General features: G+C 72.4%; 111 protein-coding genes (1 of these 111 cut by a window edge). 49 read left to right on the forward strand and 62 right to left on the reverse strand.

Annotation, left to right across the window (positions count from 1 at the left end; all coding sequences use genetic code 11):
* Nucleotides 1-22 precede the first annotated feature (22 nt).
* The 5 genes from HF526_RS07570 (at nt 23) to HF526_RS07590 (ending at nt 4,558) form a co-directional block, all read left to right on the forward strand.
* Nucleotides 23-592, forward strand: coding sequence for an ATP-dependent Clp protease proteolytic subunit (locus HF526_RS07570; protein WP_169380732.1), 570 nt, complete (start codon nt 23-25; stop codon nt 590-592).
* 37 nt (nt 593-629) lie between these two features.
* On the forward strand, nt 630-1,973 hold the full coding sequence (locus HF526_RS07575) for a sodium:proton exchanger (RefSeq protein WP_169380599.1): 1,344 nt from the start codon (nt 630-632) through the stop codon (nt 1,971-1,973).
* A 257-nt stretch (nt 1,974-2,230) separates the two neighbouring features.
* Entirely contained in the window at nt 2,231-3,256 is a 1,026-nt protein-coding gene (locus tag HF526_RS07580; RefSeq protein WP_169380600.1) for a 6-phosphofructokinase, read from the forward strand.
* 24 nt (nt 3,257-3,280) lie between these two features.
* A complete protein-coding gene (locus HF526_RS07585) occupies nt 3,281-4,048 on the forward strand; it encodes a metallophosphoesterase (protein WP_338051354.1) in 768 nt (255 codons plus the stop codon).
* Nucleotides 4,049-4,153: 105 nt separating this feature from the next.
* A complete protein-coding gene (locus HF526_RS07590) occupies nt 4,154-4,558 on the forward strand; it encodes a hypothetical protein (RefSeq protein ID WP_169380601.1) in 405 nt (134 codons plus the stop codon).
* Here HF526_RS07590 and HF526_RS07595 read toward each other — a convergent pair.
* The 4 genes from HF526_RS07595 to HF526_RS07610 form a co-directional block, all read right to left on the reverse strand.
* The gene (locus tag HF526_RS07595; RefSeq protein ID WP_169380602.1) at nt 4,524-5,498 is read right to left on the reverse strand and encodes an AIR synthase related protein; all 975 of its coding nucleotides are present in this window, start codon (nt 5,496-5,498) and stop codon (nt 4,524-4,526) included. The two genes, HF526_RS07590 and HF526_RS07595, sit on opposite strands and share 35 nt — an antisense overlap.
* A 22-nt stretch (nt 5,499-5,520) precedes the next feature.
* Nucleotides 5,521-6,147, reverse strand: a complete 627-nt coding sequence (locus tag HF526_RS07600) for a helix-turn-helix domain-containing protein (RefSeq protein ID WP_169380603.1) — start codon at nt 6,145-6,147, stop codon at nt 5,521-5,523.
* Nucleotides 6,148-6,351: 204 nt separating this feature from the next.
* Nucleotides 6,352-7,008, reverse strand: coding sequence for an alcohol dehydrogenase catalytic domain-containing protein (locus HF526_RS07605; RefSeq protein ID WP_239028431.1), 657 nt, complete (start codon nt 7,006-7,008; stop codon nt 6,352-6,354).
* Nucleotides 7,009-7,101: 93 nt separating this feature from the next.
* On the reverse strand, nt 7,102-7,812 hold the full coding sequence (locus tag HF526_RS07610) for a LuxR C-terminal-related transcriptional regulator (RefSeq protein WP_169380604.1): 711 nt from the start codon (nt 7,810-7,812) through the stop codon (nt 7,102-7,104).
* A 240-nt stretch (nt 7,813-8,052) separates the two neighbouring features.
* Between HF526_RS07610 and HF526_RS07615 the strand changes: the two genes are divergently transcribed.
* Both HF526_RS07615 and HF526_RS07620 read left to right on the forward strand, forming a co-directional pair.
* On the forward strand, nt 8,053-9,471 hold the full coding sequence (locus HF526_RS07615; protein WP_169380734.1) for a helix-turn-helix domain-containing protein: 1,419 nt from the start codon (nt 8,053-8,055) through the stop codon (nt 9,469-9,471).
* A gap of 116 nt (nt 9,472-9,587) precedes the next feature.
* Nucleotides 9,588-10,775 (forward strand): MSMEG_0568 family radical SAM protein, encoded by a 1,188-nt coding sequence (locus HF526_RS07620; RefSeq protein WP_169380606.1) that lies wholly within the window; start codon nt 9,588-9,590, stop codon nt 10,773-10,775.
* Between the two features lie 79 nt (nt 10,776-10,854).
* Here the strand turns inward: HF526_RS07620 and glmS are convergent, their stop codons facing one another.
* The 3 genes from glmS to HF526_RS07635 form a co-directional block, all read right to left on the reverse strand.
* Entirely contained in the window at nt 10,855-12,690 is a 1,836-nt protein-coding gene (gene glmS, locus HF526_RS07625) for a glutamine--fructose-6-phosphate transaminase (isomerizing) (RefSeq protein ID WP_169380607.1), read from the reverse strand.
* A gap of 26 nt (nt 12,691-12,716) precedes the next feature.
* Entirely contained in the window at nt 12,717-12,983 is a 267-nt protein-coding gene (locus HF526_RS07630; RefSeq protein WP_338051356.1) for a hypothetical protein, read from the reverse strand.
* An 89-nt stretch (nt 12,984-13,072) separates the two neighbouring features.
* Entirely contained in the window at nt 13,073-16,954 is a 3,882-nt protein-coding gene (locus tag HF526_RS07635) for an ABC transporter ATP-binding protein (RefSeq protein WP_169380609.1), read from the reverse strand.
* A 172-nt stretch (nt 16,955-17,126) separates the two neighbouring features.
* Here HF526_RS07635 and HF526_RS07640 point away from each other — a divergent pair, with 172 nt between their 5' ends.
* Nucleotides 17,127-17,954 (forward strand): aldo/keto reductase, encoded by an 828-nt coding sequence (locus HF526_RS07640; protein WP_169380611.1) that lies wholly within the window; start codon nt 17,127-17,129, stop codon nt 17,952-17,954.
* Between the two features lie 98 nt (nt 17,955-18,052).
* Here the strand turns inward: HF526_RS07640 and HF526_RS07645 are convergent, their stop codons facing one another.
* Nucleotides 18,053-18,982, reverse strand: a complete 930-nt coding sequence (locus HF526_RS07645) for an alpha/beta hydrolase (RefSeq protein ID WP_169380612.1) — start codon at nt 18,980-18,982, stop codon at nt 18,053-18,055.
* A 206-nt stretch (nt 18,983-19,188) separates the two neighbouring features.
* Here HF526_RS07645 and HF526_RS07650 point away from each other — a divergent pair, with 206 nt between their 5' ends.
* The gene (locus HF526_RS07650; protein WP_169380614.1) at nt 19,189-20,751 is read left to right on the forward strand and encodes a long-chain-fatty-acid--CoA ligase; all 1,563 of its coding nucleotides are present in this window, start codon (nt 19,189-19,191) and stop codon (nt 20,749-20,751) included.
* A 30-nt stretch (nt 20,752-20,781) separates the two neighbouring features.
* Here HF526_RS07650 and HF526_RS07655 read toward each other — a convergent pair whose 3' ends face one another.
* The 3 genes from HF526_RS07655 to HF526_RS07665 form a co-directional block, all read right to left on the reverse strand.
* Complete coding sequence (locus tag HF526_RS07655; protein WP_169380615.1) at nt 20,782-21,402, reverse strand: MEDS domain-containing protein; 621 nt, start codon at nt 21,400-21,402, stop codon at nt 20,782-20,784.
* A gap of 511 nt (nt 21,403-21,913) precedes the next feature.
* A complete protein-coding gene (locus HF526_RS07660) occupies nt 21,914-22,672 on the reverse strand; it encodes a PAS domain-containing protein (protein ID WP_169380617.1) in 759 nt (252 codons plus the stop codon).
* Between the two features lie 92 nt (nt 22,673-22,764).
* Nucleotides 22,765-23,565, reverse strand: a complete 801-nt coding sequence (locus HF526_RS07665; protein ID WP_169380619.1) for a PucR family transcriptional regulator — start codon at nt 23,563-23,565, stop codon at nt 22,765-22,767.
* A 236-nt stretch (nt 23,566-23,801) separates the two neighbouring features.
* On the opposite strand from HF526_RS07665, the gene HF526_RS07670 reads away from it, so the two are divergent.
* Nucleotides 23,802-24,833 carry an LLM class F420-dependent oxidoreductase gene (locus HF526_RS07670; protein ID WP_169380621.1) on the forward strand — a complete coding sequence of 344 codons (1,032 nt, stop codon included), beginning with the start codon at nt 23,802-23,804 and terminating at the stop codon, nt 24,831-24,833.
* A 14-nt stretch (nt 24,834-24,847) separates the two neighbouring features.
* Here HF526_RS07670 and HF526_RS07675 read toward each other — a convergent pair whose 3' ends face one another.
* A complete protein-coding gene (locus HF526_RS07675) occupies nt 24,848-25,303 on the reverse strand; it encodes a nuclear transport factor 2 family protein (protein ID WP_169380623.1) in 456 nt (151 codons plus the stop codon).
* Nucleotides 25,304-25,589: 286 nt separating this feature from the next.
* On the opposite strand from HF526_RS07675, the gene HF526_RS07680 reads away from it, so the two are divergent.
* Both HF526_RS07680 and HF526_RS07685 read left to right on the forward strand, forming a co-directional pair.
* Nucleotides 25,590-29,321, forward strand: coding sequence for a multifunctional oxoglutarate decarboxylase/oxoglutarate dehydrogenase thiamine pyrophosphate-binding subunit/dihydrolipoyllysine-residue succinyltransferase subunit (locus HF526_RS07680; RefSeq protein ID WP_239028436.1), 3,732 nt, complete (start codon nt 25,590-25,592; stop codon nt 29,319-29,321).
* A 3-nt stretch (nt 29,322-29,324) separates the two neighbouring features.
* Nucleotides 29,325-29,528 carry a DUF6104 family protein gene (locus HF526_RS07685; protein WP_169380627.1) on the forward strand — a complete coding sequence of 68 codons (204 nt, stop codon included), beginning with the start codon at nt 29,325-29,327 and terminating at the stop codon, nt 29,526-29,528.
* A gap of 101 nt (nt 29,529-29,629) precedes the next feature.
* On the opposite strand, the gene HF526_RS07690 is transcribed toward HF526_RS07685, so the two are convergent.
* The 4 genes from HF526_RS07690 to HF526_RS07705 are packed head-to-tail and all read right to left on the reverse strand — an operon-like array spanning nt 29,630 to nt 33,286.
* On the reverse strand, nt 29,630-29,989 hold the full coding sequence (locus HF526_RS07690) for a hypothetical protein (protein ID WP_169380629.1): 360 nt from the start codon (nt 29,987-29,989) through the stop codon (nt 29,630-29,632).
* 34 nt (nt 29,990-30,023) lie between these two features.
* Nucleotides 30,024-32,765 carry an FtsK/SpoIIIE domain-containing protein gene (locus HF526_RS07695; RefSeq protein ID WP_338051357.1) on the reverse strand — a complete coding sequence of 914 codons (2,742 nt, stop codon included), beginning with the start codon at nt 32,763-32,765 and terminating at the stop codon, nt 30,024-30,026.
* 6 nt (nt 32,766-32,771) lie between these two features.
* Nucleotides 32,772-33,023: a hypothetical protein gene (locus HF526_RS07700; protein WP_211176906.1), complete on the reverse strand. Its 252-nt coding sequence runs from the start codon at nt 33,021-33,023 to the stop codon at nt 32,772-32,774.
* Between the two features lie 2 nt (nt 33,024-33,025).
* Nucleotides 33,026-33,286, reverse strand: a complete 261-nt coding sequence (locus HF526_RS07705) for a hypothetical protein (RefSeq protein WP_169380632.1) — start codon at nt 33,284-33,286, stop codon at nt 33,026-33,028.
* 186 nt (nt 33,287-33,472) lie between these two features.
* Here HF526_RS07705 and HF526_RS07710 point away from each other — a divergent pair, with 186 nt between their 5' ends.
* Nucleotides 33,473-34,807, forward strand: coding sequence for an Nramp family divalent metal transporter (locus tag HF526_RS07710; protein WP_169380634.1), 1,335 nt, complete (start codon nt 33,473-33,475; stop codon nt 34,805-34,807).
* 27 nt (nt 34,808-34,834) lie between these two features.
* Here the strand turns inward: HF526_RS07710 and HF526_RS07715 are convergent, their stop codons facing one another.
* The gene (locus tag HF526_RS07715; protein ID WP_169380636.1) at nt 34,835-35,299 is read right to left on the reverse strand and encodes a DUF5134 domain-containing protein; all 465 of its coding nucleotides are present in this window, start codon (nt 35,297-35,299) and stop codon (nt 34,835-34,837) included.
* A gap of 288 nt (nt 35,300-35,587) precedes the next feature.
* Here HF526_RS07715 and HF526_RS07720 point away from each other — a divergent pair, with 288 nt between their 5' ends.
* The 16 genes from HF526_RS07720 to HF526_RS07790 all read left to right on the forward strand — a co-directional run bounded on the left by HF526_RS07720 (nt 35,588) and on the right by HF526_RS07790 (nt 50,229).
* Entirely contained in the window at nt 35,588-36,655 is a 1,068-nt protein-coding gene (locus HF526_RS07720) for an NADH-quinone oxidoreductase subunit B family protein (RefSeq protein ID WP_169380638.1), read from the forward strand.
* Nucleotides 36,656-36,669: 14 nt separating this feature from the next.
* Complete coding sequence (locus HF526_RS07725; protein ID WP_169380640.1) at nt 36,670-38,478, forward strand: nickel-dependent hydrogenase large subunit; 1,809 nt, start codon at nt 36,670-36,672, stop codon at nt 38,476-38,478.
* A gap of 1 nt (nt 38,479) precedes the next feature.
* Complete coding sequence (locus tag HF526_RS07730) at nt 38,480-38,992, forward strand: hypothetical protein (protein ID WP_169380641.1); 513 nt, start codon at nt 38,480-38,482, stop codon at nt 38,990-38,992.
* Nucleotides 38,993-39,018: 26 nt separating this feature from the next.
* Nucleotides 39,019-39,657 (forward strand): DUF5947 family protein, encoded by a 639-nt coding sequence (locus HF526_RS07735; protein WP_169380643.1) that lies wholly within the window; start codon nt 39,019-39,021, stop codon nt 39,655-39,657.
* Nucleotides 39,658-39,659: 2 nt separating this feature from the next.
* On the forward strand, nt 39,660-40,286 hold the full coding sequence (locus HF526_RS07740; protein WP_169380645.1) for a DUF6084 family protein: 627 nt from the start codon (nt 39,660-39,662) through the stop codon (nt 40,284-40,286).
* The gene (locus HF526_RS07745; RefSeq protein ID WP_169380647.1) at nt 40,283-41,692 is read left to right on the forward strand and encodes a hypothetical protein; all 1,410 of its coding nucleotides are present in this window, start codon (nt 40,283-40,285) and stop codon (nt 41,690-41,692) included. The genes HF526_RS07740 and HF526_RS07745 overlap by 4 nt, the downstream gene beginning before the upstream one ends.
* A complete protein-coding gene (locus HF526_RS07750; protein WP_169380649.1) occupies nt 41,689-42,204 on the forward strand; it encodes a hydrogenase maturation protease in 516 nt (171 codons plus the stop codon). Before HF526_RS07745 ends, HF526_RS07750 begins: the two co-directional genes overlap by 4 nt.
* Nucleotides 42,201-42,314: a DUF6893 family small protein gene (locus HF526_RS37310; RefSeq protein ID WP_420821598.1), complete on the forward strand. Its 114-nt coding sequence runs from the start codon at nt 42,201-42,203 to the stop codon at nt 42,312-42,314. The genes HF526_RS07750 and HF526_RS37310 overlap by 4 nt, the downstream gene beginning before the upstream one ends.
* Nucleotides 42,315-42,322: 8 nt before the next feature.
* Entirely contained in the window at nt 42,323-42,604 is a 282-nt protein-coding gene (locus tag HF526_RS07755) for a HypC/HybG/HupF family hydrogenase formation chaperone (protein ID WP_169380651.1), read from the forward strand.
* Nucleotides 42,605-42,624: 20 nt separating this feature from the next.
* Nucleotides 42,625-43,752, forward strand: a complete 1,128-nt coding sequence (gene hypD, locus HF526_RS07760; protein WP_169380653.1) for a hydrogenase formation protein HypD — start codon at nt 42,625-42,627, stop codon at nt 43,750-43,752.
* Nucleotides 43,749-44,909 carry a hydrogenase expression/formation protein HypE gene (gene hypE, locus HF526_RS07765; protein WP_169380655.1) on the forward strand — a complete coding sequence of 387 codons (1,161 nt, stop codon included), beginning with the start codon at nt 43,749-43,751 and terminating at the stop codon, nt 44,907-44,909. Before hypD ends, hypE begins: the two co-directional genes overlap by 4 nt.
* Complete coding sequence (locus HF526_RS07770; protein ID WP_169380657.1) at nt 44,909-45,283, forward strand: hydrogenase maturation nickel metallochaperone HypA/HybF; 375 nt, start codon at nt 44,909-44,911, stop codon at nt 45,281-45,283. Before hypE ends, HF526_RS07770 begins: the two co-directional genes overlap by 1 nt.
* Nucleotides 45,238-45,984 carry a hydrogenase nickel incorporation protein HypB gene (gene hypB, locus HF526_RS07775; RefSeq protein WP_169380659.1) on the forward strand — a complete coding sequence of 249 codons (747 nt, stop codon included), beginning with the start codon at nt 45,238-45,240 and terminating at the stop codon, nt 45,982-45,984. Before HF526_RS07770 ends, hypB begins: the two co-directional genes overlap by 46 nt.
* A 167-nt stretch (nt 45,985-46,151) precedes the next feature.
* Nucleotides 46,152-47,564, forward strand: coding sequence for a uracil-xanthine permease family protein (locus HF526_RS07780; RefSeq protein WP_169380660.1), 1,413 nt, complete (start codon nt 46,152-46,154; stop codon nt 47,562-47,564).
* A 169-nt stretch (nt 47,565-47,733) separates the two neighbouring features.
* Complete coding sequence (locus HF526_RS07785; RefSeq protein WP_169380662.1) at nt 47,734-48,660, forward strand: SDR family oxidoreductase; 927 nt, start codon at nt 47,734-47,736, stop codon at nt 48,658-48,660.
* A gap of 639 nt (nt 48,661-49,299) precedes the next feature.
* Nucleotides 49,300-50,229: an IniB N-terminal domain-containing protein gene (locus HF526_RS07790; RefSeq protein WP_211176907.1), complete on the forward strand. Its 930-nt coding sequence runs from the start codon at nt 49,300-49,302 to the stop codon at nt 50,227-50,229.
* Nucleotides 50,230-50,317: 88 nt separating this feature from the next.
* On the opposite strand, the gene hypF is transcribed toward HF526_RS07790, so the two are convergent.
* From hypF to HF526_RS07850, 12 genes are all read right to left on the reverse strand, one after another.
* Nucleotides 50,318-52,747, reverse strand: a complete 2,430-nt coding sequence (gene hypF, locus HF526_RS07795; RefSeq protein WP_169380664.1) for a carbamoyltransferase HypF — start codon at nt 52,745-52,747, stop codon at nt 50,318-50,320.
* Nucleotides 52,744-53,397, reverse strand: coding sequence for an SIS domain-containing protein (locus tag HF526_RS07800; RefSeq protein WP_169380666.1), 654 nt, complete (start codon nt 53,395-53,397; stop codon nt 52,744-52,746). The genes hypF and HF526_RS07800 overlap by 4 nt, the downstream gene beginning before the upstream one ends.
* Complete coding sequence (locus tag HF526_RS07805; RefSeq protein WP_169380667.1) at nt 53,394-53,624, reverse strand: HypC/HybG/HupF family hydrogenase formation chaperone; 231 nt, start codon at nt 53,622-53,624, stop codon at nt 53,394-53,396. Before HF526_RS07805 ends, HF526_RS07800 begins: the two co-directional genes overlap by 4 nt.
* A complete protein-coding gene (locus HF526_RS07810; protein ID WP_169380668.1) occupies nt 53,621-54,190 on the reverse strand; it encodes an SIS domain-containing protein in 570 nt (189 codons plus the stop codon). The genes HF526_RS07805 and HF526_RS07810 overlap by 4 nt, the downstream gene beginning before the upstream one ends.
* Nucleotides 54,099-54,554 carry a helix-turn-helix transcriptional regulator gene (locus HF526_RS07815; RefSeq protein ID WP_169380669.1) on the reverse strand — a complete coding sequence of 152 codons (456 nt, stop codon included), beginning with the start codon at nt 54,552-54,554 and terminating at the stop codon, nt 54,099-54,101. Before HF526_RS07815 ends, HF526_RS07810 begins: the two co-directional genes overlap by 92 nt.
* A gap of 120 nt (nt 54,555-54,674) precedes the next feature.
* Nucleotides 54,675-55,490 (reverse strand): MOSC domain-containing protein, encoded by an 816-nt coding sequence (locus HF526_RS07820; protein WP_338051358.1) that lies wholly within the window; start codon nt 55,488-55,490, stop codon nt 54,675-54,677.
* Nucleotides 55,487-56,419: an ABC transporter substrate-binding protein gene (locus HF526_RS07825; protein ID WP_169380670.1), complete on the reverse strand. Its 933-nt coding sequence runs from the start codon at nt 56,417-56,419 to the stop codon at nt 55,487-55,489. The genes HF526_RS07820 and HF526_RS07825 overlap by 4 nt, the downstream gene beginning before the upstream one ends.
* 23 nt (nt 56,420-56,442) lie before the next feature.
* A complete protein-coding gene (locus tag HF526_RS07830; RefSeq protein WP_169380671.1) occupies nt 56,443-57,162 on the reverse strand; it encodes an ABC transporter permease in 720 nt (239 codons plus the stop codon).
* A complete protein-coding gene (locus HF526_RS07835; RefSeq protein ID WP_338051359.1) occupies nt 57,159-57,815 on the reverse strand; it encodes an ABC transporter permease in 657 nt (218 codons plus the stop codon). Before HF526_RS07835 ends, HF526_RS07830 begins: the two co-directional genes overlap by 4 nt.
* A gap of 13 nt (nt 57,816-57,828) precedes the next feature.
* Nucleotides 57,829-58,938, reverse strand: a complete 1,110-nt coding sequence (locus HF526_RS07840; RefSeq protein WP_169380672.1) for an ABC transporter ATP-binding protein — start codon at nt 58,936-58,938, stop codon at nt 57,829-57,831.
* Nucleotides 58,939-59,093: 155 nt separating this feature from the next.
* Nucleotides 59,094-61,907: an EAL domain-containing protein gene (locus HF526_RS07845; protein WP_169380673.1), complete on the reverse strand. Its 2,814-nt coding sequence runs from the start codon at nt 61,905-61,907 to the stop codon at nt 59,094-59,096.
* A gap of 182 nt (nt 61,908-62,089) precedes the next feature.
* Nucleotides 62,090-63,259 carry an NAD(P)-dependent malic enzyme gene (locus tag HF526_RS07850; protein ID WP_169380674.1) on the reverse strand — a complete coding sequence of 390 codons (1,170 nt, stop codon included), beginning with the start codon at nt 63,257-63,259 and terminating at the stop codon, nt 62,090-62,092.
* Between the two features lie 215 nt (nt 63,260-63,474).
* Between HF526_RS07850 and HF526_RS07855 the strand changes: the two genes are divergently transcribed.
* Nucleotides 63,475-64,074: a dTDP-4-dehydrorhamnose 3,5-epimerase family protein gene (locus HF526_RS07855; protein WP_169380675.1), complete on the forward strand. Its 600-nt coding sequence runs from the start codon at nt 63,475-63,477 to the stop codon at nt 64,072-64,074.
* Between the two features lie 43 nt (nt 64,075-64,117).
* Here the strand turns inward: HF526_RS07855 and HF526_RS07860 are convergent, their stop codons facing one another.
* A complete protein-coding gene (locus tag HF526_RS07860; protein ID WP_338051360.1) occupies nt 64,118-64,564 on the reverse strand; it encodes a S26 family signal peptidase in 447 nt (148 codons plus the stop codon).
* A 29-nt stretch (nt 64,565-64,593) separates the two neighbouring features.
* Between HF526_RS07860 and sodN the strand changes: the two genes are divergently transcribed.
* Nucleotides 64,594-65,010 (forward strand): superoxide dismutase, Ni, encoded by a 417-nt coding sequence (gene sodN / locus HF526_RS07865; protein ID WP_169380676.1) that lies wholly within the window; start codon nt 64,594-64,596, stop codon nt 65,008-65,010.
* A 62-nt stretch (nt 65,011-65,072) separates the two neighbouring features.
* Here the strand turns inward: sodN and HF526_RS07870 are convergent, their stop codons facing one another.
* Complete coding sequence (locus HF526_RS07870; protein WP_169380677.1) at nt 65,073-65,429, reverse strand: ArsR/SmtB family transcription factor; 357 nt, start codon at nt 65,427-65,429, stop codon at nt 65,073-65,075.
* A 64-nt stretch (nt 65,430-65,493) separates the two neighbouring features.
* On the opposite strand from HF526_RS07870, the gene HF526_RS07875 reads away from it, so the two are divergent.
* On the forward strand, nt 65,494-66,537 hold the full coding sequence (locus tag HF526_RS07875; protein ID WP_169380678.1) for a cation diffusion facilitator family transporter: 1,044 nt from the start codon (nt 65,494-65,496) through the stop codon (nt 66,535-66,537).
* 9 nt (nt 66,538-66,546) lie between these two features.
* The gene (locus HF526_RS07880; protein WP_169380679.1) at nt 66,547-67,158 is read left to right on the forward strand and encodes an acid phosphatase; all 612 of its coding nucleotides are present in this window, start codon (nt 66,547-66,549) and stop codon (nt 67,156-67,158) included.
* Nucleotides 67,159-67,192: 34 nt separating this feature from the next.
* Here HF526_RS07880 and HF526_RS07885 read toward each other — a convergent pair whose 3' ends face one another.
* Nucleotides 67,193-67,684 (reverse strand): L,D-transpeptidase, encoded by a 492-nt coding sequence (locus HF526_RS07885; protein WP_169380680.1) that lies wholly within the window; start codon nt 67,682-67,684, stop codon nt 67,193-67,195.
* Between the two features lie 243 nt (nt 67,685-67,927).
* Here HF526_RS07885 and HF526_RS07890 point away from each other — a divergent pair, with 243 nt between their 5' ends.
* Nucleotides 67,928-68,428 carry a GNAT family N-acetyltransferase gene (locus tag HF526_RS07890; protein WP_169380681.1) on the forward strand — a complete coding sequence of 167 codons (501 nt, stop codon included), beginning with the start codon at nt 67,928-67,930 and terminating at the stop codon, nt 68,426-68,428.
* A 131-nt stretch (nt 68,429-68,559) separates the two neighbouring features.
* Here the strand turns inward: HF526_RS07890 and HF526_RS07895 are convergent, their stop codons facing one another.
* A complete protein-coding gene (locus HF526_RS07895; RefSeq protein ID WP_169380682.1) occupies nt 68,560-68,997 on the reverse strand; it encodes a hypothetical protein in 438 nt (145 codons plus the stop codon).
* A gap of 34 nt (nt 68,998-69,031) precedes the next feature.
* On the opposite strand from HF526_RS07895, the gene HF526_RS07900 reads away from it, so the two are divergent.
* Complete coding sequence (locus HF526_RS07900) at nt 69,032-69,970, forward strand: diacylglycerol kinase family protein (protein WP_169380683.1); 939 nt, start codon at nt 69,032-69,034, stop codon at nt 69,968-69,970.
* Nucleotides 69,971-70,388: 418 nt separating this feature from the next.
* Complete coding sequence (locus HF526_RS07905) at nt 70,389-70,640, forward strand: WhiB family transcriptional regulator (protein ID WP_075950692.1); 252 nt, start codon at nt 70,389-70,391, stop codon at nt 70,638-70,640.
* A gap of 186 nt (nt 70,641-70,826) precedes the next feature.
* On the opposite strand, the gene HF526_RS07910 is transcribed toward HF526_RS07905, so the two are convergent.
* Entirely contained in the window at nt 70,827-72,329 is a 1,503-nt protein-coding gene (locus tag HF526_RS07910; protein WP_169380684.1) for a sensor histidine kinase, read from the reverse strand.
* A gap of 36 nt (nt 72,330-72,365) precedes the next feature.
* Nucleotides 72,366-72,581 (reverse strand): biotin/lipoyl-binding carrier protein, encoded by a 216-nt coding sequence (locus tag HF526_RS07915; protein WP_169380685.1) that lies wholly within the window; start codon nt 72,579-72,581, stop codon nt 72,366-72,368.
* A gap of 96 nt (nt 72,582-72,677) precedes the next feature.
* On the opposite strand from HF526_RS07915, the gene HF526_RS37315 reads away from it, so the two are divergent.
* Nucleotides 72,678-72,752, forward strand: a complete 75-nt coding sequence (locus HF526_RS37315) for a 50S ribosomal protein bL37 (RefSeq protein ID WP_410479402.1) — start codon at nt 72,678-72,680, stop codon at nt 72,750-72,752.
* 81 nt (nt 72,753-72,833) lie between these two features.
* On the opposite strand, the gene rsrA is transcribed toward HF526_RS37315, so the two are convergent.
* Both rsrA and HF526_RS07925 read right to left on the reverse strand, forming a co-directional pair.
* On the reverse strand, nt 72,834-73,169 hold the full coding sequence (gene rsrA, locus HF526_RS07920) for a mycothiol system anti-sigma-R factor (protein WP_169380686.1): 336 nt from the start codon (nt 73,167-73,169) through the stop codon (nt 72,834-72,836).
* The gene (locus tag HF526_RS07925) at nt 73,166-73,861 is read right to left on the reverse strand and encodes a sigma-70 family RNA polymerase sigma factor (RefSeq protein ID WP_338051361.1); all 696 of its coding nucleotides are present in this window, start codon (nt 73,859-73,861) and stop codon (nt 73,166-73,168) included. Before HF526_RS07925 ends, rsrA begins: the two co-directional genes overlap by 4 nt.
* A 228-nt stretch (nt 73,862-74,089) precedes the next feature.
* Here HF526_RS07925 and ybaK point away from each other — a divergent pair, with 228 nt between their 5' ends.
* Together ybaK and HF526_RS07935 are read left to right on the forward strand one after the other, a co-directional pair.
* Nucleotides 74,090-74,563, forward strand: coding sequence for a Cys-tRNA(Pro) deacylase (gene ybaK, locus HF526_RS07930; protein ID WP_169380687.1), 474 nt, complete (start codon nt 74,090-74,092; stop codon nt 74,561-74,563).
* Nucleotides 74,564-74,672: 109 nt separating this feature from the next.
* Nucleotides 74,673-75,791: a hypothetical protein gene (locus HF526_RS07935; RefSeq protein ID WP_169380688.1), complete on the forward strand. Its 1,119-nt coding sequence runs from the start codon at nt 74,673-74,675 to the stop codon at nt 75,789-75,791.
* Here HF526_RS07935 and HF526_RS07940 read toward each other — a convergent pair.
* Together HF526_RS07940 and HF526_RS07945 are read right to left on the reverse strand one after the other, a co-directional pair.
* Nucleotides 75,766-76,401 (reverse strand): alpha/beta family hydrolase, encoded by a 636-nt coding sequence (locus HF526_RS07940; protein ID WP_169380689.1) that lies wholly within the window; start codon nt 76,399-76,401, stop codon nt 75,766-75,768. The genes HF526_RS07935 and HF526_RS07940 overlap by 26 nt on opposite strands.
* A complete protein-coding gene (locus HF526_RS07945) occupies nt 76,398-77,183 on the reverse strand; it encodes an SOS response-associated peptidase (RefSeq protein WP_169380741.1) in 786 nt (261 codons plus the stop codon). Before HF526_RS07945 ends, HF526_RS07940 begins: the two co-directional genes overlap by 4 nt.
* A 49-nt stretch (nt 77,184-77,232) precedes the next feature.
* On the opposite strand from HF526_RS07945, the gene aroA reads away from it, so the two are divergent.
* Together aroA and rsgA are read left to right on the forward strand one after the other, a co-directional pair.
* Complete coding sequence (aroA, locus tag HF526_RS07950; RefSeq protein WP_169380690.1) at nt 77,233-78,510, forward strand: 3-phosphoshikimate 1-carboxyvinyltransferase; 1,278 nt, start codon at nt 77,233-77,235, stop codon at nt 78,508-78,510.
* Nucleotides 78,511-78,517: 7 nt separating this feature from the next.
* Nucleotides 78,518-79,534 carry a ribosome small subunit-dependent GTPase A gene (gene rsgA, locus HF526_RS07955; RefSeq protein ID WP_169380691.1) on the forward strand — a complete coding sequence of 339 codons (1,017 nt, stop codon included), beginning with the start codon at nt 78,518-78,520 and terminating at the stop codon, nt 79,532-79,534.
* A gap of 246 nt (nt 79,535-79,780) precedes the next feature.
* Here rsgA and pruA read toward each other — a convergent pair whose 3' ends face one another.
* Nucleotides 79,781-81,421: an L-glutamate gamma-semialdehyde dehydrogenase gene (pruA, locus tag HF526_RS07960; protein WP_169380692.1), complete on the reverse strand. Its 1,641-nt coding sequence runs from the start codon at nt 81,419-81,421 to the stop codon at nt 79,781-79,783.
* Nucleotides 81,422-81,543: 122 nt separating this feature from the next.
* Between pruA and HF526_RS07965 the strand changes: the two genes are divergently transcribed.
* Entirely contained in the window at nt 81,544-82,083 is a 540-nt protein-coding gene (locus HF526_RS07965; RefSeq protein WP_169380693.1) for a DUF1707 SHOCT-like domain-containing protein, read from the forward strand.
* Nucleotides 82,084-82,345: 262 nt separating this feature from the next.
* Nucleotides 82,346-82,972, forward strand: coding sequence for a hypothetical protein (locus HF526_RS07970; protein ID WP_169380694.1), 627 nt, complete (start codon nt 82,346-82,348; stop codon nt 82,970-82,972).
* 20 nt (nt 82,973-82,992) lie between these two features.
* Here the strand turns inward: HF526_RS07970 and HF526_RS07975 are convergent, their stop codons facing one another.
* The 4 genes from HF526_RS07975 to HF526_RS07990 all read right to left on the reverse strand — a co-directional run bounded on the left by HF526_RS07975 (nt 82,993) and on the right by HF526_RS07990 (nt 86,543).
* Complete coding sequence (locus HF526_RS07975) at nt 82,993-83,277, reverse strand: protealysin inhibitor emfourin (RefSeq protein WP_211176910.1); 285 nt, start codon at nt 83,275-83,277, stop codon at nt 82,993-82,995.
* Nucleotides 83,274-84,311, reverse strand: a complete 1,038-nt coding sequence (locus HF526_RS07980) for a M4 family metallopeptidase (protein ID WP_211176911.1) — start codon at nt 84,309-84,311, stop codon at nt 83,274-83,276. The genes HF526_RS07975 and HF526_RS07980 overlap by 4 nt, the downstream gene beginning before the upstream one ends.
* 312 nt (nt 84,312-84,623) lie before the next feature.
* Nucleotides 84,624-85,130: a DUF6912 family protein gene (locus tag HF526_RS07985; RefSeq protein ID WP_169380695.1), complete on the reverse strand. Its 507-nt coding sequence runs from the start codon at nt 85,128-85,130 to the stop codon at nt 84,624-84,626.
* Between the two features lie 3 nt (nt 85,131-85,133).
* Nucleotides 85,134-86,543 carry a WS/DGAT/MGAT family O-acyltransferase gene (locus tag HF526_RS07990; protein ID WP_169380696.1) on the reverse strand — a complete coding sequence of 470 codons (1,410 nt, stop codon included), beginning with the start codon at nt 86,541-86,543 and terminating at the stop codon, nt 85,134-85,136.
* Nucleotides 86,544-86,611: 68 nt separating this feature from the next.
* On the opposite strand from HF526_RS07990, the gene HF526_RS07995 reads away from it, so the two are divergent.
* From HF526_RS07995 to HF526_RS08005, 3 genes are read left to right on the forward strand one after another with little or no spacing between them, the layout of a single operon-like run.
* Nucleotides 86,612-87,385 carry a TrmH family RNA methyltransferase gene (locus tag HF526_RS07995; RefSeq protein ID WP_169380697.1) on the forward strand — a complete coding sequence of 258 codons (774 nt, stop codon included), beginning with the start codon at nt 86,612-86,614 and terminating at the stop codon, nt 87,383-87,385.
* Nucleotides 87,386-87,432: 47 nt separating this feature from the next.
* Complete coding sequence (locus HF526_RS08000) at nt 87,433-88,653, forward strand: alpha-hydroxy acid oxidase (RefSeq protein ID WP_169380698.1); 1,221 nt, start codon at nt 87,433-87,435, stop codon at nt 88,651-88,653.
* Nucleotides 88,654-88,697: 44 nt separating this feature from the next.
* A complete protein-coding gene (locus HF526_RS08005; protein ID WP_169380699.1) occupies nt 88,698-88,991 on the forward strand; it encodes an antitoxin in 294 nt (97 codons plus the stop codon).
* Nucleotides 88,992-89,034: 43 nt separating this feature from the next.
* Here HF526_RS08005 and HF526_RS08010 read toward each other — a convergent pair whose 3' ends face one another.
* Nucleotides 89,035-89,409 (reverse strand): HAD-IA family hydrolase, encoded by a 375-nt coding sequence (locus tag HF526_RS08010; protein WP_169380700.1) that lies wholly within the window; start codon nt 89,407-89,409, stop codon nt 89,035-89,037.
* 10 nt (nt 89,410-89,419) lie between these two features.
* Nucleotides 89,420-89,890, reverse strand: a complete 471-nt coding sequence (locus tag HF526_RS08015) for a MarR family transcriptional regulator (protein WP_169380701.1) — start codon at nt 89,888-89,890, stop codon at nt 89,420-89,422.
* 102 nt (nt 89,891-89,992) lie between these two features.
* Here HF526_RS08015 and HF526_RS08020 point away from each other — a divergent pair, with 102 nt between their 5' ends.
* A complete protein-coding gene (locus HF526_RS08020; RefSeq protein ID WP_169380702.1) occupies nt 89,993-90,502 on the forward strand; it encodes an Rv3235 family protein in 510 nt (169 codons plus the stop codon).
* Nucleotides 90,503-90,549: 47 nt separating this feature from the next.
* On the opposite strand, the gene secA is transcribed toward HF526_RS08020, so the two are convergent.
* From secA to HF526_RS08060, 8 genes are all read right to left on the reverse strand, one after another.
* Nucleotides 90,550-93,474, reverse strand: a complete 2,925-nt coding sequence (secA, locus tag HF526_RS08025) for a preprotein translocase subunit SecA (protein WP_169380703.1) — start codon at nt 93,472-93,474, stop codon at nt 90,550-90,552.
* Nucleotides 93,475-93,668: 194 nt separating this feature from the next.
* The gene (hpf, locus tag HF526_RS08030) at nt 93,669-94,319 is read right to left on the reverse strand and encodes a ribosome hibernation-promoting factor, HPF/YfiA family (RefSeq protein WP_169380704.1); all 651 of its coding nucleotides are present in this window, start codon (nt 94,317-94,319) and stop codon (nt 93,669-93,671) included.
* Nucleotides 94,320-94,610: 291 nt separating this feature from the next.
* Nucleotides 94,611-95,282: a ComF family protein gene (locus HF526_RS08035; RefSeq protein ID WP_169380705.1), complete on the reverse strand. Its 672-nt coding sequence runs from the start codon at nt 95,280-95,282 to the stop codon at nt 94,611-94,613.
* 76 nt (nt 95,283-95,358) lie between these two features.
* Complete coding sequence (locus HF526_RS08040; RefSeq protein WP_169380706.1) at nt 95,359-97,110, reverse strand: LpqB family beta-propeller domain-containing protein; 1,752 nt, start codon at nt 97,108-97,110, stop codon at nt 95,359-95,361.
* The gene (gene mtrB, locus HF526_RS08045; RefSeq protein WP_169380707.1) at nt 97,107-98,912 is read right to left on the reverse strand and encodes an MtrAB system histidine kinase MtrB; all 1,806 of its coding nucleotides are present in this window, start codon (nt 98,910-98,912) and stop codon (nt 97,107-97,109) included. The genes HF526_RS08040 and mtrB overlap by 4 nt, the downstream gene beginning before the upstream one ends.
* A gap of 13 nt (nt 98,913-98,925) precedes the next feature.
* A complete protein-coding gene (mtrA, locus tag HF526_RS08050; RefSeq protein WP_169380708.1) occupies nt 98,926-99,603 on the reverse strand; it encodes an MtrAB system response regulator MtrA in 678 nt (225 codons plus the stop codon).
* A 53-nt stretch (nt 99,604-99,656) separates the two neighbouring features.
* Nucleotides 99,657-100,307 (reverse strand): dTMP kinase, encoded by a 651-nt coding sequence (locus HF526_RS08055; RefSeq protein WP_169380709.1) that lies wholly within the window; start codon nt 100,305-100,307, stop codon nt 99,657-99,659.
* A gap of 15 nt (nt 100,308-100,322) precedes the next feature.
* Nucleotides 100,323-100,799, reverse strand: a complete 477-nt coding sequence (locus HF526_RS08060; RefSeq protein ID WP_169380710.1) for an NUDIX domain-containing protein — start codon at nt 100,797-100,799, stop codon at nt 100,323-100,325.
* 170 nt (nt 100,800-100,969) lie between these two features.
* On the opposite strand from HF526_RS08060, the gene HF526_RS08065 reads away from it, so the two are divergent.
* Nucleotides 100,970-102,631, forward strand: a complete 1,662-nt coding sequence (locus tag HF526_RS08065) for a GMC oxidoreductase (RefSeq protein WP_169380711.1) — start codon at nt 100,970-100,972, stop codon at nt 102,629-102,631.
* A 21-nt stretch (nt 102,632-102,652) separates the two neighbouring features.
* Here the strand turns inward: HF526_RS08065 and ahcY are convergent, their stop codons facing one another.
* Together ahcY and HF526_RS08075 are read right to left on the reverse strand one after the other, a co-directional pair.
* The gene (ahcY, locus tag HF526_RS08070) at nt 102,653-104,164 is read right to left on the reverse strand and encodes an adenosylhomocysteinase (RefSeq protein ID WP_169380712.1); all 1,512 of its coding nucleotides are present in this window, start codon (nt 104,162-104,164) and stop codon (nt 102,653-102,655) included.
* A gap of 462 nt (nt 104,165-104,626) precedes the next feature.
* Nucleotides 104,627-105,934 carry a glutamate mutase L gene (locus HF526_RS08075; RefSeq protein WP_169380713.1) on the reverse strand — a complete coding sequence of 436 codons (1,308 nt, stop codon included), beginning with the start codon at nt 105,932-105,934 and terminating at the stop codon, nt 104,627-104,629.
* Nucleotides 105,935-106,076: 142 nt separating this feature from the next.
* On the opposite strand from HF526_RS08075, the gene HF526_RS08080 reads away from it, so the two are divergent.
* Nucleotides 106,077-107,711 carry a long-chain fatty acid--CoA ligase gene (locus HF526_RS08080; RefSeq protein ID WP_169380714.1) on the forward strand — a complete coding sequence of 545 codons (1,635 nt, stop codon included), beginning with the start codon at nt 106,077-106,079 and terminating at the stop codon, nt 107,709-107,711.
* Between the two features lie 279 nt (nt 107,712-107,990).
* Here the strand turns inward: HF526_RS08080 and HF526_RS08085 are convergent, their stop codons facing one another.
* From HF526_RS08085 to manA, 6 genes are all read right to left on the reverse strand, one after another.
* Complete coding sequence (locus HF526_RS08085) at nt 107,991-108,503, reverse strand: MSMEG_0572/Sll0783 family nitrogen starvation response protein (RefSeq protein WP_169380715.1); 513 nt, start codon at nt 108,501-108,503, stop codon at nt 107,991-107,993.
* Nucleotides 108,504-108,561: 58 nt separating this feature from the next.
* On the reverse strand, nt 108,562-109,938 hold the full coding sequence (locus HF526_RS08090) for an MSMEG_0569 family flavin-dependent oxidoreductase (RefSeq protein WP_338051362.1): 1,377 nt from the start codon (nt 109,936-109,938) through the stop codon (nt 108,562-108,564).
* 158 nt (nt 109,939-110,096) lie between these two features.
* The gene (locus tag HF526_RS08095) at nt 110,097-111,617 is read right to left on the reverse strand and encodes an amino acid permease (protein ID WP_169380716.1); all 1,521 of its coding nucleotides are present in this window, start codon (nt 111,615-111,617) and stop codon (nt 110,097-110,099) included.
* A 142-nt stretch (nt 111,618-111,759) separates the two neighbouring features.
* Complete coding sequence (locus tag HF526_RS08100) at nt 111,760-112,005, reverse strand: hypothetical protein (protein WP_169380717.1); 246 nt, start codon at nt 112,003-112,005, stop codon at nt 111,760-111,762.
* A 96-nt stretch (nt 112,006-112,101) separates the two neighbouring features.
* A complete protein-coding gene (locus tag HF526_RS08105) occupies nt 112,102-113,025 on the reverse strand; it encodes a cation diffusion facilitator family transporter (protein ID WP_169380718.1) in 924 nt (307 codons plus the stop codon).
* Nucleotides 113,026-113,164: 139 nt separating this feature from the next.
* Nucleotides 113,165-113,407, reverse strand: the final stretch of a protein-coding gene (gene manA / locus HF526_RS08110) for a mannose-6-phosphate isomerase, class I (RefSeq protein ID WP_169380719.1). 978 nt of this gene lie beyond the right edge of the window; the window shows 243 of its 1,221 coding nt (coding positions 979-1,221); its start codon lies off the right edge, out of view — the gene reads right to left on this strand; its stop codon occupies nt 113,165-113,167.

A 113,407-nucleotide genomic window follows, 5' to 3' on the forward strand; every position in this document is an offset into this window, starting at 1 on the left:
GCCCCCGCCCGTCGCGGGCCCGGTGCTGCGCGGGCTGCCGCCCGGCGCGTCCGCGATCGACCCGGTGCTCGACCGGCTGCTCGCCGAACGCATCGTCTTCCTCGGCGGCGAAGTCGACGACGACGTCGCCTACCGGATCACCGCGCAACTGCTGTTGCTCGCCGCGCAGGACCCGGACACCGACATCACCTTCTACATCGACTGCCCCGGCGGCACGGTCACCGCGGCCATGGCCGTCTACGACACCATGCAGCTGATCAGGCCGGACGTGGCGACCTGGGCCGTCGGCGTCGCGGCGTCGGCCGGGCAGTTCCTGCTCTCGGCCGGCGCGCCCGGCAAGCGGCACGCGCTGGCGCACGCGCGGATCCTCACGCACTCCCCGTCGGCCGGGGCGGGCGGCACGGCCACCGAGATCGCGGTCCGGGCCGGGGTGTTCGGCGAGCTGAAGCGGCAGATCGCCGAGCTCACCGCGCGGCACACCGGGCAGTCCGTCGCGACCGTCACCGCCGACACCGACGCCGACCGCTGGTTCACCGCGGAGCAGGCGCGCGACTACGGCCTGATCGACCACGTGGTGGGCGCGACCGGCTGACCGGTTTGCCGGTTCCGGCGGCCGGGAACCCGCGGGCGTGCCCGAGAGCCCGCGGCGCCTGCCGCTGCAGCTTCTGCTCGCCGTGCTCGCGGCGTTGCCAGGCGCCTACCTCGGGGCCGCCGGCTACCTGGACCTGCCACATCCCGAGCTCGCGCCCGCCGGCGGTGCGCTGCTCTACGGGATAGCGATCATCGGCGCCGCGTTCGTGCTGTCCTGGGCCGCGGAGGCCGCGCAGGTGGACATCAGCGCCGGGCTCGCGCTGGCGGTGCTGGCCCTGCTCGCCGTGCTGCCCGAGTACGCGGTCGACTTCGTCTTCAGCTTCCACGCCGGGCGGACCTACGCCGAGACCGGCGAGTGCCTGCCCGGCCCGGACGGGGCGGACCCGTGCGCGCTGGCGCTGGCCAACATGACCGGGGCCAACCGGGTGCTGGTCGGCGTCGGCTGGCCGGTCGTCGTGCTGGTCGCGACGATCGCGGTGCTGCGTGCCCGCCGCCGCGGCGGGCACGACAGCGCGACGACCCACGAGTGGTGTGTGCAGATGCCGCGCACCTTGACCCCCGAGGTCGTGTTCCTGGGCATCGCGACGCTGTACTCGCTGACCCTGCCGCTGCGGCACACGCTGACCCTGGCCGACGCCGCCGTACTGGTCTCGATCTTCGCGGCCTACGCGTGGCGGCTGGCCAAGGCCCCGCCGGAGGAACCCGACCTGATCGGCACCGCGGCGTGGGTCGGCGGGATGCACCGGACCCGGCGCCGCTGGACCGTCGGGCTGCTGTTCGGGTTCGCCGGGCTCGTCATCCTCACCACCGCCGAGCATTTCGCCGAGGGCCTGGTCGGCACCGGCCGCGAACTCGGCGTCAACCAGTTCATCCTCGTGCAGTGGGTGGCCCCGCTGGCCAGCGAATCCCCCGAGCTGATCGTCGCCTGCCTGTACGCGTGGCGACTCAAGGCGGGCGACTCGCTGGGCACCCTGCTGTCCAGCAAGGTCAACCAGTGGACGCTGCTGGTGGGCACGATCCCGATCGTGTTCGCGCTGGCCGCCGGGACCACCGCCGGTCTCCCGCTCGACGGCCAGCAGCGCTTCGAACTGCTGCTGACCGCGGCGCAGTCCCTGTTCGCGGTGAGCATCCTGATGGACCTTGCGCTGACCGTGTGGGGTGCCGCGGCGTTGTTCGGGCTGTTCATGGTGCAGTTCGTCGCGAGCATCACGCTGTCGGCCGCGGCCGACCGCCTCGTCATCATCGTGCTGTCCGGGGTCTACGGCGTGCTCGCGCTGCTGCAGTTCGTCCGGCACCGCGGCGACGTCGTCCGGACCACCCGTGACGGGCTCGCCACGCCGTTCGCCGAACTCGAGAAGGTGGACCGGGCCGCAGCCGGCTGAGCCGCGCAGAACGCGGGACCTTCGCCGGTACTCCCCCGGCGGCGCGTGGTGCTGCAATCCGGCTTCGCGGAACCGGTGGGAGGAGCGATGCGCGGTCGCGCAGACCGATCCGGAGTCCGGCCTCCGGAATTCGCCGGTAGCGCGACCTGACCATTCGCAGAACCTCCCCGGCGCGGTGCTCCCGGGCTCGCTAGCGTTGAGAGCGAAGGTTTCTGCATCGATGCACGAGACGTTCCGAGAGGGAAGAGGGCAGCCTCATGCGTGTTGGCGTGCTCACCGGGGGTGGCGACTGTCCCGGCCTGAACGCGGTCATCCGGGCCATCGTCCGCAAAGGCATCCCCGAATACGGGTTCTCGTTCCTCGGCTTCCGCGACGGCTGGCGCGGCCCGCTCGACGGGCTCACCAGACCGCTCGACATCCCGGCGGTGCGCGGCCTGCTCCCCCGCGGCGGCACGATCCTGGGCTCGTCGCGGACCAACCCGTTCGCGATCGAGGACGGGGTCGACCGGATCCGCACCAACCTGATGAACTTCGGCGTCGAGGCCCTCATCGCCATCGGCGGGGAGGACACCCTCGGGGTGGCCGCGAAGCTGCACGAGGTCGGTGTCAACGTCGTCGGGGTGCCCAAGACGATCGACAACGACCTGTCCGGCACCGACTACACCTTCGGCTTCGACACCGCGGTCAACATCGCGATGGAGGCCATCGACCGGCTGCACACCACGGCCGAATCGCACCACCGGGCGCTGATCGTGGAGGTGATGGGCCGGCACGCCGGGTGGATCGCCCTGCACTCCGGGATGGCCGCCGGCGCGAACGCGATCCTGATCCCCGAGGTGCGGTTCGACATCGCTCAGGTCTGCAAGTGGGTCGAGAGCCGGTTCCGGCTCGACTACGCGCCGATCATCGTCGTGGCCGAGGGCGCCAGGCCCAAGGACGGCGACGAGGTGCTCCTCACGGGGGAGAAGGACGCCTTCGGGCACGTCCGGCTCGGCGGGATCGGTGACTACCTGGCCCGCGAGATCGAGGCGCGGACCGGCAAGGAGGCCCGGACCACGGTGCTCGGCCACGTGCAACGCGGCGGCACCCCGACCGCGTTCGACCGCTGGCTCGCGACCCGCTTCGGGCTGCACGCCATCGACGCGGTACACCAGGGCACGTGGGGCATGATGACCGCCCTGCGCGGGACCGACATCGTGACGGTGCCGCTGCTCGAGGCGACGAAGGAGCCCAAGCTCGTCGACCCGGCGCTGTACGCCGAGGCCGAGGTGTTCTTCGGGTAGGGCCGGCTCCGGCAGACTGACGGCGTGCCGGAGCCCGCCGCCCTGCTGCTCGCCCACATCAGCGACCTGCACATCGACGGCAGCGAGCGGGCCGTGCGGCGCGCCGCGCGGGTGCTGCGGCAGCTCGGTGAGCTGGCCGTCGCGCCCGATGCGCTGATCGTCAGCGGCGACCTCGCCGACCACGGCGGCGAGGAGGAGTACCGACTGGTCACCGGGCTGCTGGCCGACAGCCCGTCGCCGGTGCTGATCTGTCCGGGCAACCACGACGCCCGGGCTGCGCTGCGGGCGACGGTGCTCGGCGAGCCGGTGCTCGGCACGCCGGACGACCACCGGCCGGTGAACCGGACGGGCCGGGTCGGTGAGCTGACCGTGCTGCTGGCCGACTCGACCATCCCGGGCCGCCCCGAGGGGCACCTGGACGACCCGACGCTGGAGTGGCTGGACGCCGAACTCGCCGAGGCCGGGGAGGGCCCGGTACTGCTCGTCATGCACCACCCGCCCGCGGCGCTGCACCATCCCGCGCTCGACGACGTCCGCCAGCACGGCGAGCACCGCCTCGCCGAGCTGCTGTCCCGGCACCCGCCAGTGGCCGGGCTGCTGTGCGGGCACGCGCACACGGCCGCCGCGGGCGTTTTCGCCGGCGCACCGCTGCGGGTCGCGCCCGGCGTGACCTCCACGTTGGTGCTGCCCTGGGAGCGACCGGGGGCGGTGTTCGACACCGACGCCCCGCCCGGAGTGGCCTACCACGTGTGGTCCGCCGACCGGCTCACCACGCACTTCCGCGTCGTCTGATCGGCATCCGGTTCACGAGCACGCAACACGACCGCAACAGCGGCGTGCCGCGGTGGATCTACAACGGAGGCAGCGCCCTGCCCGCAGCATTCCGGAGGCCGTTCCGTGTCGCGATCCGCCGAGTTCGCCCCGCCCACCCAGCTCACCTGCCGCGTCTGGTGCCGCCCGGCGCCCGCGCTGCGGGCGCACCACGATCAGCTGCTGCGCGTGGAGCGCGACACCGACGCGATGCTCGATCTGTTCGAGCTGGCGGTCACGTGGGCGGAGCTGGAGTATCCGGCCGAGACGACGATCGCGCCGTCCGACTGGGTCGGCTTCGCCGAACTGCACCGCTGGCAGAACCCGCAGCGGGTACTGCGGATCTTCAGCCTGGCCACCGACGTGGCGCTGTCCGGACCCGCCCTGCGCAAGCGGGTCGGCACCCCGGCGGCCGGGCTGGGCCTGGCCGCCGGGTCCGGGCTGTGCCCGGCGCTGCTCAGCCCGCCGCAGCGGCGCGCGGCAGGCCGGTGACCCGGAACTCGTCGAGACGCAGCACCGTCGCCCGCTCCGCACCGGCGCGCAGCGCGAGCTCCCCGGTGTCGTCGAGCCGGCCGACGACGGCCGCCGCGAGGTCCCGCTCGGCGAACGCGGCGAGGCACTCGTCCTCACGGCCCGCAGGCACGCACAGCAGGAAGCCGAAGCTCGGGAAGCAGTTGAACCACTTCGTCAGCGGCACGCCGGACGGTGCCGGGACGGCGTCGACGTCCACCGTCACCCCGTGTCCGCCGGGCTCGAGCAGCATCGCCAGCGAGCCGACGAGCCCGGCCATGCTGATGTCCTTCGCCGCCACCACGATCCCGGCGCGGGCGAGCGTGCCCAGCAGCCGCACGTCACCCGCGCAGCGCTTGCCGCGCGAGGCGAACGCGGGGAAGTACGGGAAGTCCTGGCGCATCTCGCCGTCGAGCGCAGCGGCCACGACCAGCGACTGACCGGCCGCGGCATGGGTGACCGACAGCGGCGCCGGGGTGCTGCCCACCCCGAACGCCGAGAGCGCGGGCGGGCCGTCGTGGATCGTCAGGTGCCCGCCGATGATCGGCACGTCGAACAGCTCGGACGCCTCGCGCATACCGGCCAGCGCGAGCCGGGCCACATCCTCGGTGGCCACCACGGTGTCGACGATGCCGAGCGGCTCCGCCCCCATCGCAGCGAGGTCGTTGACGTTGGTCAGCACCGCGGCGAACCCGGCGCCGCGTGGATCGGCCGCCACGAACGGCGGGAACAGCGCCTCCCCGCACGCGACGACCCCGGCTCCCTCGGCCGAGACGACGGCGCCGTCGTCACCGGGTCCGCCGAGCCAGTCCGTTCCGCCGAGCACGTCACCGACGAGGCCGATCTCGGCCTTCGCCCGCAGCCCTGGATTGGCCAGCACGGAGTCGACGATCTCGCCGAGCGAGTTGGCCACCTGCGTCATTGAATTCCTCGTATTTCCCGCATCAACTGCGCAACATCCACCACACGACGCGTGCCGGCTCCGGGCCGGGGTTGCGCCACTCGTGCGGCCGGTCCGTCGGATAGTGCAGGGTGTCGCCGGCCCGGACGAGATACCGCTCGCCGGCCACCTCCACCTGCAACGCACCCTCCAGCACCAACATCAATTCCTCGCCCGCCCGCAGCGGGCGGGTGTCCCCACTCTTCCCGCCGGGTTCGACGACCGCGAACACGGCCCCACCGCGCAGCCGCTCGCCGGGGGCGGCGATCGTGGCGGCGTCGACCCCGTCGGCGCCGCGCGCCCATTCCGGCGGCGGTCCGGGCCGCTCGTCGGCCCGCACGTGCACCGCCACCGGCGCGGTGTGCCCCGCATCGTCGACGAAGTAGCCGATCGGCCGCCCGAGTGCGCCGGCGAGCTTCAGCAGCGTGGTGATGGTGGGCACCATGTCACCGCGCTCCACCTTGTGGATCGCCGCGGCGGACACCTCGGAGCGGGCTGCGAGCTGCTGCAGGGAGAGCCCCAGCCGCTGCCGGACCTCGCGCACCTTCGGTCCGATCGCGCCGACGATCGGCTCCCAACCGGCCGGGTCCCGGTTCGGTCCGCGGTCGGTTGTGGAGTCGGGCACCGTCATGGCGCGACCTCCTCGGTGTATCCGCCGCCATTCCAAACGTTCATCATCATAAACGCCGTCTTTTATCGTGGAGGCCATTTGTCATGGATCGCACCGGGCCCGCGGACGCGGCCGGCGTACCGCGAGGCCGGTGCGCCCTCCGCGGGACCGCTCAGTTCAGCAAGCCGTGCGGATCGAGGACGAACTTCTGCGCGACCGCCCGGGTCACCTCCATGATCGAGTTGAGCACCGTGGCGGGCGCCTCCTGGGCGTCCGCGCCGTGCCCGCGGGCCTCGAAGCCGGCCGCGTCGATCGCCGCGCCGACGTCCGGCACGCCGGGAAGATGTCCGACCGCATCGTCAGGTCGCGGATCTTCTCCATCGCCTGGTCGCGGTCGGGGAACTTCAGCAGGTTCCAGTCCGCGTACGGGACCATCACGCACTCGGCCTGGCCGCCGACCCAGCCACCCATGTCGACGTAGCCGTAGGCCGATCCGGGCCGGTCCGGGTTCACGTTCAGGCACACCCCGGTGTGCCCCTCCTCGCACATCCGGCAACGCCCGCACGCGATGGTGAACGGCACCGAGCACAGGTCGCCGACCTTGATGAACTCGACCTCGCGACCGGTCTCGACGACCTCACCGGTGATCTCGTGGCCGAGCACCAGCCCCGCCGGTGCGGTGGTGCGGCCGCGCACCATGTGCTGGCCGGAGCCGCAGATGTCGGTCGAGACGACCTCGAGGATCACGCCGTGCTCGCATGTGCGGCCCACGTTGGCCGGATTCACCCCGGGACCGTCCTTGAGCACCAGTTCCGGATGGTCGATGGTCTGCACCTCGACCTTGCCCGGCTCGATGCAGGCGACCGCTCTGTTGCCTGTCATGTCCGATCCACCCGATGCACGGTGTTTCCCGCATGGGTGTCCTACCCGCCGGGCCGGGCCGGCCAATCCCGCCGGCCGCATCGGGCGCGCCGGTCAGACCATGCCCTGCCGGGTCGCGGTGTAGACGATCTCCGTGCGACGCCGGACCTCGAGCTTGTCGCGCAGGTTGCGGACGTGGAACTTCACGGTGGCCTCGGAGATCAGCAGGCGGCGGCCGATCTCCCGGTTGCTCATCCCGACCGCGAGCAGTTTGAGCACCTGGTTCTCCCGCTCGGTGAGCATCTGCGCGCGGGGACGTTCGCCCCGGTCCCCGTCGCGCGGCACGTCCATCACCACCGAGCCGGAGCGCGAGTCGAAGACGCTCTCACCACGCAGCACCGCCCGCACCGCCCGCACGATGTCCGCGGTGTCGGCCCCCTTGCGCAGGTAGCCGTGCACGCCGAGCCGGACGGTGCGCAGCATGACCTCGCGGTCGCGGCAGCTGGTGAGCACCAGTACCCGCACGCCACGGCGACGCTCCAGCAGGGCCCGCGCGACCTCGACACCGACGGTGTCGCCGCGACCCAGGTCGACGTCCAGGACCACCACGTCGGGGGCGCTGCGGTCGGCGATCAGCAGCGCGTCCCGCGCCGTGGCCGCCTCGCCCACCACGGTCAGGTCGATCTCGCCGGCCAGCAGCTGCCGCAGCCCGAAACGGACGATGGCCTCCGCATCGACCAGCAGCACCCGCGCGGTCCGGCGGACGATCTCAGGTTCCGGGCCTGCACCGAACCGGCGCTGGTCCAGCACGGCGTCGACGGTCATGTCAGGTCCTCTCCCTGCGTTGGGCGGTGGGGAGGAACGTAGGCAACGCCACGTTGCGCGTTCGTTGCACTGTCCATCAGGTGAGGTGGAGCCCGGTTTGCCGGCACTCGTCCGGCTGGGTGATGATTTCCCGGGGCCAGCCCGCTGGTCGCCCAGCGATCATGCTCGGGGGTGCTGTTGTCGATCGAGTCCGACCCTGTCGCGCACGCTCGTGTGCTGTCCGACCTCTTCGACGCGGTGATGGGCGGCGAGGAGGTCCGTCAGGCACCCCGGCCGATCGTCTCGGAATCCTGGCAGCGCAGCCTGGCCGCGCAGATCGACCCGGAGAACCGCACCCCGCCCGTCGTCTACCGGCCGGACGACCTGCCCGGCATCCGGGAGTCGCACCCGCTCAACGCGGTCATGCCGCTGCTGCGTGACACGCTCGTGAGCATCGCCGACGCGGCCATGCACGTCATGCTGGTGACCGACGCCGAGGGGCACATCCTGTGGCGCGACGGCGCCACCCGGCTGCTCGTCGACGCCGACCGCGTCGGCCTGTTCCCCGGCACGCACTGGAGCGAGGACGCGATCGGCACCAATGCCATGGGCACCACGCTCGCCGTGGACGCTCCGGTGCAGATCCACTCCGCCGAGCACCTGGTCCGGGCCTACCACGCCTGGACGTGCGTGGCGGCCCCCGTGCACGATCCCGACACCGGCGCGATCCTCGGCGCGATCGACATCAGCGGGCCGCTGCACACCGCGCACCCGGCACTGGTGCAGCTGGTCTCGGCCACCGCCCAGCTGGCGGAGAACCAGCTGCGGGTCCGGCTGGCCATCGCCGACGAGCGGCTGCGGGTGCGCAACATGCCGCACCTGGCCAGCCTGCGCGGCGCGGCCGGCGCGCTGGTCACCCCGACCGGGCGGATCCTCGCCGGCGAGCCCTACGGGTGGTGGCCGGAGCGGATCACGCTCGAGGAGGGCTCGGACCGGGTGATGCTCGCCAACGGCCGGGAGATGCTGGTCGAGCCGCTCGCCGAGGGGTACCTGCTGCGCACACCGGGCCCGGGCTCGTCCTCGACGCCGGTCGAACGGCCGAGCACTGCGCTGTCGCTGCGGTTCATGGGCGACGGTGCGCCGAGCGTGCTGCTCAACGGCCGCCCGATCCCGCTGACGTTGCGCCCCGCGGAGATCCTCACCGCGCTCGCGCTGCATCCCGAGGGCCTGACCGCGGAGCAGCTCGCACTGCTGCTCTACGGCGACGACGGGAACCAGACCACGGTGCGCGGAGAGATCCACCGGCTGCGCGCGCTGATCGGGGCCGACGTGCTGCGGACCCGCCCGTACCGGCTCGCGGCCACTGTGGACAGCGATTTCGGGGCGGTCCGGCAGGCGCTGAAGGCCGGGCGGGCGGAGGCGGCGCTGCGGGCCTGCAGCGGGTCGCTGCTGCCACGCTCGGACGCGCCGGAGATCCGCGAGGTGCGCGACGAGATCGTGGCCGGGCTGCGCCGGGCGGTGCTCGACGCCGATGACCCGGTGCTGCTGCACACCTTCGCCGGACATCCGCTGGGGCTGACCGATCTGGAGGTACACGACCGGCTCGTCGAACTGCTGCCGGCCGGTGACCCGCGGCGGCCGGTCGTCGTCTCCCGCTGGGCCCGGCTGCTCGCCGAGTAGCGCATACGTGCCGTAAGCCTCAGTTGCGGCTCATCGGTTGACATCCCGACTGCGCAGGTTTCCTATAAGACACGCTCAGTTACTCAAGTGAACGTCGTGTCGGGAGTGGATGAACAATGACCGCAGTCGACGAGAGCCGGTCAACGGGCACAGGTGCTGCTTCGGAGGCGGTGGCCGCCTTGATCATGGAGCTGCAGGCGGTCGGGCTGCGGATCGAAACCGAACTGGAGACCTCCCGCAAGGGCGGCGCCGGCCCCTCCGACTCCGGCATGCTCTGGATCGAAGGCGTCCCGGTCACCGTGCCCCCCAGCAGCGAGTCCCCCTACTCACTGCGCGCCGAGGACGACGGCCAGGGCATCTACCGCGACGGCACCAAGATCGCCTCCGTCTCGGGCACCGCCCGCCCCCGCTTCTACGACCTCACCACCGCCGACGGCATCCCCTACCACCAGATCGCCCTGCTCCACCTGGACTCCCTCGCCTCCACCGTCGTCCAGGCCTGCAACTACTGGGGCAACTCCGACCAATGCGGCTTCTGCGGCATCGGCCTGTCCCTCGCCGCCGGCACCACCATCGCCAAAAAAACCCCCGAAATGCTCGCCGAGGTCGCCACCGCCGCCCGCGACCTCGACGGCGCCGTCGACGCCACCCTCACCACCGGCTCCTCCGTCGCCCCCGACCGCGGCGCCCTCTACGTCGCCCGCTGCGGCCACGCCGTCAAACAAGCCGCCGGCCTGCCCGTCGAAGTCCAGTTCGAACCCCCCCGCGACCTCGACACCATCAACCAGGTCCACGACCTGGGCATCGACGCCCTCGGCATCCACATCGAATCCTTCGACCCCGCCGTCCTCGCCCGCGTCGCCCCCGGCAAACACCGCACCGGCATCGACACCTACTTCCGCACCTGGGAACACGCCGTCAAACTCTTCGGCGAAGGCCGCGTCTCCACCTACGTCATCCTCGGCATGGGCGAAGACCCCGACCTCACCGTCGCCATGTGCAAACGCGCCATCGACATCGGCGTCTACCCCTTCGTCGTCCCCCTACGCCCCGTCGCCGGCTCCCTCATGGAAAACATCCCCGCCCCCGCACGCGACTACACCGAACCCATCTACCGCAAGGTCGCCGGCTTCCTCGCCGAACGCGGCCTCGGCGCCGACACCGCCGTCGCCGGCTGCGCCCGCTGCCAAGCCTGCTCGTCACTGAACCTCATCCAGCACGCCGGCACCGCCCCACCCTGCAGCTCCACCACCACCGGAACCCCCGCCCCCCTGCTGCAGATCGGCAAACGCCCCGGCGCCTGAGGCACACGATCAACGAATCAGGGGCATGAGCGTCACCCATGACGCTCATGCCCCTGAAGCACCGATCATGCTCGGACCGCTACTCCACGGTGACGGACTTGGCGAGGTTGCGGGGGCGGTCCACGTCGCGGCCCAGCGCCAGGGCGGCGTGGTAGGCCAGCAGCTGCAGCGGCACGGACAGCAGGATCGGGTCGAGCTCCGGCTCGTTCCTCGGGATCACCAGCGTGCGGTCGGCCAGGTCGGCCGGCAGCTCGCGGTGCGCCAGCGCGACGACCGGGCCCCGACGAGCCCGGATCTCGGCCAGGGTGGACGTGTTCTTGTCCAGCAGATCGTCGTCGGGCACGACGGCGACCGTGGGCAGCTCCGGACTGACCAGCGCCAGCGGGCCGTGCTTGAGCTCCGCCGACGGGTAGGCCTCCGCGTGCACGTAGGAGACCTCCTTGAGCTTCTGCGCACCCTCCCGGGCGACCGGCCAGCCGCGTCGCCGCCCGACGAACAGCACGCTGCGCCGCTGCGCCAGCTCGGCGGCCACCTCGGCGATCGCGCCCGTGCGCCGCTCCTCGTCGAGGATCTCCGCGATCTGGGCGGGCAGCGCGTTCAGCCCGTCGATGATCCGGCGTCCCTCGGTGGGCGAGAGGTCCCGGATACGCCCGAGGTGCAGGGCGAGCAGCGCGAACGCCGCCAGCGTGGAGGTGAACGACTTGGTCGCGGCCACCGACATCTCCGGGCCCGCGTGGATGTAGATGCCGCCGTCGCACTGCCGGGCGATCGTCGAGCCGACGACGTTGACCACGCCGATCACCCGGCCGCCCTTGCGCTGCAGCTCCTGGACCGCGGCCAGGGTGTCGACGGTCTCGCCGGACTGGCTGACCGCGACGTAGAGGGTGTCCGGCTCGACGACCGGGTTGCGGTAGCGGAACTCCGACGCCGCCTCCGCGCCGGCCGGCACCCGGGCCAGGTCCTCGATGAGCTGGGCGCCGAGCTCACCGGCGTAGGCCGCCGACCCGCACCCGAGGATCTTCACCCGGCGGAACTCACGGGCCTCCCGGATCGACAGGTTGAGCCCACCGAGGTGCGCGGTCTGGAACCGCTCGTCCAGCCGCCCCCGCAGGGTCCGCTCCAGGGTGCGCGGCTGCTCCTCGATCTCCTTGACCAGGTAGTGCGCGTGGTCACCGATCTCGGCGCCGACGACGTCCCAGTCGATGGTGGACGGGCTCTTGGCCGTCGCGTGGTCGTCGATGGTGAAGGTGCGGTAGCCGCCCGCGGTGAGGGTGGCCAGCTCGCCGTCGTCGAGGTAGACGACCTGCCGGGTGTGCCCGACCAGCGCGGCGACGTCGGAGGCGACGAACATCTCCTTCTCGCCGATCCCGAGCAGCACCGGGCTGCCGTTGCGGGCGACGACGATGCGGTCCGGGCGCTCGGCGTCGATGACCGCGAGCCCGTAGGCGCCGACGACCTGACGGAGCGCCTGCCGAACGGCCTGCTCGAGGTCGCCGGCGCCGGCGGCGTAGGCGGCGGCGATGAGGTGCGCGACGATCTCGGTGTCGGTCTGCGAGGCGAACTGGACACCCTCTGCGGCCAGCTTGGCCCGCAGCTCGTCGGCGTTCTCGATGATCCCGTTGTGCACCACCGCGATCCGGCCGCTCATGTCGGTGTGCGGGTGCGCGTTCTCGACGCTGGGCTCCCCGTGGGTGGCCCAGCGGGTGTGCCCGATCCCCGGGCTGCCCTTGAACCGGGCGGGCAGGTCGGCGGCGAGGTCGGCCACCCGGCCGCTGACCTTGCGGATCTTCAGCGCGCCCCGGGAGGCGACGGCCAGTCCCGCCGAGTCGTAGCCGCGGTACTCCAGCCGCCCCAGGCCTTCCAACAGGATCGGGGCGGCGTCCTGCGCCCCGACGTATCCGACGATCCCGCACATGAGCGATTCCTTCCGGGTGGCTGGGTTCAGCCGTAGACGATGCGCCGGAGCTGGCGGGCGGACAGCGACGGCGGCGCGACCCGTCGCGCCGCCAGTTCCGCGCCCACCTGCTCGAAGATCCGGTTGTTGGTGAGCCCACGACTCTGGAGCTCGGCATGCCGGCGGCGCACGAAGTCCTCGACCGGCTCTCCGAAGTAACCGAGGACCTCGGCCACCACGCGGGCCGCTTCGTTCGCACTGAGCGGGGTGCTGCGAACCAGGTGGGTGATCAGGTCGTCGTGAGGTCCACGCACTCGGCTGATCGTGCCCGAACGACCCGGCGAAAGCCAATAATCCTGCCCGAAATCAGGCAAGATCGACCCCGCGAACGGGTGTGCGGGCGTCAGGCCGACCGGGCTGCGGAGTACGACGCGTCGTCGTCGCCCGAGTCGGCTGTCGGCTCCAGCTCACCGGCCCGCCACAGCGCCGCGTACCGCCCACCGGCCGCGAGGAGTTCCGCGTGCGGTCCCTGCTCGACGATTCGCCCGCCGTCGAGCACCACCACCCGGTCCGACCGCGCGGCGGTGGCCAGCCGGTGGGCGACGACGAACGCGGTCCGCCGCGAGGTGAGCCGGTCCCCGGCCGCCAGCACCGCGGCCTCTGTGGCCGGGTCGAGCGCCGCGGTGGCCTCGTCGAAGATCAGCAGGTCGGGGTCGACGAGCTCGGCGCGGGCCAGCGCGACGAGCTGGCGCTGCCCCGCGGACAGGCCCTGGCCGCGCTCCCCGACCGGATGGCGGAACCCACCGGGCAGGGCGCGCACCAGCTCCAGCGCACCGACCGCCCGGGCCGCCCGCTCGATCTGCGCCGGGGTCGCGTCCGGCCGCCCGTAGGCGATGTTCGCCGCGACGTCGCCGGTGAACAGGTGCGCTTCCTGCGGGACGACGCCGAGCCGGTGCCGGTAGTCGGCCAGCGGGAACCGGCGCAGGTCGACCCCGTCGACCAGGACCGCACCGGAGTTCACGTCGTAGAACCGGGCCAGCAGCTTGATCAGCGTCGACTTGCCGGCCCCGGTCGCCCCGACCAGCGCCACGGTCTCCCCCGCCGCCACCCGCAGCGACACCCGGTCCAGCGCGGGCGCGTCGGCACCCGCGTAGCGGAAGGTCACCTCGCGCAGTTCCACCTCCCCGTCCAACCGGGCGGGCACGGTGACGGCCTCCCCGGCCGGGGTGGCCGGGACCGAGGTCGGGGTGCGCAGCAGCTCGGAGATCCGCAGCAGCCCGATCCGGGCCTGCTGGTAGCCGTCGAACACCTGGGAGAGCTGCTGCACCGGGGCGAAGAACAGGCCCAGGTAGAGCAGGAACGCGGTGAGGATGCCGGGGGTCAGGTCGCCGTGTGCCACCCGGGCGGCGCCGACGCCGAGCACCGCCGCCTGCGCGATGTCCGACAGCAGCGCGACGAACGGGAAGTAGGTGGCGATGTAGCGCTGCGCCCGCAGCCGGGAGTTGCGGTACGCGGCGCTGCGCCGGCTGAACCGGTCGGCGCTGTGCTCCTCGCGGACGAAGGCCTGCGCGACCCGGACCCCGGAGACGTTCTCCTGCATGTCCGCGTTGACCACGCTGACCCGTTCCCGCGCCTCCGCATAGGCCGTCGACGACAGCCGCCGGAAGATCACCGTGGCGACGATCAGGACGGGCAGCACCGCCAGCGCGACCAGCGCGAGCTGGGCATCGGTGATCAGTAGCGCCACCGCCACGCCGAACACGGTGAGCAGGCTGACCACCGCCTGGGCCAGCCCGGTCTGCAGGAACGTCGACAGCGCGTCGACGTCGGTGGTCATCCGGGTCATGATGCGGCCGGCCAGCTCGCGCTCGTAGTAGTCGAGGCCCAGCCGCTGCAGGTGCGCGTAGCTGCGGATGCGCAGCAGGTAGAGCAGGCTCTCCCCGGCCCGTGAGGTCGTCACGGTCTGGGCGGCGACGACGAGCGCATCGGCCGCGACCAGGCCCAGCCCGATCAGCGTCGCGACGACCAGCGCCGACCCCGAACCTGCCGTGATCCCGTGGTCCACCGCGTACCGGGCCACCGACGGGAAGGCCAGTGTGGCGAGCGCGTCGGCGGCCACCAGCGTCATCGCGAGCACCAGCAGGCCGCGCACCGGCCGCAGCAGCCTGCCCAGCCGGAAGCCGGGGTCGGGTGCGGTCGGGTCGAGCCCGCCGAGCCGCGGGCGCTCGGTCGCCGGGCGCAACGCGTCGACCGCGGCGAGCAGCTCGGGGGTGGCCGGGATGCCGCCGACCACCGACGCCATCCCCCCGCCGCCCCGGCCGCCCTGCATCGCCGAGGCCGCCGCGGCGCGGACCGCCAGGTCGGAGGACCCGGCGGCCACGGCGCCGGCCGGGTCGGGCCAGAGCTCCGGGGTGACGCCGGCGCCGGACCCGTTCGTGCCTGAACCACCGGCTGCCGCGTCGTCGGCGGGGACCGCGCTGTTCGCGCCGGGCCCGGTGTGCGCACCGGACCCGCTCGTCTCGGGACCGCCGGCCGGGGCCGTGGCGCCGGCACCGCCGGCCGGGGTCGTGGCGCCGGCACCGCCGGCCATCCCGTCGTCCGCCGCGCCGGCCGGGGCCGCGGCCAGCAGCTGCCGGAACAGCGGGCTGCGCGCCGCGAGCTCGGCCTGGGTGCCGACGTCCACGACCCGGCCGCGGTCGAGCACGGCGATCCGATCGGCCAGCGCCAGGGTGGACCGGCGGTGCGCGACCAGCAGCGTGGTGCGCCCGGCCATCAGGGTGCGCAGCGTTGCGTGGATCGCGGCCTCGGTCGCGGTGTCGACCGCGGACGTCGCGTCGTCGAGCACCAGCACGCGCGGGTCGGTGAGCATCGCCCGGGCCAGGGCGATCCGCTGCCGCTGCCCCCCGGACAGGGTCAGCCCGCGCTCACCGACCTCGGTGTCGTAGCCGTCGGGAAGCGACTCCACGAACGCGGCGATCTGGGCCGCCTCCGCGGCCGCGCGCACCTCCTCGTCGGTCGCGTCGGGACGGCCGTAGGCGATGTTGGCCCGGATGGAGTCGGAGAACAGGAACGCCTCCTCGAACACCACCCCGAGCTCCGAACGCAGGTCGGCGAGCCGCAGCCGGGGCAGCTCGACCCCGCCCAGGCGCAGCGCCCCGGCCTGCGGGTCGTAGAACCGCGGCAACAACAGCGCGACCGTGGACTTGCCGGATCCGGCGGTACCGATCAGCGCCATCGTCTCGCCGGGCTCGACGCGCAGCGACAGCCCGTCGAGCACCGGTTCGCGCCGGGTGTAGCCGAAGCGGACGCCGTCGAGCTCGACCGACAGCGGCCCGTCCGGCAGCGTCTGCGGGTGCTCCGGGTCGACCACCTCGGGCTGGGAGTCGACCAGGTCGTACACCCGCTCGACCCCCGCCCGGGCCAGCTGCGCGCTGACGATCAGCGAGCCGACCAGCCGGGCCGGCCCGACGAGCTGGGCGACGTAGGTGGTGAAGGCGAGGAAGGTGCCGAGGGTGATCGCGCCGTTCAGCGCGAGCGCACCGCCGAGCCCGATCACCCCGACCTGCCCCAGCGACGGCAGCGCGAGCAGCGCGGGGTTGAGCTTGGCGGTCATCCGGGCGGCCCGCATCCGCTCGGCGAAGAGCTTCCCGGCCAGCCGTTCCAGCTTCGAGACCTCGCGGGCCTCCTGTCCGAAGCCCTTCACCACCCGGACCCCGGTGACCGTCTCCTCGACCTGCTGGGCCACGTCGGCGGCCCGCTGCTGGGCCGACCAGGTCGCCGGGAACAGCGACCGCCGGGACCGGCTCGTGACCCACCCCGCGGCCGGCAGCAGGATCAGCGCGATCAGGGTGAGCAGCGGCGACAGCCACAGCATCGCGGCCACCGAGACCACCACCAGGACCACGGTGCCGGCGGCCAGCGGCACCATGGACAGCAGCGACTGCACCAGTTGCAGGTCGGTGATCGCGCGGGAGACCACCTGCCCGGTGCGCAGCGCGTCCTGCCGCTCCCCGTCCAGGCGCTGCACCGCGGCGAACACCTGGCGGCGCAGGTCGTGCTGCACGTCCAGGGCCATCCGCCCGGCCAGATAGCGCCGCATGAACGACGCACCGAACCGGATCAGCGCCAACCCGACGATCGCCGCGACCACCGCGCCCAGCACCGCGGTCACCCCGGCCACCGCGTCGTCGACCGCAACCCTGGTCAGCAACGGGCCGGCGGCCTCCAGGCTGACCCCGAACACCGACGCCAGCAGCGCACCGAGAGTGACGGCACGGTGCTTCATGCAGGCGCCGACCAGTCTCCGGATCCACCCCCGCCGATCGGTTCCGGCGACGTCACCGGCAGGGATGGAAATCACCACCCGGTGAGGTTATGCCGCGACCGGAACGGGTGCTGGCGATGAGACCCGCGCAACACCGGGGAAGATCGGCGACTCCGGGCCGGTTGCACCCGGCGTGACCAACGTACCGAGCATCACGCTGAACAACGGTGTCGAGATCCCGCAGCTGGGCTTCGGAGTGTTCCTGGTCCCGGTCGGTGAGACCGAGGCCCCGGTCGCGACCGCGCTGGAGACCGGCTACCGGCACATCGACACGGCGCGGATCTACGACAACGAGCAGGAGGTCGGCGCGGCCATCGCCACGTCCGGCATCGCGCGCGACGACCTGTTCGTCGCCACCAAGGTCTGGAACGACGACCAGGGCCGCGATGCCACGCTCGCCGCGTTCGACGCCAGCCTGTCCCGGCTCGGGCTCGACCACGTCGACCTGTACCTCATCCACTGGCCGGTGCCGAGCGCGGACCGCTACGTGGAGACCTGGAAGGCGCTGCAGGAGATCAACGCCTCCGGCCGGGCCCGCGCCGTCGGCGTCTCGAACTTCCAGATCAGCCACCTGCGCCGGCTGATCGACGAGACCGGCTTCGTTCCGGCGATCAACCAGGTCGAGCTGCACCCGAACCTCACCCAGGAGCCGCTGCGCGCGTTCCACGCCGAGCACGGCATCGTCACCGAGGCGTGGAGCCCGCTGGCCCGCGGCGCTCTGCTCGAGGACCCGGCCGTCGGGAAGCTCGCGGCCAAGCACGGCAAGTCCCCGGCCCAGGTGATCCTGCGCTGGCACCTGCAGCTGGGCAACGTCGTGATCCCGAAGTCGGTGACGCCGGCGCGGATCGCGGAGAACTTCGACGTGTTCGGCTTCGAACTCGACGCCGACGACATGGCGGCGCTCAGCGCCCTCGACAACGGCACCCGCATCGGCCCGAACCCGGACGAGTTCGGCGCCTGAGCCCACGGTCCCCGTCGGCGCGTGACCCGCGCCGACGGCCCCGGCGGCCGCCGATCACCTACCGGTGACGGCGGCCGCCGCTGTTCGCGCCCCGCCCGTCAGCTCCCGAACGCCGCCCGCAGGTGCGCGCCCGCCTGGTCGTAGACGCCGCGGGTGTGCTCGATCGCGCCGAGCATCCAGAAGAAGCCGTGGATCATCGTCGGGTTCTCCAGGTGCTCGACGGTGACGCCCGCGTCGGCGAGCGCCGCGGCGTAGGCGTTGCCCTCGTCGCGCAGCGGGTCGTAGCCGGCGGTGATCACGGTGGCCGGCGGCAGCCCGGACAGGTCACCGCGGATCGGCGAGACGCGCGGCTCCTCGGCCTGGTTCGGGTTCTCCAGGTAGTGGCCGTAGAACCAGTCCATGGCGCCCTTGGTCAGCAGATAGCCCTCGCCGTTCTCGACCCGCGACGGGTACTCGCCGCCGGCGTCGACCGCCGGGTAGATCAGCAGCTGGTAGACCAGCGCCGGCCCGCCGTTCTGCTTCGCCATCTGCGCGACGACGGCGGCGAGGTTGCCGCCGGCGCTGTCCCCCGCCACCGCGACGCGGGACGCGTCGAGGCCCAGCTCACCGGCGTTCTCGGCCACCCACTTCGTCGCCGCGTAGCAGTCCTCCGGCGCGGCCGGGTACGTGTGCTCGGGGGCCTTGCGGTAGCCGACGGACACCACGGCGCAGTTCGCGACGTTGGACAGGGTCCGGCACGGCTTGTCGGCGACCTCGATGTCGCCGATCACCCAGCCGCCGCCGTGGAAGTAGACGATCACCGGGTGCGGGCCGGCGCCGGCCGGCTTGTAGACCCGGACCGGGATCTCGCCGGCCGGCCCGGGGACCGTGCGGTCGTACACCTCGGCGATGTCCTCGGGCTCGCCCTGCAGGCCGATGAAGGCCAGGCCTGCGTCCCGCGCCTCGGGCACGGTCATCTCGTCGAAGCCCTTCATCCCCTGGGCGGCCATCGCGTCCAGAAGGCCCTGCGCCTGTGCATCGAGCGCCATTGCTCAACTCCGTCCGATCGGGTGGTTGCGGCACAGCAACGACCGAAAGCGTGGTTCGCCGCCGCCGCGTCGTCAATCCTCAAATCGGGCTCGAGGCCGCCCCGCGGCCATCGGTCCGATTTGCCTGATCAGCCGGGCTCCTGTGGTCGCTACGATCCGACGCGACCGCCGCCATGTGCCCCGTGCCACACCGTCAGGGAGCCCGCATGACCCTCCAGCCCACCGATGTCACCGCGCTGTTGGCCCGCTGGGCGTCCGAACGGCCCGACGACGAGGCGCTGCGCTTCGGCGAGGTCAGGCACACCTGGGCCCAGCTCGCCGAGCGCGTGCACCGGGTGGCGGCCGCGCTGCGGGCCGACGGCCTGGTGCCCGGGGACCGGGTCGCGGTGCTCGACCTGAACCACCCGTCCTGCCTGGAGCTCACGCTGGCCTGCGCGCAGGTCGGCGCCGCCAATGCGGTCGTGAACTTCCGGCTCGCCCCGCCGGAGATCGTCTACGTCATCAACGACGCCCAGGCCCGGATCCTGTTCGTCGGGCCGGAGTTCGCGGGGGCGGTCGAGCAGGTGCGCGACACGTTGCCCACGGTCGAGCGGGTGGTCCACGTCGGCGGCGAGCGCGACGAGTACGAGACCTGGCTGGCCGCCCGGCAACCCGACACCACGGTGCACCCCGCCCGTCCCGACGACTGCTTCGTCCAGCTCTACACGTCGGGCACCACCGGCTTCCCCAAGGGCGCGATGCTCACCCACCGCGGGATGCTCGCGCACGCGGCGAACGTGGCCGAGGACTTCGAGCTGAGCGCCGCCGACGTCGTCCAGATCGCGATGCCACTGTTCCACGTGGGCGGCACCAGCTACGCCCTGCTGGCGCTCTACGGCGGCGCGCGGCTGGTGATGCTGCGGGTGCCCGACCCGGCCGCCGTGCTCGACATGATCGAGCGGGAGCGGATCACGCACACGTTCCTGGTGCCCGCGCTGATGGCCGCGATGGCCCAGGTGCCCGGCGCCGCCGACCGGGACTGCTCCTCGCTGCGCGCGCTGTCCTACGGGGCCTCGCCGATGCCGCTGCCGGTGATGCGGGCCTGCCTGAAGCTCTTCCCGGGGAAGATGCACCAGGTCTACGGGATGACCGAGGCCTGCGGCGTGGTCAGCTCGCTGGGCCCGGACGACCACTGCGACGACCCGGCCGCGGCGCACCGGCTCGTCTCCGCCGGCACCCCGATCCACGGCGTGCAGATCGAGATCCGCGACCCCGGCACCGGCGAGCCCGTGCCCACCGGCGAGCCCGGCGAGATCTGGGTGCGCACCGAGCAGCTCATGGCCGGCTACTGGGGAAAGCCGGACGCGACCGCGTCGGCGATCACCCCGGACGGCTGGCTGCGGACCGGCGATGGCGGGCACCGGGACACCGACGGCTACATCTACGTCACCGACCGGATCAAGGACATGATCATCAGTGGTGGGGAGAACATCTACCCCGCCGAGATCGAGCGGGTGCTCGCCGAGCACCCGACCGTCGCAGACGTCGCCGTGATCGGCGTCCCGGACGAACGCTGGGGCGAGGCGCCGAAGGCGATCGTGGTGGCCGCCCCGGGGCAGACCGTGGACCCGGACACGCTGCTGGCCTACTGCCGGGAGAACCTGGCGTCGTTCAAGTGCCCGAAGTCGGTCGAGGTACTCGACGAGCTGCCCCGCAACCCCACCGGGAAGGTCCTGAAGAAGGACCTCCGCACGCCCTACTGGGAGGGCCGCGACCGCACCCTCGTCTAGCCCGGCCTGCGGAGGCCCTGCGCTGAGCGGTCAGCCGCCCTGCGTCCGGCGTAACGCCCGGAACTCCTCCGGGCGCAGGTACCAGGGGTTCTCGAACAGCTGCCCGTGGATCATCATCCGCGGGTGGGTCTTGAGCAGGTCGATCACCAATCCGCCGGTGCAGTCGTCCTGCTCGTACAGGCACAGGACCGCAACCGGCTGGGTGGCCGTGAAGGTGTTCAGCTCGGACTCGTAGTCGATCAGTGCCTCGTCTCCGGGGAGTTGCGGACCCCACCACGCGGCTTCGGCTCCCAAGCGGGCGAACTCGTAGCCCTCGGCTCTGGACCTGGCCACGATCCGGTCCCAGAAGGCGAGCATCTCGGGGATCGAGAACTCCTCCGGGGAGAACTGCGGCTCGTCCGCCCCGAGCACCTGCAGTTGCTGCGAGGCCAGGCATCCATCGACATCGGCCTGCATGTCCAGCGTCCGGACGAGCGACGACGCGCCCGACTCCTGAAGCCCGAACAGGCACTTGTGCCCGGCGCCGAGCCCGGCGCCGAGGAAGGGCCGCAGGACGGCGTCGCGCTCGGCCGGGCCGGAGTACACCGCGCAGATGTGGTCACCAGCTGCGATGTCGAGGTCGAGGACGGGTTGCCGAACCTGGGTGCTCAATGTCGGCTCCTCTGCCGGCGGCCGCCCGACGGACGACCGGTTGTCGCTGCCGAGTGGGCCGCGTTGCTCAGCGGGCCCCCGCGACACCGGCCGTGCGCCGCGCGGACCGGTGGCCATGGACCGCCGTGTACCACCGCCTGCAGCCCTGAAACCGGCGATGCGTTCGCCGGTGTGCACGGCCCTGCGCCGCAGACAGGACGATGGAGGTTCCCGCCGCTGGACGCAACGGGCAGGCCGACGCGGAGGAGGAACGATCCACGTGTCACCGCACCACGACCCGGTCGGGACGGACCGGGGGCGCGCAGGGCCGGCGAGGGCGACATCGGCTCCTACCTCGCCGCCGACCCCGACACCATCGGCAAGGCCGTCGACGGCGCCGGCGACGGGGACGACCCGCTCAGCCTCTTCGACGTGCTCCCCACCGTCGACGACGCCTGCCGACTCGCGGCCTCGCCCCACATCCGCCACTGAATCCTCGGCAGGCACCCCGGCGGACACCCCGTGACCGGAGCTAGCGCGCCGGCGACCGGTCCGTCACCTCCACGGTGATGCCGCGGATGCGTTCGGCTTCGCCGTCCGCGCCGGGGACGGGCCGCCCGGCGGTGTGCAGCCGGCGGACGCTGCCGTCGGGATGCCCGATGCGGAACTCGTCGCTGTAGGGCTGGCCCTCGGCCAGGCTCGCCCGCAGCTCGCGGTCGACGCGGTGCCGGTCGACGGGAGCCACCCGCTGCAGGAACGCCTGGTAGTGCCAGGGCTCGCCGTCGGTGGCCGCGAAGACCTCGCGCAGCGCCTCGGACACGGTGAACCGGTTGGACGACAGATCCCATTCCCAGGAGCCGACGACCACGGGGGCGTCGTCGTCCCGGACGCCGGTGAGGCCGACCGCGATGGTGTAGAGCAACTGCTCCTGCGGGATCGCCTTGGTGATCCACCGGGTCCGCCGGTAGCGGCCGTCGCGGCCGAGCATGCGCACCTCGTGGCCGATGCGCGCGCCGAGCACACCGGCCATCAGGCGTTCGTTGGACTCGACCAGGGTGTGCCGGTCGTCGGGGTGGACCAACTCCCAGTAGGGCACGGACATCAGCTCGTCCGGGGACCACCCGAGCAGTTCCTGGTACGCCGGGTTGACCAGGGTGAAGTACCCCTCGTAGTTCCCGACGCCCATCATCGCCAGTGAGAGGTCCCAGAACCGGGCGAGGTCCTGCGCACTCGGAGCGCTGTTGGCCCACGCGTGCGCGGCTCCGTCCGGACCGCCGTTACCAGTAGTCATCTCCACCCCCGGGAGGCCGAGCCGGGTTCCGTGCGGGGAGGCCGCCACCAGTGTGCCCCGCCCGGCTGCAGCCGGCACCCGTCCAGGCCATGTCAGGGCTCCTGCCAGCGGGACACGGCGAGGAGCTGCGATGCCCAGACCGCGACGCGGAGGGCCTGCCAGTCGCCGGGGTCGCGGATGTCGTGCCCGGTGAGCTCGCGGACCAGCTGCAGCCGGTAACGCAGCGTGCTGCGGTGGATGCTCAGCTCGTGCGCCGCCCCGAGGAGATCCCCGTCGTGCCCCAGATAGACCGACAGCGTCGCCAACAGGTCGGTGCCGTGTTCGGCGTCGTACTCGGGCACCGGAGCGATCCACCGCCGGACGAACGCGTCCGCCTCGGCGTTGCCGGCGGACTCCGGAAGGAGCAGTTCGATGCCCAGGTCCTCATAGGTGGTGACTCCGTTCGGCGTCGGGGATGCCCGCCGGATGGTCAGCGCACGCAACGCCTCGCGGGACGAACGGGGCGCCTCCACCGGTCGCGAGAAGGAGCCGCCGACCCCGATCGCCACTCCGCCCGCCAATGCGGGCAGGTTCCAGCCCACCTCCGTGTACAGCTCCGTCCACGGCCGGCGGTGGTCCGTCGTCGCCGGGGGCTGCGCGACGAGGAACACCGCCCCCGCGCGTCTGCTCAGCAGGCTCCCCATCTGCATGGCGTCGGCGGCCAGCTCGACGGCCCGGCCCAGGGCGGCGTCGGCCGCCCCGGATCCGTACTGGGCCGCCACGACCTGGTGGGGTCGTCCCAGGTCGTAGCCGAGCTCCCGGGCACGGGTGAGGGCCGAGCTGTCGTCCGTTCCGGTGACGAGATCGTCGACGAGGTTGCGACGCTCGCGACGCATACCCAGGCCGTTGTCCATCGCTGCTCCGTCTCGGATTCGAAGGAGCAACCGCACCGTACCGCCGGGCGCCCCGCGGCAGACCGCACAGCAGACCGTCGCGATCGGGACGGGGCGCCCGCCGGAGACGTCGGCCGCGGTCACCGGCGCCGCGCCGGAACCGGCGGACGACGGGTGCGACGGCGCGCATGATGAGCGGGGACAGGCCCCGGCCGGTTACTTGACTGGCGAGTAACTTCTGCGTTAGGACCACAGCCATGCAGCTGTCCACGCAACTCCAGTACGGCGACGACCCGATCCGCAATGCCGAGGCGGTGGTCGCGCTGGAGCAGGCCGGCCTGGACGTCGTCTGGGTCGCCGAGGCGTACAGCTTCGACGCCGTCTCCCTCATGGGCTACCTCGCCGCGAAGACCGAGCGGATCCAGATCGGCTCCGGGATCCTGCCCATCTACACCCGCACCCCCACCCTGACCGCGATGACCGCGGCCGGCCTCGACGCGCTGTCGGACGGCCGCATGATCCTCGGCCTCGGCGCATCCGGCCCGCAGGTCATCGAGGGCTTCCACGGGGTCCCCTACGACAAGCCGATCGCCCGCACCCGGGAGATCATCGACATCTGCCGCACGGTGTGGCGGCGCGAGCGGCTGACGAACGAGGGCCTCTACCCGATCCCGCTGCCCGAGGGCCAGGGAACCGGGCTCGGCAAGCCGCTCAAGCTGATCAATCACCCGAAGCGGGCCGACATCCCGATCTGGGTCGCCTCGCTCGGCGACAAGAACGTCGAGATGACCGCCGAGCTCGCCAACGGCTGGCTGCCCCATGTGCTGATGCCGGAGAAGGTCCGCGAGGTGTTCGGCCCCGCCCTCGACGCCGGCCTCGCCAAGCGGGCGCCCGAACTCGGCCCGCTGCAGATGGCCGGCGGCGGGATCCTGGCCATCGAGGAGGAGATGTTCGAGCCCGCGCGCCGGCTCGCACGCGGCATGTACGCGCTCTACATCGGCGGCATGGGCGCGCGGGGCCGCAACTTCTACAACACCATCTTCCAGCGTCAGGGGTACGCCGACGAGGCCAAGCTCATCCAGGACCTCTACCTCGACGGGAAGAAGGAGGAGGCGGCGGCGGCGCTGCCCGACGAGTTCATCGAGAAGGTCACGCTGATCGGGCCGCCGTCCTTCGTCCGGGAGCGGATCGCCGCGCTGGGCGAGATCGGGGTGACGCAACTGCTCGTCAACCCGATCAGCGCGGACGCTCCGAAGGTGCTGTCCCAGGTCAAGGAGTGGATCTCCTGACCAAGAGGAGAGCTCTACTGCAGCGGTTGCACGGCCTCGCGCTCGGATGCCGGGCGCGGGCCGTGGATCCGCCGCTGTGATTCGTCGATGCGCACATCGTTGATGCTCGCCTCGCGGCGGCGCATGTACCCCTCGTCGTCGAATTCCCACAACTCGTTGCCGTAGCTGCGCCACCACTGCCCGTCGACGTCGCGGCTCTCGTACTGGAACCGGACCGCGATGCGGTTGCCCTCGAAGGCCCACAGGTCCTTGCGCAGCGCGTAATCCAGCTCACGCGCCCACTTGCGGCGCAGCAGGTCGGCGATCTCGGCGCGGCCGGTGACGAACTCGTCACGGTTGCGCCACACGGAGTCCTCCGAGTACGCCTGGGCCACCTTCTCGGGGTCCCTGGTGTTCCACGCGTCCTCGGCGGCCTGCACTTTCCGGGCCGCCGTGGCTGCGTCGAACGGCGGAAGGGGCGGACGGGTCATCGCTCACTGTCCTCTCGGGAGGCGGCCGCCGCCGGGGTGATCCGGAGCGGCTCGGCCCGCAGTGTGGCCCCGGATACCCGGCCCGGCCGGCCGGGCCCGGGCGACGTGCCCAACGCCACGAGGAATGCCGAGCCCGGTACCCGGCATTGTTGTCGGGGACTAACCTGACATCCGGTCACCGGCGAAGACGATCAGTAGGCGATTCAAGGCGGTTGAGAGCGTGTCCAGCAGCAGTACGTCCAGTCAGGCGAGCCAGTTCGGCCCCAACGAGTGGCTCGTCGAGGAGATGTACCAGCGCTTCCTCGACGATCCCTCCGGAGTGGATCCCGCCTGGCACGAATTCTTCGCCGACTACCGCCCCGGCGACGCCACGAGCCGCAACGGCGAGGACACCGACATTTCCGAGAGGACCGACACCCGCACGAACGCCCACGACGACACCGTGTCCCCGGCACCCGCCCCTGCCGCAGAGCCCGCCGAACCGACCGAACGCCGCCGCGTCGCTGACCGCGGCGCCCTGCAGAGCCGCGCGACGGCCAACGGCACCGCGGCGGCGACCGCCGACGGCACGCAGGTCCCGGCCCGCGCCGAGGCGTCCAAGACCGCCGGCAAGCCCGCCGCCGGCACCACCTCGAAGGCCGCGAAGCCGGCTCCGGCCGCCGGCGACGGCGAGGTGACCGCCCTGCGCGGGGCGGCGAACGCCGTCGTCAAGAACATGAACGCCTCGCTCACGGTCCCCACCGCGACGAGCGTGCGCGCGGTGCCGGCCAAGCTGCTCGCCGACAACCGGGTCGTCATCAACAACCAGCTCAAGCGGACCCGCGGCGGCAAGATCTCGTTCACGCACCTGATCGGTTACGCCGTCGTCAAGGCGCTCGCCGGCTTCCCGGTGATGAACCGGCACTTCCTGGAGACCGACGGCAAGCCCTCGGTCGTCCAGCCCGACCACGTCAACCTCGGCCTGGCCATCGACCTGCCGGGCAGGAACGGTCAGCGGTCCCTGGTCGTCGTGTCGATCAAGGGCTGCGAGGCGATGACCTTCGCCCAGTTCTGGTCGGCCTACGAGGACATGGTGCGCAAGGCCCGCTCCGGTTCGCTGACCGCGGAGGACTTCGCCGGCACCACGATCAGCCTGACCAACCCGGGCACGCTCGGCACCAACCACTCGGTGCCGCGGCTGATGCAGGGCCAGGGCGCGATCGTCGGCGTCGGGGCGATGGAGTACCCGGCCGAGTTCCAGGGCGCCAGCGAGGAACGGCTGGCCGAGATCGGCGTCAGCAAGATCATCACGCTGACCTCGACGTACGACCACCGGATCATCCAGGGCGCCGAGTCCGGCGACTTCCTGCGCCGGGTGCACCAGCTGCTGCTCGGTGAGGACGGTTTCTACGACCAGATCTTCACCTCGCTGCGGGTGCCCTACGAGCCCGTCCGCTGGGTGCAGGACATCCCCGAGGGCGCCGTCGACAAGACCGCCCGGGTGCTCGAGCTGATCGAGTCCTACCGCACCCGCGGCCACCTGATGGCCGACACCGACCCGCTGAACTACCGGCAGCGCCGCCACCCTGACCTCGACGTGCTCAGCCACGGCCTGACCCTGTGGGACCTGGACCGCGAGTTCGCCGTCGGCGGGTTCGCCGGCCAGGCGCACATGAAGCTGCGCGACGTGCTCGGCGTGCTGCGCGACGCCTACTGCCGCACGACCGGCGCCGAGTACATGCACATCGCCGACCCCGAGCAGCGGGCCTGGCTGCAGGAGCGCATCGAGGTCCCGCACCAGAAGCCCCAGGTCGCCGAGCAGAAGTACATCCTGAGCAAGCTCAACGCCGCGGAGGCGTTCGAGACCTTCCTGCAGACCAAGTACGTCGGGCAGAAGCGGTTCTCCCTGGAAGGCGGCGAGACCGTCATCCCGCTGCTCGACGCGGTGCTCGACAAGGCCGCCGAGAACGAGCTCGACGAGGTCGTCATCGGCATGCCGCACCGCGGCCGGCTCAACGTGCTGGCCAACATCGTCGGCAAGCCGATCAGCCAGATCTTCCGCGAGTTCGAGGGCAACCTCGACCCGGGCCAGGCGCACGGCTCCGGCGACGTGAAGTACCACCTGGGCGCCGAGGGCAAGTACTTCCGGATGTTCGGCGACGGCGAGACCGTGGTGTCGCTGGCCTCCAACCCCTCGCACCTGGAGGCCGTCGACCCGGTGCTCGAGGGCATCGTCCGGGCCAAGCAGGACCTGCTCGACAAGGGCGAGGGCGGCTTCACCGTGCTGCCGCTGATGCTGCACGGTGACGCGGCGTTCGCCGGGCAGGGTGTGGTGGCCGAGACGCTGAACCTGGCGCTGCTGCGCGGCTACCGCACCGGCGGCACCGTGCACGTGGTGATCAACAACCAGGTCGGGTTCACCACCGCCCCGGAGCACTCCCGCTCGTCGCAGTACTGCACCGACGTCGCCAAGATGATCGGCGCCCCGGTCTTCCACGTGAACGGCGACGACCCCGAGGCCTGCGTCTGGGTGGCCAAGCTGGCGGTCGAGTACCGGCAGCGCTGGCACAACGACGTCGTGATCGACATGATCTGCTACCGCCGCCGCGGGCACAACGAGGGCGACGACCCGTCGATGACCCAGCCGGCGATGTACGACGTGATCGACGCCAAGCGCAGCGTCCGCAAGATCTACACCGAGTCGCTGATCGGCCGCGGCGACATCACCATGGAGGAGGCCGAGCACGCGCTGCGCGACTTCTCCAACCAGCTCGAGCACGTGTTCAACGAGGTCCGCGAGCTGGAGAAGACCCCGCCGGTGGTGAGCCCGTCGGTCGAGCAGGAGCAGTCGGTCCCGATCGACCTGGACACCTCGGTGCCGCTCGAGGTCGTCCACCGCATCGGCGACGCGCACGGCAACCTGCCGGAGGGCTTCGCCGTCCACCCGCGTGTCAAGCCGGTACTGCAACGCCGGGTCACGATGTCGCGCGAGGGCAACGTGGACTGGGCCTTCGCCGAGCTGCTGGCCATGGGGTCGTTGGCCATGGACGGCAAGCTCGTCCGGCTGTCGGGCCAGGACTCGCGACGCGGCACCTTCGTGCAGCGGCACTCGGTGATCATCGACCGGAAGACCGGCGAGGAGTACTACCCGCTGCGCAACCTCGCCGAGGGCCAGGGCCGCTTCATGCCCTACGACTCGGCGCTGTCGGAGTTCGCCGCCGTCGGCTTCGAGTACGGCTACTCGGTGGCCAACCCCGACGCCCTGGTGCTGTGGGAGGCGCAGTTCGGCGACTTCGTCAACGGCGCGCAGTCGATCATCGACGAGTTCATCTCGTCCGGTGAGGCCAAGTGGGGCCAGATGGCCGACGTCGTACTGCTGCTGCCGCACGGCCTCGAGGGCCAGGGTCCGGACCACTCCTCCGGCCGCATCGAGCGGTTCCTGCAGCTCTGCGCCGAGGGCTCGATGACCGTCGCGCTGCCCTCGGAGCCGGCGAACTACTTCCACCTGCTGCGCCGGCACGCCCTCGACGGGGTGCGCCGCCCGCTGGTGGTGTTCACGCCGAAGTGGATGCTGCGGGCCAAGCAGGTCGTCAGCCCGCTGTCGGACCTCACCGGCGGCCGGTTCCGCACGGTCATCGACGACCCGCGCTACCGCACGAACGACGGCCCGGCCAGCGACGTGCAGAAGGTCCTGCTGTGCAGCGGCAAGATCTACTGGGAGCTCGCCGCGGCCCGGGAGAAGCAGGAGATCACCGACACCGCGCTGGTCCGCATCGAGCAGCTCTACCCGCTGCCCGACCGTCAGCTGGCCGGGGTGCTCGACCGCTACCCGAACGCCAAGGACATCCGCTGGGTCCAGGAGGAGCCGGCCAACCAGGGCGCGTGGCCGTACTTCGGTCTCGAGCTGCCGGACAAGCTGCCCGAGCGGCTGTCGGGGCTCAAGCGGGTCTCGCGGCGGCGGATGGCGGCCCCGGCGGCCGGCTCGTCCAAGGTGCACGAGGTCGAGCAGGCCGAGCTGATCGACAAGGCCTTCAGCTGACCGATGTACTTCACCGACCGCGGTATCGAGGAGCTCGTCGAACGCCGGGGCGAGGAGCAGGTCACCCTGGAATGGGTGGCCGACCGGCTCCGCGCGTTCGTCGACCTCAACCCGAGGTTCGAGGACGCCGTCGAGCGGCTGGCGAGCTTCCTCGCCCGCGACGACGCCGACATCGACGAGGCCCTCGACTACGCCGACGACGAGTAACCCCCTCCCCCTGAACCCCACGAACGGCACTTTCGTTCAAACCTATTGAACGAAAGTGCCGTTCGTGACAAAGCGGAGGGGTTTCGGGGAGGGCGTGGGGGTCAGCGGCGGCGCAGGCCGAAGCCGCGGCGCCGGGTGGCGTCGCGCAGCTCGATGAACCGCTGTTCGACGGCCGCGTCGAGGGCGTCGATGTGCGCGGGATCGACCCGTTCGTCGGGCGCCGGCATGGGGCGCAGCGTCATCCACGACTCCGCCCACAGCGTCTCCAGCGCCGCCTCCCAGTGCAGGTGCACCCCGAGCCGGGTCAGCGCGGCCCGCTCCTCGGCCCGGACCATGGCGTCGTCGAGGCCGACGAGGTCGCGGGACAGCTCCACGGCCCGCTCGCGGTCGCGTTCGCGCAGCTCGTCGGCCGCCGAGGTGATCCCGGCGATGATCGCCTTGTAGTCCCGCGCAGCGGTCATCACTGCACCTCCGCGGGAAAGAGCACGTCGGCGGTCACGGCACCTCCAGCTCCGGAACGATGACGACCTCCGGGCGCGCGTGCTGGGCCCGGTCGAAGAACAGCCCGCGGCCCGGGCGTGGCGACCAGGCCGGCAGCAGCCCCGGGGCCAGCGCGCCGAGCTCGGAGCCCTGCACGTCCAGCCCGACCCACGCGCCCAAGTCGTCCGCCGATGCGCCCATCGTCAGCAGCGTCTTGAGCCGCTGCGCGCTGCGCCACCAGCCGAGCACGTGCACGTCGGTCTCCGGGCCGAACCGCAGCACCTGGCGCAGCGCCTCGGTGCCCGGGCGTTCCAGCACGGCGTCGGCGGCGTCGGCGGCGTAGAGCACGAGGAACGTCGGGCGGCGCTCCCCGCCCGCCAGCCGGGCGGTCACGTCGGCGGCCAGTGCCTCGATGCGGGCGCGCATGCCGTCCAGAAGGACGGTCTGGACCGGGTGCCCGGCCAGGGTGTCGGCCAGCCACGCCGCGGGCCCGGCGGCCTCGGGTACCAGCGGGGCGAGCACGAAGTCGGCGCCGCCGGGCGGGAACTGCCCGGCCAGCGAGCCGGCCGCTGCCCCGAGCACCCGGACGGCCTCGCCCGCCCCGGCCCCGAGCACGCCGATGTTGCGGCCCGGCGCCGTGGGCAGCCGCACCGTCGCCGCGCTGCCCGCCACGTCGATGACCTGCCCGAGCAGCGCCCGCGGCGGACCGCCGTCACGCGGCAGGGAGGCCAGCAGGTCGGCGAACCGCGGTGCCCGGGCCCCGTCGAACAGCAGTGGTTCGGTGCGACCGGGGGCGTACGCCTCGTGCAGCGCGCGCTGCACCTCGTCGACGGAGCCCTTGCCGGTCGCGTCCGGGACCCGGAGGATCTCGTTGCCGTGCCGGATCCCTGACTCGTGGTTGACGACGGCGTGCCAGCGCGGCAGGTCGAGCGCGGCGTCGTTGAGGTCGGCGAGCACCCGGCGGGCCCGGGGCAGCGCGATCCGCAGCACGAACTGCTCGAAGATCGCCGGGCGGCCCCAGAACGCCTCGATGCCGGACACGTCCTGGCTGGCGAACACGAGGTGGATCCCCTGCGAGCGGCCGCGCCGGGCGACGTCCTCGAGCAACGTCGTCGCGGCCTTGGTGACGGCGTCGCGCTCGGCGAACAGGTACTGGAACTCGTCGATCACCGCGACGATCCGCGGCCAGCGACCCTCGGGGTCGGCGGCGCGCAGCTCCTCGAGCTTGGTGACCTCGTGGGCCTTGGCCGCCTCGGCACGCCGGCGCATCTCGTCGGCCAGGAACTGCAGCAGCGCGAGCCCGAACTCCCGGTCGGTGTTGATGTTGACGCCGACGAGGCGGGCATGCGGCAGCCAGGTCCGGTCCCGGCGGCCGGGCGCGAACTGGGCGAACGACACGCCCTCCTTGAAGTCGAGCAGGTACAGCTCGAGCTCGTCGGGGCCGTAGCGGACCGCCATCGAGCTGATCATGGTGAGCAGCAGGTTCGTCTTGCCCGAACCGCTCGGCCCGCCGATCAGCGCGTGCGGGGAGGCGTCGTCCAGCGCGATCTGCACCGGCAGCCCCTCGGCGAAGCCGACGGGCACGTGAATGCCGCTCACCGAGGTCGAGCGACCCCACTGCCCGGCCGCCGGGAGCAGGTCGGCGAACGAGCCGATCCGGCCGCGCCAGCGCTCGTGCTCGTCGGAGATCGTGTGACAGGCCCGGGTGACGGCCTCCCGCGGCAGCGGCGGGTCGGGGAGCACGGTCGCGTACGGGCCGGTCATCGAGGACACGGCGTAGGGCACGCCCGCCTCGGTCTCCTTCAGGCTCACCGTCTCGACCGGGGCGCTGACCGTCATCGGCACGTCGAGCATGACGAGCTGGATGCCGCACGCCAGCCCGCCCCGGGCCACCCGCTGCAGCTGGCGGTGGTCCTCCTCCGGCAGCGCGGACCGGTTGCCGGCCAGCACCACGACGATCCACGGCTCGCTGCGCACCCCGGTGGCCTCGGCCAGCGCCTGCAGCGACGCGTGCCCGTCGACCAGCACCCGGGTGTGCACCCGGCGGATCCGGTCGGAGAGCTCCTCGAGCAGCTGCGGCAGCCTGCCGGGGTCGTGCACGGTGAGCAGCCCGGTCCGGGTCAGCGGGTAGAGCCCCGGCATCGCGCCGGTGAACTGCCCGACGTCCCACACGTGCACCGCGACCATGCCGGGCCGGAAGTAGGAGACCACGCGCATGAGCAGCGTCTCCACCAGCGCCTCGGCCTGGGTCCGGGTGCCCGGGGTGGACGTCACCTGCAGGTGGGACTCGTCGAGCAGCGGGACACCGACCGGGAAATCCTGTTCCCGCTGCCCGATCCGGGCCGCGCCGACGCGCCACAGCTGCGGCACCGGGCCGGTTCCGTCGATCTTGCCCGGTTGGCCCAGCCACTGTTCCGGCTCGCGGCCTGCGGCATCCGGTGCAGCCTGTTCCATCAGCGCCGCGAGCCGGCCGGGGCCCGTCGCCAGCCACGGTTCGAACGCCGCCGACCGGTCGGCGTCGACACGGGCGACCACGCCGGCCAGCGCCGGATTGGTCAGCCCGCCGCGCAGCCCGGGATCGACGTGGGCGGCGTCGAGGCCCTCGTTGCGCAGCCACATCTCGAACATCGCCTCGGCGTGCGCGCGCACCGCCGTGTTCCGTGCGCCGGCCGCCGCACCGAGCGCAGCGCCCACCGCCCGGTGGAAGTCGTCGAAGGTCTCGGCGATCCGCTCGCGCCGCCCCGTCCGTCGTGCCACGCGCGCCTACAGCCGGGCGTCGATGTCGGCCAGCACGGTCGCAGCGGCGGCGATCAGGCGCAGGCTGTTGTCGAGCTCGGCCTCGGCCCGGCTCAGCTCCGGGGGCAGCAACGGCTCGGAGTGCTGCTCACCGAGCTCGGCGAGCACGGCCGCGGCGTCGGCGAGCCGGGAGCGCGCGACGCCGGCGTGCCGGTAGGCGCTGCGCGTCTGCTCGGCCGCGTCGGCCAGCACCGCCTTGATCTCACCGAACGAGGACACACTCACAGGCGGTTCGCGACGCCTTCCGAGGCCTGGATCGCAGCCGACACCGCCTGCTGCACGTCGGCGATGCTGCCGGCGGCCTGCGCGTAGAGGGCGTTCGCCTCGTCGACGTCGCCCTGGCCGCTGCCCTCGGTGACCTGCTGCAACGCAGCCTGCGCCTGTTCGATGCAGGTCTGCGCCTGCTGCAGCGCACCGATGCTCTCCGAGGCCTTGTCATTGGCCAGCGCAATCCCGGCCCGGACCTCTTCGATGCTCGCCATGACGGGTGTGTCCTCCACGATCTCGTGCTCTGTGGGGTCAGTGGTGCAGGCGTGAAATCTAGCGTCCAGTTCATCTCACCCCTGCACCCGCCGCCATAGCACCTTCGCGCGCGTTGTCTGGTCCGTCCGTGTTCTGCCGGTTACGGTCGGATTCGGGAATCGGGACGGAACGGGCAGGGACACAGGATGAGCGCACCGGATCAGGTGGCCGGAGTCGAAGCGCCCAGGGGCGTGGGCGCGAAGATCCGTCAGGTCGGCCCGGGACTGCTGGCCGCGGCCACCGGGGTCGGGGCGGGTGACCTCGTCGCGACGATGGTCGCCGGTGCCCGTTTCGGCACCGTGCTGCTGTGGGCCGCGGTGCTGGGGACCGTGCTCAAGCTCGCGCTCGCCGAGGGCGTGGGCCGCTGGCACCTCGCCTCGGGCACCACGCTGCTCGACGGCTGGCGCCGGCTGGGCTACTGGGCCACCGCGTTCTTCGGCGTGTACATGGTCATCTGGGGCTTCGTGTACGGCGCCACCGCGATGTCAGCGGTCGGGCTCCCGCTCAACGCGCTGTTCGACGGCCTGTCCGTGCGCTACTGGGCGATGATCGCCGGAGTCGTCGCGTTGCTGCTGGTCTGGGCTCAGCGCTACGAGGTGTTCGAGAAGTTCATGACCGTACTGGTCGGCATCAAGTTCCTGTCGGTGGTCTCGGTGGCCGTGCTCGTCTCCCCCGACCTGGGCGCGCTCGCGACCGGTCTGGTGCCCCGGCTGCCGGCGGGGTCGATCATCTACGTGCTGGGCCTGATCGGCGGCGTCGGCGGCACCATCACGATGGCCGCTTACGGCTACTGGATGTTCGCGAAGGGCTGGAAGGGCACCGGCTGGCTGTCGATGATGCGCTTGGACAACGCCGTCGGCTACGTCATGACCGGCGTGTTCGTCATCGCGATGCTGGTCGTCGGCGCGGAGATCCTGCTCGGCCAGGACCTGACCGAGAGTGATCGCGGCCTGCTCACCCTGGGCACCGAACTCGGCGGGCGGTACGGCGAGTGGGCCCGGATCCTGTTCCTCGTCGGATTCCTTGCGGTCACCGGTTCGTCGCTGCTCGGGGTGTGGAACGGTGTCAGCCTGCTGTTCACCGACTGGACGCGGGCGATCCGGCTGCCGCACGGCGCCAGGGCCGAGGCGGGCCCCGGGTCGCCGGGGAGCGGTGCGGCCGGCGTGGACACGCCGCCGGGCGAGGCCTACGAGGCGGAGGCCGCGGAGAGGCGCGTGCCCTTCCGCGGCTACCTGCTGTGGCTGACGTTCCCGCCGATGCTGCTGCTGTTCATCGACCGGCCCTTCGGGTTGACGCTGGTGTACGGGGTCCTCGGGGCCGCCTTCATGCCGTTCCTCGGGATCACCCTGCTGCTGTTGCTCAACTCCCGGCGGGTGGAGCGCGCCGGGCGATCGGGCTGGCTGTCGAACGTCCTGCTCGTCGCGGCATCGGCGCTGTTCGTGGTGCTCCTGGTGACCGAGGTGGCCACCCGGCTCTCCTGACTCGGGCTCCTGCGACCGGGCCTGCGCTCAGACCATCCCGAGCAGCACGACCGCCATCGCGCCCGCCATGACCAGGTGCGCCGCCGCGGTGGCCTGCCCGACCCGCCCCCATCGGCCCCGCCGGCCGGCGTGGGCCCCGTGGCCCATGTGCCCCCCACCGGTCCCCGCAGCGTGCTGGTGCGCACCGGTGAACAGCATGAACAGCATCGCCCCGGTGCCGATCACGTGGTGCCCGGCGTCGAGGGTGCTGAATCCGGAGCGCAGCGCCGGCGCCGCGAACCAGGCGGCGCAGAGCACGAAGACCGCGGTCCGCACCGGGGCCGGCACCGGGTCACCGAGCGGGGAGAACATGGCCGCCATCCCGAAGGCCATGGCCGCATGCGAGCCCTCGCCGACGACGTCGGTACGCAGCACCACCAGCCTGACCACGTGGAGCGCGCCGAGGATCGCACAGACGGCGGTGAGGACTGCGGACAACCACTCCACCTGCACCTGGTCCTCCTCCTCGCCGGGCCGGGGCCACGCACCGCGAAAACCGTAGATCGGTCGAACCGCCCAATTCCATACGGTGAGGGGGCAGTGACGGGCCGTGCAACCCGCTCGGCGCCGGGGAGCGGGGGCATCGAGCACAGTGCACGGAGCACCGACCGCCGTGCACCTATTCGCCCTCCGTTAGCTGGCGCGGTCACTTACCCCGCCCCATGCAGGCCGATACAACGGTGATCTCCCACCAGCCGGCACGGCACTGTCTCCCATGGCAGGGCCACGAGGGGCGACACCATGTCAGCACCGACTGCGCAGCCAGCCAGTACCCAGCAGGAAGAGCCGGTCATCCACATCTTGTGGATCAATGCCGGGCTGAGCTGCGACGGAGACTCCGTGGCCCTCACCGCGGCCACCCAACCGACCATCGAGGAGATCGCCCTCGGTGCGCTACCGGGCCTGCCGAAGATCGCGGTGCACTGGCCGCTGATCGACTTCGAGTGCGGGCCGGACAAGGGTGCCGACACCTTCATCGAGTGGTTCTTCAAAGCCGACCGCGGCGAACTCGAGCCGTTCGTGCTGGTCATCGAGGGGTCGATCGCGAACGAAGCGATCAAGCCCGAGGGCTACTGGACCGGCTTCGGCAACAACCCCGAGACCGGCCAGCCCATCACCGTCAGCGAGTGGCTGGACCGGCTGGCGCCGAAGGCGCTCGCCGTCCTCGCGGCCGGCACGTGCGCGACCTACGGCGGCATCCACGCGATGCAGGGCAACCCGACCGGAGCCATGGGCGTTCCCGACTACCTGGGCTGGAGCTGGAAGTCCAAGGCCGGCATCCCGATCGTGTGTGTGCCCGGTTGCCCGACCCATCCGGACAACCTGTCCGAAACCATCCTCTACCTGCTCTACCAGGCCGCCGGATCCGCGCCGATGATCCCGCTGGACGAGGCACTGCGCCCGAAGTGGCTGTTCGGCGCCACCGTGCACGAGGGCTGCGACCGCGGCGGCTACTACGAGGAGGGGCAGTTCGCCACGGACTACGGCCAGCCCGAATGCCTGGTGAAGCTCGGCTGCTGGGGGCCGGTCGTCAAGTGCAACGTCCCCAAGCGGGGCTGGATCAACGGCGTGGGCGGCTGCCCGAACGTCGGCGGGATCTGCATCGGCTGCACAATGCCCGGTTTCCCGGACAAGTTCATGCCGTTCATGGACGCTCCGCCCGGGAGCTTGGTGTCGGGCACCGCGAGCAGCGCCTACGGCGGCATCATCCGCCGCCTGCGCCGCATCACCGAGACCAAGCTCGACCAAGAACCGAAGTGGCGGCGCAAGGGCCGCGAGCTCGCCACCGGATACGCGAAGTCCTGGTAAGGAGCCCCCACGCCATGACCACCACCCAGCCGAAGACCGCACCGACGACCAAGGACGAGACCGGTCTCGTCGAGATGGCGTGGGACCCGATCACCCGGATCGTCGGTAGCCTCGGCATCTACGCAAAGATCGACTTCTCGAACAAGCGCGTGGCCGAGTGCCACAGCACGTCGTCGGTCTTCCGCGGTTACTCGATCTTCATGAAGGGCAAGGACCCGCGCGACGCGCACTTCATCACCAGCCGCATCTGCGGGATCTGCGGGGACAACCACGCGACCTGCTCGGTCTACAACCAGAACATGGCCTACGGCGTCCGCCCGCCGCACCTCGGCGAGTGGATCATCAACCTCGGTGAGGCCGCCGAGTACATGTTCGACCACAACATCTTCCAGGAGAACCTGGTCGGGGTGGACTACTGCGAGAAGATGATCTCGGAGACCAACCCCGGGGTGATGGAGCGGGCGAACTCCACCGAGGCGCCGCACGCCCGCGACCACGGCTACAAGACCGTCGGCGACATCATGCGGGCGCTCAACCCGTTCACCGGCGAGTTCTACCGGGAGGCGCTGCAGGTCAGCCGCTACACCCGCGAGATGTTCTGCCTGATGGAGGGCCGCCACGTGCACCCCTCCACGCTGTATCCGGGCGGTGTCGGGACGCACGCGACGATCCAGCTCTTCACCGACTACTACGCGCGGCTGATGCGCTACGTGGAATTCATGAAGCGCGTCGTCCCGATGCACGACGACCTGTTCGACTTCATGTACGACGCGCTGCCCGGTTACGAGGAGGTCGGCCGCCGGCGGGTGCTGCTGGGCTGCTGGGGCGCGCTCAACGACCCGGCCTTCTGCGACTTCGACTACCGGCACATGACCGACTGGGGCCGGAAGATGTTCGTCTCCCCCGGCGTGGTGGTCGACGGCAAGCTGGTCACCAACGACCTCGTCCAGATCAACCTGGGCATCCGGATCCTGCTCGGCAGCTCGTACTACCGGGACTGGCAGGACCAGGAGACGTTCGTGACGCACGACCCGCTGGGCAACCCGGTGGACAAGCGGCACCCGTGGAACCAGCACACGATCCCGGCACCGCAGAAGCGCGACTTCGACGACAAGTACAGCTGGACGATGTCACCGCGCTGGTTCGACGGCACCGACCACCTGCCGCTCGACACCGGTGGCGGCCCGCTGGCCCGGCTCTGGGCCACGGCCCTGGGCGGCCTGGTCGACTGCGGGTACGTGAAGGCCACGGGCCACTCGGTGCAGATCAACCTGCCGAAGAGCGCGCTGCTGCCCGAGGTCAGCTTCGAGTGGAAGCCGCCGGCCGACAAGCAGGGACGCCCGCTGTCCAACGCGATCGAGCGCAACCGGGCCCGGACCTACTTCCAGGCCTACTCCGCGGCCGTCGCGCTGCACTTCATGGACTCCGCACTCGCCGAGGTCCGCGGCGGCAACACCAAGACCTGGGAGCGGTTCAGCGTCCCGGACGAGGCGATCAGCTGCGGGTTCACCGAGGCCGTGCGGGGTGTCCTGAGCCACCACATGGTCATCCGCGGCGGCAAGATCGCGAACTACCATCCGTACCCGCCGACGCCGTGGAACGGCAGCGTGCGCGACTCCTTCGGCACGCCCGGCCCGTACGAGGACGCGGTGCAGAACACGCCGATCTTCGAGGAGAACAAGCCGGAGAACTTCAAGGGCATCGACATCATGCGTGCGGTCCGCAGCTTCGACCCGTGCCTGCCCTGTGGCGTGCACATGTACCTGGGCAACGGCAAACCGCTGCACAAGATGCACTCGCCCGGCTCGCTGAACATCATCTGAGATGGGTGATCAACTGGACCCGCAGGACGTCGCGCAGCGCATCGACGCGGTGCTCGACGAGCTGGAGGCCGCTGGAGGGGCACGGCAGGCCGGTGAAGAGCTGGTCCGCTTGCTGATGCGGTTCTACGGCGCCGGCCTGGAGCGGATCGTCACGATCACCCGGGCCGGAGCCGGGGACGCGATGGTCCATCGGCTGGCGTCCGATCCCCTGGTCGGCGGGCTGCTCGCGCTGCACGAGCTGCACCCGGTGGATCTGCGCACCCGGGTCGAGAGTGCGATGGAGGTGGCGCGGCGCAAGCTCGGCTCGCACGCCTCGGAGGCGCAGCTGCTGGGCCTGGATCCCGACGGCACGGTCCGGGTACAGCTGTCGGCGAGTGGTTGTGGCGCGGAAACGGTCCGCCAGATCGTCGAGGAGTCGGTGGCCGCGGTCGCGCCGGACACCGCCGGCGTCGCCTTCGTCGAGGCCGAGCGCGGCCCGACGCTGCTCCAGATCGGCCTGCCCGGTGCCCGGTGACCGCATCCGGCAGCCGGGGAGACGTCGTGGCTAGCGGGTTACGGCGGTTCCTGGTCACCTCCGCCGAGCCGGCGCCGCAACGCTGCGACATGTGCGCCACCCCGGTGCCGCCGGAGCACCCGCACCTGGTGCAGGTGGCCGAGCGCCGGATGATGTGCGTCTGTGGCCCCTGCGGGTTCCTGTTCGACAACCCGGGCGCCGGCGGTGGCAGCTACCGGCGGGTCCCCGACCGCTACCTGGCCGACCCCGGTTTCACGCTGCCCGACGCACAGTGGGACGAGCTGCAGATCCCGGTCGGGATGGCGTTCTTCCTGCACAACTCCGCGCAGGGCAGCGTGGTCGCCTGCTATCCGAGCCCGGCCGGGGCCACCGAGAGCGAGCTGACCCTCGATGCGTGGAGCACCGGGCTCGGGGCGAGCCGGCTGGCCGCCGAGCTCGAGCCGGACGTGGAGGCGCTGCTGGTGCGCCGCGACCGCCCGGGCGGCGGGTCCGGGGGCGGCGAGTGCCTGCTGGTCCCGATCGACGCCTGCTACCGGCTCGTCGGCCTGGTCAAGCTGCACTGGCGCGGCTTCGACGGCGGGGCGGAGGCCTGGCGGGCGATCGACGGCTTGTTCACCGAGCTGGGCGACCGGGCCCGGGTGCTCGACCCCGAGGGGCGGGGGTAGCCGTGCTGCGCTTCGCCTGCACCGGTTCACGCGCCGAGCCCTACGCCGCCGGACCCGGCCTGGAGCTGGACCTGCAGGTCGACGAGGGCAGCGGGCGGAAGGTGCACGCCGTCGCGCTGCGCTGCCAGATCCGCATCGACCCGCGCAAGCGCCGCTACTCGGCCGAGGAGACCGCCCGGCTCGGCGACCTGTTCGGTGAGCCGTCGCGCTGGGGCGAGACGCTCAACCTGCTGCAGCTGGCCACGGTGTCGGTGATGCTGCCGCCGTTCACCGGCCGGACGACCGTGCCGGTCTCCGTGCCGCTGACCTACGACCTCGACATCGCGACGACCAAGTACTTCCACGGCCTGTCCGACGGCGAGGTCCCGCTGTTGCTGTTGTTCTCCGGGACGATGTTCTACGCCGGTGACGCCGGCGTGCAGGTCGGCCTGGTGTCCTGGAACGAGGAGGCCGAGCACCGGCTGCCCGTCGCGGTGTGGCGGGCCACGATGGACGAGCACTTCCCCGGCTCGACCTGGATCCGGGTCCGCCGCGAGACGGTCGATGCGCTGGCCGCGTACCGCTCCGCGCGCACCATCACGAGCTGGGACGACACGATCGAACAGCTGCTCGAGGAGGCCCGGGGATGAGCGCCGGCGGCGGGAGCTGGGCCGAGGCGCTCGACGAGGTCGCGGCGCTCGCCGACGCCGTGCTGTTCGAGGGCTACCTGCTCTACCCCTACCGGGCGTCGGCACAGAAGAACCGGTTGCGCTGGCAGTGGGGCGTGCTCACGCCGGAGGGCTTCGGCACGGAGAACAACGAGCCGTCCTCGTCCCGCACGGAGTGCCTGCTCGAACCCCGGCCCGGCGCCGAGCTGCACGTGCGCGTGCGGTTCCTGCAGGTGCAGGACCGCACCGTGCTCGACGCGGCCGGCCGCGAGGTCGACGAGCTGACCGTCGGCGACGCCCGGCACCTGCGCTTCGAGGAGGGCATCCCGCGGCAGGTGGACTTCACGGTCGCCGTGTCCGATCTGGCCGTCGGCGTCACCGTCCCGATCCGGATGCCGGCGTCGGAGAGCACCGAGGAGATCGTCGACGGCGCGGGGGCGGGGTCCGGGCGGCTGGTGCGGCGCTGCCGGCCGCTGACCGGGCGGATCGTGCTGGGCACCACCGAGCTGCCCGGACCGTACGGCGCGCTGCGGCTGCGCCTGGACGTGCACAACGACGCCGAGCCTTCCGCCGGGGTGCCGCGGGAGGAGGCGCTGCGCACCTCACTGATCGGGACGCACAGCGTGCTGGCCGTGTCGGCCGGCGCGTTCCTGTCGCTCACCGACCCGCCCGAGTGGGCCCGCCCGGCCGCGGCGGAGTGCGTCAACACGGGCAGCTGGCCGGTGCTGGCCGGGCCGCCGGAGCGCGTCGATCTGCTGCTGGCCTCCCCGATCATCCTCTCCGACCACCCGCAGCTCGCGCCGGAGAGCACGATCAACCTGTTCGACGGCACCGAGAACGACGAGATCCTGACCCTGCGCACCATGGTGCTGACCGACGCGGAGAAGGCCGAGGCCCGGGCCACCGACCCACGGGCCGCGGCCGTGATCGACGCGGTCGACGCGCTACCGCCGGAGATCCTGGAACGGCTGCACGGCGCGATCCGGTCGATGGGCCCGGCCGCCCCCGGGCCGACGATCATCAGCGGCGCCGGGTTCGGTGCGGACAGCCCGGCCGAGCAGCCGCCGGACCGCGTCCCGTGGTGGGACCCGGCCGCCGACGCGTCGGTCGACCCGGAGACCGACTCGGTGCTGGTCGGCGGCGTGCCGGTGGCCAAGGGCAGCGCAGTGGTGCTGCGGCCCGGGCCCGGCGGCGACGCGCAGGACCTGTTCCTGGCCGGGATGCGCGCAACCGTGCAGGCCGTCGTGCACGATGTGGACGGCGGCGTGCACGTCGCCGTCTCGGTCGCCGACGCCGACAGCCCCGACGCAGACCTCGAGGCCGACCTGCAGCTCGCGCACGGCCGGTTCCGCTACTTCCGCCCCGACGAGCTGGAGGTGGCACCGTGAACCCGCGCGTGCTGGTCGCCGGCGTGGGCAACGTGTTCCTGTCCGACGACGGCTTCGGTGTCGAGGTGGTGCGGCGGCTGCTGGCCCGCGGCGGCGTGCCCGACGGCGTCGAGGTGGCCGACATCGGCATCCGCGGGGTGCACCTGGCCTATCAGTTGCTGGACGGCTACGACGGCCTGCTGCTCGTCGACACCCATCGGCGCGGCGGCGCCCCGGGCACGGTGTACCGGCTGGAGCACGACCTGACCGCACCGGTGGATTCCGGCGCCGCTCTCGACGGCCACGGGATGGATCCCGGCACGGTGCTGGCGCTGCTCGCCGAGCTCGCCGCGGCGACGGGGGTCGTCCGGCCCGTCGGCCGGGTGCTCGTCGTCGGCTGCGAACCCGCCGTGCTCGACGAGGGCATCGGCCTGTCCGGACCGGTGGCCGCGGCCGTCGAACCCGCGCTGCACGCGGTCGACGAGCTCATCACCCTTCTGCTCGAGAACTCTCCGGAAGGAGTCAGGCGATGATCCGCAAATTCATGCTGCTCGTACTGCTCGCGGGGCTGGCCGGCATCGCGGTGCTGGCCGTGCAGTCCCGAGACGAGATCGAGCGCTACCTCAAGCTCAGCCGGATGTAGGAGAAGCCATGTGCCTGGGCATTCCCGGAGAAGTGATCGAGCTGATGGCCGAGCACGAGGACCTGGCCATGGTCAGCGTCGAGGGGGTCAGGCGGGCGGTGAACATCGGCCTGCTCCGCGAGGACGGCGTGCTCGATCTACAGCCCGGTGACTGGATCCTGATCCATGTCGGCTTCGCCCTCTCCACGATCGACGAGGCCGAGGCCACGGCGTCGCTGGAGTGGCTGACCGGGGTCGGCGACGCCTACACCGACGAGCTGGAAGCGCTCGCCGCGTCCGACATCACGTGAGGCTGAGGAGCGGTTCTCCCATGAAGTTCGTCGACGAGTTCCGTGACGCCACCACCGCCCGCGCGCTGGCCACCAGGATCGCCGCGCTGTGCGAACCGGGCCGGCGCTACACGTTCATGGAGGTGTGCGGCGGGCACACCCACACGATCTACAAGCACGGGCTGGAGGACTACCTGCCCGAGACCGTCACTCTCGTGCACGGCCCCGGGTGCCCGGTGTGCGTGATCCCGATGGGCCGGGTCGACGACGCCATCGCACTCGCCGAACAGGACGACGTGATCATGGCGTCGTTCGGCGACATGATGCGGGTGCCCGGCGGGCGCGGGTCGTTCTTCGACTCCAAGGCCGCCGGCGCCGACATCCGGATGGTCTACTCCCCGCTGGACGCGCTGAAGATCGCCCGGAAGAACCCGGACAAGCGCGTCATCTTCATGGCGATCGGCTTCGAGACCACCGCGCCGTCGACGGCGATGACGGTGCTGCGCGCGGCCGCCGAGAAGCTCGACAACTTCGCCGTCTTCTGCAACCACGTCACGATCATCCCGGCGATCAAGGCGATCCTCGACTCGCCCGACCTGCGGCTCGACGGCTTCATCGGTCCCGGCCACGTCTCCACGGTGATCGGCTGCCGGCCGTACGAGTTCATCGCACGTGATCACGGCAAACCGCTGGTGTGTTCCGGGTTCGAGCCGCTGGACATCCTGCAGTCGGTCTACCGGTTGCTGTTGCAGTTGCAGGAGGGCCGCAGCGAGGTCGAGAACCAGTACGCGCGGGTGGTGCCCTGGAACGGCAACCCGAAGGCGCTGCAGGTGATCGGCGAGGTGATGGAGCTGCGGCCGCACTTCGAATGGCGTGGGCTCGGGTTCATCTCGCACTCCGCGCTACGGATCCGCGAGTCCTACGCCGCGTTCGATGCGGAGCGCATCTACGGCGTGCCCGGCGTCCGGGTGGCCGACCCGAAGGCGTGCCAGTGCGGCGAGGTGCTCAAGGGCGTGCTCAAACCGTGGGAGTGCAAGGTCTTCGGCACCGCGTGCACCCCGGAGACCCCGATCGGGACGTGCATGGTGTCCAGCGAGGGCGCGTGCGCGGCGTACTACAACTTCGGCCGGTTCAGCCGGGACCGCGTCAAGGAGGCGACGCGGTCATGACCACACACGACCTCGGCCCGAGCATCCCGGCGCGGGCGAACTGGGCCGAGGAGGCGGTGGCCGCGCACGCCGGCGCCGAGCACCTCACCCGCGAGGAACAGGTCCTCGAACGGATCGCGAGGGCCCGCGCTCGCAAGGCGAAGATCAAGGAGCAGCGGATCACGCTGTCCCACGGCGCCGGCGGCAAGGCCACGCACACCCTGATCGAGGCGGTCTTCCTGGAGGCGTTCCGCAATCCGGTGCTCGAGCGGCTGGAGGACGGGGCCTGCCTCGCCACCGATGCGGGCCGGTTCGCGTTCACCACCGATTCCTTCGTCGTCTCGCCGCTGTTCTTCCCGGGCGGGGACATCGGCGACCTCGCCGTCAACGGCACCGTCAACGACCTCGCGATGTGCGGCGCCCGCCCGCTGCACCTGTCCGCAGGGTTCATCCTCGAGGAGGGTTTCCCGGTCGCCGACCTGCAGCGGATCGTCGCCTCGATGGCCGCCGCGGCGCAGGCCGCGGGCGTGCAGATCGTCACCGGTGACACCAAGGTCGTGCAGCGCGGCAAGGCCGACGGCTGCTACATCACCACCGCCGGCGTGGGGCTGCTCGACCGGCCGCTGACGCTGTCCGCCGCCGCAGCCCGGCCCGGTGACGTCGTGCTCGTCTCCGGCCCGATCGGCGACCACGGGATCACCGTGATGCTGGCCCGCGGCGAGCTCGACATCGAAGCGGACATCGAGTCCGACACCGCGCCGCTGCACGAGATCACCGCGGGTCTGCTCGACGCGGTGGGCGACGGGGTGCGGCTGCTGCGTGACGCCACCCGCGGCGGGGTGGCCACGATCTGCAACGAGGTGGCCGTCTCCTCCCAGGTCGCGGTGGTGCTCGACGAGAACGCCGTACCGGTGCGGCCGGTGGTCAACGGGGCGTCGGAGCTGCTGGGCATCGACCCGCTCTACGTCGCCTGCGAGGGCCGGCTCGTCGCGGTCGTCGCACCCGATCGGGCCGACGCGGCGCTGGCCGCGCTGCACGCGCACCCGCTCGGCGAGGGCGCCGCGGTGATCGGCACGGTGAAGGACGACCCACCCGGGCTGGTGCTGCTGCGGACCGGGTTCGGCGGCACCCGGATCGTGGACCTGCTGGTGGGTGACCCCTTGCCCCGGATCTGCTGATGCACGAGCTGTCGATCACCCAGAGCGTCGTCGCCGCGGTCACGCAGCGGATGCGCGACGCCCCGGTGCGCCGGATCCGGCTGGAGATCGGCCGGCTCTCCGGCATCGTGCCGGGCTCGGTGCGGTTCTGCTTCGAGTTGGTCGCGGCCGGGACCACCTGCGAGGGCGCCGAACTGGAGATCGACGAACCGGCGGGCCGGGCGCACTGCCGGACGTGCGGCGCCGATTTCGACACCGCCGAGGTGCTGGCGCTGTGCGACTGCGGCAGCGCCGACGTGGAGGTACTGGGCGGCACCGAGTTGCGGATCCGAGAGGTGGAGGTGGGCTCATGTGCGCGACCTGCGGATGCTCCGGCGGGCCCGGCGTCCGGGTGATCGACCCCGGTCGCCCGCAGCGGCACGACCACCCGCACGACCATGACCACGACCACTCGCACACCGTCGCGCTCGAGGTCGACCTGCTGGCCAAGAACGACGATCTCGCCGGCCGCAACCGCATCTGGCTCGCCGAACGCGGCATCGCCGCGGTCAACCTGATGAGCTCCCCCGGCGCCGGGAAGACCACGTTGCTCGAGCGCACCATCCGCGACCTCGGCACCGACGTGCCGTGCGCGGTGCTGGAGGGCGACCAGGAGACGCTGCTCGACGCCGAGCGGGTCGGCTCGGCGGGGGCCCGCGTCATCCAGATCAACACCGGTGCGGGCTGCCACCTCGACGCCGGCATGGTCGCCGACGGGCTGCGCATGCTCGCCCCCGAGCCGGGTTGCCTGCTGTTCGTGGAGAACGTGGGCAACCTGGTCTGCCCGGCGCTGTTCGACCTGGGCGAGGCGGCCCGCGTGGTGATCATGTCGGTGACCGAGGGCGCGGACAAGCCGCTGAAGTACCCGCACATGTTCCGCACCGCCGACCTGATGCTGCTCAACAAGATCGACCTGCTGCCCTACGTCGACGTCGACGTGGACCGCTGCGTCGAGTACGCGCGCCGGGCGAAACCCGGGGTCGAGGTGCTCGAGGTCTCCGCGACCCGCGGCGACGGCCTGGACGCCTGGTACACCTGGCTGCGTCACCGTCGCTGACGCGCGCGCCCGCCCCCGCGCGCTGAACCGGGGTGCGCCCCTGGCCGCCGAACGTGCCCCGGCGGTGGGGCCGGTCAGGCCGGCGGGTAGTTCTGGAGCCGACAAGGACCGCTCCGCCGCGTGGGTCGCCGCGGGCCGGTCCGCTCGGCTGCGCGGAGGGATCGGGCATGGGCCAGTTCAGCTGGAAGGTCGTGCACGGCGGGAAGGCGCCGCCGCCGGGTGAGGTGGTCGCCCCCGGGGAACGGCTCTCCTGGACACGCACGATCGGGCTCGGCGGCCAGCACGTCGTCGCCATGTTCGGCGCCACGTTCGTCTTCCCCGTACTCATGGGCCTCAACCCGAACATCGCGATCATGATGAGCGGGGTCGCCACCGCGCTGTTCCTGCTCGTCGTGAAGGGGCGGATTCCCAGCTATCTCGGCAGCTCCGCGTCGTTCGTCGGGATCGTCGCCGCGATCCGGGCCCAGGGCGGCGACAGTGCGCACGTCACCGGCGCGTTCCTGGTCTGCGGGCTGGTGCTGGCCGCCGTCGGCGTGCTGGTGCACTACGTCGGCGCGCGGGTCGTCAACAAGGTCCTCCCACCCGCGGTGACCGGTGCCGTCGTGATGCTCATCGGGTTCAACCTGGCCCCGGTCGCCGCGACGACCTACTGGCCCCAGGATCAGTGGGTCGCCCTGGCGACGATGGTGTTCGTCATCGGTGCCACGGTGCTGCTGCCCGGCTTCTGGGGCCGCATCGGCGTCCTGCTCGGCGTGGTCTTCGGGTTCGGGCTGTCCTGGCTGCTCGACGTGACGGCCGGCCCGGTCACCTCCCCGAACGCCGCCGGCGTGGTCAGCACCCGGCCGCGGGTCGACCTCTCCGCGGTCGGCGCAGCGGACTGGATCGGACTCCCGCCCCGCACGATGACGCTGCCCAACGGCACGGAGATCGCCGGCTTCCACCCGCCGGCGTTCTCCATCGCGTTCATCCTGCTCGCGCTGCCCGCGGTGGTCGCGCTCATCGCGGAGAACACCGGGCACGTCAAGGCCGTCGCGGAGATGACCGGCGACGACCTCGACCCCCTGCTCGGGCGCGCGCTGATCGGCGACGGGGTCGGCACGGTGGTCTCGTCGTCGGTCGGCGGGCCGCCCACCACCACCTACGCGGAGAACATCGGCGTGATGGCCGCGACCCGCGTCTACTCGACCGCGGCGTACTGGGTGGCGGCCGCCGTCGCGGTGCTGCTGGGCTTCTGCCCGAAGTTCGGAGCCGTCATCGTCGCCGTGCCCGGCGGAGTGCTCGGCGGGCTGACCGTGGTGCTCTACGGGATGATCGGCCTGCTCGGAGCGAAGATCTGGGTGCAGAACCGGGTCGATCTCGGCGACCCGGTCAATCTCGTCCCGCTCGCGGCCGGGTTGATCATCGGCATCGGGAACGTCACGTTGCGCATCACCGACTCCTTCGCGCTGTCCGGGATCGCGCTGGGCACGATCGTGGCCGTGCTCGGCTACCACGCGGTCCGGGCGCTGGCCCCGGCCCGCCTGCGGGAGGCGGCGAGCCCCGCGGGCAACGACGACCCGGCACCGCGCCTCACGACCTAGTGCGATCGCCGGATCGGGGACGCCGGCCGCACATGTACGGCCCCTGCCCCACTCCTGCCGATCTTGGCCGGTCGAGGTTCGTGTGCACCGCACAAGTCGGACCCCTTGCAGAGCGGCGAACCGCATTCCTGACAGTACGTGTCAGTCGTCGCCCGGCATCATCGATCACATGCAGTCGACACAGGAACGGCCGCTGGCGGGGACGGTGGCCCTGGTGGCCGGGGCGACCCGCGGCGCCGGGCGCGGCATCGCGGTCCAACTGGGCGCGGCCGGCGCCACCGTGTACGCGACCGGGCGCACGACCCGGGAGCAGCGATCGGAGTACGACCGGCCGGAGACCATCGAGGAGACCGCCGAACTCGTGACCGCGGCCGGCGGCAAGGGCATCGCAGTCCAGGTCGATCATCTGGTCCCCGCTCAGGTCGCGGCGCTCGTCGAGCGGATCGACGCCGAGCAGGGCCGGCTCGACGTGCTCGTCAACGACGTCTGGGGCGGGGAGTTCCTCTTCGAGTGGGACACGCCGGTCTGGGAGCACTCGCTCGACGACGGGCTGCGCCTGCTGCGGCTGGCCATCGACACCCACCTCGTGACCAGCCGGTATGCGCTGCCGCTGCTCATCCGCCGGCCCGGCGGCCTGGTCGTCGAGATGACCGACGGCACCGCCGACTACAACGCCGGGCACTACCGCATCAACGTCTACTACGACCTGGCGAAGGTGGCGCCGATCCGGCTGGCCCGGAGCTGGGCGCACGAGGTGACGCCGCACGGCGGGACCGCGGTCGCACTCACCCCGGGCTGGCTGCGCTCGGAGATCATGCTCGATCGCTTCGGGGTGACCGAGCAGAACTGGCGCGACGCGTGCGCACGGGTACCGCATTTCGTCATCTCCGAGACGCCGCATTTCGTCGGCCGGGCCGTCGCGGCGCTGGCCGCCGACCCGGAGCGGGCGCGGTGGACGGGCGCGTCGCTGTCCTCCGGCGGGCTGGCGCAGGTCTACGGCTTCACCGACCTCGACGGGTCCGCGCCGGACGCGTGGCGCTACCTCGTCGAGGTGCAGGACCCCGGCAAACCGGCCGATGCCACGGGTTATCGCTGACCGCGGCTCCGCAGGCGGTCCGTCATCGTCAATCCTTGGTAAAGGGAGATTCAAACACGCCTCTGGCTCATCAGGAAGATGTCCGATTCGGCGGCCATGCTCCCGCCCGCTCCGTCCGGCGACCGAGGAGTTCATTGGGAGAAATGTCCCATATCGTCCGAGCGGTTCCCGCACAAGCCCTACGGACAATCGGGACCAGGGGGCGTTGATGAGACATAGCGGACCACATGACCCGTCCGAGATGCCACACTCGGCGGCACCGTGAGTACTGGTCGAGCCACCCCTACCTCGACAAAGTCTCCGTAAAGTAGATACAAAGATTTGCAATATCGGACGTCTTGGACAAGACTGGAGCAGCCCGGCGAAACGCCGCGAAAGGGTTGCCTCGAAGCTCGATATCGCCCCTGGTGGCCGCGACGTTAGCCCCTATCACCCCTATGATTTGAATTATCGGGATTTCCCCGAAATCCCCTAGCGGAACGGGGGCCCGGATCCGCCAACACGGCGGCGGCGGACTGTGCATGATCCCCGATTCCCGTGGCCCGCTCCGGCCATAACGTTCCGCCTCGAACACCGGCCCACCTCGGGCACCTCGACTGCCGGCCTCACCGGTCGGCCCCCCATACACGGGAGATCACGATGAGCGCCTCCGTCTCGCTGCTGGACTGGCTGATGAACCTGCTCAAGGACCCGGCCGCCAAGGCCGCCTTCACCCAGGACCCGCAGGGCTACCTGCAGAGCTGCGGACTCGAGCACCTGTCCGCCGAGGACGTGCACGACGCGATCGTGCTGGCCGGCGACCACCAGTCCGCCGACTTCAGCCGGCACTACGACCACACCGCGCCCACGCACCTGGCCCCGCCGCCGCCGGTCCACCCGGCCCCCGGTGAGGACGCCCACGAGGCCGCCGTGCGGTACCTGAACACCTACATCACCAACAACTACATCGACCAGCACGACACGATCGTCGACAACTCGGTCAACCAGCAGATCGACAACCGTGGCGGGCACTTCGACCAGACCATCGACAACCACCCCGTCGTCGCCTCCGGCGCCGGTGCCGTGGCCGCCGGCGGCGACATCGACCACAGCACCGTCACCACCGGCCACGACAACGTCGTCGGCAACGACAACAACGTGGTGCACGGCGACCACGACACCACCGCCTTCGGCAGCGGCTCCGCGGCGAACCTGTCCAACGTCAACGTCGACCACGGCGGCGCCGTGGCGGTCGGCGGCAACGCCGCCGGCAACAGCCAGGACAGCCACAACGAGCTGAACAACTTCGGCAAGGGCTCGATCAACACCGCCGACCACGGCAGCACCGCGTCCCAGGCGGTCAGCGCCACCCACACCGACAGCCACAACGACTCCAGCACCCACGTGGACAACCACAGCACCACGGACAACCACAGCGTCGTCGACACGAACTCGCACAACGACACCGACACGACGACCACGCTGGACTCGCACAACGACACCCACACCGAGCTGGCCTCGCACAACACCAGCAGCGTCGACTCGCACGACACCAGCCACGTGCTCGCCGACAACCACTTCCACGCCTGAGACCAGGCCAGCACGACCGAACGCCCGGCCCGCGCACCGCGGGCCGGGCGCTCGCCGTATCAGCAGGCCCGCAGACGGTGGCGCGCCCTCACCCCGTGCCCGTGATCGCACCTGCGACGGCGACCTGCCCCAGGCTGATGCCCCCGTCGTTGCACGGCACCCGGGAATGGGCCAGCACCCGCAGCCCGGCGCCCTCCAGGCCGGCGGTGACCCGTTCCAGCAGCAACAGGTTCTGGAAGACCCCGCCGGACAACGCCACCGTGTCGTGCCCGAGGTCGGCGCACGCGTCGGCGGCGGCGGCCACCAGGACTGCGGCGAGTCCGTTGTGGAAACGGGCCGAGATCACACGTATGTCTACTGTGGATACCAGGTCGGCGACGACGCCGCGGACGAGGTCGCTGCCCCGGATCAGCTCTCCGTCCCGGCCCGCCGGGTAGCCCCCGCACACACTCGCGTCGGCGGCCTGCTCCAGCTCGATCGCCGCCTGCCCCTCGTAGTTGACCCGGTCGCGCACCCCGATGAGCGCGGCGACCGCGTCGAACAGCCGGCCCGCGCTCGTGGTGATCGGGACGCCGACCCCGGACGAGAGCAGCCGCTGCACCGCCCCCCACTGCGCGCTGTTGCGCCGGGCCACATCGAGACCGGAGGCGTCGACCCCGGCCGCGCGCAGCCACGACACCGCCGTCCGCCACGGCTGCCGGATCGCCGTCGTCCCACCGGGCAGCGCGACCGGCTCCAGGTACGCGAGCCGCCGGAAGCCGGTCAGCGACACCTCCATCACCTCGCCGCCCCACAGCACCCCGTCGGTGCCGTAGCCCAGCCCGTCACAGGCGATCCCGACCACCGGCCCCGTCTCACCGTGCTCGGCCAGGCACGCGGCGAGGTGCGCATGGTGGTGCTGCACCCCGACGAGCTCGACGCGCTCGTCCCGCTCGGCCACCCCGAGCGCGAACTTCGTGGACAGGTACTCCGGGTGCAGGTCGTGCGCGAGCAGCACCGGGTCGACGTCCAGCAGCCGGCCCAGGTGCGCGATGCCGTCGGTGTAGGCCCGCAGGGTCTGCGCGTTCTCCAGGTCGCCGATGTGATGCGAGCAGAACGCGTCGGCCCCGCGCAGCAGGCAGAACGTGTTCTTCAGCTCGGCGCCGCAGCCCAGCACGGGCTGTGACGCCGACAGCATGAGCCGCAGCGGCTCCGGGGTGTAGCCGCGCGATCGCCGGATCGGGTACGTCCGCCCACGCACCACCCGCAGCACCGAGTCGTCGGCGCGGGTGCGGATCGGCCGGTCGTGGGTGAGGTAGGCGTCGGCGATCCCGGCGAGCCGGACGGCGGCGTCGTCGTCGAGGTGGGCAATCGGCTCGTCGGAGACGTTCCCGCTGGTCAGCACGATGGGCGCGCGCAGGTCGTCGAGCAGCAGATGGTGTATCGGGGTGTAGGGCAGCAGCAGCCCGAGGTGCGCGTTGCCCGGCGCCACCGACGGCGCGACCCCGTCCACCGGGCGCCGGCGCAGCAGCACGATCGGCGCCCGCCGCGCCGTCAGCTCGGCCTCCTCGACCGGGCCGGTCACGCACAACGCGCGCACCGCCGCCAGATCCGGTGCGAGGACGGCGAACGGTTTGTCCTCGCGGTGCTTGCGCGCCCGCAACGCCGCGACGGCCGTCTCGTCGGTGGCCAGTACGGCCAGGTGGTAGCCACCCAGTCCCTTGATCGCGACGACCGCCCCGGCCCGCAACGCCGCCGCGGCCGCCGTGATCGGGTCCGGACCAGCCGCGGTGTCGATTACGCGGCCCGCCGCGGTGCCCACCTCGCGGCCCGCCGCGGTGCCCACCTCGCGGCCCGCCGCGGTGCCGACCTCGCGGCCCGCCGCGGTGCCAACCTCGCGGCCCGCCGCGGTGAACCGCAGCGTCGGGCCGCAGTCCGGGCAGCACACCGGTTGCGCGTGGAACCGGCGGTCCGACGGGTCGTGGTACTCCGCCGCGCAGGCGGCGCACATCGGGAAGCCGGCCATCGTGGTGACCGCCCGGTCGTAGGGCACGTCGGTGACGATCGTGAACCGCGGACCGCAGTTCGTGCAGTTGACGAACGGGTGCCGGTAGCGGCGGTCGGCCGGGTCACGCAGCTCGGCCAGGCAGTCGGCGCACGTCGCGGTGTCCGGAGAGATCAGCGTCGCGCGCCGGCCGTTCGACGCGCTGGCCGCGATGGCGAACGTGCTGTCGCCACACACCGCGATCCCGGTCGCGCTCACCCCGGTCACCAGAGCCAGCGCCGGCGGCCGTTCGCGCAGTGCCACCAGCAGCGCGTCCAGCGTGGCGCCGCAGCCCTCGGCCTCGATGACCACACCCGACTCGTCGTTGCCCACGAAACCGGTCAGTCCCAGCTCGCGGGCCAGGGTGTGCACGAACGGCCGGAACCCGACGCCCTGCACGATCCCGCTCACCCGCACCCGCCACCGCTGCACCCCCAGCGGGCTCGTCGCGGTGTCCGGGCCGGCGGAATCGCGATGAGGCTGCCGAACGCTCATGGGCTGCCGAGCGCGCGCTGCACGAGCTCCCAGAGGACCTGGTAGACGGTCGTCTGCGCTTCCTGGATCCGGTGCACCGACACCGACGGCATGACGAACAGATGATCGATCTCGCCGCGCTCGGCGGCATCCGCCATCGCCCCGCCGGAGTAGCCGGCCAGCCCCACGGTCAGCATCCCGCGCTCGCGCGCCGTGGCCAGTCCGCGCAGCACGTTCGCCGATCCACCGCTGGTGGACAGCCCGAACGCGATGTCCGCCTGCCGACCGGCGGCGGCCAGCGGGCGGGCGAACACGACGTCGAAGCCGATGTCGTTGGCCAGCGCGGTGAGCGTCGCGACGTCGGACGGCAGGGCCATCGCGGGCAGCGGCCGCTGGCCCGGGCCGGGGTCGGCGTACAGCGCCGCGACGGCCATCGCATCCGTGCTCGACCCACCATTGCCGAACGCGTACAACCGACCGCCACGGGTGAACCGTGCCGCCATCGCCGACGCGCACGCCGCGAGCGCGTCGGCCTCGGCGGCCAGCACCTCCTCGCGCAGCCGCCCGATCTCGGCGACCTTCTCCCGGGTGGAGCGGGCGACGTCGGCGAGCAGTTCGGCCCGGTCCGCCGAGCCCGCGTGCAGGAACGGGTAGAGCGATTCGGTGCTCACGACTGCGGCGCCACCCTCCCGATCGCTTCCCCGGCGTGCACGAGCACCACGTCACCGACCCCCGCGTCGACCAGCGCGATGCTCACCTCCTCCTCCGTTCCCGCCCCGGCGCCGGTGTCGACGAGCGCGAGACCGTCGCCGAGCAACCGGGTCACCGTCACCGCGACGGCGGTGTCGGAGCAGGTGATGCAGGTCGGGCCGGGGCACTGCTCCGGCGGAGCGTTCATCCGAGCACCTCCGGCGCGTCGAGGAAGACGTGCACCAGTTCCCAGAGCACGTGGTAGGCCGTCACCTGGGCCTCCCGGACCACCCGCGGGTCGTCCGACGGGGTCACGATCACGTGGTCGAGGCCCGGCACCCGCGCGACCGCACCGCCGTCACCACCGAGAAGCGCGACGGTGAGCAACCCGCGCCGGGCCGCCGCCGCCATCGCCTCGACCAGCACCGGCGCGCCGCCGTCCGCGGAGAAGGCGAGCGCGATGTCCTCCGGCTCGCCGAACAGCTCGACGGCGGCCGCGGACCCACCGCCGGGAAGGGCCAGCGCCGGCAGCGCCCGCTTGCCCACGATCACCGGGTGCACGAACTCGACGACGACGTGCGCGACGTCGGCCGCCGCGGGCCCGGTCCCCAAGGCCAGCAACCGGCCGCCCCGGTGAAACCGGCGCGCCATCGCATGGCAAGCCGCGGCGAGCGCGTCGGCGTCAGTGCCCAACGCGACGATCGGCGCGCTGCGTCGCGCGAACGCCGTCGCCACGTGTCCGGCCGTCAGTTCGGTCAAGTCGACGCTGGTCATCGGCCACCCCCTCGTGTCCCAGCAGCCGGTCGGCCGCGACCACGCGGGCATAGCGCTCCAGGAAGACGTGCAGCACCTCGTGGATGTGCTCGAGGCCGTGGGCCTGCGCGTCCAGGCAGGCCAGCCCGTCCGGGGTCACGTGATACGTCCGCCGGGCCGGCCCCACGTCGGAGGTATGCCACTCCGACCGGACCAGTCCCTGCCGTTCCAGACCGCGCAGCGCGCGGTAGACGCCACCGGCGTCGCCGTCGCCGTCGTGCATCGGCCGCAACCGGGCCGCGAGTTCGTACCCGTGGTCCGCTTGCTCCCGAAGGAGCAGCAGCAGACATGGCTGCAGGAAATTCCTGGGCTCGAGTTCGGCCATCGGTGTAGGCCCCCGGGTCGGCGGTGGTGGACGCCTGACCGCCCGATGCTCCCACCAGGTGACACATATCACAAGGTAGCTGGCCCCATCCGTCAGCCGAGCGTCCTCAACGCCGCGCCCTCACCGCAGAACGACCTCGTCGCCCTCCCGGATCGTGCCACCGTCGATCACCTCGAGGTAGACCCCGGCGCAGGGCAGCACCCCGAAGCCGGGCACCTCGACACGGTTGCCGCCGAGCAGCGGCCGCAGCGCCTGTGGTTCCCGGGGCAGGCCGCCGTGCTCCAGCGTCGGCACCGAGCAGCGCGGCGTGGGCAGCGAGCCGCGCGCCCGCACCTCGCCGATCCGCAACTCGCGGCCGACCCACTCGTTCTCGGCGAATGCGGGACAGCCCGCGTGAGTCGCGACGACGACGTTGGGCCGGTACCGGATGGCCTCGACGCCGATCCGGTCCAGCGTCGCGGTGGTGATCAGATGCAGCGGCGCGTAGTCGACGAACGTCGCACCCGGTGCACCCTGCGAGATCTCCAGGATCTCGAAGTCGACCTCGGCGTCGACGCCGTGCTCCAGCACGTCCTCCGGCGCGGGCCGCTCGACCTGCGCCCCCGGCGGCCGCTCGGCGGCCAGCCGCACCGCACGGCCGAGCAGCCCGGACAGCAGGTCGTCGATGCCGTCGTCGCCTGCCGCCACGGTGCGCCCGTCGGGCAGTGTGATGCGCACCGCGCCCGGGCCGCCGGACGCGGCGTACGACAGCAGCGAGCGCCACAACCGCGGGTGCTTGGCCGTCGCGACCCGGCCGGTCTCGACGTCGAGCAGGGCGAGCCGGCGATCCCCGTCGACCCCCCGCTCGTCGACCTCGACGCTGCCGACGTCCTCGCCGAGCATCGACTTGACCGGGTAGCGGCGCAGCGCGGACACCGCGCCGATCACGTCGGTCACGCCAGCCCGTTCTGGCTCAGCCAGTTCTTGGCCACGGTCGCGACGGGCGGCTTCTGGTCGCTGGCGGCCTCGGCGTTGAGCTTGGTCAGCTCGGCGGTCGTGAGCTTGGCCGAGATGCCGTTGAGCACCTGCTTGACGGTGTCGCTGGCCTTGGCCTTGTTGATCAGTGGCACGACGTTCTGCGCGGCGAAGTTGCTCTTCGGGTCGTCGAGCACGACGAAGTCGTTGGCCACGATCGAGGGGTCGGTGGTGAACAGGTCGGCGGCCTGGACGTCACCGTTCTTCAGCGCCGAGACCGTGAGCGGGCCTCCGGCGTCGAGCGCGCGGTACTCCTTGAACGTGCAGTTGTAGGTCTTCTGGATGCCGGGGATGCCGTCGGGCCGGGTCTGGAACTCCGGCGGGCCGCCGAAGACCAGCTGGCCGCAGTTCGGCGCGAGGTCGGCGATGGACCTGGCGCCCAGCCGGGTCGCGGTCTCCCGGGTGACGACGACGGCGTCCTTGTCCTCGGCCGCCGACTTGTCGAGCACGGTGAGGTTCTGCGGCAGCGCGCTCTGCAGCGCGGTGTAGACGGCGTCGGGCGCGGTCTCGGTGGCGTTCTTGTTCAGGTACTGCAGCAGCACACCGGTGTACTCCGGGATCAGGTCGATCGATCCGTCCTGCAGGCCCGGGAAGTAGGTCTCCCGGCTGCCGATGTTCAGCTTCTTCTCCACCTGGACGCCCTTGGCCTCCAGCGCCTGCGCGTAGATCTCGCCCAGGATCTGGCTCTCGGTGAAGTTCGCCGAGCCGACGATGATCTTGTCGGCCGACGCGCTGCCGGAGCTGCCCGAACCGCTGTTCGCGAGCGGGTTGCCGCCCCCGCCGCAGGCGGTGAGGGCCAGAGCGGCGATGGCGGTCAGGGCGGCCGTCCGCGCGATCAGGGAGCGTCTCATGTCTGGTCCTCCGTGGTCGGTGGTCACGCCGCGGGTGCGGCGTCGGCGGTCTTGGGGGTGCGGACGGCTCGCAGCCGTCCCCGGCCGGCCGGGACCACCTGCAGTCCCGGTGAGACGAGCAGCTTCTGCAGCCCGGCGAGCAGCAGGTCGCACGCGATCGCGAGCGCGGCGACGAGCACCGAACCGGCGATCATCTTGGGGTAGTCGCGGACGGACAGACCGTCGATGATGAACCGGCCCAGGCCGCCGAGACCGACGTAGGCGGCGATCGTGGCGGTGGCGATGACCTGCAGGACCGAGCTGCGCACGCCGCCGATGATCAGCGGCAGGGCGTTGGGCAGCTCAACCTTCCACAGGATGTCGCGCCCACGCATCCCCATGCCGCGCGCCGCGTCGACCACGGCGGCGTCGACGTTGCGCACTCCGGCGTACGCGCCGGCCAGGATCGGCGGCACAGCCAGGACGAGCAGCGCGACGAGCGGGCCGGTCAGACCCAGACCGACCAGGCCCACCACCAGGACCAGCAGCCCCAGCGTGGGCAGCGCGCGCAGCCCGTTCGCGAGACCGACGATGACGAACCCGCCCCGGCCGGTGTGCCCGATCCAGGCGCCGACGGGGATGGCGAACCCCAGCGCGATCAGCATGGTGAGGGCCATGTAGCCGAGGTGCTCGACCAGCCGCTGCGGGACGCCGTCCACCCCGGTCCAGTGCGCGGGGTCGAACAGCCAGCTGAAGTAGTTCATGTCGCCCTTCCCGCGGCCTGGCCGATGCGGTCCCACGGGGTGAGCGCCCGGCCGAGCAGCAGGATCAGTCCGTCGACCACCAGTGCCATGATCAGCACGAGCAGGATTCCGGCGATGATCTCCTGCGGGATGTCACGCTGGAAACCGTCGGTGAACATCTTGCCCAGCCCGCCGAACCCGATCACCGAGCCGACCGTGACCAGGCTGATGCTCGACACCGCGGCGACGCGAAGACCCGCCAGGATGACCGGGATCGCCATCGGCAGTTCGACGGCGACGAACCGCCGCGCCGGGGTGTAGCCCATCGCCGTGGCCGCGTTGACGATGACCGGCGGGACGGCACTGAGCGCGTCCGCCACCGTGCGCACCAGCAGTGCCACGGTGTAGACGGTCAGCGCGACGATCACGTTGAGCGGGTCGAGGATCTGGGTCCCGAGCACGAGCGGCAGCATCACGAACAGCGCCAGCGACGGGACGGTGTACATCAACCCGGCCAGATTGATCGTGATCGTGCGTCCGGCGCCGGTGCGGTTGGCCAGCCAGCCCAGCGGGATCGCGATGACCAGCCCGAGCACGACCGGGAGCAGCGCGAACCACAGGTGCTCGACAGTGAGGTCCCTGATCATCTCCAGGTTGCCCAGTACCCAGGTCACGCCGCGACCTCGATCACGCCGCCGCCCCGTCCCGGCGGGCGTCGGCCAGTGCCCGCAGCACGTCGTCGGCGCCGACGGAGCCGACCACGCGGCCGTCGCCGTCCACCGCGACGCCCCGTCCGGACGGCGAGGACAACGCGGCGTCCAGCGCGCTGCGCAGCGAACCGGAGTCGGAGTCGTAGAGCGAGCCGCCCGGGATGAGCAGGTCGGCGGTCAGCACGCCGTCGGTGCCGGGCAGCTCGGTGCCGTGCAACCAGCCCTGTGGGCGCCGCTCGCCGTCGACGACGAGGGACCAGCCCTCGCGCACGCCCGCCTGCCGCAGCGAGCTGCCCAGCTCGACGGTGCGCAGCTCGCCGATGGGCAGCCCGTCGGAGGACAGGAAACCCAGGCCGCGGTAGCCGCGGTCGCGGCCGACGAAGGTGTCGACGAAGTCGTCGGCGGGGCGGGCGAGCAGCACCCCCGGCTCGTCGTACTGGGCCAGCACGCCGCCGGTCCGGAACACCGCGACCTTGTCGCCCAGCTTGATGGCCTCGTCGATGTCGTGGGTGACGAACACGATCGTCTTGCCCAGCTCCGACTGCAGCCGCAGCAGTTCGTCCTGCAGACTCTCCCGGACCACCGGGTCGACGGCGCTGAACGGCTCGTCCATCAGCAACACCGGCGGGTCGGCGGCGAGCGCGCGAGCCACCCCGACGCGCTGCTGCTGGCCGCCGGACAGCTGCGCCGGATAGCGCTTGGCCATCTCCGGGGCCAGGCCGACGAGCTCCATCAGCTCGGCGGCACGCTCCCGGGCCTGCTTCTTGTTCCAGCCGAGCAGCAGCGGCACGGTGGCGACGTTGTCCAGGACCGTGCGGTGCGGGAAGAGTCCCGCCTGCTGGATCACGTAGCCGATGCCGCGGCGCAGCTCCGCCGGGTCACCGGCCATGATGTCCTCGCCGCCCACCAGGATCGTGCCCGAAGTCGGCTCGATCATCCGGTTCACCATGCGCAGTGACGTGGTCTTGCCGCACCCGGACGGACCGACGAACACCGTGATGTGACCGGCCTCGGCCACCAGGTCCAGGTCGTCCACCGCGGTCGTGCCGTCGGGGAACTGCTTGGTGACGCCCCGGAACTCGATCATCCGGGCGACCTCCGTCTTCGCCGCCGGCCCCTTGCAGGCCGTCTCGTTCGGCAGAGGCTAACCCGATCGGACGGTACCTGCGAGCGCTGTGACCTGACCGCGACCAGGCCCGTTCGGCTCGGCCACCGGCCGTGGGGTGCCGTTCCGGGGCGGCCTCAGGCGCCGATCGCCGCAGCCGGCGTCGGCAGCCGGCCCCCCTCGAGCAACCGGCGCATCGCGTCCGCAGCCAGCGACTTCGAGAACAACCATCCCTGGTAGGCGTCGACCCCGATGCCGCGCAGGACGTGGAACTGCTCGGCCGTCTCGACGCCCTCGGCGACCGTCGTCCGCCCCATCGCGCGGGCCATGTCCACCACCGCGCGGGCCACCGCGAAGTCGGCAGGGTCACTCCCGACGCCGGTGACGAACGCCCTGTCGACCTTGACGGTCTGGGCCGGCAGTTCCTTGAGCCGGGCCAGCGACGAGTAGCCGGTGCCGAAATCGTCGACCGCGAACCGGACCCCGCGGCCGACCAGCCCGTCCATCGCCGCGAGCGCGTGCGGCGGCAGTGCGACGAGGCTCGTCTCCACCAGTTCCAGCACGAGCTGGTCCCAGGACAGCCCGCTCGCCTCGACGGTCGCCGTCACCACGGCCAGGAAGTCGGAGTCACCGGGCAGCAACCCGGCCAGGTTCACCGCCACCGCGATCCGCCGGCCGCGGTGGACCGGCCAGCCCGCCGCCTCCCGGGCCGCCGTGCGCAGCACCCACATGTCCAGGTCGCGCAGCAGCCCGCCGCGCTGCGCCACCGGCAGGAAGTCGGCCGGGGAGATCATCCCGCGCTCCGGGTGCGGCCAGCGGACGAGCGCCTCGGCGCTGAGCACGGTGCCGTCCGGGGCGACCACCGGCTGGTACTCCAGGACCAGCCGGTCGTCGGCGATCGCGGCCCGCAGCTCGGCCTCCAGTTCCAGCTGCCGGGTGGCCGAGTGGACGACGCCGTCGGTCGCCACCCCGATCCCGCCGCGGGACCGCCGCTTCGCGTCGTGCATCGCGACCTCGGCGAAGCGCAGCAGGTCCGCAGCGCGCACGTCGCCGGTCGTCGCGGGCATCGCCAGTCCGACCGACGCGGTCAGGTGCACCGGCCGCCCGTACACGGTGACCGTGGTCCGCAGCAGATCAGCGACCGTGCGGGCCAGCGCGTCGGGGCCACCGGCCTCACCGTGATCCGAGCAGATCACCACGAACTCGTCGCCGGACAACCGGGCCGCCGTGCAGCCGAACGGCAGCTCGCGCTGCAGCCGCCCGGCGAGCGTGACGAGCAGGTCGTCGCCGGCCTCGTGGCCGAGGGAGGAGTTCACCCGGGCGAAGTCGTCGAGGTCGCCGCAGACCAGCGCGACCTTGTCGCGCCCGGGGCCGGCCAGCAGCCGGTCGACCAGTTCCAGTGCGGCGGCGCGGTTCGGCAGCCGGGTGAGCTCGTCGATCGTTCCCGCGCTGCGCAGCAACTCCGCCGCGCGCCGGCGCTCGCCGATGTCGGTGCAGACCAGCAGCCAGAACTCGCCGCCGTCGTCGGACAGCGACACCGAGACGCCGACCTCGCACCAGACGCGGGTGCCGTCGCCGCGCAGCAGCGGCAGCGCGTCGATCCGGTAGCCGTGCCGGGAACCGGGCGGCACCCGGCGCAGCCAGCCGGGCAGGCCGTCGGCGTCGGCCGGGTCGGGCTCGGCCGACAGCACCGTCGCCGGGGTGCCGCGCAGCCGCTCCAGCGGCACGTCGAGCAGCGCGCACAACGCCGGGTTGGCGTCCACCAGCCTGCCCGCCGGGTCGAGCAGCCCGACACCGGCGGGGACCAGCGACATCAGGTCCTCGAAGCGCTGCACGGAGTGCCGGACCCGGCCCTCCGCCAGCCGCTGCGCGCTGACGTCGCGGACCACGCCGACCAGCCGGACCGGGGAACCGTCGTCGGCCCGCTCGACCTCGGCACGGCAGCTCAGCATCCGATCACCGGGCAGCCGCAGCTCGACGTGGTGGTCGAAGGTGCGGGCGCCGGAGCGCAGCGACTGGCACAGCAGCGCCACCTGCTCGCTCTCGACCGGCCCCGACCGCGAGCCGGGCACACCCTCCGGGTCGATGCCGACCGACCGGTAGAGCTCCTGCAGGGTCTCGCTGCGCCGCAGCGTCGCCGTGGCCAGCTCGTAGCTCCAGGTGCCGACGCGGGCCATCCGCTCCAGCTCGGTCGTCCACCGCCGTTCGGCCTCGCGGACCCGGTCGGAGGCGGTCGCCTCGCCCAGCTCGACGAGCAGCACCGCGTGCAGCCCGCCCGACAGCTCCCAGCGGATCACCCGGACCCGGACCAACTCGCCGTCGCCGCGCACCACGCGGGCGTCGGCATCCGGGCCGACCACCAGCTGGGGCAGGCGCCGGCCCAGTGGACCGGCCTCCGCATCCTCCAACCGGCGGCCGGTGAGCCGGACGAACGCGGGGTTGACCCGCAGGATCCGCTCCGAGCCGTCGCACACCAGCGCGGGCGCGGTCGGGAGCGGCACGGCCTCGATGCCGCCGGGACCGGCCGGCGCCGGCACCGGCCGCCCGAACGCGGCGTCGCGCAGCGCCGGGTGCACCCGCGGGCCCGGGCTCGGCGCGGTCGGCCTGACCGGCTCCGGTTCCGGGCCGGCGGGCGGCGCCTCCACCAGCCGGACGGCGCGGGGATCGGTGACGGGTTCCCCCGCGTTGACGCGCTGGTCGGCGTTCTCCAGCGCGGTCGCACCGGCGGCCGCCTGCGGATCGGAGATGGCCCGGGCCAGCTGGCTGGCGAACCGGGCCGCCTCCGGTCGCACTCCTCGGCCGAAGACCGCCTGCCGGGAGCGTCGCAGGTCGGCCCGGGCCACCGGGTCCGCCGGGAGCCGTCCGTCGCCGGCCGGGCCGGCCGGGCTGTCGCCCTGACCCGGCTCGCCGACGTCGGAGCCCTCACCGAAGCGATGTCCGAGCTCGCTCACGGGCGTTCCCCCCAGGCTGTGCCGACCGGTCATCCGGCACAACGACCAAGTCGCCCAATCGATCCGGCTACTTCCCTCTTTCGCAGTACGTCGCCACGAGTGAGTTACCCCATCTATCCGAACTGAGCGTGATGACTAGTGCCATCCGGAGGAATACCCACAGGTAAGGCCCACGTGAGTGATTACTCTGCGTCAACAGCGGCCGCCACGGCCGCGGCGACAGCCGGCGCCACCCGCGGGTCGAACGGGCTCGGCACGATCCGGTCCGCGGCCAGATCGTCGCGGGCCACCGAGAAGATCGCGTCCGCGGCGGCGAGCTTCATCCGCTCGGTGATCCGCCGCGCGCCCGCGTCGAGCGCGCCGCGGAACACGCCCGGGAACGCGAGCACGTTGTTGATCTGGTTCGGGAAGTCGCTGCGGCCCGTCGCGACGATCGAGGCGTACCGGGCGGCCACCTCGGGGTGCACCTCGGGGTCCGGGTTGGACAGTGCGAACACCATGCCCCGGGGCGCCATCGAGGCCAGCAGCTCCTCCGGGAGCGTCGCGCTCGACAGGCCGACGAACACGTCCGCGCCGGCGAGGGCCTCGGCGACACCACCCGCGACGCGGCGCGGGTTCGTGATCTCGGCGAGCTCGGCCTTGATACCGCCGCGCTCCGGCGTGAGGATGCCCCGCGAGTCGAGCACGACGACGTCCCGGGCACCCGCCGCGAGCAGGATCTTCGCGCAGGCGACCCCGGCCGCACCGGCCCCCGAGATGACGATCTTCAGCGAGGAGAGCTCGCGGCCGTCGACCGCGCAGGCCCCGCGCAGTGCGGCGAGCAGCACGATCGCGGTGCCGTGCTGGTCGTCGTGCATCACCGGGCAGTCCAGCGCCTCGATCAGCTTCGCCTCGAGCTCGAAGCAGCGCGGCGCCGAGATGTCCTCCAGGTTGACCGCACCGAAGCTCGGGCGCAGCCGCACCAGCGTCTCGACGATCTCGTCGACGTCGGTGGTGTCCAGCACGATCGGGATCGAGTCGAGCCCGCCGAAGGTCTTGAACAGCGCCGACTTGCCTTCCATCACGGGCAGCGCGGCACGCGGGCCGATGTCACCGAGACCCAGCACCGCGGTGCCGTCGCTGACCACCGCGACCAGCCGGTCGGTCCAGGTGTACCGCGCCACCAGTGCCGGGTCGGTGGCGATCGCGCGGCTGACGTCGGCGACGCCGGGGGTGTAGGCGATGGCCAGATCGCGCGCGTCGCTCAGCGAGGCGGTGAGACCGGTCGAGAGCTTGCCGCCGCGGTGGGCGTCGAAGATCTCGTCGCGGGTCGGGATCGAGGCAGCGGTGAGCTGCTCGGGAACAATGGTCATCAGAAGGCCTTTCCTCGGGTGCGGTGTCGTCGCGGCGCGACCGGCGCGCCCACTCGCCGTGCACCGGAGGTCGCGGGTATCGGCCCATTCGCGGTGCCGGACGGCCCCTTCCGCAACCGCCGCAGGATGACGCGGTGGCGGCCGAAGGTTCGGCTGTCGGGTACGCGGTGGATGCTACCCGTTGCCGCCCGGGCCCGGCGGTAGCCTTCGTCACCGTGCAGGTGACCGAGTTGGAGATTGCCGGCGCGTGGGTGTTCGAACCCCAGGTCTTCCCCGACGCGCGCGGGCTGTTCGCCGCGCCGTTCCAGTCCGCGGCCTTCCGTGCCGCGCTCGGCTTCGATCTGACCGTCGCGCAGACCAACCACAGCGTGTCGGCGCGCGGCGTGATCCGCGGCGTGCACTTCGCGGACACCCCGCCCGGCCAGGCCAAGTACGTCTACTGCCCGCGCGGGGCGTTGCTCGACGTGATCGTCGACGTCCGGGTCGGCTCGCCGACGTTCGGACAGCATCTCGCCGTGGAGCTCGACGCGTCGTCGTGCCGCGCGGTGTACCTGGCCGAGGGACTCGGGCACGCGTTCGTGGCGCTGACCGACGACACCGTGATGTCCTACCTGTGCTCGACGCCGTACAACCCGGCCGGGGAACACGGGATCTCCCCGCTCGACCCCGAGCTCGGTCTGCCGTGGCCGTCCGATGTGGAGCCGCTCCTGTCCGAGAAGGACTCCACGGCGCCGGGGCTGGCGCAGGCGGCGGCGGACGGGATGCTGCCGAGCTGGGAGGCGTGTACGGGGTGGTACGCGACGCTACGCGGGTAGCGCGCCGGTGATCGTCGTACCGGCCCCGGGACCGAATCGTCGATCACGGCGACGGGACGCCGCTCGCCGGCCCGCGCAGCCGGCCCGGGCGCGGCCACAACCGGCCGCGCACGACGGCCAGCACCTCGGCCGGCCCGAGTTGCCGCGAATCGGTGGAGCCGCAGGGGTTGTCGCCGAGCACCCACCAGCCCGGACCGTCCGCCCGCACCGCACGCTTGACCGACAGCTGCTGCGGGCGTGCCGGCCACCGAACCAGCACCACGTCCCCCGGGCGGACGACACCGCCGAAACGGACGAGCACGACGTCCCCGTCGCCGAGCGTGGGGGACATCGACGGGCCCCGCACGGCCACTCTGCGCAACCGGCCCAACGTGTCCTCCCCCCAGTCCGCGGCCGATGGGGTCGGCGCCCTCGGCGACGACCGGGTGAAGGCGAAGGACGGCACGTCTCCACCCTGTGCCCCCAAGATCCCGAGGGTAGTGTTGGCCACGCCAGAACGATCACCACCAGGGAGGACCCATGGGGATTCTGTCCCGCATTCTCCGCCCGCGGCTGGAGGCCACCGCGCACTGCGACCTCCCCTGCGGCGTGTACGACCCGGCCCAGGCCCGCATCGAGGCCGAGTCGGTCAAGGCGATCCAGGAGAAGTACCAGGCCAACGAGGACCCGGTCTTCCGCGAGCGGGCCATCGAGATCAAGGAGCAGCGCAGCGACCTGGTCAAGCACCACCTCTGGGTGCTGTGGACCGACTACTTCAAGCCGCCGCACTTCGAGAAGTACCCCGAGCTGCACGAGCTGTTCAACAAGGCCACCAAGAAGGCCGGCGGCGGCGAGGGCGGCACCAAGTCCTCGACCGACCCGAAGACCGGCCAGGAGCTGCTCGACTACATCGCCCGGATCGACAAGATCTTCTGGGAGACCAAGCAGGCTGCCTGAGCCCAGCTTCTTCGCAGCGGCGCCGACCACCCGGTCGGCGCCGCTTCGCGTTTCAGCGGCATTCAGTTGTGGTCCGGCGCGCCCGTCAGGTGGTGGTCGACGGCCTCCATGGCCTCCCCCAGCAGCCGCCGCACGTGTCCGCCGCGGGCCCGGTAGAGCATCCGGCGCCCGTCGCGGCGGGCGCCGACCAGACCCGTCATCCGCAGCTTCGCGAGGTGCTGCGAGACCGCCGGCCGGGCCGCGTCCACCTTCTCCGCCAGCGTCCCCACGTCGTGCTCGGCGCCGCAGAGCAACCACAGGATTCGCAGCCGGGTGGGGTCGGCGAGCATCCGGAACGACTCGGCCGCCGCCTCCACGTGCCCGCTGTCGGGTAGCCGTTGCCAGCCCCCGGCAGCTGCACCGTCGTCGCGTGCGTACATGAGCACGTATGGTGGCAGCCGGTCCCGAGCGGGGGGAAGCCCGGGGCCGGGAAGGAGCGGGATCATGAGCGACGGGCACGGGCACGGGCACGGGCACGGGCACGGGCACGGGCACGGGCACGGGCGAGCCAACCCCGCCGCGCGCCTCTGGCGCGCCTCGACGCACCTCCTCACCCCGCACAGCCACGACGCCGCCGACCGGATCGACCCGGCGCTGGAGAGCTCCCGGGCCGGCATCCGGGCCCTGTGGGTCTCGCTGGTCGTGCTCGGGGCGACCGCCGCGTTCCAGGCCGTCGTCGTCCTCGGGTCCGGGTCGGTGGCGCTGCTGTCGGACACCCTGCACAACGTCGCCGATGCGCTGACCGCCGTCCCCGTCGGCATCGCCTTCCTGCTCGGCCGCCGTCCGGCGACCCGGCGGTTCACCTACGGCTACGGGCGGGCCGAGGACGTCGCCGGCATCGTCGTGGTGCTGGTGATCACCGCCTCGGCGATCCTGGCCGGCGTCGAGTCCCTGCGCCGGCTCGCCGACCCCACCGCCATGCGGCACATCGGCGCGGTCGCGGTCGCCGGCGTCGTCGGCTTCATCGGCAACGAGATCGCCGCCCAGGTCCGCATCCGCACCGGGCGCCGGATCGGGTCGGCCGCGCTGGTGGCCGACGGCCTGCACGCCCGCACCGACGCCCTCACCTCCGCAGCCGTCCTGCTCTCCGCGGGCGGTGCGGCGCTCGGCTGGCGCTGGGCCGACCCGGCGATCGGCCTGCTCATCACGGTCGCCATCGGCGCCGTCACCGTGAGCGCGGCCCGGCAGGTGCTCGCCCGGCTCATGGACGCCGTCGATCCCGCGCTCGTCGAGCAGGCCACCACCGCGCTCGGCACCGTCGACGGCGTCGCCGGCGTGGAGCGGGTCCGGTTGCGCTGGATCGGCCACACCCTGCACGCCGAGGTCACCCTCGCCGTCGCGGGGGATCTCTCCCTGGACCGCGCCCACCGCATCGCGCACGCGGCCGAGGACGAACTGATCAGCGCCGTGCCCCGGCTCACCGCGGCAACGGTGCACGCCCATCCCGGCGATCATGTGGTGCTGCAGGACACTCGGATCGGGTCGTAACCTCAAGGAGTGGGTGATGATGGCGAGCCCGGGCGGGTGTTCCTGCTCCGCCACGGGGAGACCGAATGGTCGGCCACCGGCCGGCACACCGGACCGACCGACATCCCGCTGACCGACGCGGGCCGGGAGCAGGCGCGGGTCGCGGGCGAGACCCTGGTCGCGCTACGCGGCCGGGACGCACCGCCACCCGCGCTCGTGCTGAGCAGTCCGCGCGTGCGGGCGCAGGAGACCGCCAAACTCGCCGGCCTGCAGGTCGAGCGCATCGACGAGCGGCTCGCCGAGTGGGACTACGGCGACTACGAGGGCCTGACCACCCCGCACATCCGGCAGACCGACCCCGGCTGGACGGTGTGGAGCCATCCGACGCCCGGCGGCGAGACGGCGGAGCAGGTCACCGCCCGGGCCGACGCGCTGCTGGCCGAGGTGCGGACGGTGCTGCCCCGCGGCGATGTGGTGCTCGTCGGCCACGGCCACTTCAGCCGGGTGCTGATGGCCCGCTGGATCGGCCTGCCCGCGGCGGCCGGCGTCCACTTCGCGATGGACGCCGCCGCCTGGAGCGTGCTGGGCTTCGAGCGCGAGCAGCCCCGGCTCGATCACGTGAACCTGCGCCGCGTCGGCTGACCGCGACCGGGCGCCGGGGCGCCCGGCGCGGCCGTCAGTCGGCGTGCACCTGGACTTCGTCCCCGACCTGCAGGTAGGCGTAGAACGCCTTGGCGTCGTCCATCGTGAGGTGGATGCACCCTGCCGAGTACCGCTGCAGGCTGCCCTCGTGGAATGCCACCCCGCCGTCGGCGAAGAACACCGAGTACGGCATCTCCGCGTGGTTCGGGGAGTCGCTGATGTGGTGCGGGTCCTTCCACTGCACCTTGAACGTCCCGACCGGGGTGGGCTCGTCCGGCGCCCCCGGCATGGTCGGGACGGGTCCGCGCATGACCTTGCCGTCCTGGATCAGCCACGCCTTGCGATGGGCGAGGTCGGCGCACGCCTTGGCGGTCACCGTGCACGGTGTGCCCGGGACCAGTGCCGCACTCGCGTTGCCCGCCGGCGCGGCCTGACCACCGCCCGTCGCGGGCGCCTGGGCGGGCGCGGCCATGGCCACCGTACCCACCAGCAACGTCCCCACTCCGACGGCCGCAGCCGCCGTCATCGCCGCCACCGACCGTCGCGTCCGCGCGCCCGACGTCCTCTTGCGCATTCCCATGAACTGCCCTTCGGCTATCAGTTGGCCCCCACTGTTGGACGAGGCAGATGCCGGAAGGTTGCGCCTTTCGGCTCACAGGTTTCCGTCGTTTGCCGATGATCACACCGATGATCGGGCGAATCGGGAGGATTCGGTGCGACGGCTCGGGGCGTGGCCGGCAGCCGAGGCCCGGCACGGGATCCTGGGCCGGTGAACGACGCGATCCGCCCGATGCGGGAGGACGACCTGCCCGAGGTCGTCGCCATGGTCCACGAACTGGCCGACTACGAGCGCGAGCCCGAGTCGTGCCTGCTGACGCCTGCGCAGTTGCGTACCGCGCTGTTCGGCCCGGCGCCGGCGCTGTTCGGCCACGTGGCCGAGGTGGCGGGATCCGACGGCAGCCGCCGCGTCGTCGGCTGCGCGCTGTGGTTCCTCAACTTCTCCACCTGGAAGGGTGTGCACGGCATCTACCTGGAGGACCTCTACGTCCGGCCCGAGTACCGCGGCCACGGGCTCGGCCGGGCCCTGCTGGCCACGTTGGCCGGGATCTGCACCGAGCGCGGCTACGCCCGCCTGGAGTGGTCGGTGCTCGACTGGAACACGCCCTCGATCGGGTTCTACCGCTCGATCGGCGCCGTCGGCATGGACGAGTGGACCACGTTCCGGCTCACCGGCACACCGCTGGCCGATCTGGCGGCCGATCGCAGCTGAGTTCGGGCCGGCGCCCGACCTCCCGCCGCCGAACGCTGCGCAACGGCACTCGATTGCTCGCGCCGGCCACCAGATCGCAGAGTTCGGCGTCGGATGGGCGCGGCGGACCGGCTCCCGGCCGACCCGGGCGCTCAGCCGCGCTCGCGCGCGTCGGGCAGGTCCATTCCCATCGACCACATCCGGGACCGCTCGCTGATCAGCAGCAGGAACGTCGTGACGACCACGACGCCGGCGAGGATCCCCCACAGCAGCTGCCGGGACGGCCCGATCAGCGAGTAGACGACGGGCAGCAGCAGCAACTGGGCGACGATCGCCGGCGTGCGGGCCCACCGCCTGCCGATCACCAGCCCCCGGCCCACCGCGACGAGGGCGCCGCCGATCACCGCGAAGTAGACGGCCTCACCGATGGCATTGCCCACACCGGTGTGCGCGCCGATCGTGCGAACGGCCACCACCACGGCGAACGCCACACCCAGCAGGCCCTGGGCTACCACGCTCCAGCCCGCCAGCCGGACCTGAGGCGGCGGCCCGGCGGGAGCGGGCGGCGGCTGAGGGTGCTCGGACGTCACGGGGCCGAGGATAGGCCGGGTTACCCTGCCCTGCGTGCGCGCGCTGCTGGTGGTCAATCCGCAGGCCACGTCGACGACCCCGGCGGGCCGCGACGTGCTCGCGCACGCCCTGGCCAGTGAGCTCAAGCTCGAGGTGCTGCTGACCGCCTACCGCGGCCATGCCGCCGAGGCGACGGCTCAGGCGGTCGCTGCCGGCGTCGAACTGGTGGTGGCGCTGGGCGGTGACGGAACGGTCAACGAGGTCGTCAACGGCCTTCTGGTGGCCAACCACGGGGCAGCCCCGATCGACCCGTGGGCGGCGCCCGCGCTCGCCGTCGTCCCCGGCGGATCGGCCAACGTGTTCGCCCGGGCGCTGGGCATGCCTCGCGACCCGGTGGAAGCCACCGCGGCGATCCTGGCCGCGTTGGAGGCCCGTCGCAGCCGGCTGGTGGGCCTCGGCCGCGCCGACGACCGGTGGTTCACCTTCAACGCCGGCCTCGGCTGGGACGCCGATGTCGTCGCGGAGGTCGAGAAGGCCCGGGCGCAGGGCCGGGAGGCCAGCCCGATGCGCTACGCGTGCACGGCGCTGCGCCAGTACCTGCGCCAGCGCCGCCATCCGCCGGCCATGACCATCCAGGTCCCGGGCTTCGACCCGGTGGGCGGGGTGCGGTTGGCCTTCGTCAGCAACACCGATCCCTGGACCTATCTCAGCGGACGGGCGGTACGGACCAACCCCCGGGCGTCGTTCACCACCGGGCTAGGCCTGTTCGCGCTGCGCGACCTCGGGCTGCCGACGATCGCCCCGGTGCTGCGGCAGATGCTGCGCGCGGACGGCGACCCGCGGGGCCGGCACGTCGTCCGGCACGACGCCGTGCAGTACGTGCGGGTGCGGACGGACGAGCCGCTCGCCCTCCAACTGGACGGCGATCACCTGGGAGAACGCAGTGAGGTCGAGTTCATCTCCGTGCCGGAGGCGTTACGCGTCGTCGTGTGAGAGGGGCAGCTCGTCGCAGCGGAATGGCGCGCATCACCCATCTCGGTGACCAGTGCGGTCCATTCACCGATGCTTGTGGACCGTCGAGCAGCACGGGGCTCGCACCAGCGCAAACACTCCTACAAGGTGGGTCCTGCGCAAGCGAGAGACCGCGGAGATGTTTTCCGCATGGTCCGCCGGACACCGGGTACCCGGGAGCCGGCGGGCAGGTACAGGGTTGATCGCTCATCGTGACGGGCACACGCCGTGGTTACCGAACGTGTGCGCAGGCGCTGCGATGAGTGGGTGAGCATCCTCACCTGAGTGGACCTTGTCCCTTGAAGACCGAGCGCGCTCGTGAAACCATTCACAAGCGCTGAAACAACGTGACAGACGATCGGCGCGACCCCGATCGCGCAATACGAGGAGTAGAGCAACCATGGATTGGCGTCACCGCGCTATCTGCCGCGACGAGGACCCGGAGCTGTTCTTCCCGGTGGGGACCAGCGGGCCTGCGCTGCTGCAGATCGCCGAGGCGAAGACAGTCTGCCGGCGCTGCCCCGTGGTCACCGAGTGCCTGACCTGGGCGCTCGAGAGCGGCCAGGACGCGGGCGTCTGGGGCGGCATGAGCGAGGACGAGCGGCGCGCCCTGAAGCGCCGCAACGCGCGCACTCGCGCACGTACGGCCTGATCTCCCAGGCCCCAGGACACACGAGCATTCAGCTCCCCTGACCGCGGGCCCGACGCCGGACGCCACCGGCTTCGGGCCCGCGGTTGTGTCCGGGCGCACGGGTCGTCTCGGCGCGCCGGCCGGGGGACCGCAGACCGCGGAACCAGCGCGACCACGGCACCGGGGTCATCGATCACAACCCGCAGGTTATCTTCCCAGCATCGGGAGCCGGATGACGGCCTCCGTACCGCCTCCTGACCTGGGCCTCAGCTGCAACGCCGACTCCAGCTCGGAGTCCAGCAGGGTGCGCACGATCTGCAGGCCCAGCCCGTCGGAGGAATTCGGGTCGAAGCCCTCCGGCAGCCCCTTGCCGTCATCGGCCACGATCACGTCGAGGCGCCCGGCCGAGCGCCGCGCCGACACCACCACCTCACCGGTCTCCCCCGGCTCGTAGGCGTGCGCCAGCGCGTTGTGCACCAGCTCGGTCAGCACCAGGACCAGCGGGGTGGCCAGCGCGGCGGACAGCGTGCCGAAGCTGCCGTCCCGGCGTACCTTGGCCCGGCACTCCGCCGTCGCGCCGTCCCCGATCGCCGGCAGCACGGTGTCCACCAGATCGTCGAGGTCGACCTGCTCGGCCACCGAGAACGCCAGCGCCTCGTGCACCAGGGCGATCGAGGTCACCCGGCGCACGCTCTCCGCCAGCGCGCGGCGGGCCTCCGGAATCGCCGTCCGGCGGGCCTGCAGGCGCAGCAGCGCCGCGACCGTCTGCAGGTTGTTCTTCACCCGGTGGTGGATCTCCCGGATGGTGGCGTCCTTGCTGAGCAACGCCAGATCGCGCCGGCGCAGATCGGTGACGTCGCGGACCAGGACCAGCGCCCCGGCCGCGTCCCCGCGCGGGCGCAACGGCAGCGCGCGGACCAGCATCACCGCGCCGCGGGCCCGCACCTCCATCCGCAGCGACGCACGGCCGTCCAGCGCGGCCTGGATGCGGCTCGCGACCTCCGCCGCGTCGAAGGGGTCCCGGACCAGGTCCCGGGTCGCGTCGGCCAGCGTGAGGCCGATGAGGTCGCTCGCGTGCCCCATCCGGTGGTAGGCCGACAGCGCGTTGGGGCTGGCGTAGGCGACCAGGCCGCGCGAGTCCAGCCGGATCAGGCCGTCTCCCGCCCGCGGGCTGGTGTCGGCGCCGGCCACCGCGGCCCGGGGCGGGAAGGTTCCGTCGGCGATCATCTGGCACAGATCGGACGCGCTGCCCAGGTAGGCGATCTCCAGCGGGCTCGGCACCCGCGGCATCGCCAGGTTGGTGTCCCGGGACAGCACCGCGAGCACCCGGCCCGCGTGCCGCACCGGGATCGTCTCGCGGCGCACCGGCACCTCCAGGTGCCAGCGCGGGTCCTCCTCGCGGCAGATCCGGCCCTCGACGACCGCCCGGCGCAGCTGCGGGTTGTCCGCCGCGGTCACCCGCACGGACACGATGTCCTCCGGGTGCGCCGTCGGCGCCGTCGTCGGGCGGGCCTGGGCCACGCAGAGGAACTCCTCGGCCAGCGCCGGGTCCCCGGCACCCCCCGGCGGGCACAGCGGGATCCACAACAGGAAGTCGGCGAACGACATGTCCGCGAGGAGTTGCCATTCGGCGACGACCCGCTGGAGGTGGTCGACGGCGTCGCCGGGCAGCTGCGTGTGCTCGGCCAGGAGCTCGCTGAGTGTGGACAATGCAGTCGATTCAGTAGATCCGGTCGATTCGGCCGCTCAGCCGACGACGGCGATGAGGTCGCCGCTCTGCACGACGTCGCCCTCGGACACGGCCATCTTCGTCACGGTGCCCTCAACCTCGGTGAGCACGGGGATCTCCATCTTCATGGACTCCAGGATGACCAGCGTGTCACCGTCGGCGACCCGGCCCCCTTCGGCGACGACCACGCTCATCACGTTCGCGACCATCTCGGCCCGGATCTCCTCGGCCACTCCTGCGCCTCCTGCTCGACCACCGCTCACGGCGGGGCCCATCCAACCACGTGGGACACTTGTCCCATCCGGACGAACCATCGGTGAGGAGGAACCATGTCCAAGCGTGCACGCAAGCGCCGCGACCGCAAGAAGAGCGGCGCGAACCACGGCAAGCGTCCCAACACCTGAGCTCCCCCACGACGTCGACAGGGGCGGCCGCGCCGGGAACCCACCCGGTGCCGCCGCCCCTGTCCCGTCAGGTACCGCTCTCTACAGGCTCCGCTCGACACGGGTCGTGCGCACCTCGACCGTCGTCCCGCCGGGCCCGGACTCCACCGTCACCTCGGCATGCTCGAGCACCGTGTGCCGGATCTGCTGGCGCAGCCGGTCCTTCAGCGCGTCCGGCGCGTGCTCGCCGCCGCACTTGCGGGCCAGCAACGTCTTGAGCTTCTCGTCGAGGCCGTACTCGGCCAGGCACGGCGCGCACTCGTCGAGATGCCGGGCGAGCAGCTCGCGGCGCGACTGGTCGCACTCGTGGTCGAGGAACAGCCAGACCTCGGCCAGAACCTCGGAGCAATCGGTCTCGTGGTGGTCCCCGCAGCTCACCGGGTCACCTCCTGCTGCTCACTCTGTGCTCCTCGAATGAACCCGCGGTCGCGTGCCGTGTCGGTGAGCATGTCGCGCAGCTGCCGGCGGCCACGGTGCAGCCGGGACATGACGGTGCCGATCGGAGTGCCCATGATCTCGGCGATCTCCTTGTAGGCGAAGCCCTCGACGTCGGCCAGGTAGACGGCCATCCGGAAGTCCTCCGGCAGCTGCTGGAGGGCCTCCTTGACGTCGGAGTCCGGCAGGTTGTCCAGCGCCTCCATCTCGGCCGACCGCAGACCCGTCGAGGTGTGCTCGCTGGCCTGCGCGAGCTGCCAGTCGGTGATCTCGTCGGTGGGCGACTGCAGCGGCTGGCGCTGCCGCTTCCGGTAGCCGTTGATGTAGGTGTTGGTCAGGATCCGGTACAGCCAGGCCTTGAGGTTCGTACCTCGGCGGAACGTCTTGAAGGCCGAATAGGCCTTCAGGAAGGTCTCCTGGACCAGGTCCTCGGCGTCCGCGGGGTTGCGGGTCATCCGCAGCGCGGCGCCGTACAGCTGGTCGATGAGCGGCATCGCATCCCGCTCGAAACGGGCAGCGCGCTCCTCGGCCGTCTCCGCCGAGCCGGCCTCCACCTCGTCGCTCTCGGCGGGCCCCCGCTCGGGCTCGGATGTGGCCGCGGTCGACGGTTGTGGTGTCGCCGGGGTTCCGGGCACCGCGCTCCTCTCACGCGAGATGGGCCCCAGGGCCACCTCGGGGGTTGTCGCCATCGCGGCGACCGGGTATGGCGTCGAGGGTACGCGCACGGCCCGTTCCCGTCGCTTCGACGGTGCATCCATCACTGCGTGCGTCACGTTCGTCCCAACGCAGGCCGCTGCCGGGTGATTCCCGGTTGCCCAGGGTGGCTACCGTCTCGGCCGTGGTGGGAGCAAAGGGGGCCGGCCGTGGCCGGTAGGGGTACGCCGGCGACCGCGCTGCTGGCGAAACACAAGATCGACCATCGGCTGCACGCCTACACCCACCAGGGCGGGCAGGCCTACGGCCCGGAGGCGGCGGAGGCCCTGGGCCTGGATCCGGTCCGGGTGTTCAAGACGCTGGTCGCCGACGTGGACGGTGCGCTGGCCGTCGGGATCGTGCCGGTGATCGCCACCCTCGACCTGAAGGCGCTGGCCGCAGCCGTGGGCGGGAAGCGGGCCCGGATGGCCGACGTCGCCGCCGCCGAGCGTGCGACGGGTTACGTCACCGGGGGCATCTCGCCGCTGGGTCAGCGCAGGCGGCTGCCGACCGTGCTGGACGCCTCCGCCGAAACGCTGCCCACGCTGTTCTGCAGCGCCGGGCGGCGCGGGCTGGAGGTGGAGATCACGCCGGCCGATCTGGCCCGCCTCACCGGCGCCCGATTCGCCCTGATCGCCGCGTAGACCCGCACCTTCCGGCCCGGGCTCGGCGCCGGTCCCACCGGTTTGACCGCACGATTGCAGTGCGGTTAACACCCTTTCACCCGGCCGTGGCGACCCCCATGATGACCGGGTGGCAACGACGATCACGAGCCGAGCGCGCGAGCTCTACGACACCTGGTGGACGCGCGGCACGGCCCCGCGCGCGCTGCCGCCGGCGATGGTCCGCAACGTCTACGGGCTGTGGCTGCTCGCCCTGACGCTGAAGGTGCTCGGCTCGTCGTGGGACGTGTCGTGGCACTTCAAGTGGCTGCGCGACGACCTCGCGCCCCCGCACCTGCTGAACACCACGGGCACGGTGATCGTGGTCGCGCTGGTGGCGTTCCACAGCTACACCGGGTACGGCGTGGACCGCGCGACGCTGCGGCTCATGCAGGCCGGCATCGGGATCTTCCTGCTGGCCGTGCCGCTCGACGTGATCAACCACCGGATCAACGGGCTGGACATCACCGCCTGGAGCATCACCCACGCGCTGCTCTACCTGGGCACCGCGGTGATGCTCGCGGGGGTCGTCCGAGGCTGGTGGCGCTACGGCCCGGCCGGGCGGCTGCGCACCCCGGTGCTGATCCTGCTGTGGCTGTTCGTGCTGGAGAACGTGTGGTTCGCCGCCGGGCAGCAGGAGTACGGGGTGATCGCCGTCGGTGCGTGGGACCGCGGGCGGCCGGAGGCCGAGCCGAGCCTGCTGCAGTTCGCCGCCGACCAGATCGGCCGCCCCGTCGACCGGGTCGCGGTGCTGCACTTCGCGCTGCCGGTGCCGGAGTGGGTGTATCCGCTGTGGCTGGTCGCCGCGGCCGGGCTCGTGCTGGTGCCGGCCCGGTGGATGGTCGGGCGGGCCTGGGCGGCCACCGCGATCGCCGCCGGCTACGTCGCCTACCGCTGTGTGATCTGGCTGGTGCTGGCGGGCGTGGGCTTCCCGATGTCGGCGGTGCCGTTCCTGCTGGTCGGCGTGGCGATCGCGGTCGACCTCGCGTTCGCGGCGCGGCTCCCCGACCTGGCACGGCCGGTGCTCGGCGCGGTCCTCGCCGGGTCGGGCGGGGCCGGCGCGGCCTGGCTGCAGGCCGACCTGCTGATCACCCCGCCGATCGACTACCCGACGTTCGCGACCGGCGCCGTCGTGCTCGGGGTGCTGTGGGTCGCGGTCACGCTGCTGGTGCGCTCGGCCGTGTTCAGCCGGTGGGCCGCCGAGCGCTGAGCAGCCGCTCCAGCCAGTCACCCACCGCGCGGCCTGCGGCGCCGGGGTCGGCCTTGAGCCCGTGGTCCCCGGGCAGCAGCACGATCTCACGGGCGGGTGCCGGGTCCGGCCGGCCGAACGCGTCGCGCTCGCCCTGCACGACGAGCACCGGCACCTGCACCGCGTCGAGCTCGGCGCGCCGGTGCTTCTCCGGCCTGCCCGGCGGGTGCACCGGGAACGCCAGGCACACCACGCCCGCTGCGCCCCCCGCCGCGGCCGTGCGGCACGCCACCCGGGCCCCGGAGCTGCGGCCGCCGAACAGCAGCGGCAACCCGGCGAACGCGCCGTCGGCGAGCTCGGCGACGACGGCGAGCCAGGCCGCGTCCAGCTGCTTGGCCGGGGCCGGCGCCCGGCGCCCGGCCACCCGGTAGGGCTGCTCGACCAGGGCGACGTGCACGCCGGCGCCGAGGGCCGCGGCGGTGGCCGCCGTGAGGTCCACGGCGGCGACGCCGCCGCCGGCCCCGTGCCCCAGCAGCAGCGCGGCCCGGCTGTCGCCGGGAGCGCGGTGCACCTGGACCCGGGCCGGGCCGTGCGGGGTGTCGATCTCGGCTGCGGTGCCGGCCGCCGTCACCGCAGCAGATCCAGCTGCAGCGGCTCCTTGACGTCCTCCGGTGCGAGCCGGTCCAGCAGCTCGGGGCCGTTGTTCTTGACGCTGTTCACCCGGTCCGAGACCGGCCGGATCTCCAGGCGGTCCACCAGCTCCTGCGACGGCGGGACCAGCAGCTGTGCCACGGCCCCGTCCGCCCCGGCGTCCGGGTCGAGCCAGGCCGCCCAGGCCTCCGGCGGCAGGATCAGCGGCATCCGGTCGTGCACATCGGCCATCGGGCCGACCGCGTCGGTGGTGAGCACCGCGGCGGTGACCAGCCCGTCGGGGTACTGGCCCTCGGGGTCGTCCTTCGGCCGCCAGAACTCCCACACCCCGGCCATCGCCAGCGAGCTGCCGTCGCGGTAGTGGGTGTAGTACGGCTGCTTGGCCTTGCCGCCGCGCTGCCATTCGTAGAAGCCGTCGGCCGGGAGCAGGCAGCGCCGCGCGGCCAGCGCCTTGCGGAACGCAGGCTTCCCGGCCGCGGTCTCCGAGCGCGCGTTGATCATCCGGGCGCCGACGGACGGATCCTTGGCCCAGGACGGCACCAGCCCCCAGCGCATCCTGCGCACGGTGCGCTCGGTGACGCCGGGATCGGGGTTGCCGTCGGCGTCGCGCGGGTGTCGCTGCACGACGGCGTAGACCTGCTTGGTGGGGGCGACGTTGTAATCGGGGGACGGCGTCGACCCGGACGACTCCGTGGCGTCGACGGCCTGGAACTCGTCGGCGAGGTCGACGGGGGCCTTGATGGAGGCATAGCGACCGCACATACCCACCATCGTTCCACGGTGGGCCGACGGGATGCGGGAAGATGGCGGCGTGACCCCTTGGCCCGCACCGCACGTCACCGCCCCCGTCCGTGGCACGGTCGCCGTACCCGGTTCGAAGTCGGTGACCAACCGGGCACTGCTGCTGGCCGCCCTGTCGGGCGGACCGGCGTCGGTGGCCGGGGCACCGCCGACCCGGGACACCGCCCTGATGGTCGACGCGCTGCGCGCCCTCGGTGTCCCGGTCGAGGTGGACGGTGAGCGGGTCGTGATCGGGCCGCACGAGGGCCTGCGCGGCGGCGGCACCGTCGACTGCGGGCTCGCCGGCACGGTGATGCGGTTCGTACCGCCGGCCGCGGCCCTCGCCGACGGCCCGGTCGGCTTCGACGGTGACCCGCGCGCCCGGGAGCGCCCGATGGGCACCGTACTCGGCGCCCTGCGCGCGCTGGGCGCGTCCGTCACCGGCGACGCGCTGCCGTTCACCCTGCACGGCACCGGCGGCCTGCCCGGCGGCGACGTGGTGATCGACGCGTCGGCGTCGTCGCAGTTCGTGTCGGGGCTGCTGCTGTCGGGCGCCCACTACGACAAGGGCGTCACCGTCCACCACGACGGCGAACCGGTGCCCTCGCTGCCGCACATCGCCATGACCGTCGACATGCTCCGCGCGGCCGGGGTCGAGATCGACGACGCCGAGCCGAACACCTGGCGGGTGCTGCCCGGGCCGATCGCGGCCCGGGACTGGGTGGTCGAGCCCGACCTGTCCAACGCGTCGGTGTTCCTGGCCGCGGCGGCCGTCACCGGTGGCCGGGTCACCGTCGCGGGCTGGCCCGAGCACTCCACGCAACCCGGTGTCGCGATCCTGTCGGTGCTCGATCAGTTCGGTTGCTCGGTGCAGCCGGGGCCGGACGGGATGACCGTGACCGGGCCGGACGCGCTGACCGGCGTGGATGTGGACCTGCACGACGTCGGCGAGCTGACCCCGACCATCGCCGCGGTGGCGGCGCTCGCCCGCACGCCGTCGCGACTGCGCGGCATCGCGCACCTGCGCGGGCACGAGACCGACCGGCTGGCCGCACTGGCCACCGAGATCACCGAGCTGGGCGGCGACGTCACGGAGACCCCGGACGGGCTGGAGATCCGGCCCCGGTCCCTGCGGGGGCGCCCCGACCGGCCGTGGGGCGCCTACGCCGACCACCGGATGGCCACCGCGGGCGCGCTGATCGGGCTCGTGGTGCACGGCGTCGAGATCGACGACGTCGGGTGCACCTCCAAGACCATCCCGGACTTTCCCGGACGCTGGGCCGCGCTGCTGGCCGGGCGTGCGGGCTGAGGTTCGAGTGAGTCCTCGCGCTCGCGCCCGGGAGTACGACGAGTCCGACGTCCGGGTCCGGCCCGGGCGGCGCGGCTCGCGCCCGCGCAGCAAGCGCCGCCCCGACCACGCCGACGCCACCGAGGCCATGGTGATCGCGGTCGACCGGGGCCGCTGGACCTGCGTGGTCGACGGCGCCGCCGACCGGCCGATCACCGCGATGCGGGCCCGCGAGCTGGGCCGCACCCCGATCGTCGTCGGCGACCGGGTCGGGCTGGTCGGGGATCTGTCCGGCGCGGTCGACACCCTGGCGCGGATCGTCCGCGTCGAGGACCGGAAGACGGTGCTGCGGCGCACCGCCGACGACACCGACCCGTTCGAGCGCCTGGTGGTGGCCAACGCCGAGCAGCTCGTCATCGTCACCGCGCTGGCCGACCCGGAGCCGCGTACCGGCTTCGTCGACCGCTGTCTGGTCGCCGCCTACGCCGGCGGACTGGCGCCGGTGCTGTGCCTGACGAAAGCCGACCTGGCCGACCCGGAGCCGTTCGCGTCGCAGTACGCCGACCTGGACATCCCGGTGATCGTGACCCGGCACGACCGGCCGGCCGAGGGCCTCGCAGCGCTGGAGCAGGTCCTGGCCGGGCGGGTCTCCGCGCTGGTCGGGCATTCGGGCGTGGGGAAGTCGACGCTGGTCAACGCGCTGCTCCCGGACGCCGAGCGGGCGGTGGGGGTGGTCTCGGCCGTCGGCAAGGGCCGGCACACGACGACGGCCGCGCTGGCGCTGCCGCTGCCGGCCGATCGGGGTGGCGGCTGGGTGGTCGACACCCCGGGCGTGCGGTCGTTCGGGCTCGCGCACGTCACCCCGGACGAGATCCCGGCCGCGTTCGACGACCTCGCCGCGGCGATCGAGGAATGCCCGCGCGGCTGTGGGCACCTCGGCCCGCCCGCCGACCCGGAGTGTGCGCTCGATGCGCTGGTGGAACGGGGTCTGCTGCGCCCGGGGCGGCTCGCCGCGCTGCGCCGGGTGCTGGTCGCCCTGCGCTGAGATTCACCCGCTGGCGTGCACCCGTGCGTGGGTTCCGGGCCGGCGGCACCTGCCGGCGGCCTCCGGTGTGGCTGGCGACGCTGCTGATGCCGGCCGCCGCGCTGCTCGTCGGCTGCGCGGTCGACGACACCCCCGACTGGGGCCGGCCGGCGACGGCGCCGAGTGCCACACCACTGCTCTTCGATCTTGCGTCGAGGACGGTGGTGTGGCACTCGACGAGCGGAGCCGCGCACGGGGCGGGCCGCGTCAGGCCATGTGCGGATAGGTGTGGTCGGTGGGCGGGTCGAACGTCTCCTTGATCGACCGCGGACTGGTCCAGCGCTGCAGGTTGTAGATCGATCCGGCCTTGTCGTTGGTGCCCGATGCGCGGGCCCCGCCGAACGGCTGCTGCCCGACGACGGCGCCGGTCGGCTTGTCGTTGACGTAGAAGTTGCCCGCCGCGAACCGCAGTTCCCGGTGCGCGGTGTCGATCGCGGTCCGGTCGGTGGCGAACACCGCCCCGGTGAGCGCGTACGGGGTCGCGGTGTCGATCAGGCGCAGGATCCGCTCGTACTCGCCGGGCACCGCGTCGTCCCACACGTGCACCGCCAGGATCGGGCCGAACAGCTCGGTGGTGAACACCTCGTGCATCGGGTCGTCGCCCACCAGCACGGTCGGCTCCACGAACCAGCCCTCGGCGTCGTCGTGGCCGCCGCCGACCAGGACGTCGAGATCCGTGGCCGCCTTCTCCAGTGCGGTCGCCAGCCGGGAGTAGGCGCGTCCGTCGATCACCGCGCCGCCGAAGTGCGCGAAGTCGGTGACGTCGCCGTAGCTCAACGTGCCGGTCAGCTCGGCGAGGGCGTCGCGCAGCCCGGCGCGCCAGTGCGAGCGCGGGACGAACGCCCGCGACGCCGCCGAGCACTTCTGGCCCTGGTACTCGAACGCGCCCCGGACGAGCGCGGTGACCAGCGGGGCGGGGTCGGCGCTCGGGTGCGCGACGACGAAGTCCTTACCGCCGGTCTCCCCCACCAGCCGCGGGTAGCCGCGGTAGCGGTCCAGGTTCTCCCCCACCGTGCGCCACAGGTGCCGGAACGTCCGCGTGGAGCCGGTGAAGTGGACACCGGCGAGGTCGGGCGCGGGAAGCGCGACCTCGCTGACCGCCGCGCCGTCGCCGGTCACCATGTTGATCACGCCGGGTGGCAGGCCCGCCGTCTCGAGCAGCCGCATCGTGTACCAGGCGGCGAGGGTCTGGGTCGGGCTCGGCTTCCAGACCACGGTGTTGCCCATCAGGGCGGGCGCAGTCGGCAGGTTGCCGGCGATCGCCGTGAAGTTGAACGGGGTGACGGCCAGGACGAAGCCCTCGAGCGGGCGATGGTCGAAGCGGTTCCACACCCCCGGTGACGATTCCGGCTGCTCGGCCAGCACGCGCCGCGTGTAGTGCACGTTCCAGCGCCAGAAGTCGATCAGCTCGCACGCCGAGTCGATCTCCGCCTGCTGCACGGACTTGGACTGGCCGAGGATCGTCGCGGCGTTGAGGGTGTCCCGCCACGGGCCGGCGAGCAGGTCGGCGGCGCGCAGGAACACCGCGGCGCGCTCGTCGAAGGGCAGGTCGCGCCAGGCCGGAGCGGCGGCGCGGGCCGCGTCGATCGCGTCGGCGACATCGCTCGCGGTGGCCTGCGCGCTGACCCCGAGCCGGGAGTGCCGCCGGTGCGGCTGCACGACGTCGATCGGCTCACCGCCCGCCATCCGCTGCCGGCCGCCGATCGTGCTGGTCAGGTCGTGCGGCTCGGCGGCGAGCTGCGCGACCCGCGCGGCGAGCGTGTCGCGCTCGCGGGTGCCGGGGGCGTAGCCGCGCACCGGTTCGTTGCGGGGCGCCGGGACTCCGGTGACGGCGGTGAGGTCGGCCATCTGGTCCTCCCACGGGTGAGCGGGTCGGGGGTCCGTTGAGGTACAGAGTGGCCCTCCGGCCGGGTCGACGGCCACGCCTGGGCGTGATACCCGATCGAGTGAGGCAATGGCATGCTCACGGCATGACACAGGGGGACACAGCGGCGGGCGCCGGGGACCCGCCGCCACTGCGGATCGGCACGGCGGAGCGGGAGTCGGCGGCCAAGGCCCTCGACGAGCACCTCGCGGCCGGCCGGCTCGGTATCGAGGAGTACGCGGACCGTTCGGCCGTCGCCGCGAACGCGACGGTCGCGAGCGAGCTGGCCGCGCTGTTCACCGATCTGCCGGCGCCGCACCCGGTGCTGCCGGGCACCGCCGTGGCCCCCGCCGCCGGTTCGGTTCCCGCCCAGCAGGACGCGGCGGTGCCGGCTCGCGCGGGTGGCGGTTTCCTGGAGGGCTGGGGCCCGCGGATCGTGACGGTCACGCCGATCGTGGCGACGCTGCTGTTCTTCCTGACCGGCTACCAGTGGTACTGGTTCCTGCTGATCCCCGCGGTGAGCGCGCTGGTCTACGGCGGGGTCGGCCGGGGCGGCCCCGGCGGCGAGCTGCACCGCCGCCAGGAGGAGCGCGAGGAACGCCGCGCGCTGCGCGACGAACGCCGCGACCGGCGCCGCGGCCGCTGAACCATCCGGACGGGCGGCGTCGCTCCGCGCCCGTGTCGGTTCACCAGCGGATCTGCGGTGGGCGGACCGAGCCGACGTGCCACCGGCCGTGCCGCGGCCCGTGCGGCGCTCGTCAGATCGCGGTAGCGGCTCATCGGGCGAGCATCACGCACCGCGCCGTCGCCGGTCGGCCGGATACACCCGAGGTCCGACGGCCCTGGTAGCTCCCGGTGCGGCCGAGGACCGTGCAGACCCCGGGGCAGGGATCGCCCCACGAGGCGTGGTGAAGGGGAAGCCCATGTACGTCCGGTACATCATCGTCAACGGCGACCCGGCCAAGATCGACTCCTCCGTCGAGTACCTGGAGCAGGCCGCTCGCCCCCGGGTGGAGGCGACCGCGGGCAACAAGGGGTTCGTGACTCTCACCGGTGTCGAGGCCCGGATCACGGTCGCAGGGTCCTACTGGGGAAACGCCGAGGCGCTGGGGGCGTCGAGGACGGCGCTGGCGCCGCTGCGCGAGGAGGTGGAAGCCGCGGCAGGCGGCCCGCTCAGCGTGGAGGAGTACGAGGTCGCACTCGGTTTCCGGCAGTCGATCCCGGCGCGCGGCGCCGTCGTCCGGTTCTCACGGCTGGAGGTCGAGCCGGCAGGGGCCGATGACGCGGTCGTCCACCATCGCGAGGAGACGGTGCCCCGGCTGAAGGGGGCGCCCGGCCTGTGCAGCTTCCAGTTGTTGCTCGATCGGGAATCGGGCCAGGGCATGGTCGTCACCGCCTGGGAGAACGAGCGCGCCGCCGCCGACTTCTGGCCCACGGCCCAGGAGTTGCGCACCCAGGCCACCGAACGGGCCGGCGTCCACTACACCGGTATCGAGCACTTCAGCATGGTCCACACGTCGGTGCAGCTCGACTGAGCGGCCTGCTCCTGTCGTCCCTACTCCTGGTGCAGCACCCGCTCCACGAGGGTGTGCAGCGGACCGTGGAGGTCGGGTTCGGCCACGGTCACCGTGCGGCCGTCCACCTCGACCCGGTAGGTGAAGCGATCCGGCTTGTTCTTCGGTCTCGACACGCTGTCGAGCCTCGCGGTCTTCACGAGTTCATCCCACTCCGAGGCGTCCGCGCGCTGAGCCGTGTCGACCGAGCGCTGCAGGCGCAGCCCGGCGAACCCGCCGGTGCGGGTCACGGTGATGTGCATACCCGGCTCCCGAAGGTAGGTCATGAAGGCGATGCCACCTCCACGGTCACCCCCACACCATCCCACGCCGCGCGCACTGCTGCGGCGATCCGGGCGCCGTCGGGCAGACTCGCCGCGGCCCGCACGGTGACCGCGGCGAAGGCCGCGAAGCCGGGGTTGCGGTCCAGTTCCGGGTCGAGCACCGTGGCGTACCAGACCGGGCCGACGGTCTCCCAGGCGTAGCCGCCCGACGCGACGGCGGCGTCGTGGAAGGCCTTGTTCGGGATCCCGGAGTTGATGTGCACCCCGCCGCTGTCCTCGCCGACCTGCACGTAACGGTCCATGTGGTCGGGTTGCGGGTCCTTGCCGAGCATCGGGTCGTCGTAGGCGGTCCCCGGGGCGGCCATCGACCGCAGCGCGACACCCTGCACGGCCGGCCCGAGGATCTCGTCGCCGATCAACCAGTCGGCCTCGGTGACGGACTGCTGCCGGGCGTGCTGCTTGACCAGCGTGCCGAACACGTCGCACACCGACTCGTTCAGCGCGCCCGTCTGGTCGTGGTAGGCGAGGTCTGCCTCGTCGGCCAGGATCCCGTGCATGAGCTCGTGACCGATCACGTCCAGCGCCCGGGTGAACCGCAGGAACAGCCGGCCGTCCCCGTCACCGAAGACCATCCGCGCCCCGTCGAAGAACGCGTTGTCGTAGCCGCGTCCGTAGTGGACGGTCGCCAGCAGTGGGCCGCCGGCGCCGTCGAGCGAATCCCGGCCGTGCACCTGCTGGAAGTAGCGGTACACCGCGCCGAGCCCCTCGTACGCCTCGTCCGTGGCGGCGTCCCCGGTGGCGGCGTCGCCTTCGCCGCGGACCAGCCGCCCCGGGGTGGTCTCCCGGCCGCCGGCGTCACTGATCTCCCGGGTCAGCCCGGAACCGGACCGCGGCCGCCGTGGCAGCCGGGCCAGCGTGCGCCGGTGGTGCTCGACCCACAACGCGGTGCGGGCCTCCGAGGCCAGCGCAGGGTCGCTGCCTGCCACCCGCTGCAGAACGTAGGGCGGGACGATCGTGTGCATCCGGGGAGCAGCCATGCCCGACATGCTCGCGGCCGACACCGACATTCCGGATCGATGCTCGTCGTCGACGACCCGAGGTCCGACGCGGACGCATCCGCCTGCGCATGCGCATCCGCGACCGGGGTGAGAGTGCCGCCCGCCGCCTGGCCGGTGCCGTCGAGACCGGCGCGATCGCCGTGGCGAGGAACAGCGCGGCGGCGAGACGACGGCGATGCGGTGACGCATGGCGGTGGCTCCCTGGCCCGGCCGGTGCTGCTGGCAGCGGGTTGCCCGGCCGCGGAGCGGCCCTCATCCTCAGAAGAGGGGTATCCGGGACTTCTCGCCCGGTCAGCCCAGTTCGACCAGGAACGCGACCTCCGACGGTCCGTACCAGGCCAGCTCGTGGTCCTCGGCCTCACCGATCAGGAACTCCGCGTCCATGTCGCCGAGGTCGGCGGCGTCCACCGCACCGGCGGCCTGGCGCACCGCGTGCTCGGCCTCCTCGGTGTCGACGTGCACCGAGGCGATCGCCTCCATCGGCACCGAGCCGTTGATCCGCACCGCGGCGTCATCCAGATCGGGGCGCAGTTTGACGTCGTCGACGTCGGCGGACACGACCACGCGGCGGGCCGGGGTGCCGTCCTCGCCGAGGCCGAACTCGACGCCGAGCAGCCGCAGCGACGCCCGCGCCGCCTCCGACATCGCGGCGTACTCCAGTTCCTCGTCGTCGCCTGCGGTGTAGGCCTCGCGCAGCCGCGGGGTGAGCGCGAACGCGGTGCCCCCGATGGGCTCGAACTCGCCGGTCGAGACCAGCTTCGCCAGCATCGGCCAGGTGGCGGGCAGGTAGACACGCATGAGTCAGCCCACCGTCGCGAGCAGCTCGTCGAGGGACTCGTCGACGAGCCCGGCGAGCACGTCCACGTCGGGCATCGCGTCGCGGTCACCGTTGAAGCCGTAGTAGACGCCGCCGTCGTAGCTGGTCAGCCCGATGGCGAGCGCCTGGCCCTTGGCCAGCGGCACCACCGGAAACATCTCGAGCATCCGCGCGCCCGCCGCGTAGAGCGGGAACTGGGGTCCCGGCACGTTGGTCACCACCAAGTTGAAGATGCGCTTGGAGAACCCGCTGGCCGCGCGAGCCCCCAGGGCATGAAGCGTAGGCGGCGCGAAGCCGCCGATCCTGACCAGGGTGTCCGCCCCGACGGATTGACCGGTGGAGGTGTGCTCACGCATCGCGTGCGCGACGTGGTGCAGCCGCACCACGGGACTGGGCTCGCCGACGGGCAGGTCCACCAGGAACGACGACACCCGGTTGCCCAGCGAGCCCGCGGTGGCCGAGCTGGGCACGTCGGCCTCGCCGCGCACCGACAGCGGCACCATCGCCCGCACCGACGACGACGCCGTGACCGGCTCGCCGCGGGACAGCAGCCAGTTGCGCAGCGCCCCGGCGATCACGCTGAGCACCACGTCGTTGACCGTGCAGCCGTGCGCGGTACGGATCCGGCGGTAGGCCTCCAGCTCGGTGCGCGCGATCGCGAACCGGCGCTGTGTCGAGATGTCCACGTTGAGCGGGGTACCCGGCGCGCGGCGGCTGGCCGTGCGGGCCATCGTGAACAACTTGCCCAGCCCGCCGACGACCTTGCCCGCCGTCGCGATCGCGTCACCCGCCGCGACCCGCACGTTCTCCACGAGCTCGCCGGGACGGGCCACCATGTCGCCGACGGCCTCGAGCAGCAGCCGGGCGTCGCTGGGCTCCGGGTGCGGCATCCACAGCTGCTCGGCGACGACCCGCGGCTCGGGCGAGACGTCGAGGATCACCTGGCCGATGTCGATCGCGCTGATGCCGTCGACCATCGCCTGGTGCGTCTTGGTGATCACCGCGGTGCGGCCGTGCGCGAGACCCTCGACGAGGTACATCTCCCACAGCGGCCGGGTGTGGTCGAGCGGGCGGGACATCAGCCGGGCGACGAGTTCGGCCAGCGCCTCGTCGGAACCCGGCTTGGGCAACGCGGAGCGGCGCACGTGGTAGGCGACGTCGAAGTCCTGGTCGTCGACCCAGACCGGGCGCGCCAGGTTGCCCGGGACGTGGCGCACCTTCTGCCGGTAGCGGGGCACCAGCGCGATCCGCTGCTCGATCAGTTCGACGAGATGGTCGTAGTCGAGACCGGACTTCGGACGCCGGAAGATCGCGACACCGCCCACGTGCATCGGCGTCGTGGCCTGCTCGAGGTACAGGAAGGACGCGTCGAGCGCGGAGAGCCGGGGCGGCATGGCGGTGATCCTACGGTCGCGGCGGGGTACCGACCGCCTGCCGGCACGACAGCTGGCACGCTCGTCACGTGCCCGCCGATCCGTCCACCCCGCCCCCGCGGTCGCCGAAGGACACCTTCATCACCGTCTACGGCCGCAAACCGGTGCTCGAAGCGCTCGACGACCCGACCCTGAAGGTCGACAAGGTGATCCTCGCCGACACTGCGCACGGCGAGCCCGTACGGGCGATCACCGCCGCCGCCCGGGCCCGCGGCGTGCCGGTGCAGCGGGCCAGTGCGCACCGGGTGAAGGTGCTCGCCGGCAACGGCCGGCACGACCAGGGCGTGCTCGCCGACGTGGTGGCGCCGCGGATGGCGCCGCTGGCCGAATTCCTGGACGGGCTGGGCTCCCGGCCGGCGTCGGTCCTCGTGCTCGACCGGGTCACCAACCCCGCCAACGTCGGCATGGTGCTGCGCAGCGCCACCGCCGCCGGGCTCGACGGCGTGCTGCTGCCGCGGCGGGGCGTCCCGTCGATCGATCCGCTGGTGGTCAAGGCGTCGGCCGGGGTCGCGTTCTCCGCGCCCGTGCTGCGCTCCGCGACCGCCGAGGAGGGCTGCGCGGAGTTGCGCGCGGCCGGCTTCGCGGTGTTCGGGCTGGACGCGGGCGGGCAGTCGCTGCTGGACGCGGCGCTGCCGGAGCGGGTGGCGCTGGTGCTGGGCAACGAGACCGACGGCCTGTCCCCCGCCGTGCGCGCCGAGCTGGACGGGACGCTCGCGATCCCGATGCACGGCGGGGTGGAGTCGCTGAACGTGGCCAGCGCGGCCGCCGTCGCCGCCTACGAGCTGCTGCGCCGCCGCAGCTAGGTCCGGGCCGGTGCCGGGCCCGGCGTTTTCTGCCTAGGGTGACCCGCATGGTGCAGCGTCGGCTTCCTCGTCCCGCGGAACTTCGTCCCCTGTTGCGGCCGGCCCCGATCAGATGGGACGCCACCGAGCGCCGCCTCGCCCGGGCCGCGAGCATCGCCGACCTGCGGGCCATCGCCCGGCGCCGGACGCCGCGTGCGGTGTTCGACTACACCGACGGCGCGGCCGATGGGGAGCTGAGCCTGAACCGGGCCCGGCGGGCGTTCTCCCGCGTCGAGTTCACACCGACCGTGCTGCGCGACGTCTCGGAGGTCGACACCGGCCGGACGATCCTGGGCCGGCGCTCGACGCTGCCGTTCGCGTTCGCCCCCACCGGGTTCACCCGGATGATGAATCACGAGGGCGAGCGGGCCGTCGCGGCGGTCGCCGAGAAGGTCGGCATCCCGTACACGCTCTCGACGATGGGCACGACCACCATCGAGGACGTCGCGGCCGCCGCCCCGGGCGCCCGCAGATGGTTCCAGCTCTACCTGTGGCGCGACCGTGCCCCGGCCAAGGACCTGGTGCAACGCGCCGCCGACGCCGGCTACGACACCCTGATGCTCACCGTCGACACCCCGGTGGGCGGGGCCCGGCTGCGCGACGTGCGCAACGGGCTGACCATCCCGCCGGCGTTGAGTCTCAAGACGTTCGCCGACGGCGCGATGCACCCGAACTGGTGGTTCAACCTGCTCACCACCGACCCGCTGACGTTCGCCAGCCTGGAGTCCACCGACGGCACGGTCGCCGACCTGATCAACCGGGTGTTCGATCCCGCTCTGACCATGGCCGACGTCGAGTGGCTGCGCGGCACCTGGCCCGGCAAGCTCGTGGTGAAGGGCATCCAGAGCGTCGAGGACGCGCGCCGGGTGGTGGACGCCGGTGCGGACGGGGTGCTGCTGTCGAACCACGGCGGCCGCCAGCTGGACCGCGCCCCGGTGCCGATCGAGCTGGTCGAACCGACGGTCCAGGCGGTCGGCGACCGGGCCGAGGTGTTCGTGGACACCGGCATCACGAACGGCGCGGACATCCTCGCCGCGATCGCGCTCGGCGCCCGGGCCGCCCTCGTGGGCCGCGCCTACCTCTACGGGCTGATGGCGGGTGGGCGGCTCGGCGTCGAGAAGGCCGTCGCGATCCTGGCCGGGGAGATCACCAGAACCCTGCAGCTCATCGGGGTGAACAGCGTCGACGAGCTGCGGCCTTCACACGTCCGGTTACGCCCGTACGAGTGAGGCTCGGGCTGCGCTCCGGGGCGAACGGCGCCATGGTGAGGAGCATGGGATTCCTGGACAAGGCGAAAGACCTGCTCGGCCAGCACGACGACAAGGTCGACGAGGGCCTCGACAAGGCCGGCGACCTGGCCAAGCAGCGCTTCGCCGGGCATGACGACCAGATCGACACCGCTGTCGGCAAGGCCAAGGAAGCGACGGGCGGGGGCGACACCACGGCCGCTCCGGCGCAGGCCGCCCCGGAGCACCAGGCCGAGGGCGCCGAGCACGCGCCCGAGGTGCCGGGCGGTCCGCAGCCGGACGTCCCGGCCGGACCGGGTCAGGAGCCGCCCCAGCAGTGAGCTGGCGATCCGCGGCGTCCGGCCGGGCGCCGCGGACCCCCTCTCACGGCAGTTCGAAGAGGATCTCCAGCTCGGAGATCGTCACCGCCGGGTCCTCGTGGCGGACCGTGACCGCACCCGCTGCCCGGGCGCCTCGGACGTTCACCGGTAGGTCGTCCACCACCACACACTGCTCCGGCGTCAGGCCGAGCATCGCAGCGACCCGGCGGAACGCCTCCGGGTCCGGTTTGCGCGTCCCGCCCGCCGCGCCCAGCACCACGACGTCGAACAATGCCGAGCACGCCTCGGGCACCCGGTGCGCGTCGGACAGCAGCGCCGTGCGCACCCCCGCCGCCCGGGCCCGGCGCGGCACGTCGAGCAGCTCGGGGCCGTCGGTCAGCACCCCGCCGTAATCCATGATCAGTCCGAGCAGTGGCACCGGTCCGACGCTAGTCGAGGTCCGGCTCGTCCTCGGTGACCGCGGCGAGCACCGCCAGTAGGTAGTCGCGGATCACCTGCTCCTGCTCCGGTGGCGGATGCGGCATCCGGTCCCGGAGGATGGCCGCGACCTCGGCGAACGCAGTGAGCGACCGCTCCCGGCCGGCTTCGGTGATCGAGAGCCGGACGACTCGGCGGTCCGCACGGTCGCGCTCGCGGCGCAGCTCTCCCGCGTCCTCCAGTGCGTCGACGACCGGGGTCAGGGTGGCCGGGGTGACCCCGAGCGTGCCGGCGAGTTCCCGGTGCGACAGACCGTCGCGATGCGCGAGCACACCGAGCACTCCGATCGAGGTCGACGTGAGGCCGTGCTCGGCGACCGTGCGCCGGTAGTGCCGCGCGACCGCCTGCCCGGTCCGGGACAGCAGTGCGCCCAGCGGCATCCGCTCCGGCCTCGCCTCGAAGAAGCTCTCCACTCCCGCCACGGGAGGGACCGTATCGTCCCGAACGATACGGCAACATATCGTTCGAGGCCGGATGACCGGAATCCGCCGTGCTGCCCGACGGCGGCCGAGCAGGCTGCGGGTATGACCACGACCACGGTCGCTCCGCCCGGCGCCCCCGCTCCCCAGCGCGTGCAGCCGCGGTTGCGCGCGCTGCGCTACGAACCGGAACCCGACACCGGGCCGGCCCAGTTGGCGCTGCCGACCGGGACCCCCGGACCTCCCCCGCCGCCGGGGCGGCCCCCGGCGGCGCAGCGCACGCTGGAGGACGGGACCGTGCGGCGCCACGCGCAGGGGATCGTGCGGCTCATCCTCGAGGTGCTCGACGGGCGCCGGCCGGTCGCCCATCTGAACCGGCACCTGGAACCAGGTCCGCTGCGGTACGTGGCGGCTGCGGCGGGGACGCGTGGCGGCGCCCGCCGGGACGGATCGGCCCGGATGCGGTCACTGCGCCTGGACCAGCCCCGGCTCGGCGCCGCAGAGGTCGCGGCGGTGTGCCTGCTCGGTGGCCGGATCCGTGCGCTCGCGGCACGGTTCGAGTTGTTCGACGACGCGGTGGGCGGATGGCGGTGCACCGCGCTGCGGATCGGGTGAGCGGGCCCCGGGGCGCGTCAACGCTTCCCGATCCGTCCCGGCCCGGCTCAGCGGGCGCGGCGCCGGGCCTTCTCCGCCTGCCGCTGCTGGGCGCGTCGCTCCGACCGGCTGCCCTGGCCGGGCGCCCCCCGGCCGTTGCTCCGGCGGCCGTCGCCGCCGGTGACCATCTCGCCGCCTTCCGCGGTCGGGCCGGAGTACCGCAGGTTCTGCGGCTGCGGCGGACCCGAGCGGTACGCCACGGGCAGCACCGACGTCTGCTCCGGGTCGTCCTCGGGCAGCGCGTGCCGCCTGCGCCGACCGCCCGCGGCAGCGGGCGCCGGGGCGGGCTGCGGGGCCCGAGCCGGAGCCTGCGCCACCGCGGCGGCCTGCCCGTTGCCGGCGGCGACCGCGGCCTGGCCGTTGCCGGCGACGACCGCGGTCTGGCCGTTGCCCGCCGGAACCTCCGCAGCGGTCGGCTCGGCGACCTGGACGCGCACGTTGAACAGGTGCCCGACCGCCTCCTCCTTGATGCCCTCGAGCATCGCGGAGAACATGTCGTAGCCCTCCCGCTGGTACTCGATCAGCGGGTCGCGCTGGGCCATCGCCCGCAGCCCGATGCCCTCCTTGAGGTAGTCCATCTCGTAGAGGTGCTCGCGCCACTTGCGGTCCATGACCTGCAGCAGGACCTGGCGCTCGAGCTCCCGCATGCCGCCCTGGGCACCGATGATCCGGTCCATCTCGGCCTCGCGCTCGGCGTAGGCGCGCTCGGCGTCGGTGAGTACGGCCTCCTCGATGTCCTCCTTGCCGAGGTCGAAGTCCCCGTCCTCGAGGTCGCCCTCGGCGAGGTCCTGCCACCGGATCGAGATCGGGTACAGCGTGGCCAGCGCCGTCCACAGCTTGTCGAGGTCCCAGTCCTCGGCGTAGCCGGTGGAGGTGGCGCCCTCGACGTAGGCGTGGATGACGTCGGCGAGCATGTGCTGGATCTGGTCCTTGACGTCCTCGCCGGCGAGCACCCGGCGGCGCTCGTCGTAGATGACGGTGCGCTGCTGGTTGAGCACCTCGTCGTACTTGAGGACGTTCTTGCGGATCTCGAAGTTCTGCTGCTCGACCTGGGTCTGGGCGCTGCGGATGGCTTTGGTGACCATGCCTGCCTCGATCGGCACGTCGTCCGGCAGGTTGAACCGGTTCATGATCGACTCGACCATCTGGCCGTTGAACCGGCGCATCAGCTCATCGCCCAGCGACAGGTAGAACCGGGACTCACCCGGGTCACCCTGCCGGCCCGACCGGCCGCGCAGCTGGTTGTCGATGCGCCGCGACTCGTGCCGCTCGGTGCCCAGCACGTAGAGCCCGCCGGCCTCCCTGACCTCTTCGGCCTCGGCTTCCACCTGCTTCTCCATCTGGGCCAGCACGCCGTCCCAGGCCGCCTCGTACTCCTCGGGGCGCTCCACCGGGTCGAGCCCGCGCCGGCGCAGCTCGAGGTCGGCGAGGAACTCCGGGTTGCCGCCGAGCATGATGTCGGTACCGCGGCCGGCCATGTTGGTGGCGACGGTGACGGCGCCGGCGTGGCCTGCCTGCGCGACGATCGCCGCCTCCCGCTCGTGGTGCTTCGCGTTGAGCACCTGGTGCGGGACCTGGCGCTGCACGAGCAGCTTCGACAGGTACTCGGACTTCTCGACGCTGGTGGTGCCGACCAGCACCGGCTGGCCCAGCCTGTGCTTCTCGGCGATGTCGTCGGCGACCGCCTCGAACTTGGCCGGCTCGGTCTTGTAGATGAGGTCGGCCTGGTCCTTGCGGACCATCTCCCGGTTCGTGGGGATGGGCACGACGTGCATCTTGTAGATCTGGTGCAGCTCGGCCGCCTCGGTCTGGGCGGTACCGGTCATCCCGGAGAGCTTGTCGTAGAGCCGGAAGAAGTTCTGCAGGGTGATGGTGGCGAGAGTCTGGTTCTCCGCCTGGACCTCCACCCCCTCCTTGGCCTCGATGGCCTGGTGCATGCCCTCGTTGTAGCGCCGGCCGGCGAGCACCCGGCCGGTGAACTCGTCGACGATGAGCACCTGGCCGTCGCGGACGATGTAGTCCTTGTCCTTCTTGAACAGCTCCTTGGCCTTGATGGCGTTGTTCAGGTAGCCGACCAGGGGGGTGTTCGCGGCCTCGTAGAGGTTGTCGATGCCCAGCTGGTCCTCGACCAGCGTGACGCCCTCCTCGGTGACGCCGACGGTGCGCTTGCGCTCGTCGACCTCGTAGTGGATGTCCTTCTTGAGCATCGGTGCCATCCGCGCGAACTCCTGGTACCAGCGGGCGCTCTGCTCGGCCGGGCCGGAGATGATCAGCGGCGTTCGGGCCTCGTCGATGAGGATCGAGTCGGCCTCGTCGACGATGGCGAAGTTGTGCCCACGCTGCACGAGGTCGGCGGCGTTCCAGGCCATGTTGTCGCGCAGGTAGTCGAAGCCGAACTCGTTGTTCGTGCCGTAGGTGACGTCCGCGGCGTACTGCTCGCGGCGCTGCGCGGGCGTCATCTCCGCCAGGATCACCCCGACGGTCAGGCCGAGGAACCGGTGGATGCGCCCCATCTTCTCCGCGTCGCGCTTGGCCAGGTAGTCGTTGACCGTGACGACGTGGACGCCCTTGCCGGAGATCGCGTTGAGGTAAGCGGGCAGCACAGCGGTGAGGGTCTTGCCCTCACCGGTCTTCATCTCCGCGACGTTGCCCAGGTGCAGCGCGGCACCACCCATCAGCTGGACGGGGAAGTGGCGCTGGCCGAGGGTGCGCATGGCGGCCTCGCGGACCACCGCGAACGCCTCGGGCAGCAACTCGTCGAGGCTCTCCCCGTCGGCGTGGCGGTCCTTGAACTCCTGCGTCTTCGCGCGCAACTCCTCGTCGGAGAGCACCTGCACGTCCGGCTCGAGCGTGTCGATGTGCGCGGCGATCCGGCTCAACCGCTTCACCAGCTTCGTCTCACCGGCACGGAGCAGACGGTTCAAGAACGGCACTGGTCGACCTCACTCACGATTGTGGTCATGGCACAGGGTGCCGTGCCACGGCACTCTGCCTCACCCATGGTAGAGGCACCGCCGCCCTCGGGTTCGTGACCGCCGTCGGGGCGGCACCGGAGGCCCGCGCCTCCTGTGCCGCCCCGTAACCGCCGGCCGCCCGGCATCGACATACCTCGGCCGGAGAGCAGAACTCAGCGAGCCAGCCGGATCACTCCGTAGTCGTAGCCCTTGCGCCGATACACGACGCTCGGCTCGCCGCTGTCGGCGTCGGAGAACAGGTAGAAGTCGTGGCCCACCAGTTCCATCCGGGACAGGGCGTCGTCGACGCTCATCGGATCGGCCGTGTGCACCTTGCTGCGGACGATGCGGCCCGGGCGGCCGTCGGCGTCCGGCCCGCCCTCGTCGGGGACACGCGGCGCGGGGATGGCGACGTCGACCTGGTCGACGTCCACCTCCACCTCGAGATCGATGTCGATGTCCTCGAGCACCCCGACCGCCGCCGGGCCACCGCGCCCCAGCAGCACCCGCGACCGGCGCGGGTTCACCCGGCGCCGGTCGTGCTGCCGGCGCAGTCTCTCCTCCAGTTTGCCGACGGCGCAGTCCAGCGCCGCGTAGAAGTCCTGGGCGCACGCCTCGGCGCGTGCCACCGGGAGGCATCCCCGCCCGGTGATCTCGATCCGCTGGCAGCTCTTCGACTGCCGGCGGTTCCGTTCATGGAAGAGTTCGACTTCCATTCTGAGGATCTTGTGGTCGTACCGTTCGAGACGGGCGACCTTCTCTTCGACGCGAACCCGGAAATGGTCCGGGACCTCGACGTTCCGGCCAGTGACAACGATCTCCACTCGGACTTCCCTCGCTCTCAGCGTCGGGCTCTGAGTTGCAGGTGCGACCGGGGTACCCAACTCCGGACGCAGCGATCGGTGCTCCTCCTGTTAGGGCGTTGGCAACGGATTGGTTGAACCGTAGTCGGCATCACGTTGCGACAACAGGCCTGAGCGGCCAGTCACACCGGACCAGGTGGAAGCGCTGAACGACGTTTCCAGCGGGATGCCGGCCGGGTACGTTGGGTGAGCTGGGCGAGGCCCTTTGCACCCCATCGTCCGATTCGGTCCCGGATGGCGGCGGCGCAGCCGTCAGGGTCCGGGCCGGCCCGTCGCATCGCACAGGACCAGTGCCGAGTCGGCGCGAATCCCGTTGCCCGCCAACGCCTTCCGGCAGGCCCGCAGGGTCGCGCCGGTGGTCACCACGTCGTCAACGAGCAGCACGGCGGTGCCCGCCGGCGGCAGCCCGGCCGGCCGGACCCGGAGCCGCCCGGCCAGGTTGGCCGCCCGCTGGCCCGCGTCCAGGCCCACCGAGTCGCGGGCCCGCCGGGCCAGCCGCAGGGCCGGGGCGAGCACCACCTCGGACCCGTCCGCGGCCAGCCGCGCCGCGAGCAAGCGGCACAGCCGCAGCACGTGGTCGCCGCCGCGGGCACGGGCCGCGGCGGGCCGGGACGGCGCCGGCACCAGCCAGATCGGACCGCCTCGCGGCACGGCCGACGCCGCCGCCGCGGCCAGCAGCGTGGCGAGCGGTCGGCCCAGGTCGCGGCGACCACGCTCCTTGAACCCGAGCAGCGCGGTGCGCAGCGGGCCGCGGTACCGCCCGACCGCCACCACCACCGGGCCGCCGGGCAGCGCCATCTCATAGGGCACGCCGAACTGCCCGGCGCACACCCCGCACCATGACGGCCCGGCCTGCCCGCATCCGCCGCAACTGTCCGGCAGCAGCAGATCGATCAGCCCGGCGGCGACGTCCCGAGGACCCATGGGCCGAGCATGATGCGGGGCGGCGACATCCGGAGCGCACACCACCGAGTTGTCCACAGGGCGCGGCCCGTGGTGCTCAACCCGGGTACACCGGCACCGCGTCGGCCACGCCGCCGACGACCTGTCGCCAGGTGTCGAGCTCTCCACCGGAGAAACTCCACACGCCGCCCTGGTCGGCCACCAGCAGAGGCCGGCTCGGCGCGGCGGCGACCGCGCTCAGCGGTGGGGTCAGGTTGCTGCTCGGCACGATCTGCCAGCTCAGCCCGTCCACCGACACCAGCGACACCGGCCGGTCGGCGCGCTTGCTGACCACCAGCACGGACTCGGCGGCGCGCCAGTCCACCGCCACGACCTCGCCGAGGTCGGCCGCCCGGAGCTGGCGGACGTTGCGGATCGCGACCTCGCCGTCGGCGGTGCGGGCGACCGCCCCGGTGACCAGCTTGCCGCCGGCGACGGCGGCGACGCGCATCCCGTCGCGAGACAGCCGCAGGTCCTCGATCGTGCCGAGCGCGGCGAGCTCGGCGCTGTCGACCTGCCCGGTCCGGGCGGCGCCGGAGCCGTCGACCAGCACGCGGGCCACGACCGATCCGTCGAGCACGGTCCACACCTCGCCGCCGGTCGGGGTCCACGACGGGCGGGTCATCACGGTCGCGTCCAGCGGGACGGCCTGCAGCAGGCCGTCCCGGCCACCGATGAGCAGCCGCTCCCGGGCACCGTCCCTGGTGACCACGGCGAGCCGCTGGCCGTCTTCGGTGGTGGCCGCCGACGCGACGTCGAACGCTCCGTTGCCGGCCTGCCCGGCGATCGGCGCCCCCGGCTCCGGGCCGGTCAGCTGGCGAACCCGGCCGCCGGCGACCATCAGCCCGGGTGCGTCGGCACCCGGCTGGACCTCGGCGCTCATCCCGGCGACGTCGTCGCGGGTGAGGTCGGTCTTCCCCGCCAGGAGCGGGGTCCCGTCGACGAGCAGCCGCACGCGCGGGACGTTCACCTCGGCCAGCGACAGCACGACCTGGGCGGCCAGCAGCCGCCGGGCCGGCTCGTCCAGATCACCGATCTGGGTGAGGTCGACGACCACGGCGCCGTCCGGGCTCTCCGCGACGTTGGAGCGCAGCCGTGCGGTCGGCGGCAGCTCGCTGATCGCGGCACCGGCCAGCGCGGTCGACGGGCCGGACAGCAACAGCCCGACCGCCCGGGACGCCTGGGCGCGGGCCGGCACGGCCGGCAGGTAGCGCACGTCGGCCACTGCGCTGCGCCGGACCGGGTCGGCGAAGTAGGTCTTCACGGTGCGGTAGTTGGACCGGAAGTCCGACAACCGCACGAGGACGCCGTCGGGCAGCTTGCTGATCCGCCACTGCCCGTCGTGGCGGACCACCGTGACGTCGACCTCGACCGGGGCCTCGTCGGGCTCGAACGCCCCGGCCGCGGTGAGCGTGCCGATCTTGTTGCCGCGGATCCGGACGGTCGTGGTGTCGTCGAGCGGCGCCGGCGGCGCCGGCGGGTAGACGGTGTCGAACTGCTCGTCGAGGACGGTCAGGCTCGCCGCGTCGTCCCAGCCGGCCGCCTCCGGGCTGAGGAAACGCCGGGCCGCACCGTGCCGGTCGACACTGCTGCCCGAGGCGTAGACGAAACCGCGGACCAGGTCGAGGGGGTTGCTGCCGTCGGCCGGGCCGGGCGGGAGAACCGGCGTCTCGCCGTCGGTGACCTTGCGCAGGACCTGCACGGTGGAGCTCTGCGGCACGCTGGCACAGCCGGCCAGCCCGGCGAGCGCCAGCACCGCGGCGAGCGCCAGCACCGCGCGCGAACGCGCGGCGCGGGGAACGCGGATCACGGCTCGCCACCGCCGGTGTCCATGATCGCCGGCTCGGCGCGGCGCACGGCGGGTTCCGCCCCGCTCGCGCCGAGCCCCCCGGGCGGGCTCGTACTCTCCGGGCCGGCCGCCGGGCGCGGGATGCCGAGCGGCGGGGTCGGAACCGACGACGACTCGGCCGCGTCGGGAGCGCCGTGCCCGTCGGGCGCGGGCCCCAGCGGGAGCGGGCTGGATTCGAGCAGGTCGCCGACGGTGCGCGGCAACGTGAGCCGGAACGCGGCCCCACGGCCGGGCTCACCCCAGGCCTGCAGCCAGCCGCCGTGCAGCCGCGCATCCTCCAGGCTGATCGACAGGCCGAGCCCACTGCCGCCGCCGCGCCGGGCACGGGACTCCTCGGCCCGCCAGAACCGGTTGAACACCAGGCCCGCCTCGCCGGGGCGCAGCCCCACCCCCTGGTCCTGCACCAGCACCGCGACGGCGTGGTCGTCGCAGCCCAGCGTGATCCGCACCGGCAACCCCTCGCCGTGGTCGATCGCGTTGGCGACGAGGTTGCGCACGATGCGCTCCACCCGCCGCGGGTCGATCTCGGCGAACACCCCGGTCGGCAGATCGAGCTCCAGCGGGGTGCCGCTCTCCTCGGCCAGCCCGTGCACGGCCTCGACGGCCCGGGAGACCACGCCGTGCATGTCCAGCCGCTCGGCGCCGAGCTCGGCGACCCCGGCGTCGAGCCGGCTGATCTCCAGCAGGTCGCCGAGCAGCGCCTCGAACCGGTCCAGTTCGGTGACCAGCAGCTCCGAGCTGCGGCGCAGCGCAGGCAGCAACTCGTCGCGGGAGGCGTGGAGCACGTCGGCGGCCATCCGGACGGTGGTCAGCGGGGTGCGCAGTTCGTGGCTGACGTCGGAGGTGAACCGGCGCTGCAGCGCGCCGAACTCCTCGAGCTGGCGGATCTGGGTCTGGATGCTGCCGGCCATCTCGTTGTACGACTCGGCGAGCCGGGCCACCTCGTCATCGCCGCGCACCGGCATCCGTTCGTCGAGGTGACCGTCGGCGAACCGCTCGGCGATCTCCGCGGCCTGCCGGACCGGGCGCACGACCTGGCGGGTGACCAGGCTGGTGATGCCGGCCAGCAGCAGGATCAACACGAGCCCGCCGACGATCAGTGTGCTCTGCACCAGGCCGAGCGTGCGCTGCTCCGCGTCGAGTGGGAAGAGCAGGTAGAACTGCAGGTCACGGCCCGCGGTGCGGATCGGCTGCCCGATCATCAGGGTCGGCATGCCGGCCACCGCGGAGTACTTGGTGGCCAGCACGCCGGAGGCGACGGCCGCCTGCAGGTCCGCCGGGACGTCCTCGACGGTGCCGGCGGAGATCTCGGTGCCGCTGCCGCGTCCGGTCGTCAGCACCGCGCGGAACTCCCCCGCGGTCGGCGACCCGGCGTGATCGGCGAGACTGGAGTTCGTCAGCCGGTCCAGCGCGTTGTTCAGGGTGCCCTGGGCGCCCTCGCGGTCCGGGTCGACGCCGGACAGGTCGCGCTCCAGCACCGCGCGCCCGGACTCGGCCTGGACCAGCGCCGCGTCGAACTTGCCCTGCACGAGCCGTTCGGCGATCTGGGTCTGCAGGACCAGGCCGAGCACCACGACCACGGCGGTGGACAACGCGAGCGTGCTGACCACGACGCGCAGCTGCAGCGACCGCCGCCAGGCCACCGTGAACGCCGAGCGGACCTCGGTGACCAGCAACCGGGTGTGCAGCACACCCTGCCGGGCACGCCGGACGACGGCGAACCGGCCCACAGCCGCGCCGACACGCGGAAGGATCCGGGTCATCCGGCCCCGATCATCACGGCGGGCCGGCCTTGTACCCCACGCCGCGCACCGTCAGCACGACCTCCGGGTGCTCCGGGTCGCGCTCGACCTTCGACCGCAACCGCTGGACGTGCACGTTCACCAGCCGGGTGTCGGCGGCGTGCCGGTAGCCCCACACCTGCTCGAGCAGCACCTCGCGAGTGAACACCTGCCGCGGCTTGCGGGCCAGCGCCACGAGCAGGTCGAACTCCAGCGGCGTGAGCGCGATGGGCACCCCGGCCCGGGTCACCTGGTGCGCCGGCACGTCGATGGCCACGTCGCCGATGGACAGCTGCTCGGCAGGCTCGTTCTCGGTGCGCCGCACCCGGGCCCGGATGCGGGCGACGAGCTCCTTGGGCTTGAACGGCTTGACCACGTAGTCGTCCGCGCCGGACTCCAGCCCGAGCACGATGTCGACGGTGTCGCTCTTGGCCGTGAGCATCACGATCGGCACGCCGGACTCCGACCGGATCGCCCGGCACACGTCGATGCCGTTCATGCCGGGGAGCATGAGGTCGAGCAGCACGACGTCGGGCCGCAGCTCACGGACGGCGGGCAGCGCCCGGGTGCCGTCGCCGACCACGGCGGTGTCGAAGCCCTCCCCCCGCAGCACGATGGTCAGCATCTCGGCCAACGCCGGGTCGTCGTCGACCACCAGTACCCGCGACTTCATGCGCGCAGCATCCCATTCGTGTCAGTGGGCGGAGTCCCGGACCCGCCGAGGCGCTACCCCAGCAGTTGATCGGCCAGCTCCGCGGCGTCGACGGCGCCGGCCCCGTCGAGCACCGTCCACGGGCTGAGCCAGTCCGCCGCGGCCAGCCCCCGGTAGACCGCACCGGTTCGCTGCTGCAACGCGTCGTCGGCCTCGTAGGCGTCCCGCTCCCGGCCGGGTTCGGTCCGCTCCCGGTGCCGCGCCCGCGCGGCGGCCACCTCACGCGGAACGGCCAGCAGCAACTGCCGGTCGGGCACCGGGATGCCGAAGCGCTCGATCTCCAGCGCGCGCACCCAGCCGACCAGCTCGCCGCCGGCGTCCTGGCCGAGCCGGGCCGCACAGTAGGCCGCGTTGGAGGCGACGTAGCGGTCGACGAGCACGACGTCGTGCTCGGCCTGCGCGGCCCGCAACGCCGGTGCGGCGTCGTGCCGGTCCAGCGCGAACAGCAGCGCCATCGCGTGCACGGAGCCGGCGATGGCACCGCCCTCGCCGAGGCGCCCGTACAGCGCGTCGCGAGCCAGCGCGGCGTGCACGTCGTCGTCGTAGCGCGGGAAGGCCAGCCGCGTCGTCCGGGCGCCGCGGGCGGCGAACTCGGTGCACAGCGCGTCGGACAGGGTCCGCTTGCCGGCGCCGTCCAGCCCCTCGATCACGATCAGCCGTCCCACGCCCGCGGAGCCTAATCAGCCCCGCATCCGCAGATCCGGCCAGCTCGCGGCGAAGCCCGGGTGCAGGTCCAGCTCGTGGATTCTGTCGACCGGCACCCAGCGCAGCTCGCAGCTCTCCCGGCCGCGGGCGGCCACCGGGATCGCGACGGCGGACCGGGCGACGACCGTGGTGTAGGACCAGCCGCCGTGGTCGTCGACGAACTCGTCGGTCGTGCGCAGCGCGTCGGTGTCCAGATCGGACTCCTCGGCGGCCTCCCGGCGGGCGGCCTGCTCGGCGGTCTCGACCCGCTGCCGCGCCCCGCCCGGCACGCCCCAGGTCCCGCCGTGGTGGCTCCAGTCGGCGCGGTGCTGCAGCAGGATCCACTCGTCGGCGTTCTCGTCACGATGACGCACCAGTAGCCCGGACGCCCCGTAGAGGCCCCAATGCCTGTGGCCGAGCGCGCAGAACGCCCACCCATCGCCGTCGCCACTCTCGAGCACCAGCGCAGACATGAGATCAGCCTATGTCGGCGACCCTCGATCCGTCGCCGATCATGTGCCCCCTAGGGTCCAGTAAGCGCTCGCTGACTTTCACCCCGGAGAGTGACCGTGACCCGACGTGCCGCGGCCGCATCGCCGCCTGCCGTCCCGCTTCTGCTCGCCGCCGCCCCGGCGGCCGGCCGGTGAGCGCGCTGCCCAGGCGGACGTTCCTCGGCGCCGCCGCCACCACCCTGGGCCTCGGCCTGACCGGCCGGGCGTTCGCCGCCGCCCCGAAGCCCGCCGTGTCCGAGCAGCGGCACCGCGCGGTGGTGATCGGCGCCGGGCTCGGCGGTGCGATCGCCGCGTTCCGGCTGGCCCGGGCCGGGGTGCAGACCCTCGTCCTCGAACGCGGCCGGCGCTGGCCGATCACCCCGGCCGGCGACACGTTCCCGCCGTTCCTGCAGCCGGACCGACGCTCGTCCTATCTGACGTCGTCGCCGGTGTTCCCGATGCAGCCGCCCGCGGTGTACCGGCCCTACACCGGGCTGTTCGAGAAGGTCGTCGGCGACGGGATGAGCGTGCTGTGCGGCGCCGGAGTGGGCGGCAGCACGCTGGTCTACGCCGGGGTGTGGATCCGCCCCTCGGAGGCGGTGTTCGCCGCGACCATGCCGGCGGGGATCGACTTCGGCGAGCTGGACCGGGTGCACTACCCACGGGCGGCGGCCCGGGTCGGCATCGCGCCGATCCCCGACGACGTGCTCGCGCACCCGAACTACGCCGGCACCCGGCCGTTCCTGGACCAGGCCCGCCGCGCCGGGCTACCCGCCGAGCGGGTGGCGAACGCGCTGGACTGGGACGTCGTGCGTGCCGAACTGGCCGGGCGCGCGGTGCCGTCGGTGACCCGCGGGGAGTACTTCTGCGGGGTCAACAGCGGCGCCCGGAACTCGGTGGACCGCAACTACCTGGCGACGGCAGAGAAGTCGGGGTACGTCACCGTCGCGCCGCTGCACCGGGTGACCGGGCTCGGTACGGACGCCGCGGGCCGCTACCGCGTCGACGTCGAGCGGATCGACGAGAACGGCACCGTGCTCGAGCGGACCGCGATCACGGCCGACGCGGTGTTCCTCGGCGCCGGATCCACCGGAACGTCACGACTTCTGGTCCGGGCCCGGGAGACGGGGACGCTGCCCGAGCTGAACGACCAGGTCGGCCGCCACTGGGGCAACAACGGCGATCGGATCTACCTGCGCGCCCTGGTGCCGCAGCCCACGGGCGGGCCGCAGGGCGGGCCGATGGCCGTCGCGATCCGGCGTGCCGAGGACCCGGCCGATCCGGTGACCGTCGCGTTCGGGCCCGCGCCGCTACCGTTCGAGACCCACCTGATGCCGCTGCCGGGGTTCGGGGCGTGCCGCCCCGCGGGCGAGTTCCGCTACGACCCGGGCACCGACACGGTGCGGCTGAGCTGGCCCGGTGACGGCGACGCGGCGGCGCAGCGGTCGGTCCGCGACGTGCTGCTGCGGCTGGTCCGGGCCGACGGCGGTGGCCTGCTCACCGGGCTGACCAGCGCGCTCACCGAGCTGAACACGGGCCTGCCCGAAGGGCTGCACGGGCCGGCGACGCTGGCCACCGAGGCCCCGTCGGGGCTGCTCGACCTGGGCAACCTCGACCCGGTGACGTGGCACCCGCTGGGCGGGGCGACGCTGGGCACGGCCTGCGACCTGTACGGCCGGGTGCACGGCTACCGCGGGCTCTACGTCACCGACGGCGCGATGATCCCGGGCTCGACCGGCGCGTGCAATCCGTCGTGGACGATCGCGGCACTCGCCGAGCGGTGCCTCGACGACATCATCGCCCGCGACTTCTAGCGCTCCGCGCCCGAGGGGTCGTCAGTAGCGGTAGTGCTCGGGCTTGAACGGGCCCTCGACGTCGACGCCGATGTACTCGGCCTGGTCCTTGGTGAGCTTGGTGAGCTCGCCGCCCAGCGCCTGCACGTGGATCCGCGCGACCTTCTCGTCGAGGATCTTCGGCAGCCGGTAGACGTCCTTGTTGTACTCCTCGTGCTTGGTGAACAGCTCGATCTGCGCGATCACCTGGTTGGAGAAGCTGTTGCTCATCACGAACGACGGGTGCCCGGTGGCGTTGCCCAGGTTCATCAGCCGGCCCTCGGACAGCACGAGGATCGAGTGCCCGTCCGGGAACACCCACTCGTCGACCTGCGGCTTGATGTTGATCCGGCGGATCCCCGGGTAGCGGGCCAGCCCGGCCATGTCGATCTCGTTGTCGAAGTGACCGACGTTGCCCAGGATCGCCTGGTGCTTCATCTTCGCCATGTGCTCGACGGTGACGATGTCCTTGTTGCCGGTCGTGGTGATCACGATGTCGGCCTGGCCGATCACGTCGTCGAGCCGCGCGACCTGGAAGCCCTCCAGCAGCGCCTGCAGCGCGCAGATCGGGTCGATCTCGGCCACGATGACCCGCGCGCCCTGGCCCGCGAGCGCCTCCGCGGACCCCTTGCCCACGTCGCCGAAACCGGCGACCACGGCGACCTTGCCGCCGATCAGCACGTCGGTGGCCCGGTTGATGCCGTCGATCAGCGAGTGCCGGATGCCGTACTTGTTGTCGAACTTGCTCTTGGTGACCGAGTCGTTGACGTTGATCGCCGGGAACAGCAGCTGGCCCTGCTCGGCGAGGTGGTAGAGCCGGTGCACGCCGGTGGTGGTCTCCTCGGTGACCCCGCGGATGTCCGACGACACCCGGGTCCAGCGCTGCGGGTCGGCGGCCAGTGACCGGCGCAGCGTGTCGAGGATGATCCGGTACTCGTCGGCGACGGTGAGGTCGTCGTCGTCGACGGTCGGGACCACACCGGTGGTCTCGAACTCCACGCCCTTGTGCACGAGCAGCGTGGCGTCACCGCCGTCGTCGAGGATCATGTTGGGGCCGACCACGTCACCGTCGGCGTCGGCGAAGTTGAACAGCTGCTCGGTGGCCCACCAGTACTCGGGCAGGGTCTCGCCCTTCCAGGCGAACACCGGCACCCCCTCGGGCGCCTCCGGGGTGCCGTGCGGGCCCACCACGACCGCGGCGGCGGCGTGGTCCTGGGTGGAGAAGATGTTGCAGGACACCCAGCGCACCTCGGCGCCCAGCGAGACCAGGGTCTCGATCAGCACGGCGGTCTGCACCGTCATGTGCAGCGAACCGGCGATCCGGGCCCCGTGCAGCGGCCGCGCTTCGGCGTACTCCCGGCGCAGCTCCATCAGGCCCGGCATCTCGTGCTCGGCGAGCCGGATCTCCTTGCGGCCGAACTCCGCCAGCCCCAGGTCGGCGACGGCGAAGTCGATCCCGTTGCGCGTCTGCAGCCGGCCGGTGGGGTCGGCGGTCTTGTCGGCTGTCGCAGTCATGGGGTGGTGATGCCTCCTCGTAGGGCCGGTTCGACCGTTCGCGGCCGGCGTCGGTGGGGACGCGGCCGCGCGGGGATCCGCCCGGGCGGGCGCCCGGACGACGACGGGGTCGCCACGGACCGGATGCGGTCCGCCGGGCGACGGTGCGGGTGGATGCGTCGCCGGTGCCTGCGGACCCGCTCTGGCGGCGCGGCGAACCGGGACGACATACGACGGGCCTCCTCGTGGAACCGGAGGCGCCCTTCATGCGATGGAGCGGTGGTCGAGCGTGGCGGACATGGTCCGTCGCAGCGCCTCTCGGCCACCGACGTAGCGATTGTGTCCCCAGGATGGTCGGGCCCGCCAGGGGCTGTCAAACCCGCCACCGCCGAGGTTCGTCACTCGGGTTCGCGGCCGCTCGGCGGGTGCTCGCGCAGGACGAACTCCTCACGTGCGGCACGCGCAGCGATCACCGCCCGACCCTCACCCCAGCAGGTGGTCACGCAGCAGCGCCTCGGCCGCGGCGCTGCGGCCGTGCGCGGCGAGCAGCCCGGCCGGGGCGACGGCGAAGTCGGCGTCCACCACCACGGGCACCTCGGCCAGCATCGGCGCCAGCACCGGGTCGGTGCGCAGCGTCGCGATCACCGCGGCCAGCCCGCCGGGGTCGCGCTGCCGGAACACCCCACCGGACAGCACCAGCAGGCCGATGTCGCGCGCGGTGTCGTCGTGGGCGCGCAGGTGGCGGCGCACCGCGATGACGGCGGCGAGCGCCGCGATCCGGCGGTCCTCGGCGGCGCCGCCCGGATTGCGCGGGACGTAGCCGACCTCGCCGGCCATCCGCTCCACGGTGGGCGTGAGCAGATCGGCCTCCACCGGATCGACGATGCCCTCGGACTGGCCCTCGACGAGCACACCGCATGCCGCGGCCCGCACCCCCAGGTCACCCTCGACGGTCCGGCGCCGCAGCCCGGCGTTCGCGCCGCCCGTCGTCGCCACGTGCACGTCCGTGGTGGCACAGCCGACGTCCACGACGAGCACCCCGGTCGCGGTGATGCGGGACAGCTCCGCCGCGCCGCGCCCGACGGCGTCGGGGGTCACCACCCGCACGAGCCTGCGGAAACGCGGGGCCGCGGCGGGCCCGCGGGCGCCCAGGACGTGCCGGGCGAACAGCTCGGAGACCACCTTCCGCGCCTGCCCGGGCACCACCACCCCGGTCTGGGGCAGCACGTTGTCGCAGACCACGACCGTCCGGCCGGTAGCGCGGAGCAGCGCGAGCGCGTCGTCACGGGCGGCGACGTTGCCGGCGAGCACGATCGGGTAGCGGACCCGGGCCCGGGCCAGCCGCCCGGCGTTGTGCAGCAGCACCGCCGGGTCGTCGCCGTCGCCACCCCCGAGGAGCAGCACCACCCCCGGCCGGCAGCTGCGCAGGATCCGGACGTCGGCGGCCTCGAGCGGGCCGCTGTGCACGTGCACCACGTGCGACCCCGCGGACCGCGCCACCCGGTGCCCGGCCTCGATGGAGGCCAGCCGGTCGGTGCCGACGACCGCGAGCCGCAGCCCGCCGCCGGCCGACGAGCAGGCCAGCAGTTCGGGCTCGATGCCGGTGCCGGGCAGGCCTGCGGCGCTGACGGCGCGGACCGCGGCATCCATCCCGGTGAGGACGTCGGCGGGGGTGGTGGGGTGCTCGGCGAAGCCGGCCAACGCGCCGTCGGCGTGCACGAGCACGGCCTTGGTCCAGGTGGAACCCACGTCGAGGCAGACCGAGGAGGCCGGCGATTCGGCGTGCGTCATGACAGCCGAGCCTACTGGGACGACGGCGGGCCGGCGTGGAACGGATTCGGGCGCTCAGCCGACTTCACGTACTCGGACAGGTTCGCCGAAACAGGTACGGTTCGCGTGATTGAAGCCACACGACCCCGCGACAGGAGATCCGATGCACGGACTCATGCAGCAACGCCCGCTCTCCCTGCCGCACGTGTTCCACCGGGCCGAGCAGCTCTTCGGCCACAAGACCATCGTCACCGCGACGGCGGACGGCGAACAGTCCGTGACGATCGCGGAGTGGGCGCAGCGGACACGCCGGCTCGCCACGGCGCTGGACACGCTGGGCGTCAGCGCGGACGGCCGGGTCGGCACGTTCTGCTGGAACACCGCCCGCCACCTGGAGCTGTATCTGGCCGCCCCGTGTACCGGCCGGGTCCTGCACACCCTCAACATCCGGCTGTTCCCCGAGCAGCTGGTCTACATCGCCAACCATGCCGAGGACGAGGTCGTCTTCGTCGACCGCTCGCTGCTGCCGGTGCTGTGGCCGCTGGCGGACAAGTTCGAGACGGTCCGGCGCTACGTGGTGATCGACGACGGCGCGGACGTCCCGATCCCGGACGACCCGCGGGTCCTCGACTACGAGGAACTGCTCGCCGCGGCCGAGCCGTACCAGGGCCGTTTCCGGGTCGACGACGAGAACACCGCGGCGGCGATGTGCTACACGTCCGGCACCACGGGCAACCCGAAGGGCGTGGTCTACAGCCACCGCTCGACGCTGCTGCACTCGCTGATCTCGCTGATCGCCGACGGGGCGGCGCTGTCCGAGCGCGACGTCATGATGCCGGTGGTGCCGATGTTCCACGCCAACGCCTGGGGCCTGCCGTACGGCGCGCTGCTGGCCGGCTCGGACATCGTCTTCCCCGGCCCGAACATGACCCCGCAGGCGATCCTCGGGTTGATCCAGGACCACAAGGTCACCGTCACCGGCGGGGTCCCGACGATCTGGATGGGCGCGCTGCCGCTGCTCGACGACTACGACGTGAGCTCGCTGCGCACGATCCTCTGCGGCGGCTCGGCGGTGCCACGCTCCCTGTCGGAGGCCTACCGGGAGAAGATCGGGCTGCCGATGCTGCACGCCTGGGGCATGACCGAGACGAGCCCGATCGCGACGATGTCGACCGCGCGCTCGCACCACGCCGCGCTCGACGAGTCCGGCCGCGCCGACGCCCGGGCCCGCCAGGGCCAGCCGGTGCCGCTGGTGGAGCTGCGCCTCGTCGACCCCGACACCGGTGAGGAACAGCCCTGGGACGACGTCGCCACCGGCGAGATCCAGGCAGCCGGGCCGTGGATCGCGCGGGAGTACTACCGCGGGGAGGGCGGCGGGGCCCAGTTCACCAAGGACGGCTGGCTGCGCACCGGTGACGTCGCGTCCGTCGACCGCTACGGCTTCGTCCGGCTGGTCGACCGGACCAAGGACCTGGTCAAGTCCGGCGGGGAGTGGATCAGCTCGGTGGAGCTGGAGAACGAGATCATGGCCCACCCCAAGGTCGCGGAGGCCGCAGTGATCGCGATCCCGCACGAGAAGTGGGTGGAGCGGCCGCTGGCCTGCGTGGTGGTCAAGCCGGGTGAGACCGTCACGCCTGAGGAGATCATCGAGTTCCTCACCCCGCGGGTCGCGAAGTGGTGGCTGCCGGACGCCGTCGAGTTCATCGACGAGGTGCCCAAGACCAGCGTGGGCAAGTTCAGCAAGAAGACGCTGCGCGACAAGTTCGCCGGCTACCAGATGGCCGGCCCCGAGGAGTAGGCCACCGGGACGCACGCCGAGTGCCACACCACGGTCACCGATTCATGATCGGACAACCGTGGTGTGGCACTCGGCGCCCGGGCCACAGCGGGTCGGACCGGTCCGGGGTCAGGATGGCCACGACCTCGTCGAGCACCGCGAGCACCTCCGGGCCCCCGGCGGTTCCCGCCCGCCGCAGTCTCAGCTCCCCCGTTCCACCGCACGGGATCGATCGTGCCTCGCGCGGCCGGCCCGCAGGGAATGATTCAGCGCGCGGCGGCGAGGTCCGCGGCCATGCGCTCAGAACATGTAGGTGGAGTTGATGATCGCGCCCTTGCGGGCGTAGTGGATCAGCGCGTCCTGCACGTCGAGCGGGTGGGTGGGGATGACGCCCTCGATGAGGTCCTCCTCGCGGGCGCCGTGCAGCGACAGCCCGAACCGGCAGCAGTAGACCTTGCCACCCTCGGCGATGAACGTCGCCAGCGAGTTGTTGATGTTGTGCTCGCCGGGGAACGCCGAGGTCCCGGTGGTCGGGAACCCGCGGGTGGCCAGGCAGTTCAGCGAGCCCGGTCCGTAGAAGTAGATCGCGGACTCGAAGCCCTTCCGCAGCGCGCGGGTGGCCTGCAGGATCGCTACGAAGCTCACCGACGACTCGTGCGCGATGCCGTGCACCAGGGTGAAGTAGGTCTCGCCGTTCTCGGCCTGGTAGTCGGGGAAGACCTTCGTCCCGCCGTAGAGGCTGGACCCCTCCGGCAGCGAGGGGTGCGCGATCTCGGTGAGGGACTGCTTCTCCAGGTCGGTCAGGTCGGCCATTCTTTCCTCCAATATGGACACTTCGGGGAGCGGGACGGGCTGGTGGGGACGCGCGGTGTCAGGCGACGGTGCGCCGGGCGACCCAGTCCTCGTCGACCGGGGCGGAGTCGGGGAACGTGTGCTCGCGGGTGCCGGCCAGCCAGTGCAGACCGTCGAGCCCCGTGCGGCGCCGGGCCGCCACGATCCGCTCGGCGAGGTGCTCGGCGTCGGCGGCCACGCCGGAGAAGCGGCCGGAGCCCCAGGTGTGCTGCCAGGGCAGGCCGAGGAAGTACAGGCCGGGGAGTGTGGTCACCCCGCGGTCGTGGGTCGGGTAGCCGCGGCCGTCGAAGACCGGGAGCTCGATCCAGCGGTGGTCGCGGCCGAACCCGGTACTCCAGACGACCGTGCCGATGCCGGACAGATCGAGCGACTCGGGCTCGTCGGCCTCGGGACCGGGCTGCCAGACGGGTGTGTAGCGCTCCTCGGCCGGCGCGTCGATGGCGTGCGCCTCGATCCAGCCGTCGATCGAGTCCTTGATCGACTCCGAGACGGCGTCGGCCCCGTCGAGGTTGGCCCGCAGGTTCGGCGCGAAGTGCAGCGCGCCGTCGGCGATGGCGACGAGCCTGCCGTGCAGCCGCATCCCGTCGCGGGCGAAGGCGCGCAGGTCGATGTCGCGCCCGCCGTCGCGCCCGGTGACGTAGTGGTTGGCCCGGAAGCGCACCGCGTCGGCGTCGTCGAACTGGTCGATGCCGCGGGTGTAGGTGCCCATGTCGTGCAGCCAGGCGACGACGTCGCGACCCCGGTAGAAGCGCGCGACCCGCGGCGCGGTGCCGGTGGCCAGGTGCACCCGGCGGCCGGCCAGGTGCAGGTCCTCGGCGATCTGGCAGCCCGACTGCCCGGTGCCGACGACGAGCACCTCGCCGGGCGGCAACTGCTCGGCGTTGCGGTACTGCGAGGAGTGCATCTGGGTGATGCGAACGGGCAGCCGCTCGGCCATCCGCGGGGTGCGCGGCACCTGGTAGGGCCCGGTCGCGACGACGACCTGCTCGGCGGTGAGGGTGCCGGCATCGGTGCGCACCTCGAAGGTGCCGTCGCGGCGCCCGCGCAGCCGGGTGGCGGTGACCCCCTCGACCAGGGGCGCGTCGAACGACGCGGCGAACTTCTCCAGGTACTCCACGATCTGGTCGCGGACCATGAAGCCGTCGGGGTCGTCACCGGGGTAGGGAAATCCCGGTAGCCGGCACTGCCAGTTCGGCGTGACCAGGCAGAACGTGTCCCAGCGCCGGTTGCGCCACTCGGTGGCGACCCGGTCGCGCTCCAGCACCACGTGCTCGACGCCGCGCCGGGCGAGCCACCAGCTCATCGACAGGCCCGCCTGGCCGCCGCCGATGACGACGACGGCCCGGTGCGCTCCGTCGAGCTCGTGCGGGCCTGCGAGGTGAGACGTCTCGGACACAGCTGTCGCTCCCGGATTCCCGGCTCGATGATCGAGCTCTGGTGATCGACCGGGACCCAGTACAGCGATCAGCTGTGTCCGAGATGTTTCCTCCGGAACACGCGGCGGTTAGGAAGATCGCTTCGCGTTGCGGGCGGTTTGCGGCTCCCGCACAGCGGTCAGCCGGAGGTGCTGGCGGACTCCGCGGCTGTCCGCTCACCCAGGCGGGAATGGTGCCGGCTGTAGAGGAAGTACACGCCGATCCCGATGATCATCCAGATCACGAACCGCAGCCAGGTCTCCACCGTCAGGTTCAGCATCAGCCAGGCACAGGCCAGGACCGACAGGATCGGGACGAACGGGACCAGCGGCGTCCGGAATGCGCGCGGCAGGTCCGGCCGGGTGCGGCGCAGGATGACCACGCCCACCGACACCAGCACGAACGCGAACAGCGTGCCGATGTTGACCATCTCCTCCAGTTCACCGGCCGGGAAGAACGTGGCGGCGACGGCCACGACGATCCCGACGAGCTGGGTGGCCCGCACCGGGGTGCCCCGGCCGCCGGTGCGCGACAGGCCCCGCGGCAGCAGGCCGTCGCGCGACATCGCGAACAGCACCCGGATCTGGCCGAGCATCAGCACCATGACGACAGTGGTGAGACCGGCGAGCGCGCCGACGGCGATCACGGTGGCTGCCCAGTTCACCCCGAGCTGGGTGAAGGCGGTGGCCAGGGTGGCGCGGGTGCCGTCGGGCTGCGTCCCGAGCTGGGTGTAGCTGACCATCCCGGTCAGCACCAGCGCGACCGCCACGTACAGCACGGTGACGATGGCCAGCGAGCCGAGGATGCCGCGCGGGATCGACTTCTGCGGGTTCTTCGTCTCCTCCGCGGTGGTCGCGACCACGTCGAAGCCGATGAAGGCGAAGAAGACCAGCGAGGCCGCCGCGAGCAGCCCGTAGATGCCGAACGTGCTGGTGCCCTCGCCGCCGATCAGCGACAGCAGCGACTGCTTGATCCCGCTCCCCGCACCGCCGCCCGCGGCCGCCGGCGGGATGTACGGGCTGTAGTTGTCGGGGTTGATGTACCCGATGCCGACCACGATGACCAGCAGCACGATGGCCACCTTGATCGCGGTGAAGATCATGCTGACCCGGCTGGAGAGCTTGGTGCCGAGCACGAGCAGGGTGGCCAGCACGACCACCAGCAGCAGCGCCCCCCAGTCGAAGGTCAGCGGGCCGAGGTCGAACGAGGTCCGGACCGTCAGCCCGAGCTGGGAGAACACCGTCTGCAGGTACTCCGACCAGCCCTTGGACACCACCGCCGAGCCGACGGCGAACTCCAGCACCAGGTCCCAGCCGATGATCCACGCGACGAGCTCACCGAACGTCGCATAGGAGAACGTGTAGGCACTGCCCGCCACCGGCACCGTCGAGGCGAACTCCGCGTAGCAGAGCGCGGCGAGCCCGCACGCGATCGCGGCGAGCACGAAGGCCAGCGAGACCGAGGGCCCGGCCCGGTCACCGGCGGTACTGGCGGCCAGGGTGAAGATCCCGGCGCCGACCACGACCGCGACGCCGAAGACGATGAGGTCCCAGGTCGTCAGATCCTTGCGCAGCTTGGTATCGGGCTCGTCGGTGTCCCGAATCGATTGTTCGACCGATTTGGTGCGCCAGATACCGTTTTGTCTGCCCCCGACTGTCATGCAGGGAAAATACGGAAGCTTTTCACCCGGAGCCAATCCAGGACCCCCGGCCGTGGCGAGGGCCATTGATCCGCCCTCGAGGAGCCGCGCACACGCTCCGGCGCAGCGCCGTCCGGCCTGCTTCCCGCCCGGTGGCCGACGGTCACGACACCGGCTCGGCCCCGGGCCGGTCGAGGATACCGAGCCCGTACGTGCCCGCCCAGCGCTCGACGATGCGCCCCTGCTGCTGCTCCCCGCTGCGATGGGAGATCGCGACGAGCTTGCCGAACTCCAGGTGGGCGTCCGGGAACGTGGTGGCCAGCGTGTGGAAGAGCGCACGGGAACCGGTCCGGCCGGGAGTCTCGCCGGAGGTGCGCTGCTGAACGGGGAAGTCGACCTCGCCGGACATACCGATCCCTTCGTCAAAGCTGACCACGAGATCGACATCCCCCGTCTGCGGACCCGGCAAACCCGTACGCAGGGTGATGCGCCGGCCGGCGGCCGGTCAGCTCCTGACGGGCGTGCGGTCGAGGTCGGGCTCCAGGTAGATGATCCGGGCGTCCGGGACGACGGCACGCACCCGTTGTTCGGCGGCGTCGATGGACCGGGCCACCTCCGCCACCTCCATCTCGGGCGTGAGCGCGATCTTGGCCGCGACCAGCAGCTCCTCCGGCCCGAGGTACTGGGTCTTGATGTGGATGACGCGCTGCACCGCGGAGTCGCCCTCGAGCTCCCCGATGATCCTGGCGAGCACCGGCGCGGTCGCGCCCTCGCCGATCAGCAGGCTTTTCATCTCGACGATCAGGATGATGGCGATGATGCCGAGCAGCGTGCCGATGCACAGCGTGCCGATGGCGTCCCAGACCGGGTTTCCGGTGAGCACGGTCAGCCCGATACCGCCGAGGGCCAGGACCAGGCCGATCAGCGCACCGAAGTCCTCCAGCAGCACCACCGGCAGCTCCGGCACTTTCGACTGCCGGATGAACTGCCACCAGCTGCCCGCCCCCTTGAGCGGTCGCGACTCGTGGATCGCGGTGCGGAAGGAGGCCCCCTCGAGCGCGATCGCGACCACCAGGATGATCACGGCGACCACCGGGCTGCTCAGCGGCTCGGGGTGCTCCAGCTTGTGGATGCCCTCGTAGATCGCGAACACCGAGCCCAGCGTGAACAGCAGCAGGGCCACGACGAAGGAGTAGAAGTAGCGGTCCCGGCCGTAGCCGAAGGGATGCTCCGAGGTCGCCGCGCGCTTGGCGCGCCTGCCGCCGAGCAGCAACAGGCCCTGGTTCGACGTGTCGGCGACCGAGTGCACGGCCTCGGCCAGCATCGACGACGAGCCGGTGACCAGATAACCGATGAACTTCGCCACCGCGATGCCCGCATTGGCCAGTAGGGCCGCGACGATCGCCCTGGTTCCACCGCTTGCTGCCACCGCTACTCCTCGCCGCTCGGGATGACTGTCGGCGAGACCCTAGCCGCCGTCGTACGGGTTACCCGTCACGCGCTCGCTGACACATTGTCCGTCTTCCGGACATGACGGGCCAACAGTGCAGGCCGGGGCGAGGTCCGCCCTAATCGCCCAGGGCGTCGCTGGCCAGGAAGAGCTGCGTGGACGGCTCGGCCGACTCGATCTCGATCTTGCGGTCGGCCGCGGCGAGGAACAGCGAACGCCCCCGGGTCAGCTCCACGATCCGCTCACCGGAGCGCAGGCACACCCCGCCGGCAGTGCAGATCAGGATTCGCGGGCCCCCGTCGGGCACGGTGCCTGCCGCGCCGACGGCCTGCGTGGTGTCCCAGCGGCGCAGCAGGAACTC

This window comes from Pseudonocardia acidicola (assembly GCF_012911935.1).
Taxonomy (GTDB): Bacteria; Actinomycetota; Actinomycetes; order Mycobacteriales; family Pseudonocardiaceae; genus Pseudonocardia; species Pseudonocardia acidicola.

Excerpts from the sequence above, each read along its gene's own strand:
- HF526_RS07580 (WP_169380600.1), top strand. The coding sequence starts at position 2,231 with ATGCGTGTTGGCGTGCTCACCGGGGGTGGCGACTGTCCCGGCCTGAAC.
- HF526_RS07595 (WP_169380602.1), bottom strand. The coding sequence starts at position 5,498 with ATGACGCAGGTGGCCAACTCGCTCGGCGAGATCGTCGACTCCGTGCTG.
- HF526_RS07600 (WP_169380603.1), bottom strand. The coding sequence starts at position 6,147 with ATGACGGTGCCCGACTCCACAACCGACCGCGGACCGAACCGGGACCCG.
- HF526_RS07605 (WP_239028431.1), bottom strand. The coding sequence starts at position 7,008 with ATGACAGGCAACAGAGCGGTCGCCTGCATCGAGCCGGGCAAGGTCGAG.
- HF526_RS07610 (WP_169380604.1), bottom strand. The coding sequence starts at position 7,812 with ATGACCGTCGACGCCGTGCTGGACCAGCGCCGGTTCGGTGCAGGCCCG.
- HF526_RS07615 (WP_169380734.1), top strand. The coding sequence starts at position 8,053 with ATGGGCGGCGAGGAGGTCCGTCAGGCACCCCGGCCGATCGTCTCGGAA.
- HF526_RS07620 (WP_169380606.1), top strand. The coding sequence starts at position 9,588 with ATGACCGCAGTCGACGAGAGCCGGTCAACGGGCACAGGTGCTGCTTCG.
- glmS (WP_169380607.1), bottom strand. The coding sequence starts at position 12,690 with ATGTGCGGGATCGTCGGATACGTCGGGGCGCAGGACGCCGCCCCGATC.
- HF526_RS07635 (WP_169380609.1), bottom strand. The coding sequence starts at position 16,954 with ATGAAGCACCGTGCCGTCACTCTCGGTGCGCTGCTGGCGTCGGTGTTC.
- HF526_RS07645 (WP_169380612.1), bottom strand. The coding sequence starts at position 18,982 with ATGGCGCTCGATGCACAGGCGCAGGGCCTTCTGGACGCGATGGCCGCC.
- HF526_RS07650 (WP_169380614.1), top strand. The coding sequence starts at position 19,189 with ATGACCCTCCAGCCCACCGATGTCACCGCGCTGTTGGCCCGCTGGGCG.
- HF526_RS07660 (WP_169380617.1), bottom strand. The coding sequence starts at position 22,672 with ATGACTACTGGTAACGGCGGTCCGGACGGAGCCGCGCACGCGTGGGCC.
- HF526_RS07665 (WP_169380619.1), bottom strand. The coding sequence starts at position 23,565 with ATGGACAACGGCCTGGGTATGCGTCGCGAGCGTCGCAACCTCGTCGAC.
- HF526_RS07670 (WP_169380621.1), top strand. The coding sequence starts at position 23,802 with ATGCAGCTGTCCACGCAACTCCAGTACGGCGACGACCCGATCCGCAAT.
- HF526_RS07675 (WP_169380623.1), bottom strand. The coding sequence starts at position 25,303 with ATGACCCGTCCGCCCCTTCCGCCGTTCGACGCAGCCACGGCGGCCCGG.
- HF526_RS07680 (WP_239028436.1), top strand. The coding sequence starts at position 25,590 with ATGTACCAGCGCTTCCTCGACGATCCCTCCGGAGTGGATCCCGCCTGG.
- HF526_RS07685 (WP_169380627.1), top strand. The coding sequence starts at position 29,325 with ATGTACTTCACCGACCGCGGTATCGAGGAGCTCGTCGAACGCCGGGGC.
- HF526_RS07690 (WP_169380629.1), bottom strand. The coding sequence starts at position 29,989 with ATGACCGCTGCGCGGGACTACAAGGCGATCATCGCCGGGATCACCTCG.
- HF526_RS07705 (WP_169380632.1), bottom strand. The coding sequence starts at position 33,286 with ATGGCGAGCATCGAAGAGGTCCGGGCCGGGATTGCGCTGGCCAATGAC.
- HF526_RS07710 (WP_169380634.1), top strand. The coding sequence starts at position 33,473 with ATGAGCGCACCGGATCAGGTGGCCGGAGTCGAAGCGCCCAGGGGCGTG.
- HF526_RS07720 (WP_169380638.1), top strand. The coding sequence starts at position 35,588 with ATGTCAGCACCGACTGCGCAGCCAGCCAGTACCCAGCAGGAAGAGCCG.
- HF526_RS07725 (WP_169380640.1), top strand. The coding sequence starts at position 36,670 with ATGACCACCACCCAGCCGAAGACCGCACCGACGACCAAGGACGAGACC.
- HF526_RS07730 (WP_169380641.1), top strand. The coding sequence starts at position 38,480 with ATGGGTGATCAACTGGACCCGCAGGACGTCGCGCAGCGCATCGACGCG.
- HF526_RS07745 (WP_169380647.1), top strand. The coding sequence starts at position 40,283 with ATGAGCGCCGGCGGCGGGAGCTGGGCCGAGGCGCTCGACGAGGTCGCG.
- HF526_RS37310 (WP_420821598.1), top strand. The coding sequence starts at position 42,201 with ATGATCCGCAAATTCATGCTGCTCGTACTGCTCGCGGGGCTGGCCGGC.
- HF526_RS07755 (WP_169380651.1), top strand. The coding sequence starts at position 42,323 with ATGTGCCTGGGCATTCCCGGAGAAGTGATCGAGCTGATGGCCGAGCAC.
- hypD (WP_169380653.1), top strand. The coding sequence starts at position 42,625 with ATGAAGTTCGTCGACGAGTTCCGTGACGCCACCACCGCCCGCGCGCTG.
- hypE (WP_169380655.1), top strand. The coding sequence starts at position 43,749 with ATGACCACACACGACCTCGGCCCGAGCATCCCGGCGCGGGCGAACTGG.
- HF526_RS07770 (WP_169380657.1), top strand. The coding sequence starts at position 44,909 with ATGCACGAGCTGTCGATCACCCAGAGCGTCGTCGCCGCGGTCACGCAG.
- hypB (WP_169380659.1), top strand. The coding sequence starts at position 45,238 with ATGTGCGCGACCTGCGGATGCTCCGGCGGGCCCGGCGTCCGGGTGATC.
- HF526_RS07780 (WP_169380660.1), top strand. The coding sequence starts at position 46,152 with ATGGGCCAGTTCAGCTGGAAGGTCGTGCACGGCGGGAAGGCGCCGCCG.
- HF526_RS07785 (WP_169380662.1), top strand. The coding sequence starts at position 47,734 with ATGCAGTCGACACAGGAACGGCCGCTGGCGGGGACGGTGGCCCTGGTG.
- HF526_RS07790 (WP_211176907.1), top strand. The coding sequence starts at position 49,300 with ATGAGCGCCTCCGTCTCGCTGCTGGACTGGCTGATGAACCTGCTCAAG.
- hypF (WP_169380664.1), bottom strand. The coding sequence starts at position 52,747 with ATGAGCGTTCGGCAGCCTCATCGCGATTCCGCCGGCCCGGACACCGCG.
- HF526_RS07805 (WP_169380667.1), bottom strand. The coding sequence starts at position 53,624 with ATGAACGCTCCGCCGGAGCAGTGCCCCGGCCCGACCTGCATCACCTGC.
- HF526_RS07810 (WP_169380668.1), bottom strand. The coding sequence starts at position 54,190 with ATGACCAGCGTCGACTTGACCGAACTGACGGCCGGACACGTGGCGACG.
- HF526_RS07815 (WP_169380669.1), bottom strand. The coding sequence starts at position 54,554 with ATGGCCGAACTCGAGCCCAGGAATTTCCTGCAGCCATGTCTGCTGCTG.
- HF526_RS07825 (WP_169380670.1), bottom strand. The coding sequence starts at position 56,419 with ATGAGACGCTCCCTGATCGCGCGGACGGCCGCCCTGACCGCCATCGCC.
- HF526_RS07830 (WP_169380671.1), bottom strand. The coding sequence starts at position 57,162 with ATGAACTACTTCAGCTGGCTGTTCGACCCCGCGCACTGGACCGGGGTG.
- HF526_RS07840 (WP_169380672.1), bottom strand. The coding sequence starts at position 58,938 with ATGATCGAGTTCCGGGGCGTCACCAAGCAGTTCCCCGACGGCACGACC.
- HF526_RS07850 (WP_169380674.1), bottom strand. The coding sequence starts at position 63,259 with ATGACCATTGTTCCCGAGCAGCTCACCGCTGCCTCGATCCCGACCCGC.
- sodN (WP_169380676.1), top strand. The coding sequence starts at position 64,594 with ATGGGGATTCTGTCCCGCATTCTCCGCCCGCGGCTGGAGGCCACCGCG.
- HF526_RS07870 (WP_169380677.1), bottom strand. The coding sequence starts at position 65,429 with ATGTACGCACGCGACGACGGTGCAGCTGCCGGGGGCTGGCAACGGCTA.
- HF526_RS07875 (WP_169380678.1), top strand. The coding sequence starts at position 65,494 with ATGAGCGACGGGCACGGGCACGGGCACGGGCACGGGCACGGGCACGGG.
- HF526_RS07885 (WP_169380680.1), bottom strand. The coding sequence starts at position 67,684 with ATGACGGCGGCTGCGGCCGTCGGAGTGGGGACGTTGCTGGTGGGTACG.
- HF526_RS07905 (WP_075950692.1), top strand. The coding sequence starts at position 70,389 with ATGGATTGGCGTCACCGCGCTATCTGCCGCGACGAGGACCCGGAGCTG.
- HF526_RS07945 (WP_169380741.1), bottom strand. The coding sequence starts at position 77,183 with ATGTGCGGTCGCTATGCCTCCATCAAGGCCCCCGTCGACCTCGCCGAC.
- pruA (WP_169380692.1), bottom strand. The coding sequence starts at position 81,421 with ATGGCCGACCTCACCGCCGTCACCGGAGTCCCGGCGCCCCGCAACGAA.
- HF526_RS07965 (WP_169380693.1), top strand. The coding sequence starts at position 81,544 with ATGACACAGGGGGACACAGCGGCGGGCGCCGGGGACCCGCCGCCACTG.
- HF526_RS07975 (WP_211176910.1), bottom strand. The coding sequence starts at position 83,277 with ATGACCTACCTTCGGGAGCCGGGTATGCACATCACCGTGACCCGCACC.
- HF526_RS07980 (WP_211176911.1), bottom strand. The coding sequence starts at position 84,311 with ATGGCTGCTCCCCGGATGCACACGATCGTCCCGCCCTACGTTCTGCAG.
- HF526_RS07985 (WP_169380695.1), bottom strand. The coding sequence starts at position 85,130 with ATGCGTGTCTACCTGCCCGCCACCTGGCCGATGCTGGCGAAGCTGGTC.
- HF526_RS07990 (WP_169380696.1), bottom strand. The coding sequence starts at position 86,543 with ATGCCGCCCCGGCTCTCCGCGCTCGACGCGTCCTTCCTGTACCTCGAG.
- HF526_RS08000 (WP_169380698.1), top strand. The coding sequence starts at position 87,433 with ATGGTGCAGCGTCGGCTTCCTCGTCCCGCGGAACTTCGTCCCCTGTTG.
- HF526_RS08005 (WP_169380699.1), top strand. The coding sequence starts at position 88,698 with ATGGGATTCCTGGACAAGGCGAAAGACCTGCTCGGCCAGCACGACGAC.
- HF526_RS08020 (WP_169380702.1), top strand. The coding sequence starts at position 89,993 with ATGACCACGACCACGGTCGCTCCGCCCGGCGCCCCCGCTCCCCAGCGC.
- HF526_RS08035 (WP_169380705.1), bottom strand. The coding sequence starts at position 95,282 with ATGGGTCCTCGGGACGTCGCCGCCGGGCTGATCGATCTGCTGCTGCCG.
- mtrB (WP_169380707.1), bottom strand. The coding sequence starts at position 98,912 with ATGACCCGGATCCTTCCGCGTGTCGGCGCGGCTGTGGGCCGGTTCGCC.
- mtrA (WP_169380708.1), bottom strand. The coding sequence starts at position 99,603 with ATGAAGTCGCGGGTACTGGTGGTCGACGACGACCCGGCGTTGGCCGAG.
- HF526_RS08060 (WP_169380710.1), bottom strand. The coding sequence starts at position 100,799 with ATGTCTGCGCTGGTGCTCGAGAGTGGCGACGGCGATGGGTGGGCGTTC.
- ahcY (WP_169380712.1), bottom strand. The coding sequence starts at position 104,164 with ATGACTGCGACAGCCGACAAGACCGCCGACCCCACCGGCCGGCTGCAG.
- HF526_RS08075 (WP_169380713.1), bottom strand. The coding sequence starts at position 105,934 with ATGACGCACGCCGAATCGCCGGCCTCCTCGGTCTGCCTCGACGTGGGT.
- HF526_RS08080 (WP_169380714.1), top strand. The coding sequence starts at position 106,077 with ATGCACGGACTCATGCAGCAACGCCCGCTCTCCCTGCCGCACGTGTTC.
- HF526_RS08085 (WP_169380715.1), bottom strand. The coding sequence starts at position 108,503 with ATGGCCGACCTGACCGACCTGGAGAAGCAGTCCCTCACCGAGATCGCG.
- HF526_RS08095 (WP_169380716.1), bottom strand. The coding sequence starts at position 111,617 with ATGACAGTCGGGGGCAGACAAAACGGTATCTGGCGCACCAAATCGGTC.
- HF526_RS08100 (WP_169380717.1), bottom strand. The coding sequence starts at position 112,005 with ATGTCCGGCGAGGTCGACTTCCCCGTTCAGCAGCGCACCTCCGGCGAG.